Source organism: Luteibacter sp. (assembly GCF_035539195.1).
Taxonomy (GTDB): Bacteria; Pseudomonadota; Gammaproteobacteria; order Xanthomonadales; family Rhodanobacteraceae; genus Luteibacter.
In genome coordinates, this window is sequence record NZ_DATLIW010000038.1 from 1 (window position 1) to 115,343 (window position 115,343).

Annotated in this window: 84 protein-coding genes and 1 pseudogene (1 of these 85 running past the window's edge); 41 read left to right on the top strand and 44 right to left on the bottom strand. The window is 65.4% G+C overall.

Translation table 11 applies throughout. The features are described from left to right. The 3 genes from VM621_RS15565 to VM621_RS15575 form a co-directional block, all read right to left on the bottom strand. The coding region (locus VM621_RS15565; protein ID WP_325469880.1) for a YadA family autotransporter adhesin at positions 1–1,671 on the bottom strand (1,671 nt) is incomplete at its 3' end. Positions 1,672–1,893: 222 nt separating this feature from the next. Then, complete coding sequence (locus tag VM621_RS15570; RefSeq protein ID WP_325469881.1) at positions 1,894–3,873, bottom strand: PA domain-containing protein; 1,980 nt, start codon at positions 3,871–3,873, stop codon at positions 1,894–1,896. Beyond that, on the bottom strand, positions 3,870–4,325 hold the full coding sequence (locus tag VM621_RS15575; RefSeq protein WP_325469882.1) for a post-PEP-CTERM-1 domain-containing protein: 456 nt from the start codon (positions 4,323–4,325) through the stop codon (positions 3,870–3,872). Before VM621_RS15575 ends, VM621_RS15570 begins: the two co-directional genes overlap by 4 nt. Before the next feature lie 522 nt (positions 4,326–4,847). On the opposite strand from VM621_RS15575, the gene VM621_RS15580 reads away from it, so the two are divergent. Beyond that, complete coding sequence (locus VM621_RS15580) at positions 4,848–5,633, top strand: TatD family hydrolase (RefSeq protein ID WP_325469883.1); 786 nt, start codon at positions 4,848–4,850, stop codon at positions 5,631–5,633. Positions 5,634–5,787: 154 nt separating this feature from the next. Here VM621_RS15580 and VM621_RS15585 read toward each other — a convergent pair whose 3' ends face one another. After that, complete coding sequence (locus tag VM621_RS15585; protein WP_325469884.1) at positions 5,788–7,446, bottom strand: Na+/H+ antiporter; 1,659 nt, start codon at positions 7,444–7,446, stop codon at positions 5,788–5,790. A gap of 445 nt (positions 7,447–7,891) precedes the next feature. On the opposite strand from VM621_RS15585, the gene VM621_RS15590 reads away from it, so the two are divergent. Then, on the top strand, positions 7,892–10,951 hold the full coding sequence (locus VM621_RS15590) for a TonB-dependent receptor (protein WP_325469885.1): 3,060 nt from the start codon (positions 7,892–7,894) through the stop codon (positions 10,949–10,951). 170 nt (positions 10,952–11,121) lie between these two features. Here the strand turns inward: VM621_RS15590 and VM621_RS15595 are convergent, their stop codons facing one another. Together VM621_RS15595 and VM621_RS15600 are read right to left on the bottom strand one after the other, a co-directional pair. Further along, entirely contained in the window at positions 11,122–11,577 is a 456-nt protein-coding gene (locus tag VM621_RS15595; RefSeq protein WP_325469886.1) for a DMT family transporter, read from the bottom strand. A 40-nt stretch (positions 11,578–11,617) separates the two neighbouring features. Next, positions 11,618–12,406 carry an AMP nucleosidase gene (locus VM621_RS15600; RefSeq protein WP_325469887.1) on the bottom strand — a complete coding sequence of 263 codons (789 nt, stop codon included), beginning with the start codon at positions 12,404–12,406 and terminating at the stop codon, positions 11,618–11,620. Positions 12,407–12,607: 201 nt separating this feature from the next. On the opposite strand from VM621_RS15600, the gene VM621_RS15605 reads away from it, so the two are divergent. Continuing rightward, positions 12,608–13,552 carry a DegV family protein gene (locus VM621_RS15605; RefSeq protein ID WP_325469888.1) on the top strand — a complete coding sequence of 315 codons (945 nt, stop codon included), beginning with the start codon at positions 12,608–12,610 and terminating at the stop codon, positions 13,550–13,552. Between the two features lie 2 nt (positions 13,553–13,554). After that, on the top strand, positions 13,555–14,196 hold the full coding sequence (locus VM621_RS15610; RefSeq protein ID WP_325469889.1) for a DUF4124 domain-containing protein: 642 nt from the start codon (positions 13,555–13,557) through the stop codon (positions 14,194–14,196). 12 nt (positions 14,197–14,208) lie between these two features. On the opposite strand, the gene VM621_RS15615 is transcribed toward VM621_RS15610, so the two are convergent. Further along, on the bottom strand, positions 14,209–14,991 hold the full coding sequence (locus tag VM621_RS15615; protein ID WP_325469890.1) for an SDR family oxidoreductase: 783 nt from the start codon (positions 14,989–14,991) through the stop codon (positions 14,209–14,211). A 91-nt stretch (positions 14,992–15,082) separates the two neighbouring features. Between VM621_RS15615 and VM621_RS15620 the strand changes: the two genes are divergently transcribed. Beyond that, the gene (locus tag VM621_RS15620) at positions 15,083–15,883 is read left to right on the top strand and encodes an ABC transporter ATP-binding protein (protein WP_325469891.1); all 801 of its coding nucleotides are present in this window, start codon (positions 15,083–15,085) and stop codon (positions 15,881–15,883) included. 45 nt (positions 15,884–15,928) lie between these two features. Then, positions 15,929–16,147 carry a hypothetical protein gene (locus VM621_RS15625; protein WP_325469892.1) on the top strand — a complete coding sequence of 73 codons (219 nt, stop codon included), beginning with the start codon at positions 15,929–15,931 and terminating at the stop codon, positions 16,145–16,147. A 295-nt stretch (positions 16,148–16,442) separates the two neighbouring features. On the opposite strand, the gene sppA is transcribed toward VM621_RS15625, so the two are convergent. Together sppA and VM621_RS15635 are read right to left on the bottom strand one after the other, a co-directional pair. After that, a complete protein-coding gene (sppA, locus tag VM621_RS15630; RefSeq protein WP_325469893.1) occupies positions 16,443–18,362 on the bottom strand; it encodes a signal peptide peptidase SppA in 1,920 nt (639 codons plus the stop codon). Positions 18,363–18,415: 53 nt separating this feature from the next. After that, positions 18,416–19,846, bottom strand: coding sequence for an MATE family efflux transporter (locus VM621_RS15635; protein ID WP_414674552.1), 1,431 nt, complete (start codon positions 19,844–19,846; stop codon positions 18,416–18,418). A gap of 43 nt (positions 19,847–19,889) precedes the next feature. Between VM621_RS15635 and VM621_RS15640 the strand changes: the two genes are divergently transcribed. The 5 genes from VM621_RS15640 (at position 19,890) to VM621_RS15660 (ending at position 26,218) form a co-directional block, all read left to right on the top strand. Then, a complete protein-coding gene (locus VM621_RS15640) occupies positions 19,890–21,062 on the top strand; it encodes a DUF3667 domain-containing protein (protein WP_325469894.1) in 1,173 nt (390 codons plus the stop codon). 371 nt (positions 21,063–21,433) lie between these two features. Beyond that, positions 21,434–23,608, top strand: coding sequence for a primosomal protein N' (locus VM621_RS15645; protein ID WP_325469895.1), 2,175 nt, complete (start codon positions 21,434–21,436; stop codon positions 23,606–23,608). Positions 23,609–23,705: 97 nt separating this feature from the next. Then, positions 23,706–24,659, top strand: a complete 954-nt coding sequence (gene tal / locus VM621_RS15650) for a transaldolase (protein WP_325469896.1) — start codon at positions 23,706–23,708, stop codon at positions 24,657–24,659. A 102-nt stretch (positions 24,660–24,761) separates the two neighbouring features. Beyond that, the gene (locus VM621_RS15655; protein ID WP_325469897.1) at positions 24,762–25,466 is read left to right on the top strand and encodes a YafY family protein; all 705 of its coding nucleotides are present in this window, start codon (positions 24,762–24,764) and stop codon (positions 25,464–25,466) included. Between the two features lie 56 nt (positions 25,467–25,522). After that, the gene (locus VM621_RS15660) at positions 25,523–26,218 is read left to right on the top strand and encodes an alpha/beta fold hydrolase (RefSeq protein WP_325469898.1); all 696 of its coding nucleotides are present in this window, start codon (positions 25,523–25,525) and stop codon (positions 26,216–26,218) included. A gap of 118 nt (positions 26,219–26,336) precedes the next feature. Here the strand turns inward: VM621_RS15660 and VM621_RS15665 are convergent, their stop codons facing one another. The 12 genes from VM621_RS15665 to VM621_RS15720 form a co-directional block, all read right to left on the bottom strand. Beyond that, complete coding sequence (locus VM621_RS15665; protein WP_325469899.1) at positions 26,337–27,734, bottom strand: coniferyl aldehyde dehydrogenase; 1,398 nt, start codon at positions 27,732–27,734, stop codon at positions 26,337–26,339. Between the two features lie 172 nt (positions 27,735–27,906). Continuing rightward, positions 27,907–29,355 carry an efflux transporter outer membrane subunit gene (locus VM621_RS15670; protein ID WP_325469900.1) on the bottom strand — a complete coding sequence of 483 codons (1,449 nt, stop codon included), beginning with the start codon at positions 29,353–29,355 and terminating at the stop codon, positions 27,907–27,909. After that, positions 29,339–30,520 carry an efflux RND transporter periplasmic adaptor subunit gene (locus VM621_RS15675; protein WP_325469901.1) on the bottom strand — a complete coding sequence of 394 codons (1,182 nt, stop codon included), beginning with the start codon at positions 30,518–30,520 and terminating at the stop codon, positions 29,339–29,341. Before VM621_RS15675 ends, VM621_RS15670 begins: the two co-directional genes overlap by 17 nt. Continuing rightward, positions 30,510–33,710, bottom strand: a complete 3,201-nt coding sequence (locus tag VM621_RS15680) for an efflux RND transporter permease subunit (protein ID WP_325469902.1) — start codon at positions 33,708–33,710, stop codon at positions 30,510–30,512. Before VM621_RS15680 ends, VM621_RS15675 begins: the two co-directional genes overlap by 11 nt. A gap of 79 nt (positions 33,711–33,789) precedes the next feature. Further along, a complete protein-coding gene (locus VM621_RS15685) occupies positions 33,790–35,160 on the bottom strand; it encodes a HAMP domain-containing sensor histidine kinase (protein WP_325469903.1) in 1,371 nt (456 codons plus the stop codon). Further along, complete coding sequence (locus tag VM621_RS15690) at positions 35,138–35,818, bottom strand: response regulator transcription factor (RefSeq protein WP_325469904.1); 681 nt, start codon at positions 35,816–35,818, stop codon at positions 35,138–35,140. Before VM621_RS15690 ends, VM621_RS15685 begins: the two co-directional genes overlap by 23 nt. A gap of 78 nt (positions 35,819–35,896) precedes the next feature. After that, complete coding sequence (gene rpoH / locus VM621_RS15695; RefSeq protein WP_325469905.1) at positions 35,897–36,757, bottom strand: RNA polymerase sigma factor RpoH; 861 nt, start codon at positions 36,755–36,757, stop codon at positions 35,897–35,899. Positions 36,758–37,009: 252 nt separating this feature from the next. Continuing rightward, positions 37,010–37,693, bottom strand: a complete 684-nt coding sequence (ung, locus tag VM621_RS15700; RefSeq protein ID WP_414674553.1) for a uracil-DNA glycosylase — start codon at positions 37,691–37,693, stop codon at positions 37,010–37,012. A gap of 8 nt (positions 37,694–37,701) precedes the next feature. After that, a complete protein-coding gene (locus VM621_RS15705; RefSeq protein WP_325469907.1) occupies positions 37,702–38,541 on the bottom strand; it encodes a response regulator in 840 nt (279 codons plus the stop codon). Between the two features lie 13 nt (positions 38,542–38,554). Then, complete coding sequence (ftsX, locus tag VM621_RS15710; RefSeq protein WP_325469908.1) at positions 38,555–39,535, bottom strand: permease-like cell division protein FtsX; 981 nt, start codon at positions 39,533–39,535, stop codon at positions 38,555–38,557. Next, positions 39,532–40,209 (bottom strand): cell division ATP-binding protein FtsE, encoded by a 678-nt coding sequence (gene ftsE, locus VM621_RS15715; RefSeq protein WP_325469909.1) that lies wholly within the window; start codon positions 40,207–40,209, stop codon positions 39,532–39,534. Before ftsE ends, ftsX begins: the two co-directional genes overlap by 4 nt. Positions 40,210–40,510: 301 nt before the next feature. Continuing rightward, positions 40,511–42,322 carry a DEAD/DEAH box helicase gene (locus tag VM621_RS15720; RefSeq protein WP_325469910.1) on the bottom strand — a complete coding sequence of 604 codons (1,812 nt, stop codon included), beginning with the start codon at positions 42,320–42,322 and terminating at the stop codon, positions 40,511–40,513. A 379-nt stretch (positions 42,323–42,701) separates the two neighbouring features. Here VM621_RS15720 and trxA point away from each other — a divergent pair, with 379 nt between their 5' ends. Together trxA and rho are read left to right on the top strand one after the other, a co-directional pair. Next, positions 42,702–43,079, top strand: coding sequence for a thioredoxin TrxA (gene trxA, locus VM621_RS15725; protein ID WP_345786047.1), 378 nt, complete (start codon positions 42,702–42,704; stop codon positions 43,077–43,079). A 353-nt stretch (positions 43,080–43,432) separates the two neighbouring features. Continuing rightward, entirely contained in the window at positions 43,433–45,157 is a 1,725-nt protein-coding gene (rho, locus tag VM621_RS15730) for a transcription termination factor Rho (RefSeq protein ID WP_414674558.1), read from the top strand. A gap of 204 nt (positions 45,158–45,361) precedes the next feature. On the opposite strand, the gene VM621_RS15735 is transcribed toward rho, so the two are convergent. Beyond that, positions 45,362–46,258, bottom strand: a complete 897-nt coding sequence (locus VM621_RS15735; RefSeq protein WP_325469913.1) for a DUF3800 domain-containing protein — start codon at positions 46,256–46,258, stop codon at positions 45,362–45,364. 266 nt (positions 46,259–46,524) lie between these two features. On the opposite strand from VM621_RS15735, the gene VM621_RS15740 reads away from it, so the two are divergent. Then, positions 46,525–47,895, top strand: coding sequence for a glutamate--cysteine ligase (locus tag VM621_RS15740; protein ID WP_325469914.1), 1,371 nt, complete (start codon positions 46,525–46,527; stop codon positions 47,893–47,895). Between the two features lie 10 nt (positions 47,896–47,905). After that, positions 47,906–48,601: a UPF0149 family protein gene (locus tag VM621_RS15745; RefSeq protein ID WP_325469915.1), complete on the top strand. Its 696-nt coding sequence runs from the start codon at positions 47,906–47,908 to the stop codon at positions 48,599–48,601. A gap of 119 nt (positions 48,602–48,720) precedes the next feature. Here VM621_RS15745 and VM621_RS15750 read toward each other — a convergent pair whose 3' ends face one another. After that, positions 48,721–50,148, bottom strand: a complete 1,428-nt coding sequence (locus tag VM621_RS15750) for an OmpP1/FadL family transporter (protein WP_325469916.1) — start codon at positions 50,146–50,148, stop codon at positions 48,721–48,723. Between the two features lie 235 nt (positions 50,149–50,383). Here VM621_RS15750 and VM621_RS15755 point away from each other — a divergent pair, with 235 nt between their 5' ends. Then, on the top strand, positions 50,384–50,686 hold the full coding sequence (locus VM621_RS15755; protein WP_063573243.1) for a YcgL domain-containing protein: 303 nt from the start codon (positions 50,384–50,386) through the stop codon (positions 50,684–50,686). Positions 50,687–50,776: 90 nt separating this feature from the next. After that, a complete protein-coding gene (locus VM621_RS15760) occupies positions 50,777–54,202 on the top strand; it encodes an ankyrin repeat domain-containing protein (protein ID WP_325469917.1) in 3,426 nt (1,141 codons plus the stop codon). 34 nt (positions 54,203–54,236) lie between these two features. Here VM621_RS15760 and VM621_RS15765 read toward each other — a convergent pair whose 3' ends face one another. The 3 genes from VM621_RS15765 to VM621_RS15775 form a co-directional block, all read right to left on the bottom strand. Then, positions 54,237–56,045 carry a monovalent cation:proton antiporter-2 (CPA2) family protein gene (locus VM621_RS15765; RefSeq protein ID WP_325469918.1) on the bottom strand — a complete coding sequence of 603 codons (1,809 nt, stop codon included), beginning with the start codon at positions 56,043–56,045 and terminating at the stop codon, positions 54,237–54,239. Positions 56,046–56,183: 138 nt separating this feature from the next. Further along, the gene (gene hemB / locus VM621_RS15770; RefSeq protein ID WP_325469919.1) at positions 56,184–57,173 is read right to left on the bottom strand and encodes a porphobilinogen synthase; all 990 of its coding nucleotides are present in this window, start codon (positions 57,171–57,173) and stop codon (positions 56,184–56,186) included. Positions 57,174–57,285: 112 nt separating this feature from the next. Further along, on the bottom strand, positions 57,286–58,383 hold the full coding sequence (locus VM621_RS15775) for a sn-glycerol-3-phosphate ABC transporter ATP-binding protein UgpC (RefSeq protein WP_325469920.1): 1,098 nt from the start codon (positions 58,381–58,383) through the stop codon (positions 57,286–57,288). Positions 58,384–58,608: 225 nt separating this feature from the next. On the opposite strand from VM621_RS15775, the gene glk reads away from it, so the two are divergent. Then, positions 58,609–59,670 carry a glucokinase gene (glk, locus tag VM621_RS15780; RefSeq protein WP_325469921.1) on the top strand — a complete coding sequence of 354 codons (1,062 nt, stop codon included), beginning with the start codon at positions 58,609–58,611 and terminating at the stop codon, positions 59,668–59,670. 147 nt (positions 59,671–59,817) lie between these two features. Here glk and VM621_RS15785 read toward each other — a convergent pair whose 3' ends face one another. The 4 genes from VM621_RS15785 to secB all read right to left on the bottom strand — a co-directional run bounded on the left by VM621_RS15785 (position 59,818) and on the right by secB (position 66,286). After that, positions 59,818–60,951 (bottom strand): hypothetical protein, encoded by a 1,134-nt coding sequence (locus VM621_RS15785; RefSeq protein ID WP_325469922.1) that lies wholly within the window; start codon positions 60,949–60,951, stop codon positions 59,818–59,820. 672 nt (positions 60,952–61,623) lie between these two features. After that, a complete protein-coding gene (locus tag VM621_RS15790) occupies positions 61,624–64,632 on the bottom strand; it encodes a DEAD/DEAH box helicase (protein WP_325469923.1) in 3,009 nt (1,002 codons plus the stop codon). Positions 64,633–64,753: 121 nt separating this feature from the next. Further along, positions 64,754–65,791, bottom strand: coding sequence for an NAD(P)H-dependent glycerol-3-phosphate dehydrogenase (locus VM621_RS15795; RefSeq protein ID WP_325469924.1), 1,038 nt, complete (start codon positions 65,789–65,791; stop codon positions 64,754–64,756). 3 nt (positions 65,792–65,794) lie between these two features. Continuing rightward, positions 65,795–66,286 carry a protein-export chaperone SecB gene (gene secB / locus VM621_RS15800; RefSeq protein WP_046966536.1) on the bottom strand — a complete coding sequence of 164 codons (492 nt, stop codon included), beginning with the start codon at positions 66,284–66,286 and terminating at the stop codon, positions 65,795–65,797. Between the two features lie 304 nt (positions 66,287–66,590). Between secB and rpmB the strand changes: the two genes are divergently transcribed. Together rpmB and rpmG are read left to right on the top strand one after the other, a co-directional pair. Continuing rightward, positions 66,591–66,827 (top strand): 50S ribosomal protein L28, encoded by a 237-nt coding sequence (gene rpmB / locus VM621_RS15805; RefSeq protein ID WP_325469925.1) that lies wholly within the window; start codon positions 66,591–66,593, stop codon positions 66,825–66,827. Positions 66,828–66,838: 11 nt separating this feature from the next. Further along, entirely contained in the window at positions 66,839–67,003 is a 165-nt protein-coding gene (gene rpmG, locus VM621_RS15810; RefSeq protein ID WP_046966534.1) for a 50S ribosomal protein L33, read from the top strand. 260 nt (positions 67,004–67,263) lie between these two features. Here rpmG and VM621_RS15815 read toward each other — a convergent pair whose 3' ends face one another. Beyond that, on the bottom strand, positions 67,264–68,457 hold the full coding sequence (locus VM621_RS15815) for a DesA family fatty acid desaturase (protein WP_325469926.1): 1,194 nt from the start codon (positions 68,455–68,457) through the stop codon (positions 67,264–67,266). Positions 68,458–68,700: 243 nt separating this feature from the next. Here VM621_RS15815 and VM621_RS15820 point away from each other — a divergent pair, with 243 nt between their 5' ends. The 6 genes from VM621_RS15820 (at position 68,701) to VM621_RS15845 (ending at position 73,896) form a co-directional block, all read left to right on the top strand. Further along, complete coding sequence (locus tag VM621_RS15820) at positions 68,701–69,432, top strand: ABC transporter ATP-binding protein (RefSeq protein WP_325469927.1); 732 nt, start codon at positions 68,701–68,703, stop codon at positions 69,430–69,432. Further along, on the top strand, positions 69,429–70,184 hold the full coding sequence (locus tag VM621_RS15825; RefSeq protein ID WP_325469928.1) for an ABC transporter permease subunit: 756 nt from the start codon (positions 69,429–69,431) through the stop codon (positions 70,182–70,184). The genes VM621_RS15820 and VM621_RS15825 overlap by 4 nt, the downstream gene beginning before the upstream one ends. After that, positions 70,184–71,530 carry a GldG family protein gene (locus VM621_RS15830; protein WP_325469929.1) on the top strand — a complete coding sequence of 449 codons (1,347 nt, stop codon included), beginning with the start codon at positions 70,184–70,186 and terminating at the stop codon, positions 71,528–71,530. The genes VM621_RS15825 and VM621_RS15830 overlap by 1 nt, the downstream gene beginning before the upstream one ends. Position 71,531: 1 nt before the next feature. Next, the gene (locus VM621_RS15835; RefSeq protein WP_325469930.1) at positions 71,532–72,023 is read left to right on the top strand and encodes a hypothetical protein; all 492 of its coding nucleotides are present in this window, start codon (positions 71,532–71,534) and stop codon (positions 72,021–72,023) included. Between the two features lie 51 nt (positions 72,024–72,074). Continuing rightward, positions 72,075–72,887: a bifunctional DNA-formamidopyrimidine glycosylase/DNA-(apurinic or apyrimidinic site) lyase gene (gene mutM / locus VM621_RS15840; RefSeq protein ID WP_325469931.1), complete on the top strand. Its 813-nt coding sequence runs from the start codon at positions 72,075–72,077 to the stop codon at positions 72,885–72,887. Positions 72,888–72,981: 94 nt separating this feature from the next. Continuing rightward, the gene (locus VM621_RS15845) at positions 72,982–73,896 is read left to right on the top strand and encodes a hypothetical protein (protein ID WP_325469932.1); all 915 of its coding nucleotides are present in this window, start codon (positions 72,982–72,984) and stop codon (positions 73,894–73,896) included. 13 nt (positions 73,897–73,909) lie between these two features. Here the strand turns inward: VM621_RS15845 and VM621_RS15850 are convergent, their stop codons facing one another. Continuing rightward, the gene (locus VM621_RS15850) at positions 73,910–74,683 is read right to left on the bottom strand and encodes a hypothetical protein (RefSeq protein WP_325469933.1); all 774 of its coding nucleotides are present in this window, start codon (positions 74,681–74,683) and stop codon (positions 73,910–73,912) included. After that, positions 74,680–75,333, bottom strand: a complete 654-nt coding sequence (locus VM621_RS15855) for a thymidine kinase (protein ID WP_325469934.1) — start codon at positions 75,331–75,333, stop codon at positions 74,680–74,682. The genes VM621_RS15850 and VM621_RS15855 overlap by 4 nt, the downstream gene beginning before the upstream one ends. A gap of 165 nt (positions 75,334–75,498) precedes the next feature. Here VM621_RS15855 and VM621_RS15860 point away from each other — a divergent pair, with 165 nt between their 5' ends. Then, entirely contained in the window at positions 75,499–77,493 is a 1,995-nt protein-coding gene (locus VM621_RS15860; RefSeq protein WP_325469935.1) for a UvrD-helicase domain-containing protein, read from the top strand. Between the two features lie 77 nt (positions 77,494–77,570). Here VM621_RS15860 and VM621_RS15865 read toward each other — a convergent pair whose 3' ends face one another. After that, positions 77,571–78,590, bottom strand: a complete 1,020-nt coding sequence (locus VM621_RS15865) for a hypothetical protein (protein ID WP_325469936.1) — start codon at positions 78,588–78,590, stop codon at positions 77,571–77,573. 49 nt (positions 78,591–78,639) lie between these two features. Next, positions 78,640–79,659: an AI-2E family transporter gene (locus VM621_RS15870; RefSeq protein WP_325469937.1), complete on the bottom strand. Its 1,020-nt coding sequence runs from the start codon at positions 79,657–79,659 to the stop codon at positions 78,640–78,642. A 146-nt stretch (positions 79,660–79,805) separates the two neighbouring features. Here VM621_RS15870 and VM621_RS15875 point away from each other — a divergent pair, with 146 nt between their 5' ends. The 10 genes from VM621_RS15875 (at position 79,806) to VM621_RS15920 (ending at position 101,968) form a co-directional block, all read left to right on the top strand. Next, entirely contained in the window at positions 79,806–80,714 is a 909-nt protein-coding gene (locus VM621_RS15875; protein ID WP_325469938.1) for a 5'-nucleotidase, lipoprotein e(P4) family, read from the top strand. Between the two features lie 211 nt (positions 80,715–80,925). Further along, the gene (locus tag VM621_RS15880) at positions 80,926–81,915 is read left to right on the top strand and encodes a hypothetical protein (protein ID WP_325469939.1); all 990 of its coding nucleotides are present in this window, start codon (positions 80,926–80,928) and stop codon (positions 81,913–81,915) included. 32 nt (positions 81,916–81,947) lie between these two features. Then, positions 81,948–84,542 (top strand): glycerol-3-phosphate 1-O-acyltransferase PlsB, encoded by a 2,595-nt coding sequence (gene plsB / locus VM621_RS15885; protein ID WP_325469940.1) that lies wholly within the window; start codon positions 81,948–81,950, stop codon positions 84,540–84,542. Between the two features lie 111 nt (positions 84,543–84,653). Next, complete coding sequence (locus VM621_RS15890; protein WP_325469941.1) at positions 84,654–87,827, top strand: dermonecrotic toxin domain-containing protein; 3,174 nt, start codon at positions 84,654–84,656, stop codon at positions 87,825–87,827. Positions 87,828–87,999: 172 nt separating this feature from the next. Then, positions 88,000–91,287: a dermonecrotic toxin domain-containing protein gene (locus VM621_RS15895; protein WP_325469942.1), complete on the top strand. Its 3,288-nt coding sequence runs from the start codon at positions 88,000–88,002 to the stop codon at positions 91,285–91,287. Between the two features lie 42 nt (positions 91,288–91,329). After that, entirely contained in the window at positions 91,330–94,953 is a 3,624-nt protein-coding gene (locus VM621_RS15900; protein ID WP_325469943.1) for a dermonecrotic toxin domain-containing protein, read from the top strand. Between the two features lie 24 nt (positions 94,954–94,977). Continuing rightward, a complete protein-coding gene (locus VM621_RS15905) occupies positions 94,978–98,259 on the top strand; it encodes a dermonecrotic toxin domain-containing protein (RefSeq protein ID WP_325469944.1) in 3,282 nt (1,093 codons plus the stop codon). A gap of 51 nt (positions 98,260–98,310) precedes the next feature. Then, entirely contained in the window at positions 98,311–99,060 is a 750-nt protein-coding gene (gene ubiE / locus VM621_RS15910) for a bifunctional demethylmenaquinone methyltransferase/2-methoxy-6-polyprenyl-1,4-benzoquinol methylase UbiE (RefSeq protein WP_325469945.1), read from the top strand. 46 nt (positions 99,061–99,106) lie between these two features. Beyond that, positions 99,107–100,957, top strand: coding sequence for a M1 family metallopeptidase (locus VM621_RS15915; RefSeq protein WP_325469946.1), 1,851 nt, complete (start codon positions 99,107–99,109; stop codon positions 100,955–100,957). A gap of 12 nt (positions 100,958–100,969) precedes the next feature. Next, positions 100,970–101,968, top strand: coding sequence for an alpha/beta hydrolase (locus tag VM621_RS15920; protein WP_325469947.1), 999 nt, complete (start codon positions 100,970–100,972; stop codon positions 101,966–101,968). Between the two features lie 37 nt (positions 101,969–102,005). Here VM621_RS15920 and VM621_RS15925 read toward each other — a convergent pair whose 3' ends face one another. From VM621_RS15925 to ttcA, 4 genes are all read right to left on the bottom strand, one after another. Then, positions 102,006–102,773 carry a M48 family metallopeptidase gene (locus VM621_RS15925; RefSeq protein ID WP_325469948.1) on the bottom strand — a complete coding sequence of 256 codons (768 nt, stop codon included), beginning with the start codon at positions 102,771–102,773 and terminating at the stop codon, positions 102,006–102,008. A gap of 75 nt (positions 102,774–102,848) precedes the next feature. Then, on the bottom strand, positions 102,849–103,757 hold the full coding sequence (locus tag VM621_RS15930) for a recombination-associated protein RdgC (RefSeq protein ID WP_325469949.1): 909 nt from the start codon (positions 103,755–103,757) through the stop codon (positions 102,849–102,851). A gap of 75 nt (positions 103,758–103,832) precedes the next feature. Then, positions 103,833–105,020, bottom strand: coding sequence for an amino acid aminotransferase (locus VM621_RS15935; RefSeq protein WP_325469950.1), 1,188 nt, complete (start codon positions 105,018–105,020; stop codon positions 103,833–103,835). A 32-nt stretch (positions 105,021–105,052) separates the two neighbouring features. Then, entirely contained in the window at positions 105,053–105,925 is an 873-nt protein-coding gene (gene ttcA / locus VM621_RS15940; protein WP_325469951.1) for a tRNA 2-thiocytidine(32) synthetase TtcA, read from the bottom strand. Between the two features lie 101 nt (positions 105,926–106,026). Here ttcA and VM621_RS15945 point away from each other — a divergent pair, with 101 nt between their 5' ends. Then, positions 106,027–106,233, top strand: a complete 207-nt coding sequence (locus VM621_RS15945; RefSeq protein WP_107910616.1) for a YdcH family protein — start codon at positions 106,027–106,029, stop codon at positions 106,231–106,233. Positions 106,234–106,243: 10 nt separating this feature from the next. Next, on the top strand, positions 106,244–106,840 hold the full coding sequence (locus VM621_RS15950) for a GNAT family protein (RefSeq protein WP_325469952.1): 597 nt from the start codon (positions 106,244–106,246) through the stop codon (positions 106,838–106,840). Between the two features lie 253 nt (positions 106,841–107,093). Here VM621_RS15950 and VM621_RS15955 read toward each other — a convergent pair whose 3' ends face one another. From VM621_RS15955 to VM621_RS15975, 5 genes are all read right to left on the bottom strand, one after another. Beyond that, the gene (locus tag VM621_RS15955; RefSeq protein ID WP_325469953.1) at positions 107,094–107,588 is read right to left on the bottom strand and encodes a tlde1 domain-containing protein; all 495 of its coding nucleotides are present in this window, start codon (positions 107,586–107,588) and stop codon (positions 107,094–107,096) included. Positions 107,589–107,705: 117 nt separating this feature from the next. After that, the gene (locus tag VM621_RS15960) at positions 107,706–108,725 is read right to left on the bottom strand and encodes an HlyD family secretion protein (protein WP_325469954.1); all 1,020 of its coding nucleotides are present in this window, start codon (positions 108,723–108,725) and stop codon (positions 107,706–107,708) included. Positions 108,726–108,736: 11 nt separating this feature from the next. Beyond that, positions 108,737–108,934 carry a DUF1656 domain-containing protein gene (locus VM621_RS15965; protein ID WP_159894793.1) on the bottom strand — a complete coding sequence of 66 codons (198 nt, stop codon included), beginning with the start codon at positions 108,932–108,934 and terminating at the stop codon, positions 108,737–108,739. Beyond that, positions 108,924–111,050, bottom strand: a complete 2,127-nt coding sequence (locus VM621_RS15970; RefSeq protein WP_325469955.1) for an FUSC family protein — start codon at positions 111,048–111,050, stop codon at positions 108,924–108,926. Before VM621_RS15970 ends, VM621_RS15965 begins: the two co-directional genes overlap by 11 nt. A gap of 12 nt (positions 111,051–111,062) precedes the next feature. Beyond that, the gene (locus tag VM621_RS15975) at positions 111,063–111,554 is read right to left on the bottom strand and encodes a MarR family winged helix-turn-helix transcriptional regulator (protein ID WP_325469956.1); all 492 of its coding nucleotides are present in this window, start codon (positions 111,552–111,554) and stop codon (positions 111,063–111,065) included. A 476-nt stretch (positions 111,555–112,030) separates the two neighbouring features. On the opposite strand from VM621_RS15975, the pseudogene VM621_RS15980 reads away from it, so the two are divergent. Beyond that, a pseudogene (locus tag VM621_RS15980) lies at positions 112,031–113,469 on the top strand (M61 family metallopeptidase); the annotation flags it as partial. 312 nt (positions 113,470–113,781) lie between these two features. Beyond that, positions 113,782–115,343: the 5' portion of a hypothetical protein gene (locus VM621_RS15985; RefSeq protein WP_325469957.1), read on the top strand. 3,724 nt of this gene lie beyond the right edge of the window; only the first 1,562 of its 5,286 coding nucleotides appear in the window; its start codon is at positions 113,782–113,784; its stop codon lies beyond the right edge, outside the window.

Here is a 115,343-nt window from a genome sequence, read left to right on the forward strand (position 1 = left end):
GGAGGCCGTGGCGAACTGGCCGCTCGCTAGCGCATCGTCACTGCCGTCGTTGAGACCATTCGCCTTGAAGTAGCGGGTGGCGCCACCTACCGATGAGTCGAGCTGGCCCTTGTTGACCGCATCGGTCGCTTCCGTGCCGGCAGCCACGTTCGCGATCTGGCGTTCATGCCCGGCGGTACCGACTGACACCGTGTTGTCGCGATCGGCTTGCGAGTCGGCGCCCAGGGCCACGGCGTTTTCACCCAGCGCCCAGGCATTCGCACCGAGGGCGGTGGCGTTATTGCCCAAGGCCCAACTGTTCGTGCCGACCGCGACGGCATTCGCACTCTCCAGACCGAACAGGCCAAAGCCCGTTTCGGCGAAGTTGCCGATCGCCACGCTGCCTTCGCCCGATGCGCTGGCGCCGGCACCGACCGCCGTGGACCCCGCGCTGTAAGCTGTCGAGCCAAAGCCGCTGGCGACGGACTGATCGCCCGCCGCCGTGGCCTGCGAACCGCTGGCCGTGGCGTAATCGCCGAGCGCATTCGCCACCGCACCTACGGCGGTCGACTGCGCGCCGCTTGCGTACGCTCCGACACCTAACGACGACGAGGCAAAACCACTCGCCTGCGCGCTTGCACCGATCGCCGTGCCACCGACGCCCGCGCTGGTCGCGCCCGTATCGACCGGCACGCCGCCGTTGGTGATCAACGGATTGCCAGCGGCATCGACGGCCACACCACCGACGGCGACGGCACCCGGACCGTTCGCCTGCGCACCGGCGCCATACGCGGCGCTGTTCTGGCCCGTGGCCACACTGCCGTAACCGGTCGCCGTGGATTGCCGACCCGTCGCTACCGCGCCGCTGCCGGAAGCACTGGCGCCCTGAGCGCCTGCGAAAGCACCGGATCCGGATGCCGTGGCGCCGTCGCCGGTAGCCAGCGCATCGTCGCTGCCGTCACCGTTGCCGTTGGCCTTGAAGTAGTGCGCGGCGTCACGGGTGTCTTCGGCGAGCTGATCGACCCGTGTCGATACGCTACCGACCGAGGACGAGACCTTGTCCAGCTGCCGTTTGTTGACCGCATCGGTCGACTGCGTGCCATCGGCGACGTTGACCAACTGGCGCTCTTCGTTAACCTTGCCTACCGATACCGTGTTGGCGCGATTGGCGACCGATCCGTCGCCGAGGGCGACCGCGTTCTTCGCCGTGGCGCTCGCGTCCGTCCCGAATGCGGAACTGGCCGAGCCACTGGCGAACGACGATTCGCCGACGGCGACGCTGTTCGTGCCGGTCGCGCGGGCATTCTGGCCCAGCGCCGTCGACCAGGCGCCTGACGACTGGGCATTCTGTCCCAGTGCGACGCTGTAGTTGCCGCTGCTGTTCGCTGCCGTGCCGACGGCCGTGCTGTAGTCGCCGGCCGCCTTGCTCGAGGTGCCGCAGGCGAAGGCATCGTCGCCCCTGGCGACCGGTGCCTTGCCCTGGATGCCGAACAGATAGCCGCCGCACACGTTGCCTGCCTGCGCGGGCGTGCTTGCCAGCGCCAGCATCGCGCCGGCAGCCAGTGGCAGCGCCGCCATCGCGGCGCGCAGACGTCGGGAGGCACCGCCCTTGCCGTTGGCTCTCGCCAGCTCCGACGCGACGACCAGGATGCCGAGCGATGTGTTCCAGACCTTGCTGTAGATGGTATTCACGTGAACCTTCCTCCCAGATGCCCGCTTGTTAGCGATCAATGCGCGGGCGCGCGACGCGCGGCCCATCGCCAGTCCGTCGCGACCGCGGCGGACGAGGTGTCCCGAAGACCGGTGGCGCGAAGCCGCCCAGCCGTCCAGACGTCGTGTCTGTTCCCCTGCCCGCAAAGCGGGCCCCACGAAGGTCGAGGCCCCGGCGAACCGGGGCCTCTTTCGGGTCATGCGTCAGAGCGTGTATGCACCGAGCACACTCACGCCGGAGTACGCCTTCTCGCCCTTCACGGTCAGCGTCCACACGCCGGCCGCGGGCTTGGTGGCCGTAAACGGCTCACTGTTACCCGGACGATTCGGCTGTGCCTTCACCACGCCCTTGGGGTCGGCCACCGAGATCGACACGTCACCCGAGCCACCGTAGGTGCGCAGGGTGAGCGTCTTCGCGTTGGCCGGTACCGTGAGCTGGTACGCCGTGGTGGCACCGGCCGCACCCTTCTGGTTGTTCAGCGCGGTGTTGTTGGCCAGCACGATCGCCGGCGGAGCCGCCGGCGGACCGAAGGCGTCGTACTGCTTCTGCGTCTCCGCGTCGGACAGGCACGCGTTGAGGCTCGATGCCTGTCCGGCGGTGACCAGGCCATCGCTGGCGAGCTGCGTCGCATAGGCATGGATGCCACTGCGGTAGTCGCCCACGCTGGCTGCGGCGCCAGCGATGATCTTCACGTTGGCGAGCACGTTGGCACCGACGATCACGCCACCCGGGACGAGCGTCGGAATGCCGGTATCGCAGGTGAGCAGCTTCTGCGTGCTGCGGTTGAGGCCCCAGCCGATGTCCTGGAACAACGCGGGCGTGAGGTCGACGTCGATCTGGCCGACGAGATCCTGGCTGATCGCGTATTCCATGATCGCGTTCGGCGTCAGGCGGGTGTCGTAGTGCGAGAACGACGAGCCCTGGGCGAGCACGGTCGGCGCGTACAGCTGGACGTTGCCCTGCGCATCCGCGCCGGCAAGGCCGGTGCCCTGGCCCACGGCTCCGGTGAGGCCGGCGAGGTTGGCTTTGAGCTTGTTGCCATCCACCTGGCTGATCGCGATCACGGGAATCGTGACCGGGGAAGCAGGCGTGCCTCCCGGCGTGATGGCGCCGGCCTGGTTGTTGGCGATCAAGACCGCCTTCGCGCCCGCCGCCTGCGCATTGAGCGATTTGACGGTGAAGTCGCAGGTGCCGCGATCGATGATCGCGATCTTCCCGGCGAGGGCCGAGCCATTGGTGATCGCCGCGCAACCATCCGCCGGCGCCGCCTGTACGGCGCTGCCACTGAAATTGGCGGCGGTCGCGGCGGGACCGAAGGCTGCCTGCGAGTACGAGTAGTCACCGGCGGCAGCCGCCGGAGCAGTCACCCGGAACACGCTCGGCACGCCGAGCGCGAGCGGTGCTTCCGCCTTGACCGTCGCACCGGTGAAGACCAGCTTGCCGTCGTCCAGCGCGGCGGTGACACGCTGCGGAAGCGTCAGGTCGTACCACTTCTTCATCTGCGTATCGTTGAACACGAAGGTGGAGTAGATATCCGGACGCGCCACGCCGTCGTCACCGACATATCCCGAGCCGGTCGTCAGGTTGTTGAAACCCGAGAAGCCGAGGCCATGGGCCATTTCGTGCAACACGACATTGAGGAAGTTGATCGATCCGGCAGGCGTCTTGCCGTCGAGACCGAAGTACCACTTCGATCCTTCTAGGCATCCGGGCGTACCCAGCGCACCGTTGAACTGGCTCTGGATGTCGTCCTCGCCCGGCGCGCCGTCTTCGTGAGTCAGCGCATCGAACAGTGCGGAGTGATACCAGGTGTTACGCACGGCGCCGGGCGGCAACGTGCTGGTATCGTCGAAGTAGAAGATGAAGTTGGTGCCGGACGAGCCGAGTACACCGGAGGTGGCATCGCATTCGAGCGGTTCGAAGGTCGCGCCGTTGGAAATGGTCACGTCACTCTGGAGCACCGCGCCCCAGATGTCGGCGGCGAACAGGTAGACGTTGAGTGCCTGCTTGCCGTAAGTCGTGCCGGGATTGCCACCGACCGGTACCGCAGGCGTCGGATCGTCGAGACCCTTGCCGGTGCCGACATCCTGGTTGACGATCTTGATCTCGGCGGCGTTGACGCTGACGGTGCCGAACAGGCCGGCGGCGACAAGCGCGGTGAAGAGAAGGCCGCGGCGGATCATCGTGTCACCTCCGGTGCGATCGGTGCGGCCTGCACGCCGTGGTCGTCGTGATGCACGCTGATCGTGCCGTCCGGCGCACGTTCGGCGACGACGCTGCTCATGAGCTCCTGCGGTACACGTACGGCTTTGGCCCGTACGCCGTTGGCAAGGTTGACGGTGCGGAAGGTCGACCTCGCTTCGGTCGCCGTGCGCGGTTGCCCGCTAAGCAGGGACGCCTTCGTCGAGCGGATCTGGAAAGCCTTCGACAGGGCGGCGCGTTGCTCGGCGGTCGGCTCGCGCAAACGGCCCGTGGCGGGATCGATGGCGACCTGCACGCCCTGGACCATGACGGTCTGCGGCGCAGCCGCCGGCGCGTTGGTTTGCGGGGTTTCCGCGGCGTGAACCGCTCCCGCGACGGTGAAGACGCCCGTCAGCACGAGGCCGATGGCCTGTGCCAGTGTTCGTGAATTCATTACGCATACCTCCCTAGTGCGGCGCCGGGACCCCTCCCTGCACGCCAGCCGACGAAGGCCCCCTCGCCGGCTCAAACACCTAAAGGATTCGACGTTCCCCTCAACGCAAAATCCGAAGACGACTTATGGCGCGGTACAACCCGGATTCGGCGGGTCGACGAGCGTCCCGGCGGCGGTGCGGTTTACCATCTGCATGTCCCCTTGCCCGTGGTACTGCTGGTGGGCGACCGCTTGCCGGCCGCCGTCCTCGCGACGCCATCTGGGGCGTCCCCTGCTATCGGTTTCGAGATCCATCTGCGTGCTCCTCGGTGTCGTCTTCTTGACGTCCGTCTTTGGAACCTAACAGCAGGAAAATACGAACGTCAATATTTTGACGAGAACTTTCTTGAGGCCGGCACGACCTTCGCCGAAAACCCCGTCGACGTTCGTTTTGGCCAGCCTTACATGTTTCAATTCATAGTCTTGCGTGTCGATAACGCTTGACCATCACGTTCAAACCCTTGTCTGAAAGCGAAAGAAATCATGGACTTGATCGATATCGGAGCCAACCTTACCCACGAAACTTTTCGTCAAGATATTGACGACGTGCTGGCTCGCGCCACTGCGCACGGCGTGGGTCGGATGATCGTCACGGGGGCTTCGCGCGACGGAAGCGAGCACGCGTTCGCCCTCGCGCGGGCCAGTGGCGGTCGTCTCTTTTCCACCGCGGGCGTGCACCCTCACCACGCCGTGGACTACGACGATGCGACCGATGCCGTGCTCAGGCAGCTCGCCAGGGAACCGGAGGTGCGCGCGATCGGCGAAACCGGGCTCGACTACAACCGAAACTATTCACCGCGCGACGTGCAGCGCGCCGCCTTCGAACGGCAACTGGAGATGGCGGCCGAGGTGGGGAAACCGGTGTTCCTGCACCAGCGCGACGCGCACCACGATTTCCTGGCCATCCTCAAACGCTATCGCGACCGTGTACCCGCGGCCGTGGTGCATTGCTTCACGGATACCGAAGAGGCCTTGCGTGACTACCTCGACCTCGACTGTCACATCGGCATCACTGGCTGGATATGCGACGAGCGCCGCGGCGCCCACCTGCGCGAGATGGTGAAGATCATTCCCGCCGACCGGCTCATGCTCGAGACGGATGCGCCGTACCTGTTGCCGCGAACGATCCGGCCGATGCCCAAGGACCGTCGCAACGAGCCGATGTACCTTGCGCACATTCGTGACGAGGTCGCGCGCGATCGTGGCGAGACGAAGGACGCGCTGACGGCGTCCAGCGTGCGTACGACGGAGGCCTTCTTCGGTCTTTGAGGCGAGCACCCTTCGCCGCTGAAGCGGCTCCCACAGAGAGCATCGCCGACGAATCGGCCGCCACCGAGCGACGCACACATGACCCGTGTGGGAGCCGCCCCTGCGTTGTGGGAGCCGCGCCCGTGTTGTGGGAGCCGCTTCAGCGGCGATGCTCTCAGCCCGAATGCAGACCCGTCAGCGACGCCTCGGCCAGATCGATCTCGCGCAACAGCGTACGCAACGTATCGTCGTTGATGTCGTGACTTCGCCGAAGGTTGTACAGCTCCCTCCTTTCGGCACGTAGCGCGGCCAGACGCATGACGCGCTCCGTGCCCGCCTCGGCGCGCGCCTTCTCCGGAACATCGCCTTCGTCGCCTGCGGCTTCAAGACGTTGCTGGTAGTCGGCCATGACTCGCGACGCAACGCGCGACGCCAGGGCGATGGCGTTGACATCGCCACTCTCGTCCACACGCTGCTGTTCGTCGGCGATACCGCGCAATGCAGCCTCGGCGGAAAGCCCGCGAGCCTTGCGTTCCTCGCGTACGCGGGGATCCTCGCCAGGAATCTTCAGGCCCTTCACGGCAAGCGGCAAGCCGATCGCACCGATGACAAGGGTGCAGAGAATCACCCCGCTGGCGAGCAGGATCATCAGGTGGCGCACGGGAAACGGAACACCCTCGCTCTTCATCAGCGGTAGCGAAAGCACGCCAGCCATGGTGATGGCGCCACGCACACCGGCGAGCGCCGAGGTCCACACCATGCGCGTGCCCACCTTGGGCCGCTTCTCGCCGCGATGCAGGGCCCGCATCAGGACGAAGCGGAGCGACACCCATACCCAGATGAAGCGCAGGACCACCAGCACCACGGTAATCGCGAGGACATAGGCGACCAGGTACCAGAGTTCGCCACCGCCCGCCTGCGCGAGATCGCCTTTCGCGCCGTCGACGATGCCGGGAAGCTGAAGGCCGAGCAGGAGGAAGATCAGGCCGTTGAAGGTGAACTCCACCATCGACCAGACCGCACCGTTCTGCATACGGGTGGCCACGTAGCCGCCCTTGAGGACATCGGTGTAGTTCATGGTCATGCCCGCGGCCACGGCAGCCAGGATGCCCGAGACGCCGAAGTGCTCGGCAAGCAGGTAAGCCGCGAAGGGGAGCAGCAGGAGCAGTGCGACCTGGCTGGCCGGATCCACCTCGCCACTCCAACGCACCAGGCGTCGACGGAAGATGCCGAACGTATAGCTCACCAGTGCGCCTGCGAAGACGCCGCCGAGAGCCATCACCAGGAAGTCCATGGAAGCGTTGCCCAACGAGAACCTGCCGGTAATCTCGGCCGCCACGGCAAACTGCAGGGCGACCAGGCCTGATGCATCGTTGAACAATGCCTCGCCCGACAGTATGTGCATCAGCCGCGAGGGAATCGGCGTCTCCCCGGTGATCGACGTCACCGCGACGGCGTCGGTTGGCGAGAGCACGGCGGCCAGAGCGAACGCCACCGCCAGGGGCACCGTCGGAATCATCCAGTGGACGAAGTAGCCGACACCCAGGATCGTGAAGAAGACCAGCCCCACCGCCAGGGCGAGGATGGGACCGCGCAGGAGGAACAACTCGCGCTTGGGGATCCGCCAGCCGTCGGCGAAGAGCAGCGGAGGAATGAACAGCAGGAAGAAAAGTTCGTGGTCGAACTCCACATCCATCCCGAACGGGCGGGCCAGGAGCGCACCTAACCCAATCTGCAGAAGCGGCAGGGGAAGGCGAACGGGAAGGATACGAACGATGGCGCCGGACAGCGCAACGACGAGGAGGAGGACGAGGATCGTGATGACTAGAGCCATCTACCGACGTTAAACGGGGCACCCAAAGCAGGCAAGACGCCCGGCACTTGCACCGCACTAAATTGCGAATCGCCTCGGAATTACTTGCTTAGGACTTATTCCTATTGTTCGTTGGTGCACCAGTACTTTACGTTGTTTTCACGCGCCGTTTCGGCGCTGTCGTCAGCTCGCCTCAGGGGACATGATGAGCGGGTGCGACTTTCGCCATGGACGACGTCTTGCACGACTTTTTGGGGAGCAAAGACATGCACCACCACGCCATCGCGCGCACCCCTTTCGATTGACGACGTGACGCCGCCCGCCCGGTAAGAGGCGTTCGGCCGAGCGAAATTTTCCAGTTGGTTCTCCGCCCGCCGGCCTTTCCGGCGGAACGTCCGCGTGCCGCGCGGATGCGGATGGCCTCACCCCGTTTATTCGTCACGCGTTATTTCAGGAGGGACGTTCCATGCAGTACGCAATCCGTTCAGCCGCGCCGGCGCGCCGCAAGCTCGCGCTTGCCGTCGCCTTCGCCGTATCCATCGGTGGTGCCGGTTCGGCGCTGGCGCAGAGCAACGCCACGGGTGCCATTTTCGGCTCCGCCACGCCCGGTGACGTTGTCCATATCGAGAACACGGACAACGGTCTTCGCCGCGACATCACCGTCGACTCCGGCGGCCGTTACCGCGCCAACTCGCTGCCCATCGGCACCTACACCGTCACGCTGATGCACAACGGTACGGCCGTCGATTCGCACAAGGGCGTCCAGACCCAGATCAGCCAGGGTACCGACGTTTCCTTCGCCGCTGCCGCCGCCGGCGCCAGCGATGCGACCAACCTCGGCAGCGTCCAGGTCACCGCCAACACCCTGCCCAGCATCGACGTCAGCTCGGTCGACTCGCGCACGGTGCTGACCGCCGACCAACTGTCCAAGCTGCCCATCGCCCGCACCTCGATCAGCTCGATCGCCCTGCTCGCCCCGGGTACCACGCCGGCAGTGCGTGGCTACGGCAACGCGTTGTCCTTCGGTGGTTCCTCGGCGTCCGAGAACGCTTATTACATCAACGGCTTCCAGGCCACGAACCCGCTGACCGGCGTGAGCTCGCGCCAGCTGCCGTACGACGCGATCGACCAGGAGCAGGTGCTGATCGGTGGCTACGGCGCCGAGTACGGTCGTTCCACCGGCGGCGTGATCAACGTCGTTTCCAAGCGCGGCACCAACGAGTGGAAGGGCGATATCCAGGTGTTCTGGTCGCCGGACAGCCTGAACCAGCAGCCGCGCGACATCGATCTGCGCAACGGCACCAAGTTCCAGCACGGCAATCCTTACACCCTGCGCAACAACGAGAACCTGCAGTACTCCGGCTCCGTCGGCGGCGCACTGATCAAGGACAAGCTGTTCATCTTCGCCGCGGCGGACTGGATCAAGAACACCGGCGACTACACCGGCCCCAGCAGCGTGAGCGACAACGAACACGACGTCGACAAGACCAAGCGCTGGCTGACCAAGATCGACTGGAACATCACCGACAACAACATCCTCGAATTCACCGGCATCGGCGACACCGAGACGACCGACCAGTCCATCGGTGCGTACAACTACGTTACCGGTCCCGGTGCTTATCTGGGCCACGTCTATACGAAGAACTACAACGGCACACAGACCAACGCGACGCCGGGTGGCCAGACCTATATCGGCCATTACACGGGCTACATCACCGACGACCTGACGGTCAACGCGATGTACGGCCGTGCGCATTCCGACCACGCGCAGAACATCACGTCGGCGACCGGCCAGAGCTGCCCGTCCATCACCGATAGCCGCGTCGAGTTCGCTGCCAATCCGCAGACAGGTTGCACGGTGGGCGCGACGTCCTTCCTGCTGCCCGGGTCGAAGGACAGCAGCAAGGGTTGGAGCGCCAACATCGAATATCGCCTGGGTGACCATGACCTGCGCGCCGGTGTCGATAATTATGTCCTGCGCGCCACCTGGGGCTCACAGCCTGTCGGCGGTACCGGCTACATCTACAGTGACGTGGGCAACGGCAAGGCAATCACTGACCGCCTGAAGAACCTCGGCCTCGATCCGGCCCTTTACAACCCGGCTGACTTCCCGAACGGCTACTTCGTCGAATCCACCGCCCTGGGCACGGGCACGTCGGCCCGCACCAACCAGCGTTCGCAGTTCATCGAAGACAACTGGCAGATCACGGACCGCTGGCATGGTTACATCGGCCTGCGTAACGAACAGTTCACCAACTACAACGGTAGCGGCGAAGCCTATGCCAACGCCCGCCATCAGCTCGATCCGCGCCTGGGCGCATCGTGGGACGTCTATGGCGACAGCTCGCTGAAGATCTACGCCAACGCAGGTCGCTACCACCTCGGTCTCCCCACCTCGGTGGCCGTCCGTGGCGCCGGCCCGTCGACCTATCCGTCGCAGTACTTCGGCTTCACCGGCATCGACCCGGTCACGGGCGTGCCTACCGGCCTGGTGTCGGGTCCCGCCTCGGCAACCTTCTACAACAACGGCGCCAATGGCGTTCCGCCGGATGCGAAGACCGTTTCGGCCCAGGGCTTGCACTCCTACTATCAGGATGAGTACATCCTCGGCTTCGATAAGCAGCTCGACAACAACTGGGTCGTCGGTGCGAAGGCGATGTACCGTCGCTTGCGTAGCCTGATCGACGATACCTGCGACTCGGCACCGCTGCAAACCTGGGGCGACGAGCATGGCCTGAGCGACGAAGTGGCCGCAGGCATCGGCCGCAGCACCGGTTGCTGGCTGTACAACCCGGGTCGTGCCAACACGTTCACCGTGTCGCCGGCCGACGGCCAGTACATCAGCATTCCGCTCACCGCGAAAGACATAGGCGAGCCGAAGGCCAAACGCGCTTATTACATGCTCGACCTGTACGCCGAACACCAGTTCAGCGACAAGTGGTACGCGAAGATCGACTACACCTACTCGCGCAGCTACGGCAATTCCGAAGGCCAGCTCGACTCGAACATCGTGCAGGCTGACGTGTCGACCACCGAGAGCTGGGACTTCCCGGCCATCATGGACAACACCAACGGCAACCTGCCGAACGACCAGAAGCACCAGTTGCGCATCTACGGTACGTATGCGCCGTCGGACGAATGGGCGTTCTCGACGGTCACGCGCATTGCTTCGGGCTACCCCGTCAGCTGCCTGGGTGTCCGTCCGGATTCCTACGGTGGTGACCCGTACGGCTACAAGAACAACTATTTCTACTGCAACGGCCAACCCTCCCCGCGTGGTTCGCGTGGCCGCACACCGTGGACGTACAGTCTTGACCTCAGCGCCGCCTGGAAGCCGGCTTTCGCCGACCACAAGCTCACGCTGTCGGCCGACGTGTTCAATGCTTTGGGCAAGCAGCGCGTGACTCAGTACTACGAAACGGGTGAGACGGCGTCCGGCCTGCCCAATCCGCAGTATCTGCGCGCACGTTCGTTCCAGGATCCGCGCACCGTCCGCCTGGGAGCCCGCTACGACTTCACGCTGTAACGAAAGCGCTTAGCTCTGACGCATAACAACAACAGCAAGCATTTCCCCGGATATTGGCCGCTCCAGAAGGAGCGGCCTTTTTTTTGCTTTGATGTAGGAGCCGCTTCAGCGGCGATCCCGCGGCAGCGGGCAAGCTTGTCGCAAGAACCCATTCGGCGATGAATCGACTCCTACGGGATTGCGGTGCGCCGTTGTGTTCCGAGATAGGGGGCGCAGACAAAAATCGCCACGCCGGCGAGCATCACTGCCGCGCCGGTCCAGACACCGGTCGCGAAATGCTCGTCGAAAGCCAGATACGACGTCACGATGCCCGACACCGGCACGATCAGCGACAGCGGCGCGACGCTCGCTGCCGGGTACTTCTTCATCAGGTTGTTCCAGACCATGTAGCCGAACACGGTCGTGACGTATGCCTGGAACAGCACCGAGCCCGCCGCCGCCCAGGACACACCATGCGATAGCGCGATGAAGGGTGCCGCGCCTTCGTTCACGTACGTCAGCACAAACAGCACGGGCGCCGAGAAGACGCTCGACCACGCGACGAAGGCCATCATGTCCTGTGGTTTGTGCCGCTTCACGATCAGATTGCAAATGCTCCAGCTGATGGCTGCGAGCAACACCAGCACAACACCCAGCGCGGTCGATGTGCCCGTCCCACAGTACAGCCTACGATTCAGAGTCGTCTTCGAAGCGCAGGTGTTTCACGCTGCGCCCGTGACGACGGACCAGCTTCAACGCCTCGATGCCCACCTTGATATGGCGATCGACATAGTTCGCGGTCACGACGGCATCGCTGCTTTCGGTCTTCACGCCTTCGGGAATCATCGGCTGGTCGGAGACCAGCAACAGGGCACCGCAGGGGATGTGGTTGGCGAAGCCGGCGGCGAAGATCGTCGCGGTCTCCATGTCGATGGCCATGCTGCGCGTACGACGCAGGTAGTCCTTGAAGGCTTCGTCGTGCTCCCAGACCCGGCGGTTGGTCGTATAGACGGTACCCGTCCAATAGTCATGGCCGAGGTCGCGAATCATCGTCGACACCGCGCGCTGGAGCTGGAATGCCGGAAGGGCCGGCACCTCGGGAAGCAGGTAGTCGTTCGAGGTGCCCTCGCCACGGATCGCGGCGATCGGCAGGATCAGGTCGCCGATGGCGTTCTTCCGCTTCAGGCCACCGCACTTGCCGAGGAAAAGGACGGCCTCCGGCGCGATGACGCTGAGCAGATCCATGACGGTCGCGGCATTGGGGCTGCCCATGCCGAAGTTGATCAGGGTGATGCCATCGGCCGTGGCGTTGGGCATGGGCCGGTCGCGGCCACGCACCTCCACGCCATGGTCGAGCGCGAAGCGCTCGACGTAATGGCCGAAGTTGGTCAGCAGGATGTGCTGGCCGAAGGCCTCCAGGGGGGTGCCCGTGTAGCGGGGCAGCCAGTTGGAGACGATCTCGTTCTTGGTTTTCATGGGGAATCCGGTTGCGCAGGCACCGGCGGAGGCGGAAGCCTGCCTTCACGGACCGACGGCGCGGTTACCGGCGACGCCACGCCGGCGGAGTGCCAAATTCATTCGCGCAAGTGTAGCATCCGGCCCAAGCGGGGCGAGGCGGAACGCAGCGGGCGTTTCCTGTGCCGCTGGGCCTTGGGCCTTCGACGGGGGTAGTACCCGATGCGAATCGGTGTAGCGATCGATGCGGCCTGCGACGTGCCGCAGGATTTCCTGGAGCGCAACGGCATTGCCGTGATGCCGATCATCGTCAAGGTCGACGGACAGAAGTTCAAGGACGACCGTGACCCGGTCGAGATCCAGCGCTTCCGCGACCAGAAGCTCGGCAGCAAGAGCCACTCCGGCGAAACCGAGCCCAGTTCGGTCGAAGACGTGCAGAACCTGTTCCTCGACCGCCTGGTCAAGGACTACGACTGCATCGTCTGCCTGACCATCATGGCCACCCGAAGCCCGATCCACGACAACGTGATCAAGGCCAGCTTCGCCATCCTGAAGAACTACCGCCCCATCCGCGAAGCGGCCGGGATCACGGGCCCCTTCCTCATGCGGGTGGTCGACACGCGGAACATCTTCGCCGGTGCCGGCCCGGTGATCGCCGAAGCCGTGCGCATGATCCAGGCCGGCAAGTCGCCCGCCGAGGTGCGCGAACGCGTGGCGCATATCGCCGACTGCTCCTACGGCTACATGCTGCCGCGCGACCTCAACTACCTGCGCTCTCGCGCACGCAGCAAGGGCGACCGCAGCGTCAGTTTCATGAGTTCGATGCTGGGGACAGCGCTGGACATCAAGCCGATCCTGCGCGCCCACCGCGGCGAGACCGGCCCGGTCGGCAAGGTGCGCGGCTTCGACCATGGAGCCCAGGTATTGTTCGAGTATGCGGCCAAGCGCGTCCAGGCCGGGCTGCTCGTGCCGTCGCTCTCGCTCAGCTACGGCGGCGATCTCGAGGAAATGCGTGCGTTGACCGGTTATCACGCCCTCACCCGCGTCTGCGGCGATGCCGGCGTGGAGATCCTCGAAAGCCCGATGAGCATCACCGGCATGGTCAACGTCGGCGAGGGCGCGATGACTCTTGGTTTCGCGTCCGAAGATCACGTCGCGGACTTCTGAGGATGCGCCTCGCGGTGTTCGCACTCGCCGCCCTGTCCCTGGCGGTCACGGGAGGGGGCCGTGCGGAAACCGTCTACAAGTGCGTAACGGCCGGCCAGACGATCTACCAGCAGACGCCATGTCCGAGCGGCCAACGGCAGGAAACGCTGCGCCTCCAGGACTCGGCGCCGGCGAACGGCGAGGTCGCGCCGATGCCCCAGCCACCTCGGCGCGACGAGCCGGCGACGGACACGCCACCTTCCCTGTCCATGCCGCCACCGCCGCGCATGTTCGGCTGCATCCGTGCGACCGACGGCACGCCTTACACCAGTGCCGACGGCCATCCGCAGCCCTATCTCGCCCCGCTGGGCGTGCTCGGCGTGGCCAGTGGCTCGCTATCGGACACTTACGGCAACCCCAATTCCGCCGTCGCTTCGGCCCCCGAACTCAATCGAGGCAAGGGTAACCTCGGCGCGATCGCGACGAGAAACCTGGTCTGGGTGCAGGACCCGTGCCGCGAGCTGAGTGCGGCCGAGACGTGCCAGGCGCTGCGCAGCGAGGCGGACGCCACGCAACGACAAATCCGCCGTGCCTTCAAGAGCGATCGTGCGCCACTGGACGCCAAAGACGCGCAACTGCGCGACCAACTGCAATCCTGCCGTTGAAACGCCGACCGTTCAAAAGCCGTAACGGAGAAACCCGCCGTCCACGGCGACGATTTCACCGGTGACATAGCTCGAGGCCGGCAGGCACAGGAAGGCGACGGCTCCCGCCACTTCCTCGGGCTCGCCGATGCGTCCCATCGGTGTGCGGTCGAGCACTTCTTCCAGGTATTCCGCGTTGGCCAGCGCCGGCTCACTGCGTTGCGTGCGGATGTACCAGGGCGCGACGGCATTGACACGGATGCCGTCTTCCGCCCATTCCACGGCGAGATTGCGCGTGAGCTGGTGCAAGGCGGCCTTGGTCATGCCATACGGCGATCCGGTGCGCACGTGCGTGATACCGGACACCGAACCGATGTTCACGATCGCCGCGTTGGCGTGCTGGACAAGATGGGGATACGCGGAGCGACACATCTCATAAGCCGAGAAGACATTCAGCTCGAAGAGCTGTCGGTATTCATCCGGCTCGTAATCGAGCGTGGCACGCGGCGTGTTGCCACCGACGTTGTTCACCAGGATCGACAGATTCACCTCGAGGTCGGCGACCCAGTCGAACACGGCGAGGCGATCTTCCTCGTCGGCGAGGTCGGCGGCCATGGCCAGGATCTCGACATCCGGACATTCCTCGGCGAGCTCGTCGCGCACCTCCTCCAACTGGAGCTCATCCCTTGCGACGAGCAGGACATCCGCACCGAGGACGGCCAGCTCGCGGGCGCAGGCATAGCCGATGCCCTTGCTCGCCCCGGTAACGAGGGCGGTTCGCCCGTCGAGGCGCCAGCTGCTGAGTCGTGGATGCATGTGAGGTCTCCGTCGGTGACTGAAATGGTACAGCCTGCCCGCGCTCCCACGAAGGCTTGAGGCCGGCGCGCGCTTGGGACACGATGGCATGATGACCGACCACGACGCCCTGCTTTCGATCGACCGCGCGACCGTGCTGCGCGAGGGCCGCACCCTGCTCGACGCCTTGTCCCTGGCGATCGCCCCGGGCCAGCACACGGCCATCCTTGGCCCGAATGGTTCGGGAAAGTCCACCCTGGTCAAGCTGATCGAACGGCGGCTGTATCCCCTCGTCCATGCGGACGGCTCGCCCGTGGTGCGTATTTTCGGGCGCGATCGCTGGCCTGTCGCCGAGTTGCGCTCCCTGCTTGGCGTCGTCTCGTCCGATCTGCGCCGCGAGTTCGAAGGCAGCAACGAGCCCGCGATGAATGCGGTGCTTTCCGGGTTCTTCGCGTCGCTGACGCTCGGCCTCGACCACGTGGTCGATGAGGATAGGCGACGGCGCGCCATGGAGGCCCTGCAGCGTGTGGGCGCCGGGCACCTGGCAGGACGGGACGTCTCGACGTTGTCGACCGGCGAAGCGAGGCGAGTCCTGATTGCACGCGCGCTGGTGCATCGCCCCCGAGCGCTGCTACTCGACGAGCCCTGCGCGGGGCTCGATCCCGGTACACGCCGACGCTTCCTCGGCCTGCTCGGCGAACTGGCACGCGAAGGGACGACGCTGGTGCTGGTCACGCATCACGTCGAGGAAATCGTGCCGGAGATCGGCCATGTGGTGATGCTTCGCGATGGCCGTCTCTTCGACCATGGCCCGAAACAGCGATTACTCGCCGACGACCGTCTCTCCGAGCTGTTCGGCTGGCCCATGGAAGTGGAACGGGATAACGGTTTCTACGGCGCGCGATTGCGCTGACGTACGGCCCGCGCGAGACTCGGCACGACCCGCCGAGGAACCGTCATGATCCGCACCGCCCTGCCAGTCGCACTCGTCCTCGCCTGCGCCGCCTGCTCGAAGCCGGCAGCGCCCACGCCGCAGCAACCGCCGGCTCCACAGGCCAGGGTGTCGACGCCTTGGGATTCCATGGAGGCGCAGAAGAAAAAGGCCCAGGACGTGCAGAAGACCGTCGACGATCAGGCGAAGAGTCAGCGCGAGGCGGTGGATGCGCAGACGCAGTGAGTGGAGCGGGGGGCTTTAGCGAGCCCCATCGCCGCTGAAGCGGCTCCCACAGAACGGCAATAACCGTGTCTACAGAAGAACGACAGTAACAGCGGCTCCCACAGAGCGGTAATAACCGTGGCTACCGAAGAACGGCAATAACCGTGGTTATCGAAGAACGGCAGCAACAGTGGCTCCCGCAGAACGGCGGTAACCGTGGCTGGCACCGACAAGAACAACAGCGTTTCCCACTGAGAGCGATCGCCACACGAGGCCTGCGCAGGTCTCGTGTGGGAGCCGATTCATCGGCGATCGCTCAGCGCGGCGAGCAGAAGCAATAAGCGTAAACGTGCGGCTTGCCGGCTTCCGCGCTGCGGAACAGAGCGAACTCCGGTGCAAGACGCGGCAGTTCGGCGACCCAGCCCGGCAATCGCAAGCCCCATGACAGCGCCACATGCGTTTCGGTGCTGTCGCCGATATTGGTCAGGAAGCGCTCGAAGGCTCCCATCGGCTTCTCGGCGTAACGCACGTTGAAGTCCTTGCCGAGACCGGCCTGCTGCGCCGCGTCGTGAATGGCATCGTCGAGGCTGCCGATCCTGTCGACGAGACCGCGATCCAGGGCTTGCTGCCCGGTCCACACGCGGCCCTGCGCGATCGCGTCGATCGCCGCGAAGTCCTTGCCACGCGCCTTGGCGACATTGCCGACGAAATCGCGGTAGCCCTTGTCGATGATGCTCTGGATGAGGATACCTACCTTCGGGTCGAGCGGGCGCGTGATGTCGAACGCACCGGCAAGCGGGCTCGTGCCGACGCCGTCGCTCTTCACACCGATCTTCGCCAGGGTATCGGGCACGGTATAGAACATGCCGAAGATGCCGATCGAGCCGGTGATGGTGTTCGGCTCCGCGTAGATGCGATTGGCGTTCATCGATATCCAGTAGCCACCGCTCGCGGCGACATCGCCCATCGAGACGACGACCGGGATACCGGCCTCTCGCGTCAGCTCGACTTCACGGCGGATCTGTTCGGCCGCGTAGACCTCGCCGCCGGGCGAATTCACCCGCAGCACCAGCGCGCGGGTGCGCGGGTCGGTTCGCACGGTACGAATCAACGCCGCCGTGGTATCGCCACCGATGCTGCCCTGCGCCTGCTTGCCGCCAGTGATCTCACCCTCCGCCACGACGACGGCGACACCCTTGCCGGTCTGCAACATGTCGGTGGTGGCGAACCCGCGGTCGGCGAGGTAGCCATCCAATCCAATCTGGCGGAAGCCCTGTTCCTTCTTGCCCGCGGGCACGCCTCTCTCGCGCAGCATATGTACGAACTGCTGCTCGGTGGCGACGCCGTCGACGAGCTTCTCCTCGACGGCGAGGTCGGCGAGACTGCCTTTGGCGTCGCGTACGCGTTCGGCGAGGCCGTCCACGTCTGCGCGCAGCGTGGCCGGCGCAATGCCGCGCATCTTCGCCACTTCGTCGATCCAGGTCGTCCACAATCCGCCTAGCCAATAGGCGTCGGCTTCCTTCGACTCGGGCGAGGCGTGATCGAGAATGAACGGCTCGGCCGCGCTCTTGAACTGGCCGACGCGGAACAAATGCACTTCGACGCCGAGTTTGTCGAGGAGGTCCTTGTAGAACAGGCGGTAGTTGGCAAGGCCCGTCGCCATCACGCCGCCCTGCGGATCGACGTAGACCTTGTCGGCGTGGGCGGCGAGGTAGTACTGGCCCTGGTCCAGGCTCACGCCCCAGGCGAGTACCGGCTTGCCGGATGCGCGGAAGCGATCGAGCGCGGTGCCGACTTCGCGCAAGGCGGCAAAGCCTCCCGCCTGCAGCTTGTCGGTGCGCAGCACGATCTGGCTGATGCGGCTGTCTTTCGTGGCGGCGTCGATCGCACGCACAAGGTCACGCACCTGGACCTGCTTCACGCCGTCGCCGGACATTCGCGCGAGGGTACGCGAGAGCGCGTCGGCGCTGTACTGCTCGACCAGGGCGCCCTCGGGTGCCAGCACCAGCACCGTCTTGTCGTCGACAGCGTTGGCATGACCTCCGACGAGCAGCGCAATCAGGAAGATGCCGAGGATCCCGAAGAAGATCACGTTGATGATCACCAGCCGGGTGATGTTGATCCCCCTGCCCAGGCCCCGCAGGACGCGGCCGAAACCGCCTCCACGACGGGGTGGCGGAACAGGTAGTGGGCGGCGTGGCAGGGGCGGCGGCGTGACGTCGTGACGGTCCGGCATCTAAGCGGGTTCCTCGAAGGTTGTGTCGAGCGTAGCGCGTCGGCGCGGCGGCATCACGTGTGGATTGGCAGGGGCGCCGATCCGGTATCTTCCGGCCAGCGGCCGGTGGCGCTGCTGCGCCAGAAGCGCAGGAAAAGGAGGATCGCCGCCATGCTCAGGCCGGCGATCAGGCCCATCCACATGCCACGCGCGCCCATACCGCGGGGAAAGGCCAGCCACCAACCGACCGGCACGCCCACGCCCCAGTAGGCGAACATGGTGATGCCCATGGGCACCCGCGTGTCTTTCAGGCCGCGCAAGGCGCCGTTGGAGGCCACCTGGATGCCGTCGGAGAACTGGAAGAACCCGGCCAGGATCAGCAACTGCGAGGCCATCGCGATGACCGCGGGGTCGTTCGTATAGAGACTGGCGATGGGGCCAGACAGGAGCAGCATGGTCCCGGAGGAAACGAACTGGGTGACCAGGACCAGGGCGATACCCGACATGCCGGCGTAGCGCACGCCGGTGATGTCCCGACGACCCGCGGCGTTGCCGACCCGCACCGTGATCGCCATCGACAGACCCAGCGGAATCATGAAGGCCACGGAGGCGACGTTGAGCGCGACGTGATGGCTGGCGGTGACCGTCTCGCCGAGACGGCCGATCATCAGCGCCACGGCGACGAACATGCCCGCCTCCATGAGCAGGGTGACGGCCATCGGCAAGCCGATATTGAGCAGCTGACCGATTTTCCCGATATCCGGCTTCGCCATGCGCCGGCGCAGGTTGAGATCGCGATAGTTGCGATGGTTGAAGACGTAGATGGCGAATCCGATGGTCTCCAGCCACAGCACGATCGCCGTGGCGATGCCGCTGCCGCGCGCGCCCATCACCGGAAAGCCCAGCTTGCCGTACATCAGCACGTAGCCCAGCGGCGCCAGGATGAGCAGTCCGCCGAAGCTGAAGTACATCGACGGGCGCGGCATGGACAGGCCTTCGGAAAGCCCGCGCAAGGCGAAATAGGTGGTGAGCGCCGGCGCTGCGAAGCAGATCGCATGAAGGAAGGCCGTGACGTCCGCACGCATGGACTCGACCACGCCGAACAAGGCCATCAGCGGCGAGGCGTGCCAGACGGCGAAGGTCATGAAGGCACCGAGAACCCAGGCGATGTAGAGCGCCTGATGGAAGATCGCACCCACTTCGCCGCGCCGACCGGCGCCGTCGAGCTGCGCCACGGTCGGCGGCACGGACATCATCGTGCCGAGCCCGAAAACCAGCGCCAACACCCAGATGTTCACCCCGGTGACCACCGCGGCCTGCGTGTGCGCGCCCTGGTGCCCGGCGAGCACCGCGTCGACGACGTTGGGCGCCATGGCGGAAAGCTGCGCGAAGATCATCGGGAGGGCCAGCCGGACGGTGGCGCCGATCTCACGACGCGCGCGGGCACGGTCGAAGGACATGGGGAAAGCACGCAGGGATGGGCCGCCCATTGTAGCCATACCCATGCCATCATCCGAATTCGCAAGGGGAAAACACGGGGTTGTAAGGATGAACGAACTGAAGCCGTCGCCCGTTCTGCTGTGCGCGAACTGCACCGCGGAGCTCCAGGGCGCCTTCTGTCACGACTGCGGGCAGTCCGTGAAAAGCGTGATCCAGCCGATGTCGCACATGCTCGAGGACGCGGGAGATCTGTTCTTCCACCTCGACGAGCGCATCGTGCATACGCTGCCGCCGCTCTATACGAAGCCGGGTTTCCTCACCCTGGAATATTTCTCCGGGCGACGCGTGCGCTACATCGCGCCCTTCCGGTTGATGTTCGTGTTCTGCCTGCTCGCTTTCTTCTTCATGCACCTGGCCATCGGCGACGTGAAGTTCGGCGGGGCCGAGGGCACGGCACCCCGCGATTCGGTCGACGCCTTCGCCAGCGCGAAGACCGCCGACGAGGTGCATACGCTCTACGACGACCAGATTCGCGAGGTGCGGTCGGCGCGCGACGACCCGTCACTCCCGGGCGCGGCCAAGGCGGGCCTGGGCGCCGCCGCCGGCGTGATCCGCGAGGCCGCCAACGCCCGCCTGGTCCAGCTCCAGGCGCCGCCGATCCAGACCGAGGTGGGCGAAACCGCGCCGAAAGAGGCATTGAGCCGTGGCCAGGAGCACGTCGACCGCTGGTTCGGTGCCCATCCGAACATCGATATCGGCTGGCTACCCGGTGTGGTAAACCGCCGGCTCAACGTGGCTTTCGAGCATTTCCGCGCCCACCTCATCCCCGTTCTCAATGGCGGGCCCGGGAAGGCGGAGGCCATGCGCAGCATCCTCGACGGCTTCTTCTCCGTGCTGCCGCAGACCATGTTCTTCATGATCCCGGTGTTCGCCCTGGTGCTGAAGCTCTTTTATGTGTTTCGCCGGCGGCTGTACATGGAACACCTCATCGTCAGCCTGCACAGCCACGCGTTCATCTTCATCTCCTTGCTCGGCCTGATGCTCCTGAGCTTTGCCCGCGACGCTATTGCCCCTCATGTCCCCCTGGCGGGATCCGCCATCGGGCTCGTCCAGTTCGCCATGTGGGTCTGGCTGCCGGTCTACCTGCTGGTGATGCAGAAGCGCGTCTACCGTCAGGGATGGCCCATGACTATCCTGAAGTACTGGCTGATAGGCAGCGTCTATTTCTGGCTGCTTCTGTTCGCCATCGTGATCGCCTTCCTGATCGGCATGAGCCACTAAGATTTTTTCCTAGCCGACAAGCGGTTGTACACAGGCCGGAAGACCCCTTCGCTTTTGTCAAGGTTTTATAGACGCCAGATGAACGGAGCCAGCGTCGCATTTTTAAGTGATTGAAATCTTGAAATATTTCAGCTTGGTTAAAATCTACCCAAGCTAACCCCAAGGGCCCAACCATGCGCCTTGGATGCCCCCCATCCGGAGCTCATCCACAGACTTATCCACAGGTCTTGTGGATAACACGGAAACCCCCTTTGGGGCGGGCACTTACCTCGGATTCCTCTTTTGAGGGATCTCATATCAGTCCAAGCCTATGGTGCACTGGTCAATCATTGACCAGCGAAATCGGCATAGCCCGTTAAACTAGGGGTCGCATGACCGCCGTCTTCCGTGTCGCCTTACCGGTGCCCCTCCTGACCCTGTTCGATTACCTGCCTCCCGAGACAGGGATTGCGCAGGCAGGATCGCGCGTGCGCGTACCCTTCGGGCGTGGCGAGATGGTCGGCGTGGTGATCGATCCGGCCGCCGAGGCGGCGGTCGGGGTCAAGCGCCTGAAGCGGGTGAGCGAGGTCCTCGACGAATCCCCCCTGCTCGATGCGGAACTCATGGCCACCCTGGCCTGGGCGGCGGACTATTGGGCCGGAGCACCGGGCGAGGCGTTCGCCAACGCCCTGCCCCTGGCCCTGCGTGAGCCGAAGCCCCTGCCGGCGACGGGCCGCGAGGTGTGGGCGCTGACCCGGCAAGGACGCAGTGCCCGCGATGCCCGCAGCCGCAAGGGTGGCTCCGCCGCCTTGCTCGAAGCGCTCGTCGACGGCCCCCGCGCTGCCGACGACCTCGCGTTCGCCCTGCCCGAATGGCGGGCCGCCGCACGCCGTCTGGTCGAGGCGGGGCTGGTCGAGAAGATGGCGCTGGAAGAGACCTCGCTGCCCGCCAGCCCGGCGCCCGGCCCCGCCTTGAGCGAGGAACAGGCGGCGGCCGTCGCGGCGATGGGCGAAGGCTTCGGTCGTTTCCAGCCCTACGTGCTCGACGGCGTCACCGGCAGTGGCAAGACCGAGGTCTACCTGGCACTGATCGAACGCGCGCTGGCCGATGGCAAGCAGACCCTGCTCCTGGTGCCCGAGATCGGACTGGCGCCGCAGACGGTTCGCCGCCTGCGCGAGCGCCTGGGCGTAACGATCGAGGTGCTCCATTCCAACCTCGCCGAAGGCGACCGGGCGCGTGCGTGGCTGCGGGCGCGGAACGGCACCGCCAAGGTCGTTCTCGGCACGCGCTCGGCGGTGTTCACGCCGCTGCCGCACGCCGGGCTGATCATCGTCGACGAAGAGCACGACGCCTCGTACAAGCAGCAGGAAGGCTTCCGTTACCACGCGCGTGACCTGGCCCTCGTCCGCGCCCGCGCGCACGGCGTACCGGTGGTGCTTGGTTCGGCGACGCCATCGCTGGAGACCTTGGGCAACGTGGAGGCGGGACGCTACCAGCGGCTGGTGCTACGCGGTCGACCCGGCGCCACCCAATCCACCCGCGTGCAGATCGTCGACATGCGCGCCCAGCGCCTCGACCACGGTATGTCGCCCACGCTCATGAATGCCGTGGCGGCCTGCGTCGAACGCGGCGAACAGGCGCTGGTCTTTCGCAACCGTCGTGGCTATGCGCCGGTGCTGCTGTGCTACGACTGCGGCTGGCATGCCGATTGCCCCCGCTGCGACCGGCCGATGACCCTGCATGCCGGTCGCCGGCGACTCATCTGCCACCACTGCGACAACAGTATGGCGGTGCCCACCGCCTGCCCGTCCTGCGCGTCGGCCAACATCAGCCCGCAGGGCCAAGGGACCGAGCGTCTGGAGGAGGCGCTGACGGCACGCTTCCCCGACGTGCCCGTGGTACGCATCGATCGTGAAACCACCCGTCGCCGCGATGCCTTCGGCGAAATCCTCGATGGCCTGCGCGAGGACAAGCCGGCGATCCTGGTCGGCACGCAGATGCTCGCCAAGGGGCATGACCTGCCCAATCTCACGCTGGTGGCCATCGTCGGCGTGGACGAAGGTCTGCACAGCGTGGACTTCCGCGCCGGCGAGCGCCTTGCCCAACTCGTCGTCCAGGTGGCTGGCCGCGCGGGGCGCGCCAGCAAGCCCGGCAACGTCCTGCTGCAAACCCACCATCCCGACCACCCGATGCTGCATTCGCTACTGCGTGGCGGCTACGCTGCCGTGGCCACCGGGCTGCTCGAGGAACGCCGACTGCTGGAACTGCCGCCGTTCGCCCATCAGGTGCTGCTTCGTGCCGACGCGCTCGGCCGAGCCGAAGTGGATGCCTTCCTGGCCCAGGCCCACGTCGCCATCGGGCCACCGGGAGACCTGCGCATCGCCGGGCCCATGCCCGCGCCGATGCCCCTGCGCGCCGGTCGCCACCGAGGGCAGCTACTGGTGGAGGCCGGCTCGCGCGCCCGCCTCCACGCGTTCCTGCGGCCGTGGCAACACGCGCTCGTCGCCCTGCCCGAGGCGCGCAAGGTGCGTTGGTCGCTCGACGTCGACCCGATCGATCTTTACTGAGACGACGCGGGGTTGCTGAACCGAAACCTATGGATGCCTACACGCCGGGGGCAATCGGCGCGACAATAGGGGTCTCCCAGGTAACGGAAACCCCAACGTGACCACTCAGCTCGAACAACTGCGCAAGATCACCACCGTCGTAGCCGATACCGGCGACATCTCGGCCATCGCCAAGTACAAGCCGGAAGACGCGACCACCAATCCGTCGCTGCTGCTCAAGGCGGCCGGTATCCCGACCTACTCGGGCTATATCGACGAGGCCGTGCAGTGGGCCAAGGGTCAAAGCAACAGCCGCGAACAGCAGCTGGTCGACGCCAGCGACCGTCTCGCCGTGCTGGTCGGTCGCGAAATCCTCAAGATCGTCCCGGGCAAGGTCTCCACCGAAGTGGATGCGCGCCTGTCGTTCGACACGAACGCCTCGATCGACAAGGCCAAGCGCCTGATCGGCTTCTACGACGAACTGGGCATCAAGAAAGAGCGCATCCTGATCAAGCTCGCCTCCACGTGGGAAGGCATCCGCGCCGCGGAGAAGCTGCAAAAGGAAGGCATCAACTGCAACCTCACCCTGCTCTTCAGCTTCGAACAGGCCGTAGCCTGCGCCGAAGCCGGCGTGTTTCTCATCTCGCCGTTCGTCGGCCGCATCTTCGACTGGTATGTCGCCAACACCGACAAGAAGACCTACGCACCGGCTGAAGACCCGGGCGTGCAGTCTGTGCGTCGCATCTACGACTGGTACAAGTTGCACGGCTTCGAAACGGTCGTCATGGGCGCCAGCTTCCGCAACATCGGCCAGATCCAGGCCCTCGCCGGCTGCGACCGCCTGACGATCGCGCCGGAACTACTGAAGGAACTGGACGAGAACACCAGCGACCTGCCGGTCGCCCTGAAGGACACCGGGGCGAAGGAAGCCAAGCCGGCCAAGCTCGACGAAGCCAAGTTCCGCTGGGGCCACAACGAAAACGCGATGGCCACCGACAAGCTCGGCGAAGGTATCCGCAAGTTCGCGGTCGACCAGCGCAAGCTGGAAGAACTGCTCGGCGCGAAGCTGTAAGTTCCGCTACATGCCATGCAAAAAGGGGCCTCGCGGCCCCTTTTTTTGGTCTGCGCGGAGTGACCATGACGTAGCCCGCAACCACTTCACCCGTTGAATCAGATGTCGCGAACCAATCGCCTCTTCGATCTCATACAAAGCCTGCGTGCTCGGCGCAGGCCCGTGACCGCCGTCGAACTGGCCGAAGAACTCGGCGTTTCGAAAAGGACCGTGCATCGCGATCTCGATACACTGAGGACGCTGGGCGCACCCGTCGATGGTGCCGCCGGACTTGGCTACCTCTTACGACCTGGCTTCCTTCTGCCGCCATTGATGATGACGGAGGAGGAGCTCGACGCCTTGTCACTTGGGGCTCAATGGGTGCGTCAACGAGGCGACCCGGCCCTGGCGGCCGCCGCGACAAACGCGCTGACCAAGATCGAGGCGGTCTTGCCCGACGGCATGGCCGACGTCCTCGGACAGCCGGCACTCGTCACGGCGCGAGTTGACGTGACGCCTCCGGAGGTCGCCGACATCGCTGTCCTGCGCCGCGCTATCCGTGAGCGCCGCAAGCTCATCGTGAGCTATACGAGCATCGCGGGACACGCCAGTACACGCGTGATCTGGCCTATTTCCTTGGCCTACTTCGACACCACACGGCTGCTCGCAGCCTGGTGCGAGGAACGACAAGCTTTTCGTCACTTCCGAACGGACCGATTAGACGCCGTGACGACCAGTACTCAACGATACCCCGCACAACGCGTCCAACTTTTAAAGGCTTGGCGGGCCAGCGATCCCATGAGGGGGCTCACTGTTGACGGAAACTGACGCGCCGTGCGCGCAATCTGTCGCTCGACCCGTTGCCTGCAGGAGCCCGCGTGCCCATGACGCCCATTGTTCTTATCCCCGGTTTACTTTGTTCCGCCGAAGTCTTTGCGCCCCAGGTCACTGCCTTGTGGCCATATGGGCCGGTCACCATCGCGTCAACACTGAAAGGTGACACGATCGCCGCCATGGCACGCAACATCTTGGCCACGGCGCCGCCCCGCTTCGCTCTCTGCGGCATATCCATGGGTGGCTATATCGCGCTGGAGATCCTGCGGCAGGCACCGGAGCGCGTCGTCAAGCTGGCTTTGCTCGACACGTGCGCCGCGCCCGAAGCACCCGAAGCAACCCCACAGCGCCGGGCTCTGGTCGCACAAGCGCGTGCCGGTGATTTCGGCGCGCTGCTAAAGCAGGTGCTTCCCCCGATCCTGTTCCATCCCGACCATCAAGACGACGAAGCGCTGATGGAAATCCATGTCCGCATGGGCCTGATGGTCGGTGTCGAGGCCATGGCGAGGCAGCAGGAAGCCATTATCGCAAGGGCCGACAGCCGCCCCCATCTGCCTTCCATCGCTGTTCCGACCCTCGTTCTCGTAGGCGATCGAGATATTCTTACACCACCGGACCAGTCCGAAGAGTTGGCGGCCGCCATCCCGCACGCCAGGCTCGAGGTTGTGTCGATTTGCGGACATGCCTCGACACTGGAGCAACCCGAGGCCGTAAACCGCGCTCTTATCGATTGGATCGTAGGTTGATCCTACCGAATGCATACCCTACTGAATCGACCTATCGGGCCCAAAGTGGGTCCGACTGATTCGTGTCCGCAACGGGTGAAGATAGAGCCGCATCCGTTCGTCTGTGGTCACGTCGATCTCATCGGCGGATCTTGAAGCTCAACAAGCGATCTACCGTCCTGCCATACGGCGGTCGGAGCATCGCCGAGATGTCGAAGCGCGACTGCCGGTAGACCGAACGCGCATGGCTGAAGGTGCGAAAGCCATCGACCCCGTGATACGCGCCCATGCCCGATGGGCCGATACCGCCAAAGGGCAGGTCGTCCATAGTCAGGTGCAGGATCGTGTCGTTGATGGTCACCCCGCCGACCACCGTGCGTGCGAGCACGTGTTCCTGCTCCGCGCGGTCGTTGCCGAAGTAGTACAGACTGAGCGGTCGCGCGTGCGCATTGACATGAGCGATGGCGGCGTCGATGCCGTCGTAGGGAATCAGCGGAAGGATGGGCCCGAAGATCTCCTCGCGCATGACGTTCATCGTGTCGTCCGCACCCAGGACGACGGTCGGCGCGATACGCCTACCGTCCATCGGTTCACCGTCGGGGCCGAGCACCCGTAGCGTCGCCCCTTTCGTCTTGGCATCGTCGAGGTAACCGAGCAGGCGTTCGTGGTGGCGCGCGTTGACGATCGAGGTGAAGTCCGGATTGCCACGCAGGCTGGGAAACATTCCCGTCACCGCACGTCGCAGCGCCTCGACGAAGGCTTCCACCCGATCGGCCGGGATCAGTACGTAGTCGGGAGCGAGGCACACCTGGCCAGCATTGAGCGTCTTGCCGAACATCAATCGCTTCGCTGCGAGATCGAGATCGGCGTCGCGGCCGACGATGGCCGGCGACTTGCCACCGAGTTCCAACGTGAGGGGTACGAGGTTCTCGGCCGCCGCGCGCATGACATGACGTGCCACCGCCGTCGCGCCGGTGAAGATCAGGTGATCGAATGGGAGCGCGGAGAACTGTTCGCCGACATCGCTGCCGCCGGTGATCACCGCGATCTCGGTGTCGTCGAAGGCCTTGGCGATCATCCGCTGCATCAATGCCGACGAACGCGGCGTAAACTCCGACGGCTTGATCATCGCGCGGTTGCCGGCGGCGAGGATGCCGGCCAGCGGTGCGAAGGTGAGGTTGAACGGGAAGTTCCACGGCGAGATCAGGCCGACCACACCCTTCGGCTGGTAGTCGACCCAGGCGCGTGCACCGAGCAAGGCCAACGCAGCCGGCGAGACCTTGCGCGGGTCGCGGCGCATCCAGCGTCGCACATGCTTCTTGGCGTGCTTGAGTGGATCGATGGAAGCGGCGACGTCGGTGATCAGCGAGCCCTGGACGGAGCGATGACCGAAGTCGTCGCGCAGTGCGTCGGCAATGTCACCCGCATGATCGACCAGAAGGCCGATCGCCCGATCGAGGCGGTCGATCCGGACGGCGGCCGACGGCGAGCCATCGGTCAGCTGGGCGAGCTTCTGGCGTTCGAGGATGGCATGCATGGCGCCGAGTGTACGGCGGCTAAGGCTGCTCCGGGCGGCGGCCCCTCGTGTGGGAGCCACTTCCGCGGCGAAAAGTGAATGTGGGAGCCGCTTCAGCGGCGAAAAGCCAACGAAGCGGCGATGCAGCTACCCATCGCCGATGAAATCGGCTCCCACAACCGCCGACTGCCGGTCAGGTCGTCGCCGACCAGCCGCCGCCGAGGGCACGGATCAGCTGCACGCTGGCGCGTAGCTGGCGGGTTTCCAGATCGATCACGCTGCGACGGGCGTCGAGGGCGGTGGTTTGCGCCTGCACCACGTCGAGGTAGCCGACAGCGCCGTTGCGATAGCGGTCCAGGGAGAGGTCCACGGAACGCTGTGCGGCATCGGCGGCGGCGCGCTGGTCGGTGAGCGCCGTGCCGAGGTCGCGCAGCAGAACGAGGTTGTCTTCCACCTGGGCGAAGGCGTTGAGCACCACGTCACGGTACTTCGCACCTGCCTCGTCGGTGGCCGCCTTGGCGGCGTCGACCACGGCCTTGCGGCGACCGCCATCGAACACGCTCAGCAACAGGCTGGGACCGATCGACCAGAAGCGGTTCGGTGCCGTCGCGATACTTCCCCACGCACTGCTCTGCCAACCGCCCTGCGCATCCAGCGTGAGCTGCGGGAAGTACGCCGAGCGCGCCACGCCGACGCGAGCGTTCGCTTCGGCCGTGCGGCGTTCGGCGGCAGCCACGTCCGGACGGCGCTGGAGGATGCCGGAGGGAACGTCGAGCGGAATGGTCGGCACCTTCACCTGGGCGTCGTTGGTCGCGAGGTTGAAGCTGGATGCGGAGTCACCGACGAGCACGGCGATCGCATGCTGGATCAAGGCGCGCTGCGCCTGTGCCTGGGTCAGCTGGGAGCGCGCATCGGACAGCTGCGTCTGCGCGCGAGCCACATCGAGACCGGACGAGATACCGCCTTCGTGCCGCGACTGGGTCAGTTCGAGCGCACGACTGAACGCGACGATGCTCTCGTTGAGCAGCGTCACCTGGCGGTCGAGGCCGTTGAGCTGCAGGTAATTGTCGGCGAGCTGGGCCTGCAGGCTCAGGCGTACCGACGCCAGGTCACCCGCTGCCGCGGCTTGCTCGGCCGTACCGGCGGCGACGGTATCGCGCACGCGCCCCCACAGGTCGACTTCATAGTCCGCCTGCGCGCCGATGGTGTACGAGTTGTACAACGCAGGCGACGTCGCGCCGCGCAGCGGACGCGTATCCGATTCACGATCGCGCTGACCGTTGGCGTTCAGCCCGAGGGTCGGAAAGAGCGCGGAGCGCACCTGCCGGGTAAAGGCCGCGGACTGTTCATAATGCGCAAGCGCGGCGGCGAGGCTCGCATTGTTCGCGATCAGCTTGGTCTGCAGGTCGTCGAGGCGCGAGTCGCCGTAGACCTTCCACCAGGCATCGCGATCGATGTGATCCGCCGGCTTCGCCTCGACCCATGGCGAATTCGCATTTGCGTACTGGTCGGCCGTCGGAATCTCCGGCGCCTTGTACGTGGGTGCGAGCGAGCACGCGGAGACACCGAGCGATACCAGGGCGGCCAGCCCACCGGCGCGCCAGGAACGCAGGCGGCTAAAGGAATCAGGCCTTCGTAGCATGATCGCCTTCCGCCTTCTTCTTCGGTGCGTTGACGCGCACGACGTCGCCATCGGCCAGGCCATCGGGCGGGCTTTCGATCAGACGGTCGCCGGCGGCGATTCCCGAGCCCAACTGGATCGTCTTGCCCAGGTCGCGGGTGATCGTCACCTCCTTGAAGCTGACCTTGTTCTGCGCGTCGACCACGGCGACGCGGAGCCCTTTTTCGTCGTAGACCAGGGCGCTCGCCGGCACGCTGAACAACGTGGCATCGCCTGCCACGTCGAACTGGACGCTGGCATACGCGCCCGGCAGCAACTTCCCCGCCTGGTTGTCGACGGACACCTGGACCAGCGTGGTACCGGTCGCGGCATTGATCGATGCCGAGGAAGACTCCACGGTGCCCTCGAACGTCTGGCCCGGGTATTCGGGCACCGTGAGCTTCACCGTCGCACCCTGCTTGATCGACGGCGCGTAGTTCTGCGGCACGTTGACGTACATACGCAGCTTGCGCACGTCGGAAACCACGAACAGTTCCTGGCCGCCACCGCCGGCGTTGATCAACGCACCGACATCGGTCTCACGCGCGGTCACCGTGCCGTCGAACGGCGCGGTCAGCCTGGCGTAGCTCTTCAGCGCCTGGATGCGCTCCAGGTTGGCCGCCGCAGCGGCGGCCAAAGCATGCTTGGCGTCGTAGTCGCCGACCTTCTCGTCGACTTCCTGCTTCGACACCGAGTCGGCGTCGCGCATGGACTGCCAGCGCCTGGCGGTGGTTTGCGCCAGCGATTCGTTGGCTCGCGCGCTCGCCAGATCCGCTTTCGCCTGCAGCAGCTGCTGGTCGAGATCGGGGGTCTCGATTTCGGCAAGCACTTCGCCAGCCTTCACCTTCTGGCCGATGTCGGCCTTCCAGTACTTCAGGTAGCCGCTCGTGCGGGCGAAGATCGGCGCACGGGCGTAGGCCTCGAGTCGCCCGGGCAAGTTGAGATCGCCGCCGCCCTGGCCGCCCTGGGGCGTGACGACATTCACCGTGGGCTGCGACTGCTCGTCGGTCCATTCGCGCAGCTTGCGGGAATCGTTCGCTCGCGTGGCGACCCCGGCGACAACGATCGCAAGGACGACGATCGCGGCGATGATGCCGGCCAGGCGGAGCCGGCGCGGCGGCGGGGTGTGCAGGGTATCAGGCGACATGGATGGGCTCTCCGGAGTTCACCGGGGTGGATGACGGGTGACCACGGCGCGCGTGGATCATGCTGAAGACGACGGGGACGAAGAACAGCGTGGCGGTGGTGGCGAAGATCAGGCCACCGATGACGGCGCGACCGAGCGGCGCGTTCTGCTCGCCACCCTCGCCCATGCCGAGCGCCATCGGCGCCATGCCGATGATCATCGCCAGGGCGGTCATCAGCACGGGGCGGAAGCGGACGAAACCACCTTCGAGTGCCGCCGCATGCGCATCGCCAAGTTCGGCAAGACGCTCGCGACAGAAGCTGACGACCAGGATGGAGTTCGCCGTGGCGACGCCCATGCACATGATCGCGCCGGTGAGTGCGGGTACCGAAAGCGTCGTATGGGTGGCGAACAGCATCCAGATGATGCCGGCGATCGCCGCCGGCAGCGCGGTGACGATCACGAAGGGATCGCTCCACGACTGGAAGTTCACCACGATCAGCAGGTAGATAAGGACGATCGCACCGAGCAGACCGAAGATCAGGCCGGAGAAGGCATCGTTCATCGTCTGCACCTGGCCGAGCAGGGCGGTGCTGGTCGCCTTCGGCAGAAACGTCTTGTTCGCTTCGAGGATCTTCTGGATATCGCCGGCCACGGCACCGAGGTCGCGATCCTGCGTGGTCGCGTAGATCTCGACCATCGACTGGATGTTGTACTGGCTGACCACCGCATTCGTCGCCGCGCGTTGCACCGTGGCGAAGCCGCCGAGGATCTGCGAACCCGTGTTGCCGATGCTCGGGCTGATCGGCACGTTCTGCAGATCGGACAGCGAATCGATGCTGTACTGTGGCGTCTGCATCACGATCGGATACGAAATGCCATTCTTCGGGTTGAGCCAGAACGTCGGCGCGATCTGACTGGAACCGGCGAGATTCACACCGAGACTGTTGGTCACGTCGCGCTCGGTGATACCGACCTGCTGCGCCTGGCTGCGATCGACGTTGACATTGAGCGTCGGATTCGATTGCGACTGCTGGATACGCGCATCGGCGACGCCGGGTACACGGCGGATCTCCCGCAGCAGCCGATCGGCATAGGCGAAGTTCGCCGCCAGGTTCGGCCCCCGGACCTGCAGATCGATCGGCGCCGGCGCACCGAAGTTCAGGATCTGGCTGATGATATCGGCTGGAGGAAACGAGAACGTCGTACCCGGGAATGCACGGGGCAATTGCTCGCGCAGCTTGCGCACGTACTCTGCGGTGGGGGCATGCCCTTCGTTGAGCGAGATCTGAATATCGCCGTCCTGGCTGCCGATGGTTCCCGTGTTGTTGTAGGCGTTATTGATACCCGAGCTGGACAGACCGATGTTATCCACCACGGTACCCAGCTCTTCCTTCGGGATCACGTGACGCACGGCGTCCGTCACCTGGGCGAAGAGACGGGCACTTTCTTCCACACGCGTGCCGACCGGCGCGCGGACGTGCATGAGGATCTGACCGGAATCGACCGATGGGAAGAAGTTGCGGCCAAGCATCGGAACCAAGGCGAAGGTCAGGACCACGAAGGCCATGAAGCCGATGACGAAGATCCTGCCGTGCCCGAGCGCCACGGCGAGGAGCCCGTGATAGGTCTGGCGAAGCTGCTCGAAGCGTGCCTCGAAGCCGCGCTGGAAACGTACCAGCGGATTGCGCGACGGCTGCTTGCCTTCGCCATGCGGATCGTCGTGGGAATGCGGATGCAACAGATACTTCGCCATCGTCGGCACCAGGGTGCGCGAGAGGATGAACGAAGCGATCATCGCGAACATCACCGCCTCGGCCATCGGCACGAAGAGAAAACGTGCGACACCGTTGAGGAAGAACATCGGCACGAACACGATGCAGATACACAACAGCGAGACGAAGGCCGGGGTGACGATCTGCGCCGCGCCGTCGAGGATGGCCGTCTCGACGTCCTTGCCCTGCTCCAGGTGCCAGTTGATGTTCTCGATGGTGACCGTCGCGTCGTCGACCAGGATGCCCACCGCGAGCGCGAGACCGCCCAGCGTCATGATGTTGAGCGTTTCGCCGATCGCCGACAGCGCCGCGATGGAACCGAGGATCGCCAGCGGAATCGACGTGGCGATGATCACCGTGGAGCGCCAGCTGCCGAGAAAGAGCAGGATCATCAGGCTGGTGAGCGCCGCGGCGATGACGCCTTCGCGGGCCACGCCGGCGATGGCGCCACTGACGAACAACGACTGATCGCCGATCGGCTTGATCTGCAGCGAGTCCGGCACGGAACCCTTCAACAGACCGACACGGTCCTTGATGCCCTGGATGATCGCCAGCGTCGACGCAGAGCCGTTCTTGAGCACCGTCATGAGCACCGAGCGGTTACCGTCCACGTGCACGATATTGGTCTGCGGCGGCGAGCCGTCACGCACATGGGCGATGTCGCGGATGTATACGGTCGCGCCATTGACTGTCTTCACCGGCAGGTTGCCCAGTTCGTCGACGACGGAGGGAGCATTGTTGAGCTGCAGGGTGTATTCGAACTGGCCGATCTTCTGCGTACCCACCGGCGTGATCAGGTTCTGCGCTGCGAGTGCGTTGGCCACGTCCTGCGCGGACAGACCGCGCGCCTGCAGCGCTGGCGGATCGATGTCGATCTGTACCTGGCGGGTCTTGCCACCGAATGGGAAGGGAATCGCCGCGCCGGCTACCGATGTCAATTGCGGGCGGATGATGTTCAGGCCCAGATCGCCCAGGTTCTGCTCGGTAAGCCCTTCGCCGGACAGCGCCAACTGGATGATCGGCACCGTCGATGCGTTGTAGTTGAGGATCAGCGGCGGCGTGGTGCCCGCGGGCAACTGACGCAGCAAGGTTTGAGCGACCGCGGTCACCTGCGCGTTGGCCGTGCGGATATCCACGGTGGGCTGAAAGAAGATCTTGATGATGCCGAAGCCCTGGATCGAGTTCGCCTCGATGTGCTCGACGTCGTTCACGGTGGTAGTCAGCACGCGCTCGAAGGGCGAGGCGACACGGCCGGCCATCTGGTCGGGCGGCAGGCCCGTGTACTGCCACACGACCGCGATCACGGGGATCTTGATGTCGGGGAAGATGTCCGTCGGCGTGCGCATCGCGGACAGCGGCCCCACGATGAGGATCAGCAGGGCGAGAACGACGAAGGTATACGGTCGCGAAAGTGCGATCCGGACAATGCCAATCATGGGGGACGGATTCCGAGCGCGATGTTGCGTCGCGGCGAATTTTGCGCCCGTACCATCCTGCGGCGTAGTTAAATTTTATTTAGGTGGCCGGGCACACCACGGAGAAAACCGCGCCTCGCTCGGTACCGCCCACCGAGAGAGAGTAGCCGTGCAGGCGAACGATGGCACTGACGATGGCCAGGCCCAGGCCGCAACCTGGCTTGGTCCGCGTCTCGTCGCTGCGATAGAACCGGCGGAATACGGCCTCGCGTTCGTTCGGCGGAATGCCCGGGCCGGTGTCGGCGATGTCGACGCGCGCATCGCCGGTCGGGTCGGTGCTTGCGATCAGACGCACGGCGCCGCCGTCCGGCGTGAACTTGATCGCGTTGCCCACGAGATTGGCAAAGGCCTCGAACATCAACTGGGGATCGCCGCGCAGCGGCGGCAAACGGCCCACTTCCAGTTCGAAGACCTGGCTACGATCTTCGGCCAGCGGTGCGTAGAACTCATGCACGTTGCGGAGCACATCGCCCAGGTCGAGCGTTTCGAAGCAGGCGCTACGCTGGCGGTCTTCCAGTTCGGAAACCCGTAACAAGGCACGGAAACGCGACAGCACGGTGTCGATCTCGGCCACGCAGGCATCCAGCTGATCGCCCTCGGGCTTGCCGTCGAACTGCTGTTGCAGGCGATAGAGCCGCGTGCGCATCCGGGTCAGCGGGGTGCGGAGATCGTGGGCGATGTTGTCGGTGACGCCCTTCACTTCGCCGAGCAGGCGCTCGATCTCGCCCAGTGTCGTGTTCACGGTCGACGCGAGCAGGTCCACTTCATCGCCGCCGCGAGTCACGGGCAAGCGAACGCTGAGATCGCCCTCGCGAATCGGCTCCATGGCTCGCTGGATCGCACGAATGCGGCGCGCGGGGCCGCGCGCGATCAGGATGCCGCCAAGCACACCGGGAATGAGGGTCAACGAAAGCCCCCACAGCAGCCCGCGGCGAATGATCGCGCCGACGCCGTCGATCGTCGCGCTTTCCTTGGCGACGACCAGCCGGTTGCCGTCGGGGAGTACGCGCGTGATGCCGCGTGCCCGGGTCGGTGTGTTGCGGGCGGGATCGACAAGGCTCGCCCGTATCGTCTTGACCACACCGTCCTCGGCCAGGTCCTGGGGCACCGAATGGATGTTGCCGGCGATGCGCTTGCCCTGCGGATCGAACAGGCCGACCCACATGAACCCTTGGACGTCGATCTGGCTGGCGGCTTCCACGGTCGCCGGGAGGCGACGCGGATCGGTACCCTCCAGGTAATGGATGCGGGCCGCGAGCATGCCGTCGACGACATTGGAGAGATAGCGCGAGGATTCCCACTGGACCACGCCCAGCAGCACCACGCACCAGATGGCGAACAGCGCGCCGTAGATGAGGATCAGGCGCGATGTGGCGGAACGCCAGGCGTCAATCAGCGGGCGCAATGACATACCCCGAGCCACGCACCGTACGGATGAGCGGCACCTGGCCGGCCCCGTCGATCTTTCGACGGAGGCGACCGATATGGACGTCGATCACGTTGGTACCCGGATCGAAATGAAAACCCCACACATGCTCGAAGATCATCTGGCGCGTCACGACCTGGCCGGCGTTACGCATCAGGAACTCGAGCAGGCGGAATTCGGTAGGCAACAGGGTGAGCGGCTGTCCGTTGCGCAGGGCATTGTGGCGAACCAGGTCCAGCTCGAGATCGGAAACGCGTAAGCGGTTGGTGTTGGCGCTGGGTTGCCGCCGACGCAGGAGCACCTCGGCACGCGCGGACAGTTCGTCCGGCGAGAACGGCTTGGTCAGGTAGTCGTCGCCACCGGCGCGCAGGCCACGCACACGCTCGTCGACGTCGGACAGCGCGCTGATCATCAGCACAGGGGTGTCGATCGAGCGCTCGCGCAGGGCAAGCACCACGTCGATGCCGTCCATGCCAGGAAGCATGCGGTCCAGGGTGATGATGTCGAAGCCGTCTTCGAGCGCGCGGGTGAGACCGTCGCGCCCATTGGCTACCCACTCGGCCGTGAGGCCGTGTGCGCCCAGTTCCGCGACGATATCGCGGGCGGTGACTTCATCGTCTTCGATGACCAGTGCCCTGGGCATCCTCTGCACTCCGTAGGGGGACAACGGAAAACGGCCCCACCAAGGGGGCCGTTCCGGATCTTACGCCCAACGACGCACTCAGGCGGCGATGGCGACGCGCATCTTCTTCATGGCGTTCGCTTCGATCTGGCGGATGCGCTCGGCGGAAACACCGTATTCGTCGGCAAGATCCTGCAGCGTGGCCTTGTTGTCTTCGGCCAGCCAGCGACGCTGGATGATGTCGCGCGAGCGGGCATCCAGGTTGCCGAGCGCCGAGGACAGCGCGCCCATCTGGTTGTTGCTCGCGTCTTCCTCGGCGAGGTTGTCGTACGGATCCGCGCCTTCGTCGACGAGGAAGGCGGCCGGAGCCGGCTTGTCGTCGTCATCGGCGTCGGCAGGTGCCTCGAAGCCGACATCACGGCCGGACAGACGCGACTCCATTTCGCGAACCGTCGCCTCGGGGACGCCCAGATCCTGGGCAACCACGCGGACTTCCTCGGCATTCATCCAACCCAGGCGCTTCTTGCTCTTGCGCAGGTTGAAGAACAGCTTGCGCTGGGCCTTGGTGGTAGCGACCTTCACGATGCGCCAGTTGCGCAGGATGAACTCGTGCATTTCGGCACGGATCCAGTGCACCGCGAAGCTGACCAGGCGAACGCCCTGGTCCGGGTCGAAGCGCTTAACGGCCTTCATCAGGCCGATGTTGCCTTCCTGGATGAGGTCCGAAAGCTGCAGGCCGTAGCCGTTGTAGCCGCGGGCGACATGGACCACGAAACGCAGGTGGGACATAACGAGCTGCTTGGCGGCGTCGAGATCGGCGTCGTCACGGAAGCGGCGCGCCAGCGACTGCTCCTCGTCAAGGCTGAGCACCGGGATGCGATGGACCGCCGAGATGTAGGAATCCAGACTGCCAACGACGCTCGGGAGCCCGTAGTTACGGGTGGCGAGGACCTGAGACATGTGTGGAACCTCCTGAAAACTGATGTGCAGATTAGCAGTCCCGATGTGAGAGTGCTAAGTCGCGCCGAAGTTCATATCGGTTAACTGTACGCTATGGTACAGAAATACCCCCGGGATGTCCAGAGGGTATCCCAGACGGTTCAGGAGGCAGACGGCTGCCCGGCCGCGGAAGACGCGGCGACAAGGGCGGGCCAGGCTATGTGGCCGTCGCGCTTAGGATTGTTGGGGCTGGGAGCCTGGCTTTAAAGGGCGTCAGAGCCCGGAACGCGACGGCAACGACCAGTCGATCGGCGCCTCGCCTCGCGATTCCAGGTAGGCGTTGGCCTTGGCAAAGTGGCCGCAGCCGAGAAACCCCCGATGCGCCGACAGCGGCGACGGATGCACGCTGCGCAGAACGAGGTGGCGCTTGCCGTCGATCAGCTGCCCCTTCTTCTGGGCGTGGCTGCCCCACAGCAGGAAAACCAGGCCCTCGCGCTCACGATTCAGTGCGTCGATGGCGGCATCGGTAAAACCTTCCCAGCCTTTTCCCTGGTGCGACGCGGCCTGCCCCGCCTCGACCGTGAGCACGGCGTTGAGCAGGAGCACGCCACGATCCGCCCACGGGGTCAGGCAGCCATGGTCGGGGCGAGACAGGCCCAGGCTCGCCTCGATCTCCTTGAACATGTTCTGCAGCGATGGCGGAACACGCACGCCAGGACGCACCGAGAAGCTCAGGCCGTGTGCCTGGCCGGGTCCGTGATACGGGTCCTGGCCAAGGATGACCACGCGCACCTTGTCGAAGGGCGTGTGCTCGAAGGCATTGAAGATGTCGGGGCCTGGCGGATAGATGTCCTTGCCGGCAGCCTTCTGCTCGCGCAGGAAAGCCGACAGCGCGAGCATGTCCGGCCGATCGAGGTAGGCGCCGATCCGCTGCTTCCACGAGGCTTCGAGGCGCACGCGCTCGTTCAACCGGCCGCCCTCTCGCGCAGGTGGAGAGCGACGCGCAGCTGGAACAGCAACTTGGTGATGAGCAGCTTTTCCTCGACCGGTTTCTCGACGAGGTCGTTGGCACCGGCGCGCAGCAGCGCGGCCTGGTTCGCCGGATTCTCGTCGCCAGTCATGATGAGGGTCGGCAGCAGCCCCTTGCCGTAGCCGAATTCGTTACGTATGCACTCGACCAGATCGCCGCCGGTGAGCTCACCCTTGAGGCTTACGTCCGTCAGGACGATATCCGCGCCCACTTCGCCACGCGACTTCGCTTCACGCAGGTAATCGATCGCGTCTTCGGCGCTGATCACATGGCGCACGGTGAGCCCGTACTTTTCCATCATGCGTCGCGTCGCCAGGGCGACTACCCGGCTGTCTTCGACGTACAGCACCTCGCCTTCGGCGCCGCCTTCCGGCCGGACGTAGCCGCGAATGAACTCCGCCAGCGCGCCGAAGCCGAGCGATTTGTCGAAGTAATCGGTGACGAACTCGCCCAGCTCACGCCGGTGCAGGCGGGATTCGACGTCGCCGGAGACGACGACGATGGGCATGTAGATCTGCGGCGCGGACTCGCGAATGAAGCGGGCTACGTCGAGGCCGTCCATGTCGGGCAGACGAAGCGCCACGGTCACGAAGTCGAACACGCCGCGCTGCAGTTCGGACTGGGCCTCGGCGCCGGTGGACACGCCGACGATCTCCACGCCGGGCACCTCGGCCGTGACGACGCGCGAAATCAGCTGACGGACGACTTTCGAGCCGTCGACCAACAGGATTCGCGGCGTAGCGCCGGCGACACCCGAACCGATGTGAGATCCCACCCCCGTCTCCCCTTCAGGCCGCTGCGGCGCGGCGAATCTGCCGCGCGCTGACGAGCCGCGCACCCAGCCACCCGAGCAACGCCGACGCGAAGGGTACCGAAAGCAGCAGCCATGCGGGGAGCCCACCGAAACTGACGCTGCCGTCGTAGGCGGCGGCCAGGCGCCCCACCGGCCCGGCCATGGCCAGTTCGAGGATGGCGGCCAGGACCGCGGCGAGGATGCCGGCAAGCAGGCCGAGCCAGATCCCCGCATAGAGATAGGGACGGCGGACGAAGGGACGGCTGGCGCCAATCAGCAGCAGCACGCCGATCTCGGCGCTACGGCTCTGGATATCGACGCGAATGGTGTTGCCGACGACGAGCAGGGCGGCGACGCCGAGCAAGACGGCCAGCAGGGACACGGCACGACTGCCCACGCCGATGAGCGCGTCGAGGCGCTGACGCCAGGCGCCGGTGTCCTGGACCATGTCGACACCCGGCGTGGCCTTCATCGCCTCCACCAGGCGGTCGACCTGCTCGACGGGCAAGCCTGGCTTGGGCTGAACGGAAAGGACGTACGGCAAGGGATTCACATCCAGCGATTGCAACGACCCGGAAAAGCCCTGCACCTCGGCCAGTTCGTCGAGGCCATCCTTGGGCGTACGCACGACGACCCCGGCGACCTCGGGGCGATCGCGCAGCGCGGAGGCCGCGGTGTCCGCCATCGCGCCGTTCTGGCCTGGCTTCATGAAGGCGCTGATCGACTGGTTGCGACCCAACGCGTCGCCCATCCGCTCGACATTGCCCAGCAAGAGGTAGAAGGCCAGCGGCAGGGCCAGCGCCACGCCCATGACGGCGACGGTGAGCAAGGTGCCCAACGGTCGCGCACCCAGACGGCGCAGGCTGATCGACAGGCTCCAGAGGTGATGTTCGCGCCAGGCACTCACATGGCGAGGACCGCTACGCCGGGTCTTCTCCGGCTCGGGCTGGCGGCGCGGTTCGCGAACGGCGTTCATACCACCTCCGTGGCGGGGACATCGGCGACCAGCTTGCCGTGATCGAGGACCACGACGCGCTTCTTCATTCGCTTGATCAACATCAGGTCGTGGCTGGCAACGAGGACGGCGGTGCCGACCTGCTGGAATTCGGCGAACAGGCCCATGATCTCCATCGCGAGCTGCGGATCGAGGTTTCCGGTGGGCTCGTCGGCGATGAGCACCGCGGGCTTGGCGACGATGGCGCGGGCGATGCCGACGCGCTGTTGCTCGCCTGTGGAGAGGGCACCGGGCAACTGCTTCTCGTAGCTGAGCAGGCCGACTTTTTCCAGGGCGGCGCGGACGCGGCGGCCGCGATCGGCAGGCGCCACGCCGGCAATCACCAGTGGCAGTTCCACGTTGGAGAACACGCTGCGGTCCAACAGCAACCGGTGGTCCTGAAACACCATACCCAGCTTGCGGCGGATACGGGGGATGTCGGAAGGACGGACGGTGTTGAGCTTCTGGCCGTCGAGGGTGACCACGCCGTTGGTCGGGCGCTCGATCATGGCCAGCAGCTTAAGAAGGGTGCTCTTGCCGGCACCGGAGTGACCGGTGACGAAAGCCATCTCGCCGGCTTCGACGCTGAACGACACATCGGTAAGGGCCTGGTGATCGCCCTCGTACCGTTTACTCACCAGATCGAAACCGATCACCGCGTTACCCGTTGGCCCGTTGAGTCCCAGAGGATAAGGGAAGTGGTGCGGGTTTTGCGGCGGGTGGGTCTCGCTTCGCACCGATCGCCGATAAATCGGCTCCCACACAAGCAAAGCCCGGCCAGTGCCGGGCTCTGTCTTGAAGCAAAGCCCGGCTAGTGCCGGGTTCTGTCTTGAAGCAAAGCCCGGTCAGTGCCGGGCCCTGTCTTGAAGCAAAGGCCAGCTAGTGCCAGGCTCTGTCTTGAAGCAAAGGCCAGCTAGTGCCGGGCTCTGTGTGGGAGCCGATTCATCGGCGATGCTCTCAGCGACCGCCGAACAAACGACCGAGGCGGCGGAAGAAGCCCAACTTCTCCTGCCCGGCCGACGCCACCGGGGCCGGCGCATCGGCCGACGGCCGATTGGCCGCGACCTGCCGCGACGGGCGGCGGTTCGGGTTGCCCTGACCGTCTGCCTGGCGCGGCGCCGAAGACGACTGCCGCGTTCCGCCGTTCGCCGACGGGCTTTCGGCCTGCACCGCGGCACCGTTGCCATTCTCGACACCCTCGCGGGCGCCGCGACCGCGACCACCGCGACGGCGGCGACGCTTCTTCGGCCCGCCGTCGGCGGCCATGGCTTCGGCGGCGGCCGGCAGGTCGGCAACCGTTTCGGCGACGATCACGGTCTTCATCGGAACCTCGACCGGCGCCGCAACGCCGTCGGCGCCAGCGCCAGCGCCAGCGGCGGGGGTCTCGGGGCGCGGCGTGCGCGGGCGGCGCTCGGCGCTGCCCGAGCGCTCGCGGCTACCGGAACGCTCACCGGTACGGGGACCACCGCGGCCATCCCGGCTGCCACTGCGACCGCCCTTCTCCGGCGGCGCGCCGCGGGTCGGGATGTGTCCGTCGTTGTCGTTCGGGTCGTCGATCTCGTCCTGCACGCCGTCGGCGCGGGGGCGCGGCGCCGGCATCACCAGCATCCGTGCCTCGATCGAGGCGGTCGGGATCTTCTGGTTGATGTAGGTCTCGATGTCCGGCAGGCCCATCGCGTAAAGGTCGCAGGCGAAGCTGATGGCGTCGCCCTCGGCACCCAGCCGCGCGGTACGGCCGATGCGGTGGACATAGTCCTCGGCATCCTGCGGCAGGTCGTAGTTGAACACGTGGCTGACCGCCGGGATGTGCAGGCCGCGGGCGGCGACGTCGGTCGCGACCAGCAGGTCGATCTGACCGTCCTGGAAGCGCTGCAGCAGCTTCTGACGCTTCACCTGCGGCACGTCGCCGGAGATGGCGCCGACACGGAAGTTGTGGCGCTTGAGGCGATCCGTGATGCGCTCGGCGGCGGCCTTGGTGTTGACGAAGATGATGCTGCGCTCGGTCTTGCTCTCCTCGAGCAGGTTGAGCAGCAGCGGCATCTTCTCTTCCTTGGACGGGAAGTAGACCACCTGGCGCACGCGATCGGCGGTGACGTTCTCGGTCTCGACGACCAGCTTCTCGGCCTCGTGCATGTGCTCGTAGGCGAGTTCGAGAACGCGGTGGCTCAGGGTGGCCGAGAACAACAGCACCTGGCGCTTCTCGCGGGCAGGCAGGCGACGGAAGATGAAGCGCACGTCCTTGATGAAGCCGAGGTCGAACATGCGGTCGGCTTCGTCGATGACCATGACTTCGACGCTACCGAAGCCGAAGACGTCCTGCTTGTAGTAGTCGAGCAGGCGGCCCGGCGTGGCGATGATGATGTCGCAGCCGTCGCGCAGCTGCTGGCGCTGCTTGTCGTAGTCGACGCCGCCGTAGATCAGCGCGCTGCGCAGGCCGGTGGCCTTGCCGATGACCTGGAAGTCCTTCTCGATCTGGATCGCCAGCTCGCGCGTCGGTGCGATGATCAGGGCGCGCGGGTCGGCGTCCTTGCGGTCCGGCGCGGCCGGGTTGTTGAGCAGCCGGTTCATCAGCGCGACCAGGAAGGCGAAGGTCTTGCCCGTGCCCGTCTGCGCCTGTCCGGCCACGTCGCGGCCGAGCAGCGCGACCGGGAGGGTCAGCGCCTGGATCGGGGTGGTACGGGTGATGCCGGCGGCGGCAAGGCCCTGCTGGAGGAGCGGATGAAGATCGAGGTTTTCGTAGAAGACGTCGGTGAGAACGGTTTGGGACATGGTGGGTGGGTGACCTGGAGTCTCGCGCCGCAAATGCGCGGCAGCGGCCCGGCGGTAAAGGAAGATCCGCGGGACGGTGGGTGATCCGGCCGGCGTCACGGGAGAGTCGGGGGCGGCCGGTGCCATGCCGGCGGCCATACGACGCGCCCGGCGCACGATGGCCGGAGGCGGCGGCGCGCGACCCGACGACTCCCGCTGGCATAGGTGAAGGGGCTCTGCGCCGAGCCTGTTCACCTATGTCAACGGAAGCCATCCCGTCGGCGCCCTTGAATCGCTTGTATCGCGCCCCTAGTTGCGTTGGAATGAGGGCCACCGGCTGCAATGGCCAAGACCTTCGGTTCCGGTTGGACCCGCGACATGGGGCTCCTTAGTGTAGCCGATGCTGGCGTCACGGTCGTCAACCCCCTTTCACCCCCTTTTGGAGATCACGGTGAGCGACAAGATCACCCATACGAGCGACTCTGCCTTCCAGACAGAAGTTCTCGATTCCGACACCCCCGTCCTGCTCGACTTCTGGGCGGAATGGTGCGGCCCCTGCAAATCCATCGCCCCGGTGCTGGACGAACTGGCCGGCGAGTACGCAGGCAAGCTGAAGATCGTCAAGATCAACATCGACGAGAACCAGCAGACCCCGCGCCAGTACGGCGTTCGCGGCATCCCCACCCTCATGATCTTCAAGGATGGCAAGGTCGCCGGCACCCAGATCGGCGCCGTCGGCAAGGGCCAACTGGCCAAGTTCATCGAAACCTCGATCTGATCGTTCGCTGTACCGTTCCACCAAGCCGCCGCGTGAGGCGCTTTACGCCGCGCCTCACGCGATGCTAGGCTTCAGAGGTTCGCCGGGACATGCCTTGTCCCCATGCTGCGAACCCTCTCCCTTCTTTCTTCAACGGCGCCCCGTGAGGTTTGCCCGTGTCTGATATCGAAACCAAAAATCCCATCGACGCCAAGGGCGCCGGCGATCCGCCTGCGACCGAACCGCGTCCCCGCACACGCCGAAAGGCACCCGCCGCCGAAGCACCCGCGGTAGAGACGAGCGCGCCCGCCCCGGCTCCCGCACCCGCCGCGGCGCGTCCGCCGGCGGCTGTGCCGCCGCTGCCGCCCTTGCCGATGCCGACGCCGGCACCCAGCCCTTCGCCTGCACCGCAGGCCGAACTCCAGCTCAACAATCCGCCGCCATCCGGGCAGTCGCAGGGCAACCCGCAGCAGGGCAACCCGCAGCAGGGCAACGAGGCGCGTCCCGCGCCGACCGAAGCCCGCGACGGCAACGGCAATGCCGGCAATGGCCAGCCACAGGGCGGCCAGAACCAGCAGATGAGCCGGGTCGAAAACCCGAATCAGCCGCAAAACCGCCACAGCAATCCGAATAACCCGAACAACCCCAACAACGCCGAACGCGAAGGTCGCGGCCGGCGTCGTCGGAACGAACGCAACCAGCAGCGCCAGGGTGGCGGCGGCAACCCGGGGAACGGTGGCGGCAACGGCGGCGGTAACAACTACCAGAGCCAGCGCAACAACAACGGTTACCCGGTCGACGACGACGAGAACGCCGACGCCGGCAGCAACGATCGCCTGATCAACCTGACCGAACTCAAGCGCAAGAACGCCATCCAACTGCTCGAGTTCGCCGAATCGCTCGGCGTCCGCGAGGGCGTCGCCCGCCAGCGCAAGCAGGATGTCGTCTTCAACATCCTCAAGGCCCACGCCCGTTCGGGCGGTGGCATCTGGGCGGAAGGCGTGCTCGAGATCCTGCAGGACGGCTTCGGCTTCCTGCGCTCGGCCGACGAGTCCTACCTGGCCGGCCCGGACGATATCTACGTCTCGCCCAGCCAGATCCGCCGCTTCAACCTGCGCACCGGCGACTACATCACCGGTCGCGTCCGCCATCCGAAGGAAGGCGAGCGCTACTTCGCGATGCTCAAGGTCGACGACATCAACGGCGATCCGCCGGAGGCGTCGAAGAACAAGCTGCTGTTCGAGAACCTCACCCCGCTGTTCCCGCGCAAGTCGTTCAAGCTCGAGCGCGGCAACGGTTCGACCGAAGACATCACCGGGCGCATCCTCGACCTCGTGGCGCCGATCGGCCGCGGCCAGCGCGGCCTCATCGTGTCGCAGCCGAAGTCCGGTAAGACGATGATGCTGCAGAACATCGCGCAGGCGATCCAGTACAACCATCCGGACGTCCATCTGATCATGCTGTTGATCGATGAGCGCCCCGAGGAAGTCACGGAAATCGCCCGCACCGTTCGCGCCGAAGTCATCAGTTCCACCTTCGACGAGCCTGCCGTGCGCCACGTACAGGTCGCCGAAATGGTGATCGAGCGTGCCAAGCGCCTGGTCGAGCACAAGAAGGATGTCGTCATCCTGCTCGATTCGATCACTCGCCTTGCCCGTGCCTACAACACCGTGGTTCCGAGCTCCGGCAAGGTCCTCACCGGTGGTGTCGATGCCAATGCCCTGCAGCGCCCCAAGCGCTTCTTCGGCGCGGCGCGCAACGTCGAGGAAGGCGGCAGCCTGACGATCATCGCCACGGCGCTCACCGACACCGGCTCGAAGATGGACGAAGTGATCTACGAGGAGTTCAAGGGCACCGGCAACATGGAAGTGCACCTGTCCCGTCGTATCTCCGAGAAGCGCGTCTATCCGGCTATCGACATCAACCGTTCGGGCACCCGTCGCGAAGACCTGCTCATCGATCCGGACCTGCTCGCCAAGATCTGGATCCTGCGCAAGCTCCTCCACCCGATGGACGAACTGGCCGCGATGGAGTTCATGCTCGACAAGATGAAGAACACGAAGTCCAACGACGAGTTCTTCAATTCGATGAAGCGCTGACCGCGCCTCGTAGAATCCAGCGAAAGGCCGCCCCCTGGGCGGCCTTTTCGTTGCCGCCCTTCAGCAGAAATCCTTCCCAGGCGCGATGCTGACCGCTTACTAAAATTGCCGAAACATCACATCTTGTGTTGCGCAGCTCGCCGATCTAGACTCATCGCCTAAGTGGATTGGGGGTTCCCGGTCGGCGTTATAGCCTCGGTGGGTTCACCGGGGCTTTTCGCTTTCTGCGCCAGGGAAAATCTTCAGACCCCAGCCCTCGAAGTCCACGCCGAGCTTTTGCCTCCCCCCTTTGCAGAAGAACTTGCGCTTTAGGACCTCGAAGGCGCGATTCGGCTTGTCTGGCCGTAGCACTGAAAGTCCGATCGGCCGTGCTACAAGGTCTGCGAGCTGCAAACCAGACGAATTGGTTTTCTTGTCGGCGAACTTGATTGCGAACGGAAGCTGTCGATTCCAGCGGTTCGCGCCGTCACATATCCTCCTGAACTCGAGTTCGAGGTTGCGATCCTCCTTCTTCCCTCGGCACTCGACGACGATATGCGTTGGGTAGCCTTCCTGATGCTTCTCTTGAACGAACTCGAAGAGAGTCTCAAGGCAGAAGCCTAGAGCCAAATGGTAGGGGTTGCTCTCCAGCAGTGCGCGCTCCTTCAACTTCGCCTTATCGATGACGCAGCTGACCAGGATGAATTTGCTGCTCTCTATTATTCCGGTCAGTTCGTCGACGAAGCCCTCTTTTTCCAGCCGGTCGTTAAATCGAAAGCTTCCTTTCTCCTTGCGGATCTCCTGCTCGTGAAGTACGACGATGTCATGCCCGAAGTGCTTGAACTTGAACGATTCGATGGCAGGAACCACCTTCTGCGCGTAATGCCCTTTATGAAAGATGCAGAAGGCAAGCACGAAAACCGGATAATTGGGATCCACCGTCTCAAGCCCGTGATCCCCGCTCTCGTCAACGTAGACAACGTAGTTGCTGAATCGCTCTACCGGTGTCGATAGGACGGGGATGGGAGGCCCGTCGTCGCGTCGCTGCACCAGCGGCAGGGCAAATTGACCTGCTGGGGATTGCTCTTTTTCTTTCGCCCCGCCTGTCTTCCCCTTGCTCATCAATCGCCTCCGACCGTCCTGGTCGAGGCGCAACGCCTCGTGGAACGGCAGTATACGAAGCACTTGTCCCGATCGGTGCGACCACGGGAAGCTAAGTGCCCCCAAGAGTCGGACCGACCCCGGCGTCTGCTGCAGTATCTGCCCTTGCACAATGCAGCCGGGTCCTTTGCTACCCTGCGCCGCCGGGCACGACACCTTTTCCCGGCAGGCATACGCCCCCATGTGTGCCGGCAACCGGCCCCGCCGCATTCGTCCAAGGAAAGTCCGTGTCCATACCCAGCGCCGCCAAGAGCACGCCCATCGGCGACCGTAACGACCTGGTCGCCTACCTCGCCGCCGGCGAGAAGCCGCGTGAAGCCTGGCGCATCGGTACCGAGCACGAGAAGTTCGGTTTCTATACGGACGACCTCACCCCGCCGCCCTTCGATGGCGATCGCCCAGGCATTCGCCAGCTGCTCGAGACGCTGGCCACGCGCTTCGGCTGGGACGTCGCCCGTGAAGGCGACACGCCGGTCGCGCTGACCAAGGGCATGGCCAACATCACCCTGGAGCCCGCCGGCCAACTGGAGCTCTCCGGTGCGCCCCTGCACTCGATCCACGAGACATGCGACGAGGTCACGGAGCACCTGAAGGAAGTCCGCTCGGTGGCCGAGGAACTCGGCATCGGCTTCCTGGGCATGGGCTTCCAGCCGAAGTGGCGCCGGGACCAGATGCCATGGATGCCCAAGGGCCGCTACAAGATCATGCGCGAATACATGCCCAAGGTCGGCTCGCTCGGCCTGGACATGATGACGCGCACCTGTACCGTGCAGGTCAATCTCGATTTCGCCACCGAGGCGGACATGGTGAAGAAGTTCCGCGTCGGATTGGCACTCCAGCCGATCGCGACGGCGCTGTTCGCCAACTCGCCGTTCACCGAGGGCAAGCCGAACGGCTACAAGTCGTATCGCTCGCATGTGTGGACCGACACCGATGCGGACCGCACCGGCATGCTCGACTTCGTTTTCGAAGATGGCTTCGGTTACGAGCGCTATGTCGATTACATCCTCGATGTGCCGATGTATTTCAGCTACCGCGACGGCAAGTACGTCGACCTCGCCGGCCAGGACTTCAAGAAGTTCATGCGCGGCGACCTCGCGGCGCTGCCGGGCGTCCGGGCAAACATGAAGGACTGGGCCGATCACCTGACCACGGCCTTCCCGGAAGTGCGCCTCAAGCAATACCTGGAAATGCGCGGGGCCGATACCAGCACCTGGAACTCGCTGTGCGCCCTGCCCGCATTCTGGGTTGGCCTGCTCTACGACGACGTGGCACTCGACGCCGCATGGGACCTCGTGAAGGACTTCACCAAGGCCGAGCGCCACGCGCTGCGTGACGGCGTACCGAAGGATGCCCTCGCCCTGCGCTTCCGTCATCACAGCGTGCGCGAACTCGCGCTCGAAGCGGTGAAGATCGCCTCGCATGGGCTGAAGCGTCGCAACGTGCAGGGCCATCGCGGTACCGACGAATCGATCTATCTCGAGCCGCTGGAAGAGATCGCGCTCTCTGGCAAGACCCAGGCGGACACCAAACTGGAGCTGTTCCACGGACGCTGGAACGGTAGCGTGGATCCGGTTTTCACTGAATACGCATACTGAGCCCACCCGCATGCAGATGAGTGAAACGAAGCTCGGCCGTCTCGACGATCTGTTGACGTCGACCCATCGCTATTCGCTGGAGACGCTGGACGGCCTGTTCTCCGCCGCGCTGGTCGGGCCGGTCGACGTGGATGTCGAGGCCTGCATGGCCGTACTCGAACTCGGCGGCGCGACGCCATGGGCATCCGATGCGGAACGCGACGAGGCCGCCGGTCTGCTACGGCAGTTCTGGCAGGTCATCGCCGCTCGCGTGGCAGCCGACCCCGTGGTTCTGGGCGAAGACTCCCTGCCCTTCATCGATTCGCCGGAAGAATTCGACCACCTCGACGATGTCGGCACCTATACGGGCGACTTCCCGATCGCCAGCGACTGGGCCGTGGGCTTCCGCTTCGCACTCAACGAATGGGGTGAGGAATGGGCCGACTGGATGGATGAGAGCCTGTATCCGTTCATCGGCATGTTGATGACCCTCTCCGCCGATCAGACCGATCCGACGCCGGACATGCCCGCGTTGCCGCTGCCGTCGTTCGAAGAGCGGATGGGCCTGCTCAACGAAATTCCGTTTCAGCTGGCCAGGCTCTATCGTCGCCGCCATCCGGCGCACGGCAAGACCGTACGCAACGAAGGCGACAAGGTGGGTCGTAACGATCCCTGCCCGTGCGGTAGCGGCAAGAAGTTCAAGAAGTGCTGCGGAAGCCCTGGCTGAGAGCCCGCCGCTGAGGCCGCGCCCTCGCTCATCACGTCGTTACCGTGCGTTGCACGGCATAAAAAAACCTCCCCGTCGCCGGGGAGGTTTTTTGGTTTCACGCGCTGTCGATCAGGCGATCAGAAGGCGTACTTGGCCGACACGCTGAGCAGGTTGCCCTTGTCGTCGCTCTCGCCGGCAATACGATCCAGCGTGGCGCTTTCGCCGCCGGCGATGTGCGCCTTGTTGACGAAGATGTGCGCGAAGCCCGCATTGAGCTCGAGACGGTCGGTGGCCTTGTAGCCCAGACCGAATGCGAGCCACTTGCGGGTGGAGTCCGGCACGCGCACGTCGCGGGTCTGGTCTTCGGTCGGCGTGGTGTCGATGGCGACACCGCCGCGCAGCGTCAGCTTGTCGGAGAGGTAGTATTCGCCACCCACGGACACGAACCAGCTGTTATGCCAGCCGAAGTGCTCGGTCGACTGCGGCTGGTTCGGGTTCTCGAAGTTGACGGTCAGATCCTTGAAGGAATCCCACTTGGTCCACGACGCGTCGATACCCCAGCCGAACTTCGATGCCTGATGCCAGTAGCTGGCGGTGGCGACGGCAGGCGTGGTGAAGCCCGCCGAGCCATTGGTGTGGGTGAATGGCGGCTGGCCGCTACCGAGCAGCGCGCCGACGGCCGGGTTCGACAGCACGGCCGTCACGTTCGACGGCATCGTGAAGTTACCCGTGCCTTCCAGCGTGTGCTTGATCTTGCTGCGGTAGTTCAGGGCGAGACGATCGGCATCCGTCAGACGCCACAGACCACCCAGCTGCCAACCGTAACCCCAGTCGTCACCCTTGATGCGGGCGATACCGTCGCTGCCCGGCGGCACGACCGTGGCGTACTGCTGAGCAAGAGCGCGGGCGACGAGCGGCGAGATTTCGCCGGCAGCCGCGGCGCCCTGGATCAGGCCCAGGCCAACCGTGTTGTAGTTGATCGCGCTGGTCAGCTCGGCGCTGGTCTTCTGCGCGATGAAGCTGGCACCGATCGCGAACGTATCCGTGACGTCGAACGAGGCCGACAACGTGGCGTCGAACGACTTGAAGTCGGACTTGATGCCGTTGTAGCGGCCCTTCCAGTCGGAGTCGTAGTCGGTCTTGAAGCCGAACGGCGCGGTCAGACCAAGGCCGATATGCACGCGGTCGCTGACCTGCGTGGCGAAGTACAGCGCCGGAACCGGGATGGTCGTGCCGGCGTCACCGCCGTTGCCACCGGAGATCGGGCGGCCCTGCGCGTCGGTCGCGGTGCCGTGGAACTTGGTGCTGAAGTTGATGCCGGTGACGTCGGCCTGGACCACATTGCCCTTGAGCAGGGACATGGCGGCCGGGTTGTTCACGATCACCGAGGCGTCGTCACCTGCGGCGGCGGAGCCGGCGAAGGCGCGACCGAGCGCGGCGGCGCTGTTTTCCTTCAGCTGGAAGGCGCTGGCGTTAGCGGCCTGGGGAGCCACCAGCGCGCCGGCGATGGCCAGCGAAAGGGCGGCGATGGCCAGCGGGCGAGTAGGGAGGTTCAGCTTCGACATTCGGGGTGGCTCCTGCTTTTTGTTCTGCTCTGGGTCGACGTCACGTTCGCGGAAAAACGCAAAATTTATCCGTTTTCATACGCGCGTTTAACAATCTGGGGTGGAACTCTGGACGACTTGACGAGAAATTTGCAAGTGCTACTGCAACAAAGCCCTAACGGCGGGGGTTTACCGCCTGCAACCGTCCCCCGCTTTTGGTAGGGTGGTAAGCCGAATCGCAAGCGAGACTGCCGTCATGCACTGCTACGTCTACGCCAGCCTGCGCAAACCCGACACCTACGTCTGGATGACCCGCCGCGACGGTTTCGACATGCTTCCCGAGCCACTCGTCCTCCTGCTGGGCGAGCTGCGCTTCGTGCTCGAGGTGGAATTGACGCCGCAACGGAAGCTTCCGCATGACGACTCCGACCGCATCCTGACCAATCTGGGCGGATGTGGCTGGCACTTGCAGACGCCATCCAATGAAACCCTCACCGTGTGCAACCAGCCGAACTTCAATCGGCAGATCGACCCGGATCAGACGCTCGTCCGCGCCTGACCCGGCCGAATACGCGCACGGACAGGTCTTGCCACGCGGGTTAACGCCGCGTTACCGCGTGAGCGGTGTGGCCTCCGTATACTCCCGCGCATGGCCAATCCCAAACGTCGACGACCACCGCTGATCAAGGCACTGCCCTGGTTCCTCCCCGCCCTCGCCGCTGTCGCGTGCGCCGGGTTGACCGCTTCACCGCTCGCGCTGATACCGCTCCTGCTCGCCAACGCCCTGGCCATGGGCGCGGTGTGCCATGCGATAGGTTTCGATCCGGAGCAAAGCTACCTGCGTACGACGCTGCGCCGCGGTTCGGCGCACGTGGTCATGTTCACCGCTTACACGTTCGTCGTCTTCGTTCTGGTCGCATGGCCCCTGCTGAAGCTCACCCAGGCGCCCAGCCTCGGCGCAGCCCTGCTGCTGGCGGCGACCCTGGTGGTTGCGCTCGCCGCCCTATGGCGCGTCTGGCCGGCCTTCGGCCTGCTTTTTCTCTGGGACGACGCCTACCCGGAAGACAGCAACGCCGGCTCGTGGATTTTCACCGCCGTGGCACGTTCCATGTCGTTCGGCCGGCACCTGTCGGCCGAGGAGCGCTTCTTCTCGCACTTCGTGCCGGCCGCCCTCGGCCTGCTGGTACTCGCGTTCTGCGCCGTGGCGCTGTCCGGCCTGTACGGCGTTTTCCCGTCCGAAATGCGCATCGCCGCACTGGCGATCTACGGCGTCGTGCTTCTTCCGGTCTGCTGCATGGTGATCGCCAACCGAACCCTCCGCGCGCTGCTCTGCGATCGCCGCGGGCACATCCGTACGGCCCGCACCGAGCCGCGACGTGAGCCCGTCATCGCAGCCCCGGCCGCGCCCGCTCCCCTTCCCGTGCTCTCCACCGAAGAAAGCCAGCCGGGCGTACGTGAGCGCGCGTTGCTCGCTGCCGCCCGCGAGGGCGACATCGCTCGCGCCGTGGCGCTCGTGGAAGCCGGTGCCGACCCCAACACCGGCGCGGAACCGGGTGATCGGGACCAACGGCCCGTCCTTACCCTGGCCGCGCTATCGCCGGATATGCGCCTGCTTCGCGCGCTGATTGCCCGCGGCGCCCAGGTGAATCGCGCACAGAACGGCGTCACCGCCCTGCTCGCCGCCACGCGCGACAGTTGGCATGGCCGCCCGGAGGCCGTGCTGACCCTGCTGACCAATGGGGCCGATGCATCCTGCACCGACGCCGAAGGCAACACGCCGCTGCACGGCGCCGTCCTCGGCGCCGAGCCGACCGTCGCCGCCATGTTGCTCGATGCGGGCGCCGCGGTCGACGCGACGAACACCGCCGGCGATACCCCGCTCGCCATCGCCTGCCGCGCGGCCAATTGGGCACTCGCTCGGTTCCTGCTCGAGCATGGCGCGAAGCCGGCGCCCGTCGGTGGCGAACCCGCGCTCGTCGCCGCTGCCGGCATCGCGGACGACGACGCCGAGGGCGTGAAAGTGCTGCTGCGGCACAAAGGCCCGGTGAACGCGGCCAACGCGTCGGGGCGCACGGCGCTTATCGCCGCCGCTGCCGAAGGACACGAGCAGATCGCCCGTGCCCTGCTCCAGGCAAACGCCAATCCCAACCTGGCCGACCGTCACGGCACCACGGCACTCATGGAGGCCGCGCGTGCCGGCGCCCACGGCATCGTCCAGCTTCTCGCCGACGCCAATGCGGACGCGTCGCCGCGTGACGGTCACGGTCGTGACGCGCTCACGCTCGCCAGCCAGTCCCCGCGTGCACAGGCGGCCACGGTACGCGCGCTGCTCGCCCTCGGTGCGCAGCCGAAGGAACCCGGCGCGGACGGCCGGAGCGCGCTCGACCACGCCGCCGCCGCGGGCCGCTGGGACTTTGTCGCCCTGCTCGATCCGGAAACCCCGTTGCCGACCTCACTGAGCGAATCGGTCGTTCCCGAGGCGGGCGCCGACTCGCCCATGCATCTCTACGATGCGCTTCGCTTCGGTCACTGGGCCGTCGCGTCGACGTTCGCCGCCAAGGTACGCGAATGGCCGGCGGAAGAACTCGCCGCGCTGTATGTCGATCTCGCCGGTGCGGGTTTCGAGTCGGCCCGTGCCTGGCTGCTCGATCACGGTATGAGCGCGGAAACGCGCCTGGCCGCGCCTGCGGACGAACCGAACGCGCTCGGCCGTCGCCTCTTCGATGCGTTGCTGCCGCAGCTGCCACAGGCCGCCGATGCCCTCCTGCAACTGATGCGCGCCGGCGCCACACCTGCGGGTGCCGGCCTGCTCGGCCAGGCGATATGCCGGCTCGATGGCGCGGACGAACGCCTGACCCTGGCCATGCTCGAAGCGGGCGCCGATCCGTTCGGCGCGGATGGTCGCGATCGCACGCCGGTGCACATGGCCGCCGCCACCGGCCGCGTGGCCTTGCTCGGCGCACTGCTTGCCCGCGGCATGGACCCGAACGTACGCGACGCGGGCGGCCGTACGCCGTTGCATGCCGCGCTGGAACAGGGCGGCGAGAGCCTTCCCCTGGTGCGCCTGCTCGTCGCCAGTGGTGCCGACCCTGAAGCGGCCGACGTGAATGGCGAGACGCCCTACGGCCTGGGTATCGGACACGGCGACGTCGAGCGTTGGCTGAGCTGGGCGGCGTGGCCGTTGCCGCGCCGTGCGCTGCGCGCCGACGATCTGCCTGCCGCCGCGGCCGCCGGCGACACGCAAGCCGTAGATCGCCTGCTCGAACTGGGTTTTGCCGTGGACACGCGCGATGCACAAGGCGCCACGGCACTCCTGCGAGCGGCCGGCGCCGGCCAGCGCGATGTCGTCGAGCACCTGCTCGCGGCCGGCGCCGATCCGACCGTGGTCGCAACGTCGGGTATCACGCCACTCGCCGCCGCGGTGAACGCACGCCGCGAGGGCGTCGTCGAACTCCTGCTCGCGCGCGGCGTCGACGTCGACCAGCGCCTGCCTGGCGATGCCACCGCCCTGATGATCGCGGCGACCCTGGGCTACCCCGAAATCGCCGACATGTTGCTGAGCCACGGCGCCAACGCGAACGCCGAGGATGCGCACGGACATACCGCGCTGCATGCGGCGGCCCAGTACTGCTTCGGTGGCAACGACAGCCTTCGTGCCCGCCGTTTGCTCGACATCGTGATCGGCAAGGGCGCCGACGTGAACAAAGCCGACAAGGACGGCGCCACGCCGCTGCTGCTGCTGCTCGGTTCGCACATGCGTCCCGGCAGCACGGCCGATGCGACCCACCTCGGCGCCCTGGTTCCCGTGCTGCTCGACGCCGGCGCGAAGATCGAGCACGCCGATCACCGCGGCGTGAGCGCGCTCCATGCGAGTGCGATGCACGCCCTGCTTCCGCCGGCGCGCCTGCTCCTGCATCGCGGTGCGAATCGCAACGCCGCCGACGCCTTCGGGCGTACGGCCGGCGACGTCGCGCGTCATCTCGGCTTCGTCGATATCGCCCACGAGCTGGGCACGCGTGTCGGCGCGATTCCGAGCGTCCGCCAGACGCTGCGTCAGCCCGCCCAGCCGGACTGACGCAGCGGCCCTACAGCCTGCCCGCGGGGCAGGCTCAGTGGTCTTCCTCGCGCACGCGCTCCTCGACCGCATCGGCTTCGAACAACTGCTGGAGGTCGTGGAGCGCATCCTTCGTGCTCTGCACGAGCGCCGCGTCGTCGTCGTACACCAGATACTGGGCGCGCAGCACCTGGCTGTCGTGCTTGCGGAATCGGGCGATGCGCGCCTCGACCACCTCCGGCGGCATGTCGAGCGACTCCAGCACGTGGCGCGTCATCTCGAGGCTGGAGTAGAAGGTCTCGCGCACGGGATCGTCGACGCCAATATCCATCAGGCGGAACACGTGCTGGCGATTACGCGCCCGCGCGACGATTTTCAGGTGCGGGTACTGCCGGCGCACGAGGCGCGCCGTGCGAATGTTGGCCTCGGGATCGTCGGTCGCGATGACGAACACCTCGGCTTTGTCGGCCTGCGCCGCCCGGAGCATTTCCGGGCGACCCGGATCGCCGAAGAACAACGAGGTACCGCCGAATCGACGCGAGGTTTCGACCTGCTCCACCGAACTTTCCAGAGCGACGAACTGGATGCCCTGCGCGCGCAACACGCGAGCGACGATCTGACCCATGCGGCCAAAGCCGGCGATGATCACGCGCGGCGTATCGGCTTCGATCGTGTCGAAGGCACGGTCGGGCTTGCGCACGCGCTCGTGCACCAATCGCGATGCCGCCAGCACGAGCAGCGGCGTGAGCGCCATCGACAACGAGATGGCCATCACCATCAGGCCACGCTGGCTGTCGTCGATCAGACGGTTCTGCTGGGCGAGATTGAGGATGACGAAGGCGAATTCGCCGCCGCTGGCGAGCACGGCCGCAAGACGGACGGAGTCGGCCGAGGTGAGTCCGCCGACGAGTTTGCCCAGCGGCATGATCAGCACGGCCTTCACCGTCAACAACAGGGCGACCATGCCGAGCACCAGCAACGGCTGGGCCACCAACAGCGCAAGGTCGACCGACATGCCCACGCTGACGAAGAACAGGCCGAGCAGCAGGCCCTTGAACGGCTCGATGTTCGATTCCAGTTCGTGTCGGTATTCCGAGTCGGCCAGCAGCAGGCCGGCGAGGAAGGCGCCGAGCGTGGTCGAAATGCCGGCCAGCTCCATCAGCCAGGCCGTGCCCATCACCACGAGCAAGGCGGTCGCGGTGAAGACCTCGGTGCTCTTCGCGCGGGCCACGAAACGGAATACGTGACGCAGCAACAGGCGGCCGCCGACGATGACGGCGAAGATCGTGCCCACCACGCGGATCACGCTCATGATGTCGGGCGCGTGCGGATCCCGCGCCAGCGTGCCGCCCAGCAGGGGCACGGCGGCGATCAGGGGAATCGCGGCCAGATCCTGGAACAGGAGAATGGCAAAGGCCTGTCGACCGTAGACGGTGCCGGCTTCCTTGCGTTCGGCGAGGATCTGCAGGCCGAACGCGGTCGATGACAGGGCGAGACTGCCGCCGACGATCACGGCGGCCTTCCAGGTCAGGCCAAAGAGGAAATATCCCATGGCTCCCAGAGCGAGGCCGCAGGCGAGCACCTGCAGGCTGCCGCTGCCGAACACCGCGCGACGCATCACCCAGAGTCGTGAGGGCGACAGCTCCAGGCCGATGACGAAGAGCATGAGCACGACGCCGAAATCGGAGATCGTGGCGACACCGGCGGTATCGCTTACCAGGCCGAGGACCGAGGGACCGATGACCACGCCCGCCAGCAGGTAGCCGAGGACCGCGCCGAGACGGAACCGCTTCGTCAGCGGGACGGCAACCACCGTCGCCAGCAGGAAGACGACTGCCGTCTCGAGGAAATGATGTCCATCCATCCCGTGACTCCCGAAAGATCGTCTTCGATTATGTCACGGGCACGCCTGCGCGATTTGGACGAAACCCCCATCCCGAAGTAAGAAAATGTGAGAGCCGATTCATCGGCGAAAAGCCAACGAAACAACCAAGCCGCACCCTCACCCCCTCAACCACCGCGCCACATCAACCGCAAAGTACGTAAGAATCGCATCGGCGCCCGCTCGCTTCATCGCCAGCAGCGACTCCATCACCACGGCCTTCTCGTCGAGCCAGCCGTTCTGCGCGGCCGCCTTGATCATCGCGTACTCGCCGCTGACCTGATAGACGAAGGTCGGCGCGCCGAAGGTGTCCTTCACCCGGCGCACGATGTCGAGATAAGGCAGGCCCGGCTTGACCATGACGGCATCGGCACCTTCGGCCAGGTCGAGCTCCACCTCGCGGATGGCTTCGTCGCTGTTGCCGACGTCCATCTGGTAGGTGTGCTTGTTGCCCTTGCCGAGGTTCGCCGACGAACCCACCGCGTCGCGGAAGGGACCGTAGAAGCTCGAGGCGTACTTCGCCGAGTAGGCCAGGATGCGCGTATGGATGTAGCCGGCTTCCTCGAGCGCTTCGCGAATGGCACCGATACGGCCGTCCATCATGTCGGACGGCGCCACGAAGTCCATGCCTGCCTCCGCCTGGGCCAGCGACATCTTGATCAGGGCCTCGACGGTGGGCTCGTTCATTACGTAGCCGTCGTCGTCGATCAGGCCGTCCTGGCCGTGCGTGGTGTAGGGGTCGAGGGCGACGTCGCCGATCAGGCCAAGCTCGGGGAAGCGGCGCTTGAGCTCGCGCGTGGCACGCTGGAACAGCGCATCCGGGTTCCAGGCCTCGCGTGCGTCTTCGGTCTTTGCCGAGGCGTCGACGGACGGGAACAGGGCGAGCGCCGGGATACCCAGGGCGACACATTCGGCGCCGAGCTTCACCAGTTCGTCGATGGAAAGACGCTCCACGCCCGGCATCGAAGGAACGGCCTGGCGCACACCTTCGCCCTCGACGACGAAGGCGACCATGATCAGGTCGGATACGGTAAGCACGTTCTCGCGCATCAGGGCGCGGGAGAAGGCGTCGCGACGCATGCGGCGCATACGGACGGCGGGAAAGGTCATGGGACGGCTGCCTGCTCGGTGGCGATCCGCCCATTTTACTCCTCGCGGCACCTCTGTCGTGGCGCCAAACCGTCGCAGGCTCGTGGGCAGCCCGTCGACGGCGCGGAGGCCCTCAGACCGCGTCGATACGCGCCGTCGATTCCGGATCGAAGAAATGCAGCCGTTCCGCATGGAAGCCCAGGCCGATCTCGCTGCCCGGCTGCACCGTCGAATACGGCGGGACACGCGACACCAGCTCGTCGCCGGCATGACGCATATTGAGAAAGACCTCGTTGCCGACGGGTTCGACCACATCGACGTGCGCCGTGAAACGCTCCTCCACCCCGGCGTGGTCGGCCACGGTGAGCAGGTCTTCCGGACGAATGCCGACGACGAGCGGCTTGTCGACATACGCCGCGAGCGCCGCTGCGTCGGTGCCGAGCCGCACGCTGCCTTCCTTCATTTCCAGCCGCAGCCCGTCGGCGCGGCGCAAGGTGCCATGGAAGAGATTCATCGCGGGGCTGCCCAGGAACCCCGCCACGAACAGATTCGCCGGCTTGTTGTAGAGGTTCATCGGCGTGTCGAGTTGCTGGATCACGCCGCCGTTGAGCACCACGATGCGCTGACCCAGGGTCATCGCCTCGATCTGGTCGTGCGTGACGTACACCATGGTGGCGCCGAGCCGGCGATGAATGCGCGCGATTTCCACCCGGGTCGACAGGCGGAGCTTCGCGTCGAGGTTCGACAGGGGCTCGTCCAGCAGGAACACGGAAGGATCGCGCACCAGGGCACGGCCAAGGGCGACACGCTGCCGCTGGCCGCCCGACAGGGCGGCCGGCCTGTGCTCGAGGCGTTCGTCGAGGCCGAGCATCTCGGAGGCCGTCGCCACGCGGCGATCGATTTCGTCCTTCGACGCCCCGCGCAGCCGCAGGCCGAAGCCGAGGTTTTCACGCACCGTCATGTGCGGATACAGCGCATAGTTCTGGAAGACCATGGCGATGTCGCGATCCTTGGGCGCGACATCGTTGATGACACGGTCGCCGATCGTCATCGTCCCGCCCGAGATCGACTCCAGGCCGGCGATCATGCGCAGGAGCGTCGTCTTGCCGCAGCCGGACGGGCCGACCAGCACCAGGAGTTCGCCGTCGGCGATCTCGAAGCTCGCTTCCTTCAGTGCCACGTGGCCGTTCGGATAAACCTTGCGCACCTTGTCCAGGCGGACCGCTGCCATCACTCACTCTCCCGTTGGGTCCCGGTATGCCAGGCAAGTGCCTGCCATCGTCCCGGGCAATGCGGTATTCTGCCGACGTAATCGTTTACGTCAAAGTGTCGGGTAGCCTGTCACATCCTGGAAGGCCTGTGCGTGTCAACACCACGCAGAGCAAACCGTCACTAGACGCCAGCCCCCTCGCGAGGCACCCTTGCGAGCTTCCGTGACATGACAGGTTTCCCAAACATGGCCAACGTGAGCGCCAAGGCGCCTACCCTGCTCGCCGATCTCGGCGGCACCAATGTGCGCTTCGGCATTGCGCATCCGGATGAAGATCAACCGCTTATCCAGGAAAGCGTGCGCAAGTACCACGTCAAGGACTATGCCTCGCTGGGCGACGCCGCCAAGCAGTACTTCAAGGATGCCGGCCACCAGGCGCAGCGCGCGATCATCGCCGCCGCCGGCCGTATCGATAACGGTGAGACCGTCAAGGTCACCAACAATCCCTGGGCCATCTCGGCCAAGAGCCTCGCCAAGGAACTGGACCTCGAGTGGGTCCACCTGGTGAACGATTTCGCCGCCCAGTCCATGGCGGTGATGCTGATGACCGACGAGAAGACCGCTGACGGCCACCAGGACCTCGTCCCGGTAGGCAAGCTGGCCGTACCGAAGATCGGCGCCAAGGACGAACAGACTTTCGTCGTCGTCGGCCCGGGTACGGGCCTGGGCGTCGGCGGCCTGCTGATCCGCGGCGACAAGGTCAGCGTTCTGCAGACCGAAGGCGGTCACGCCGGCTTCGCCGCGCACAGCGCCGAAGACATCGAGATCCTCAAGGTGCTCAACCTGCGCTATGGCCGGGTCTCCAACGAGCGCCTGATCTGCGGCCAGGGCCTTGTGAATCTTTACGAAGCCATCTGCGAGATCTCCGGGCAGAAGCCCCAGGCAGGCATCACGCCGGAAGAAATCACCGCGCGCGCCAACGACACCGCCACGCCCGGCTCAGACAACGCCTGCCCGATGTGCGCCCGCGCCGTCGAGACGTTTGCCGGGATCTTCGGCAGCGTCGCGGGCGACCTCGTGCTCACGCTCGGCGCATGGGACGGCGTCTACCTCACCGGCGGCATGACCCCGATCCTCCTGCCGTGGATCCAGAAGGGCAAATTCCGCGAGCGCTTCGAAGCCAAGGGTCGCTTCCGCGACTCCATGGAACAGGTGCCCACCCAGGCGATCATGAACCCGGAGCCGGGCCTGATCGGCGGGGCCGCGCTGGCGATCGTGGAAGCCGGCGGTACGCCGCTTCGTCGTTGAGTCGAACCGTCATGAAGCGCGCAGTTGCAGACCTGCGCGCTTCATGACCGAGGACTATCGCCGCCTTTTAAACGTAGCCCGCACTCTGCGGGCACGTGCGACGTCCTCAGCGGCGGCGCGCGAGACTGCCTCTGCATAGGCATGGTGTCATTCCGACGGGTAGTCGTAATCATCCGAGGGCGCGTCTACCTCCCCAGGATGGAAAGACACGCCGGACAGGCACTTGGGATTGGCCATTGGGAAGGCGAACCAGAGTCCGCCCCAGTCGCCATAGGCCGTCCATGTAGCTTCTCCGTCTGGCACGCCTGGATGCGCCGTTCCTGTACCTACGATCCCCGGATAGTGTGCCCGCACCTCATTCAGACCGATGCAAACGCCGGAAATATCCAGACTGGCGAGGGCGACTTGTTCGTTATCCGTCGAGCGAAGCCGAATCTCCGATCGCTCAACGGTCACTCCTCCCGAGAACCATGCCTCATCGCCAAACAGCGAAGCGGTCGCGCCATCTTCTTCGAGACGGAATGGCGAGGAAGACATTGGCCAGATCTTCTCCAGCGCATCTACACCTTGGTTCGCGCGGCCCGCAAGGAGGGCGATCTTTGTCCAGAACGCGGAATCGCCCGAAGGCGGCACCAACGCGAGAGCGGCTTTACCGTAGTTCTGGGTCCACCAGTCGCCGTAATAGTCCAGATAGTTCTGGTGCGTCACGGAGTTGATGTTCTTCTCACAGAAAAAATAGCCAAGGGCCTCGAGGTCGATCGGGCGAGCTTCGGCCAACTCGTCATACTTCGCCTGCATTAGCGCAGGCTCCGCCGTTACGATGCCCATTTCGCTTCCGGTGCACATTTTCACCGCTTCTCGCAGGACGATGTTCTCGCTTAGAGCCGCACCTTCGTCCCGACAGCGGGTACGGACGTATGCGTCTCTGGATGAATAATCGACGCGTGCGGAGTATTTCGCGTGGCCCGTCTCGTGGGCGAACTGCGAGGCCATGTTTAGATCGGATGCCCCTCGGATAATGAATATCTGCCGCTTCTTACGGTCCGTGAAAGCAGCCGTGCCGTAGAAGAACTTCCAGTCGTTCTGCTTAAGATTCGCCACGCCACCCCGGTACCGCGTACTAGCGTAAACAACATCATCGACCCCAGCCCCGAGGGATGTTTCCACCCGTGGCGGCTGATGCGGCAGGTCGGCGGTGCAAAGCGATTGCGCGCGCAAGAGGGCGGGGCAGGCAAAAGTGGCCGCAAATAGTGGCACCCAACTGAAGATACTGTGTTTCATCGTTCATCGTTCTCCGCATCGATCATGTCGGCGGCAAGCGTTTGCGCACCGCGCCTACGTCGTACGGCGACCCAAGCCGCTGGTGCCGTCGACGGATCAAGGATTCCGGATGGCGTGCATCAGAACTTGAGAATTTGGACCAACGTTGAAGCATGCCTGGCGCGAGCGCGCGCAAACTCACATTCTTCGATATTGGTCCGAATTCTCAAGTCACGGGCGTTGCCGTCCGGAATCCTTGATCCGTCGAGTCTTCCTCGCCATTCCGTCTCGAAGAAGATGGCGCGACCGCTTCGCTGTTTGGCGATGAGGCATGGTTCTCGGGAGGAGTGACCATTGATCGGTCGGATATCCGGCTCAACTCATCCGACCCCAAGAAGGTTGTGCTCGCAACCATGGACCTTTCCGGCGTTTGCATAGGCTTCAATGAAGTGCGGGCGCACTATCCTGATGTCGTGGCAACGGATGCGTCGCACCCAGGCGTGTCGAATGAGTGGCGCAACGCTCACCGGACTTCGACAAGTGACAGTCATGATCGGTAAGTGTCGCCAGGGGCGGGGACCATGGCTTGTTCTCGCGTGAGGACGATCCGCATCCGCGGCGCCTCCTGAACAGAGAAGGCGATCTATGGGTACGGCCCGCCATCCCGACGGGCAGCCGTAGGTCACAAATGTCTTACACCGAAGGTGCGAGCAACGCGTCCAGATCGCTTTCGTCGAAGCTGAGTCGCTCGCGACTGCCGCCGCCTTCGAGCACGGCATCGGCGAGTTCGGCCTTGCGGGCCTTGAGCTCTTCGATACGTTCTTCGACGGTGCCAGCGGTAATCAGACGATAGACGAACACCGGTTTGTCCTGACCGATGCGATGCGCGCGGTCGCTGGCCTGCGCTTCGGCCGCCGGATTCCACCAGGGGTCGTAGTGAATGACCGTGTCCGCACTGGTCAGGTTGAGGCCGACGCCCCCTGCTTTGAGTGAGAGCAGGAACAGCGGCACCTCGCCATCCTGGAAACGCTGTACGGGCTCGGCGCGATCGCGCGTTTCGCCGGTGAGCGTGACATAGCTGAGACGGCGACGATCCAGCTCGACCGCAATGAGCTTGAGCATTTCGGTGAACTGACTGAACAACAGGACACGACGGCCTTCGGCAAGCAGCGCCGGCAGCATGTCCATCAGCAGTTCGAACTTCGCCGATTCACGCACGCCGCGCGCGGCTTCGAGCTTCACCAGTCGCGGATCGCAGCACACCTGGCGTAGCTTCAGCAGGGCGTCGAGCACGATGATGCCGCTGTGAGCGATGCCACGCTGAGCGATGACCTCACGCAATTCTTCGGCGAGCGACAGGCGCAGGCTTTCGTACAGATCGCGCTGCTTCGGTTCCATGACGACGCGACGGGTGATCTCCGTCTTCGCCGGCAGTTCGGAAGCGACCTGTGCCTTCGTGCGGCGCAGGATGAACGGCGCGATCCGCCGGTTGAGCCGCTCCTGGCATTCGACGTCCTGATGCTTCTCGATCGGGCCACGATAGTGCCGCCGGAACGCACCTTCGTCACCGAGCAATCCAGGCACCGCGAGGTCCACCTGCGACCAGAGTTCACCCAGATGGTTCTCAAGCGGTGTACCGGTGAGACACAGGCAACGTGGCACCTTCAGCGTCAGCAGGGCACGACGTGCCTGCGTACGAGGATTCTTAACCTGCTGCGCTTCGTCGAGGACGACGAGCGAGAACGGCTGTTTCTTCAACGTCTCGACGTCGCGCGGCAGCAAAGCGTACGTCGTCAGGATGACGTCGTACTCGCCCATGTGCGCGAAGGTTTCCGCGCGCTGCGGACCGTGCAGCGCAAGCAGGCGCAGGCTCGGCGCGAAACGCGCCACTTCGGACACCCAGTTGGGCACGAGGCTGGTCGGCACGACGATGAGCGCCGGCGCGAGCAGGGAGCCCGCCTCCTTCAGGGCCAGCAGATGCGTGATCAACTGCAGCGTCTTGCCCAGGCCCATGTCGTCGGCGAGCACGCCACCGGTGCCCGCTTCGGCAAGCGCATTCATCCAGCGAAGGCCGTCGCGCTGGTAGCCACGCAGTTCGGCATTGAGGCCCGCCGGCACGGCGTCGCTCGCGCGCTCGGCGGCTTCGCGCAGGCGCTTGGTAAACCCGCGCAGGCGCTCCGGTGCTTCGAACGAGCCCCCACTGGGCAGCGCTTGAACGAGTTCTTCGAGGCGGCCGGCCTGCACGCGCGGGAGATGCAACTGCTGTCGCGGCTTTTCGAGGTATTCGGCGAGCGGCGCAAGCAGCCCGCGCAATTCTTTCAGCCGCACCGGCACGCGACGGCGCTCGTCCACCGGCGCATACCAGACGGAGTCTTCCGCTTCGCCCGGCGCGGGGCTCAGGCTGAGCTGATGCTCGGCCAGCGCCTGGGCGACAGCGGGCAGCAGGTTGACCCGCTTGCCTTCGACGTCGATGCCGATTTCCAGATCGAAGGCACGATCGCCTTCGTCTTCGTTCGCCTTGCCGTACCAGCGCACCGGGCCTTCGAGGACTTCGAAGGGGAAGCTGGGCGCGTACTCGAGCAGGAAACCGTCGGCTTCGAGCTTGGGGCGCAGCGCCAGCCAGCGCGCCGGCGTGTTCACTTCGAGGGCGCCGGCGTAACCCTTGCCGGGGAACAGCCAGGCGTCGTCGGGCAAGGTGTCGGCCATGTCCCAGGGCAGGCCCTCGGTATCCACGGCGGGGTTCAGGCCGGCGGTTTCCAGCGTCTCCATGGTCGAGAGCTCTTCCGCACGGCGGCGGCAAATCTCCAGCAACACGCCGTTACGCACACGGCGCACGAGCGGCTCGCCACCGCGCCCCGGCAGCCGCTCGCCGGCGTAGTCGAAGGCCAGGCGACCGTAGGCCAGGGGAGGCGTGCCCGCGGCCAGCCGCGCATGACGCGTGAGCGCATGGAGGACCAGAACCGGACGCGGCGACACTTCGGCACGGCGCATCTCGCCAAACACCTGGGGGGCCGGCACGCGCGGACCCATGGGCGTCGAGGCCAGCTCGGCGCGGAATACCGCGGTGTTCTCGGGCGCCAGCGGCGGCAGGTCGAGCCACGCGCTCTCGGCGGGATCGGCTTCCAGCGGACCGACTTCCGCGTGCTCGGCGTCGAGAAACCAGAGCGACCCGATACGGAAAAGACGCTGACTTGGCGGTACCGCCGGCACCAGCTTCTGGCCGCCGTCCTTTTCCAGGTTCCAGCGCCACTTCAGCGGATGCGGTTTGCCTCGCGAGAGATGCAGGCCGGCCACGCCGCCGAAGAAGCACGGCGCGGCGTCGAGAATGTCGGCAAGCAGATGGTCGCCCAGCGAGCCGGCGAAACGGGCGTAACTGCGGCTCTTGCGCAAGGTCTGCGGCAAGCCGAGCAGAGTCGCCGCGAGACGTCGCTCGGTGTCGTTGAGCGGGGCATCGGGAAGATGGCGGCTGTCGAGCGGAATCGGCCGCGAATAACGGCCGTCGGCACCGAGCGTGAGCAGCACCGGAGCCACATCGAGACGGGCAGCGGGTTCGTGGTCGTCGTTGATGGCCTCGAGGAAGAAGCCGAGCACACTGCGCTCGCCGGCGACGGCCGGCTCGGCCTGACCCAGCACGCGGCGCCACGCCAGCGGCAGGGGCACGGCCACCTCATTTCGTTTGCGCTTGTCGTCCGGTTGATGCATCCGTATCGATCCCGCCCGCACGATCAAAACAGGAAGCTTAGCAAAGGCAGCGGAACGTGCCCGTAAGACTTTTTTCCTGGGGATCGGCCCGGTTCAGCGAAGCGGGAGAAGCGCCGCGGCCTCAGCCGCGGCGGTTGCCGAACAGGTCGACCGGATACTCGGGCTTCTGCTCGCGCCCCATGAGGGTCCGCAAGCCCTGGACGGGGGTGACCTCGCCATGCAACACGGAACGCACGGCCGCCGCGATGGGCAGGTCCAGGCCGTGGAACCCGGCCAGGCGGGCGACTTCGTCGGCCGTGACCACGCTTTCCACGACCTGGCCGATCTCCCGCACGGCATCGTCCAGCGAAATGCCGCGGCCCAGGGCGAGGCCCAGCCGGCGGTTACGCGAGAGATCGCCGGTGCAGGTGAGGACCAGGTCGCCCAGGCCCGCCAGGCCCATCAGCGTCTCGGCGCGGGCACCGAGGGCCACGCCAAGGCGGAGCATCTCGTTCATGCCGCGCGTGATCAGGCCCGCACGGGCGTTGAGACCGAGCTCCATGCCGTCGGCCACCCCGGTGGCCACGGCCAGCACGTTCTTCATCGCGCCGCCGAGTTCGGCCCCGAGGATGTCGTTACCCGTATAGGCGCGGAAATCCGGCGCGTGCAGGAGCACGGCCAGTTCCTTGCCGAAGGCGTCGTCGGTGGCGTGCACGGTGACGGCGCTCGGCAGCCCCGCAGCCACCTCCCTTGCGAAAGACGGACCGGTGATGACCGCCGCCGGTCGCCCAGGCAATTTTTCGTTGACCAGTTCATGCAGGAACCGACCGGTACCGGTCTCGAAGCCCTTGGTGGCCCAGGAGATCCTGGTGCCGGGGTCGAGCATGGGCACGATCTCGTCGAGCATCGACGCAAAGGCATGGCTCGGCACGACGATGAGGACGATGCCTGCGCCACGCAGGATGGTCGCGAGGTCGGCCTCGTAGCTGAGCTCGGTCGGAAGATCGAGATCCGGGAGGTAGCGCAGATTGCGACGCGATGCGGCCATGGCCGCGAGCGCGTCGGCATCGCGCCCCCACAACCTGGTGGGGACGTCGTTGCGCGCCAGCAGCGCGGCCAGCGCGGTGCCCCAGGAACCGGCGCCGAGGACGGCGACGGTGGGTCGGGAGACGGGAGTCATCGATCAGCTGTTGAGCGTATGGGCCCCGGCGCCCTCGACCTGCTGACGCTGCTGCTCGGCGTAGAGCGCGTCGAAATTGATCGGCTGGAGCAGGAACGGCGGGAAGCCACCTTCCTGGATCATGGCGGAGACCATCTGGCGGGCATACGGGAACAGCAGGTTCGGGCAGTACGATCCCAGGATGCCGTCACGGTCTTCGCTGGTGAAGCCACCGATGCCGAAGATGCCGGCCTGGTGCACTTCGGCGAGGTACGCGGTGCGCTCGCCCAGGTTGCAGGTGAGGGTGAGGCTGAGGACCACTTCGAACTGCTCGTTGCCGAGGTCGACGGCCTTGTGGCCAAGGTTGAGCTGGACCTGCGGCTGGGCCTCGGTCTCGCCCATTTCCTGGAAGACCTGGGGCGCGTTCGGGGCTTCGAAGGAAGCGTCCTTGACGTAGATCTTCTGCAGGACGAGCTGCGGCTGGCCGGCCTGGCCGTTGGGGGTGATGTCTGCCATTGCGTGTTCCTCGGAAAGGCGTCTTGAAGGCGGCTTCGTGCGCAGGCACGAAAGCGGGGATTGTTTCACACAACCCCGGCCGGCGCACAGTCCGGCTTGCGCGCAGACGTGGGATTCTGAGAGAATACCCGGCTTCCCTATGTCGACCCGATTCGTCGGGCAGGTCCGTCACGCGATGCGGGCCTTACGCGACGGGAATGCTCCACCCCCTCCAGCCATCGCGTGGCGCCCCCTTTCCATGGGTCGCGGCTGGGCCGATGCCGTCCTGGCCAAAGGGCGGTCAAATAATCTAAAGGAGGTCGCCATGGCCCGTAGATGCCAAGTCACCAACAAGGGTGTGCAGACCGGTAACAACGTCTCGCACGCAAACAACAAGACCCGTCGCCGCTGGCTGCCGAACCTGCACGAGCGTCGTTTCTGGGTCGCCAGCGAGAACCGCTGGATCAAGCTGCGCATCTCGAACCACGCGCTGCGCACGATCGACAAGAACGGCATCGACGCCGTGCTCGCCGACCTCCGTTCCCGTGGCGAAAAGATCTAAGGAGATCGAACATGGCTGGTAAGCGTGATAAGCATCGCCTGATTTCCACCGCGGGAACCGGGCACTTCTACACCACGGACAAGAACAAGAAGAACACGCCGGAAAAGATGGTGTTCATGAAATACGACCCCGTCATCCGGAAGCACGTGGAATACAAGGAAGGCAAGATCAAGTAAGAGCGCCTCGCGCTTTTCACGATCTTTCGAGAAGCCCGCCGCAAGGCGGGTTTTTTGTTGCCTGCGACCAAGCACAATGCGGGAACCGCTTCAGCGCCGATGAGCCAACGAAGCAGGGACGACGTGGCGGCGCAGAGCCAGCCACGGGCTCGGTGCGAACGAATGCCCGGCATGCCGAGCGCCCGCCCGGTAATTCACGGTGCCCCAAAAAAAAACCCGCCTGGTTCGGCGGGTTTCTTCGTTCCTACGGGCCGAGTGCTTTAAGCACCCACGGCCGAATACCCCTTCAGACGCTCGGCGAACTGCTGCAGCGAGCGAATGCCGCTTTGCTCCGCCTCGACAATCCACTGCTGGAGGGACTTCAGGGCCTTATCGGCACCGCGCTCCTCCATCAGGGCCACCAATCGGGCGCGGAACTCACAGACCGTGGTCAGCGTCGGGCGATTGGCCAGGGCGGCATGCATGCGCTCACGGGCATCGTTGTCGAGCCAGCGACCGCCATCGGCGAGGGCACGACGAACGCGACGCGGCACGGCCTTCACGCTATCGCCAGCCTGGCTGACTTCTTCGCGCATGGTCGGCAGGATGACGTTGCGGTAGTAATCGGTCGTCGCCTGGAAGCGCAGCGCCAGCACACCCTTGAGCGTCTCGGCGTCCGGCAGGTGAACGTTGGGACGGATGTTCAGGGTCGGCGCGACGCGCAGCACCTTCGCAAGACCGACGGCGCGCAGGGTGCAGATGGCGGCCCAGCCGATATCGAATTCCCACTTGCGCAGGGCGAACTTGGCCGAGCTCGGGAAGGCGTGATGGTTGTTGTGCAGTTCTTCGCCGCCGATCCAGAAGCCCCACGGCGAGATGTTGGTCGCGGTGTCCGAACTTTCGAAGTTGCGGTAACCCCACCAGTGGCCAATGCCGTTGACGAAGCCGGCAGCCCAGAACGGGATCCAGATCATCTGGATGGCCCAGATGGCCAGACCGACCACACCGAACAGCGCGACATTGATGATCGCCATCAGGGTCGGACCCCAGTACGGGTGCTTGCCGAATAGCTTGCGCTCGAACCAGTCGTCCGGCGTGCCGCGGCCGTACTTCTCCATGTCGGCCTTGTTGTAGCTGGCCTCACGGTAGAGGGCGACACCGTCGAAGAAGACTTTCTTGATACCGAACACCTGCGGGCTGTGCGGATCTTCCTCGGTCTCGACCTTGGCGTGGTGCTTGCGGTGGATGGCCACCCATTCGCGCACGACCATGCCCGTGGTCAGCCAGCCCCAGAAACGGAAGAAACCGTTGAGGGTCCAGTGGAAGTCCACGCCGCGGTGGGTCGCGCTCCGGTGGTAATACAGGGTCACCGTGAAAATGGTGAGCTGCGTCAGCACGAGCAGATAGACCACCATTTCGCCCCAGCTTGCGCGGGAGAGACCGTTGGCCAGGAAATCGAGCAGGGTGTCGAACATTCAGTCGGTACCGCGCGAGGAGTGAAGGGAAAGTACAAGTGTATAGCAGCAGTCTAACCACCCGATTCCATACCCACCAGCACGGTTTGCGGCAAAATGTGAAGCCGGCGGTTGTGGGATAGGGAGCCCATTGCGCACAATCGCCCCCATGAGCTTCCCCAACGCCGTTCAGACACGCCTGTCCCACCCGGCACGTTGGCCCCACGTTCCCGCGAATAGCCGGACGTTCGGCGACGTAGTCGCATGACCGACCTTCCGCTCCTGAACGTCTCCGGGCTTTCCCGACGCCGGGCCGGTCGCGCGGCTGTCACCGACGTCTCTTTTTCCCTGAACCGCGGTGAAGTCCTCGGGCTGCTCGGCGTCAATGGCGCCGGAAAGTCGACCACCTTGTCCATGCTCGCCGGCGCGCTTCGCCCGGAAACCGGTGCGATCACGCTCGACGGCGAGGATTTCGTCGCCCGTCCCGCTATCGCCCGCTCCCTGGTGGGTTGGCTACCCGAAGCGGCCCCGCTCTGGCCGGAGCTGTCGGTCGACGAACACCTTCTCGCCTTTTCCCGCCTCCGGGGCTCGTCGCGGACGACGGCACGAAAGGCCGCCGACGCGATCGTCGCCCGCCTCCAGCTCGGCGACCTGCGCCGCCGACTCGCCGGCGTGCTGTCGCAGGGGCAGCGCCAACGCCTGGGCCTGGCCTGCGCGCTCGTCCACGACCCGGCCCTTATCATTCTCGACGAACCGGCCAACGCACTGGATCCGGTCCAGATCGGCGAGTTGCGCAAGCTGATTCGTGAGCGGGCGGCGGCGGGCGCGGCCGTCATCCTTTCAACCCACGTACTAGGCGAAGTCGTCGCCGTGTGCGACCGCGTGGCGATCCTCCACGAAGGCCGCCTGCGTCACGACGCCCCGCTCCACGACGACACGGGCGGCAAGACGCTGGAGACGACGTTCTTCGGTATCGCCACGGGAGCAGGCGCATGAGCCTGGGCGCGGTGACCCGCCTCGAGTTGCGTCGGCTCGCCGTGCGCCCGCTGGCCTGGGCGATCGCCGCCCTGACCATCGCCTGGCTCGCCTGGACTTTCGTTCTCGGGCTCGGCCAGTTCCTCGGCGCGCAGGTGAAGCTGGCCGGCATGGCGGACGCCCCGGGATTCACCGATCTCGTCGCCATCCCCCTGCTGGCCGAACTGGCCAAGCTGGCCTTTCTCGTCGTTCCACTGATGACGATGTCCCTGCTCGCCGGCGAGCGCCGGACGGGCACGCTGGCCCTGCTCGCCTCGACCGGCCTGGCGCCCTGGCGGATCGTCGTCGGCAAGTACCTCGCCGTGCTTCTCTGGCTGGGTCTCTGGCTGCTGGCGACCCTGGCGATGCCCCTGGTCGTCGGCGCCGAATCCACCGCCGACTGGGGCAAGCTGGCCGCCGCCACGCTTGGCACCGCGTTGCTTCTGGCGACGCTCGCCGCGATCGGCGTGGCCTGCTCGGCGGCGACCTCGTTCCCGGCCATTTCGGCGGCCATGGCGCTCATCGTGACGCTCGTCCTGTGGACGATAGACCGCGGTGCGCAAGCGGCAGGCGTGACCGGTGGCTTCCTCGAATGGCTGACCATGGCGACGCATCTGCAAAACCTGCTGCGCGGCCTTGTCGTCTCCAGCGACCTGGTCTGGTTTGCGCTCGCCATCGCGCTGTCCCTGATCCTCGCCACGCGCCGACTCGGTAGCGACAGGGAGCGCCAGTAATGCGCCGTTTCGATCGCTGGCTCGTCCTGCTGGCCCTGGTCGTCGCGACCGGCTGCATCGGCTTCCTCAGTTCGCGTCACGTATGGACATCCGACTGGACGCGAGGCGCGCGTGCGAGCCTCGCACCGGAAAGCGTTGCCGTGCTGCATACGTTGAAGGGCCCGGTCGAGGTCGTGGGTTACCTCTCGCCGACCGGCCCCTTGCGTGAACAGGTCGCCGCCGTGGTGGAGCGCTACACGCGCGAGAAGAAGGACCTGACGCTGTCCTTCGTCGACCCGGACCTCGATCCTGCCGCGTCGCGCCAGCTCGGTATCGCCGGCGATGGCGCCTTGCTCGTTCGCTACGCCGGCCGCGAGCAGCGCGTCGAAAGTCCGATCAACGAACGCAACGTGTCCAACGCCCTCGAGCGACTGGCACGCGGCGGCGAGCGCGTGGTCGCCTTCGTCACCGGCGACGGCGAGCGCCAGGCCGACGGCCACGCCAACGCCGATCTCGGTACCTTCATGGGCCAGGTGGAACGCCGCGGCATCCGTGCCGTGCCACTGAATTTCAGCCAGACCCAGGGCGTACCCGAACACACTGACCTCGTCGTGCTGGCCAGTCCGACGGCATCCTTGCCGGCAGGCAGCGTCGCTGCGCTGGTCGACTACGTGCGTGCCGGCGGCAACCTGCTATGGCTGACCGAACCGGGCAACCTGGACCTCGGTACCGGTGCGCTCGCCGACGTGCTCGGCGTACGCGTCCTGCCCGGCGTGCTCGTCGACGGCCAGGGCAGCACACTGAACGTGAAGGATCCTCGCATCGTCGTCGTCGGCGATTACCCGTTCCATGCCATCACCCGCGGCTTCCGCGACACCAGCCTGTTCCCGCAGACGGCGGCGCTGGCCCAGGTATCCGACCACGATTGGGCAGTCGTCCCCTTCCTGCGCTCGGGCGAGCGCAGCTGGACGGCCTTCGAGGGCATCGATAACGACAAGCCGTCGACGATCGCCTTCCATCCGGAGACCGGCGAGCTCAAGGGACCGCTGGATTTCGGGTTCGCGCTGAACCGCCTGTCACCCAGCCCGGCGAAGAGCGAGCAGCGCGCGGTCGTCATCGGCGACGGCGATTTCATCGCCAATACGTATGTCGGTAATGGTGGCAACCGTGCGCTCGGCGAACGCATCGTGGACTGGTTGCTCGGCGACGACGTGCTGGTGGACCTGCCGACGCGCGGTGCACCGGACCGGGTGATTTCCCTCTCGCAAGACGGCCTCAACGCGCTCACGTTCGGGTTCCTGATCGCCCTGCCCGCGCTGTTGCTCGGCCTCGGCGCCGGCATCGCGTGGCGCCGGCGGAGGCGCTGAGGTGAGGCTACGCCTGTTCGTCGCCGCAGCGGTGGCGCTGTTGCTCGCCGCCGTCGGCTGGCAATGGCATGCGGACGATGCCGACGCGCGCGAACACACGCTCACCTCGCTCGATCCCGATACCGCCACACAGATGACGCTGGCGCTGAAGGGCCTGCCGGACCAGCGCTTCGAACGCCGGAACGGTCGCTGGGTGAGCCTCGATACCGCCACGACCGACGAGGGCCGCGCCGAGGAACTGGCTTCGCTGGCGACGACGCCGGTTGCCGACTGGAAGCCCGCGGGCGATTTCGACCCGGCCAAGGTCGGCCTCTCGCCGCCCATCGCCGTCCTCACGATCGACGGTAATCGCATCGAGTTCGGCGAAATGACCGCGCTGGGCAAGCAGCGCTATGCCCGTGTGGGGCAGCGGATCGCGTTCGTTCCCGCGCAGGCGCTCCCCCGCGCGCCCCGGACCGCGTCCCTGCCGACCGCGATGAAGCCGGTCGAATGAGCGACCCCGCCGGCGCTTGCCCGGCGCCCTGAAACACCCCATCTTGCGGGCATGCCCGAGCTTCCCGAAGTCGAAACCACCCGCCGCGGTATCGCTCCTCACCTTGAGGGTCACCGTGTCACCGGCGTCGTGCTGCGTCGGCCCGACCTGCGCTGGCCCATCCCGCCGGAGATCTCCACCCTGCTCCCCGGACAGGTGATCGACGAGGTCGATCGCCGCGCGAAGTACCTGCTGCTGCGCACGCAGGCAGGCACGGCCCTGCTCCACCTGGGCATGTCGGGCATGCTGCGCGTGCTGCCGGCGGAGACGCCGCTCGGCAAACACGATCACGTCGACATCGCCATGGACACCGGCCGCGTCCTGCGCTTCACAGATCCGCGCCGCTTTGGCGCGCTGCTCTGGCAGATGCCGGGGGAAACGCACGAACTGCTCGAAGGCATCGGGCCGGAGCCACTCACCGACGATTTCGACGGCGACCTGTTGTGGAACCTGTCGCGCCGGCGCAGCGCCTCGGTGAAAACCTTTCTGATGGATAACGCGGTGGTCGTCGGCGTGGGCAATATCTACGCGAGCGAAGCGCTGTTCGCCGCGGGTATCGATCCCCGGCGTGCCGCAGGCAAGGTGTCGAGGGCGCGCTACGCGACACTCGCCGGCGAAGTGAAGCGCATTCTTGCCTATGCGATCACTCGCGGCGGCACCACGCTGCGCGACTTCCTCGCACCGGACGGCGCGCCGGGTTATTTCTTCCAGGAACTGTTCGCCTACGGCCGCGCGGGCGAGCCGTGCAAGGTATGTGGCACGCCGATCAAGGTGGTCACGCTCGGCCAGCGTGCATCGTTCTACTGCCCTTCTTGCCAGCGCTGACCCGGCCTACGTTTACCCAAGGCATGCGCCGACAGTAGATCCACGTCGCGGCCCGCTACCGTCGGTGCTCTCCACTGCACGCACCGGATGCCGCATGACGACCTCCCGACACGCCGCGCTTTGCTTCCTCCTCGCCATCGCGATGCCCACACAGGCACGAACACCCGACGACATGGAGCGGCCGTTCGACCACTACAGCTGGGTCACGGCGCACAATGCATTCACCAGCAACGGGCTCGTCCCCAACCAGACCCAGACGATCGAAACCCAGCTCGCCGAAGGCGTCCGTGGCCTGATGCTGGACCTGCATTATTCGCAGGGTCGTGTGCGGCTTTGCCACAGAATCTGCAACAGTGAAGGATCGGTCGCCTTCGCCGACCTGCTCAACGATACGATCCTGCCCTTTCTGGACTCGGCGCCGGATGCGATCGTCAGCCTCCATCTCGAGGACGAAACGACATCCGCGCAGTTGGCCCTGGAACTCGAAAAGGCACCAGGACTGAGCGGCAGGACGTTCGATCCGCAACAATGGAGCACGCCTGCATGGCCGACCTACCGGCAGCTACGCGACAGCGGGCAGCGACTGCTTATCTTCAGCCTCAACGAGGGCAATACCGGTGACTTCCCGACCGGCGGCGGTGTCGCGCACATCCTGCCGAGCATCGTGTACACCGTCGAAAACTACTGGAGCCTCGGCACGACCTTCCTTCAACACGACTACACGTGCCGGAGCCGATGGGCCGAACAATCGCATTGGCTGGGGCAACGCGCCATCGACGGCAAGCCGGGTTGGCGCCCGCTGTTCACGATGAATCAGTTCCACGGCGTGGCGTTTCGCCCGCACGCCATCATCGACAACAGCTTCGAAAACCTGTCGAGCCGTTACATGCACGACTGCCGCCCGATAGCGCGACGCAAGCCCAACTTCGTCGCCGTCGACTTCCACGACGTCGGCGACACCGCCAAGTTCGCCGAATGGCTTACCTTGAGTGCCCCCGACGAGCTCTGATCCGGCCGGCTCGTCAGTCGGGCCAGCGCATCGCGGCATGCGAGTTGTTGAACATCGGGTCGTTCTCGTCGCCGGACAGTTCGACGGTCAGGCCACCCGACACGCCATCCACGTCGATCGTCTGTTCCGACGCGAAGTGCGCGCCAAGCGCGCCGAGGTCCACGAAGCGCTCGGCAAGCGCGCCGGCGCGATCGATGTCGCGATCCGGCACGTTGGTCAGGCTGATATCGGGACGGCCGAACTTGCGCATGCCCCGCGTGCGGATCCACGACCGGCCCTTGGTCTCTTCCGGGCTGCACAGGATCAACACGTGGTGACGCGTCGGTGCGCCGCCCTGGACGAGATAGTGATCGCGCCAGCCCTGGGCGTCGAACAGGGAGAGTATCTGCGGGTCGACCACCGCTTTGCCGCCGATGTCCGTGAGCGCGGCGACGACGCCCAGCGTGTCGCGCAGGTAGACAAGGTTGTCGCGATCCGGGAACCGGCCGCGTATCGCAATCACGTGGGGCGCGGCCTTGGCTGCCGCGAACGCCTCGGGACTGTCTTCCTTCAGCAGCTCACCGAGCGCCCCGGAGAGCGGGTAACCTTCCCAACGAGCGAGCACGGCATTCTGGAAGCGCTGCAGCTCCACGCCCTCGGGCAGGCCCGGGCTGCCGTAGCGTGCGGCAGGAATGACGAGGTCTTCGGGAAAAGCGCCGAACACGAAGAAAAGCAGCACGGCTTCCTCGTCGTTGGGCTGCCAGTGCGGACGCGGCCATGCGGCGGCGGTGTTCGTCGTCTCGGTCACGTGTTCTTTCCTTGGTCGGGTTCGCTTTCGCCAAGCGGCAGCACGGATTGCTGCAGCTCGATACGGCCGTCGCCGCCGGTGATGCTCTTGAACTCGGCGCGGCTCACCGAGACATAGCGGTCGTTGCCGCCGATCTCAACCTGCGGGCCCTGGGTGACCGCCCGGCCATGTTCGTCCACCCGCACCACCATGGTCGCCTTCTTGCCGGAGTGGCAGATGGTCTTGATCTCGTCCAGGTTGTCCGCCCAGGCCAGGAGGTACTTGCTGCCTTCGAAGAGTTCGCCACGAAAGTCCGTGCGCAGGCCATAGGCCAGGACCGGGATTCCCAGCTTGTCGACCACGTCGGAGAGCTGCCACACCTGGGCCTTGCTGAGGAACTGCGCCTCGTCTACCAGCACGCAGTGCAGCGGGCCGCGGCTGGCGATGTCCCGCTCGGCGATCGCCAGCAGGTTCTCGTCGCCGGCGAAGCGCATGGCTCGCGCCTGCAGCCCGATGCGCGAGGCGACGATACCTTCGCCATAGCGGTTGTCCAGGGCCGGCGTGAGGATCAGCGTGCGCATGCCGCGCTCGTGGTAGTTGTGCGCGCTCTGCAGCAGCGTGGTGGTCTTTCCGGCGTTCATCGCCGAGTAGTAGAAGTAGAGCTTGGCCATGCGGTCGTTCCGGTGCGTGACCGCCTATGTTACCGCCAAGCCCGCGGCCGCTGGGGCCGAGGCGTCCGTCTCGCCGCCCATGAGTCTGTCTGCCGGCCCTGCCGGAAGGGTCACCACCTGCTACCATCCGTGACCTCGTCCGCTGCCCTGTCCGGCCGATCCCACATGCTCAATCCGCAACAACACGCGGCCGTCGAATACTGCGACGGCCCCCTCCTCGTGCTGGCCGGCGCCGGCTCCGGCAAGACCCGTGTCATCACGGAAAAGATCTCGCACCTGATCTCGCGCCGGCACCTGGCCGCCGAGAAGATCGCCGCGATCACCTTCACCAACAAGGCGGCGAAGGAGATGCGCGAGCGCGTGGGCAAGCTGATCTCCGAAGAGTCGGCAAAAGCGCTGACGGTCTGTACCTTCCACGCGCTTGGCTTGAAGTTCCTGCAGATCGAGCACGAGCGCGCACAGCTGCGGCGCGGCTTCTCCGTGCTCGACGCCGACGACAGCGCCAACATGATCAAGGAACTTTCGCCCAAGGGCGTGAAGCCGGAAGTCATCCAGGGCATCCGCAACCTGGTCGGCAAGGCCAAGAACGGCGGCCTCACTCCCGAGGAAGCCATGGCCGCCGCGCGCAGTCCGCGCGAGATCGAAGCCGCCACGATCTACGACCTTTACCAGCAGCGGCTTGCCGCGTTCAACGCAGTGGACTTCGACGATCTCATCCGCCTGCCCTTGCGCATCCTGGAAACGGACGACGACGCGCGCGCGATCTGGCAAGAGCGCCTGCGCTACCTGTTGGTCGACGAATACCAGGACACCAACGACGCCCAGTACCGCCTGCTCAAGGCGATCGCCGGACCGAAGGCGCGCTTCACCTGCGTGGGCGACGACGACCAGAGCATCTATGCGTGGCGAGGCGCCAACCCGGAGAACATCGACCAGCTGGGACGCGACTTCACCAACCTGCGCGTGATCAAGCTGGAGCAGAACTACCGTTGTGCCAAGCGCATCCTTCGTGCTGCCAACCAGCTGATCGCGAACAACCCCCATGTCCACGACAAGAAGCTGTGGAGCGATCACGTCGAAGGTCCACCGATCCGCGTGCTCGAGTGCAAGGACAACGACCACGAGGCCGAGCGCATCGCGGCGATCGCCTCCAGCCTGCACGAGAAATACAAGGAAAAGGGCGCGCGCTGGGACGACTTCTGCATCCTGTATCGCGGCAACTTCCAGGCCCGCGTGCTGGAGAAGGCCTTGCGCCTGGCCAAGGTGCCCTACCACCTCAGCGGCGCGCTCTCCTTCCTCGACCGCGCGGAAGTGAAGGACATCCTCTGCTACCTGCGCCTGCTCACCAACCCTACCGACGATGCCGCCTTCCTGCGCGTGGTGAACGTACCCAAGCGCGAGATCGGATCGACCTCGCTGGAAAAGCTCGGCCAGATGGCGCAGACACGCAATGCCTCGCTGCTCGAGGCCACGCGTAGCGATGCGGTGCTGAAAACGATCTCGTCGCGCCCGGCGTCCGCGCTGGCGAATTTCTCGCGGTTGATGGATGAGTTGCGCAGCGACGCCAACCACCTGAGCGCCGCCGACCTGGTCCAGACGATCATCGAGAAAACCGGCTACGGCGCGCAGATCGCCGCCTCGACGCCCGACGAAGTGCTACGCGAGCGTCGCCTGGGCAACCTGCGCGAACTCGCCGACTGGTTCCGCGCCATGAGCAAGGACGGCGGCCGCACCGGCGACATCGCCGCCCAGCTCGCCCTGCTCAGCCATGCCGATCGCGACGACCCCGGCAACGCGCTGCGCATGATGACCCTGCATTCGGCGAAGGGGCTCGAGTTCCGCTTCGTCTTCATCGTCGGCTGCGAGGACGGCACGCTGCCGCACGAAGGCGCGATCGACGAAGGCCGTCTCGATGAAGAGCGCCGGCTGATGTACGTCGGCATCACGCGCGCCAAGGAAATGCTGACCTTGTCGTTCTCCGCCAGGTCGCGCAAGTACGGCGAAGTCTTGTCGAACGATCCCAGCCGTTTCCTCGAGGAGCTACCGCAGGACGATCTGCACTGGGACGGCAAGGATCCCGAGGCGGATGCGGAAGTGAAGATGGAAACCGCGGCGACGCACATGGCGCGCATCCGCGCGATGCTTGCCGGCGGCGCCTGATGTCCGTCGACGCCACCTGATATCGCCGGCGTCGCTCGGCAGGAGCCGATTCATCGGCGATGGCTACGCCTCGGTCCTCAGATGAGCTCCTCCGCCTCGAGCTCACTCTTCAGGTACGCATAGTAGATCGGCGCCGCGACCAGGCCACCCAGGCCGAACGCCGCCTCGAAGACCAGCATCGCGATGAGCAGCTCCCAGGTTCGCGCGCGAATCTGTCCACCGACGATCTTCGCGTTGAGGAAGTACTCCAGCTTGTGCACGACGATCAGGAAGCCCAGCGCCGCTACGCCGACCCACAGCGATACCGACAGGCCGGCGATGGTGATCAGCACATTCGAGACCAGGTTGCCGACCACGGGGAGCAGACCGACGACGAAGGTGAGGATCACCAGTGTCTTGGCCAGCGGGATGTGGATGCCGAAGATCGGCAGGGCAACCAGCAGGAACAACGCCGCGAGCGTGGTGTTGATCGCCGAGATCTTCAGCTGCGCGAAAATGATGTTGTGAAAGGCCTCGGCCAGGCGCATGGCCCGGGTCGACAGCTCGAACGACAAGGGGAGCGCCGGGCGTCCCCCCGACCCGTGCGAGATGGCGACGATAGCGCCCAGTACCAGGCCGATCAGGATGTGGGCGAAGACACGCGCAGCCGTGGTCCCCATGAGTTTGAGGTCGCCGGCATGCTCGTGGGCCCAACCCATTCCTCGTTCACGGAAGTCGCCGAGGCTGTCCGGCAGGCGAGAGGTGAGCCACGCGGGCAACTGCTCGTGGGCCTTGTCGAACAGGGGTAGCAGCTTGCTATCCCACAGCTGCTGGGGATCGCCGATATCCCGGCGGTAGAAGCCGAGCGCGGCGACCACGATCAGGATGAGGGCCCCGACGACGACGACCGCCACGAAGCCGACCGCGATCGGCCGCGCGCGCTCGCCGGGGACCACACGGCGAATGAGCGGGGTGAGCGCCTCGACCACCTCGTACACCAACAGCCCGGCCAGCAGGGCCGAGATCAGGTGAAGCATGAGGACACCCCACAGCGCCAGCGCCGCCAGGACATAGGTGGCGATGCGGATGAGGCGCGAATCGCCTGGCGTGCTGACCATGCTGACACTCCTTGAAGTTGGCGGGATTCCAGCAGGGCGGCGATGAACGCTAGATCAAGCGCCCCGCTTCCAGTTCAGCCTTGAGGTAGGCGTAGAAGATCGGCGCGGCGATCACACCGGGCAGGCCGAAGGCCGCTTCGCACAGCAGCATGGCGACCAGCAGCTCCCAGGCGCGGGCCCGGATCTGGCTGCCGACGATACGGGCATTGAGGAAATACTCGAACTTGTGGATGACCACCAGGAAGACCAGCGCGCCGATGCCGACGTACAACGACACCGAAAGGCCAACGATGGTGATCGCCGTATTGGACAGCAGGTTGCCGATGACGGGCAGCAGGCCGACCAGGAAAGTGATGACGATCAGCGTCTTCGTCAGCGGCAGGTGCACGCCGAACAAGGGCAGGATGCAAAGCAGGTAGATCGCGGTGAGCAGGGTGTTGACCAGGGATATCTTGATCTGGGCGAAGACGATGTTGTGAAACGCATCGGCCAGACGCGCGCTACGCAGGCTCAGTTCCGCGGCGAACGGGCCCACCTGGTGCGAGGGACGGGTGCGGCTCAGCGCCACGATGGCACCGAGCACCAGGCCGATGAGGATATGCACGAGGACGCGGGCGGCCTCCTTGCCGGCCAGTTGCAGCGTCACCGCGTTGGAGCGCGCCCAGTCGAGTGCGGTGATGCGAAGCGCGTCCACGCTTTCCGGCAGGCGGGCGACCACGGCCTGGGGCATCTGCTCCCGAGCGCGCTCGACCAGTGGCATCAGCTTGTTCTGCCAGAGGTCCTCGGGATTGCCGATCTCGTTGCGGAAGAAGCTGATGCCACCAAGGATGAGCAGGGTCAGCAGGCCAACGACCACCACGGCGACCAGGGCCACGGCGAGTACGCGCGCACGGTCGCCCGACAGACGGCGCCCCATCAGTGGCGCCACCGAGACCACCACCTCGTAGACCAGCAGACCGGCAAGCAGGGCTGGCAACAGGCGGAGGTACAGCACGAGGAAGAGGCCGGCCCCCATCGCGATGTAGCTGGCCGTGCGGATGATATGAGTACGCGTGGTGGCGACGTCCATGAAAGACCTCGTCGTGAATGAGGCCGCAGTCTGTCAGGACGCAGGGGCGATGCGCCAGAGGCGTGCGTCCCGTCGTCACGCTGTCGTAAACTCTGCGGACAATCGCCGGCCCACGGGCGATGTCGCCTGTTCGACGAGGGGTTTCCATGATGAAGTTCGTTCCGGCCGCGCTCGCCGCGGCTCTGGTGCTCGCCGGTTGTGCCGCCACGCCCCACGCGCCGACCGCGACGGCGCCGGCCGCACCGGTGACTGTCGCCGCTCCCGCCGCTGCCGGCCCCGCTGCCGACGACAATCTCAACGCGGTGGCCTGGTCGCAGAATGCCAGCGAGCACGACTTCATCTACCTGCAGACCTTCCGCGATGCACAAGAGAAACTTCTCAAAGCAAAGCAGGATCCCCGCTGGGACGCACTGCCCAAGGACGACCGCGCCGCGCATGACTCGCTGAAGGGTCTGAAGCCGGCCGTGGTGCTCGACATCGACGAAACGGTGCTCGACAACTCCCCTTACCAGGCGCGCCTGATCCGCGCCGGTGGCGAGTTCAACGAGGCCGACTGGGCGGCGTGGTGCAAGGAGGCCATCGCACGCCCGATGCCCGGTGCGCTCGCCTTCACGAAGTTCGCCGCCGACCACGGCATTGCCGTGATCTACATCTCCAATCGTGCCAAGGACCTGGACGAAGCCACGCTGGCCAACCTGCGCTCGGCCGGCTTTCCCGTCGCGAGCAAGGAATCCTTCCTTGGCCTGGGCACCTTCGTCGAGGGTTGCGAGCAGGTGGGTAGCGAAAAGGGTTGCCGTCGCCAGCTCGTCGCGAAGAACTATCGCGTGCTGATGCAATTCGGCGACCAGATCGGCGACTTCGCCAACATCCTGGGCAACAACGCCGAGGGCCGGGCCAGGGCCATGGCGCCCTACACGGACTGGATCGGCGAGCGCTGGTTCGTCCTGCCGAACCCGACCTACGGTAGCTGGGAGCCGGCCCTGTTCGACAACGACTTCGGCCTGCCCCGTGGCGAGCGTCGTGCGAAGAAGATCGAATCGCTTCGCACCAAGTAAAATCAACCACTTGCAAGTGGTAAGTTAAGGCATTGCTTTAGCAATGTTATTTAACTATTATGGCCGCGCCGAAACCCGTGGCGCCAAAAGCAATGCGGGCAAGGCCATTTCCCTTACCGGCCTCGGGCTGGATAACCCCGTGAGGCGATGAGCCTCCGGGGTTTTTTCTTGTACGCTCCCCCTCCCCGCTCCCCGAAAACGCCGAAGCCCCATGCGCCGCCTATCGCACCTGGCCTGGATTCTCCTGCTGGCAGTCGCCCTGCTTTCCGCCTGCAACCACAAGCCGAAGGACGCCCCCGGTACGCCCGGCGGCGGCTCGCCCGAGGACGCGATGCGGGATTCGCTGGACCTCGTCCGTGACGGCAAGTTCGACATGTTCTGGAGGCACGCGCTACCGCCGGCGGACTTCGCTGCCTTGCGCGCCGACTGGGTGAAGCGAAACGCCCCCACGGAGCCGCTCGATGCCGACGACCGCGCCAAGTTCGAGGCCGGCGTCAAGCGCCTGACCGCGCCCGACGCGGAGAAGAAACTGTTCGCCGACCTGCGCCCGACGCTGGTCCGCTTCGATCGCGACTACAAGGACCAGATGCCTTTGCTGTCCGGCGTCGGCCAGTCCATGGCGCTCACCGCGATCGACCAGGCAAAGGATCTGACCGCCTCGCAGAAGCGGCAGCTCCGCGAGGCCGTGAACGTGGTCGCGCCATGGACGCAGACCGTGGCCTGGGGCGACCAGGCCAAGGCGAAGGAAGCCATCGGCATCCTCGTCGACACCGCACGCAAGGCCGGCCTGTCCACGCCCGACGCGCTGCACGCGATGACGTTCGAGCAGTCCATGGCGACCTGGTCCACCGCCTGGCTGGGCTTCAAGAAACTCCTGGCCGTGTACGGCCTGTCCGTCGACAAGAGCTTCGAGTCGATCAGCATCGACACCCTCGAAAACAGCGGCGGCTCGGCGCACGTGAAGATCACCTACCTGCTGCTGGACAAGCCGATCCAGGCCGATGCCACCCTGGTGCTGCTCGACGGCCGCTGGTACGACAGCGACTTGTTGCAGAGCGTCCGCGCCCAGCACCTGCAACTCAATCCGCCCGCACAGCCCGCACCGGCGGGTAGCGCGCCAGCCGTGCCGGCCCCGCCGGGCACCGTCGCACCGCCGCTCCGCCATGACGGCGCGCCGGTCGCGGCCGCCCGGCCCCGCTGAAGCCGTACAATCCCACGATGCCCGAAATTCCGATGAGTGCGGATCCGCACGTCCATGTTCCCCGTTCACCCTGGTGGTTCAAGCTGCTGGGGCGGCTTCTCGAGCCCTGGGTGCGCATCAAGCGCGAACCCGCCGAGCCCGCCGCCCTGCTCAAGAGCGACGCCGCGGTCTGCTATGCCATCGAGCGCAATGGCACCTCGGACGCCTTGATCCTCGAGCGTGCATGCCGCGAAGGCGGATTACCCAGCCCTATGCAGTTGCTCGAACTGCCCGGTCGCCGTCGCCGCTCGGTGTTCTCGCTGAGCCGCCGTCACGGCTGGCTGTTCGGACGTACCGACGCGCGTGGGCCCAAGGAGCCTATCGGTCAGCTCATTCGTGCGCTCGAGGACGACCCGCAGCGCGATATCCAGGTAGTACCCGTGTCGATCTACGTCGGCCGCGCACCCAATCGCGAAAGCGGCTGGTTCAGCGTGCTCTTCGCGGAGAACTGGCTGGTGGTGGGTCGTTTCCGCCGCATGCTCGCCTTGCTGCTCAACGGTCGCGACACCGTGGTGCACTTCTCCGCGCCGGTGTCGCTGCGCAGCGTGCTGGGCGATTCGCACGGGCTCTCGCCCGAGCGCCTCACGCGCAAGATCGCCCGTGTGTTGCGTACGCATTTCCGCCGCATCCGCGCGGCCGTGATCGGCCCCGATCTGTCGCACCGGCGTACGGTGGTCGACGCCGTGCTCAACACCGAGCCCGTGCGGGACGCCATCGCCGCGACCGCCAGCAAGGAGAACATCACGCTGGCCAAAGCCCAGCGGCGTGCACGCGATTTCGCGCTGGAGATCGCCGCGGACTATTCGCACCCGGTCGTCCGCTCGACCTCGTTCCTGCTGTCCAATTTCTGGAACAAGCTTTACGACGGCATCGCCATGCATCACTTCGACAAGGCCCGCGCCGCGGCCCCGGGTCACGAAGTGGTCTACGTACCGTGCCATCGCAGCCATACCGATTACCTGCTGCTTTCCTACCAGCTGCATCACTCGGGCGTGGTGCCGCCGCATATCGCGGCAGGCGTCAACCTCAACCTGCCTGTCGTCGGCCCTGTGCTCCGTCGTGGCGGCGCGTTCTTCCTGCGCCGCAGTTTCAAGGGCAACGCGATGTATTCGGTGGTGTTCAACGAATACCTCGCCCAACTGGTCGACCGTGGCGTGCCGCTGGAGTACTTCATCGAAGGCGGCCGCTCACGAACGGGACGCCTGCTCGCCCCCCGCGCCGGCATGCTGGCCATGACGCTGCGCGCCTTCCTGCGCGCACCACGCCGCCCGGTGCTGTTCCAGCCCGTGTACATCGGCTACGAGAAGCTGATGGAAGGCAAGTCGTACGCCGGCGAGCTTTCCGGCAAACCCAAGGAAAAGGAATCGCTGCTCGGCCTGATTCGTGGCCTGAAGGTGCTGCGCCAGCGTTACGGGCATGTCACGCTGAACTTCGGCGAGCCTATCCTGCTCACGCCGATGCTCGACGAGGTCGCGCCGGACTGGCGCATCACCACGGCCGAACACGACGCCAAGCCCGAATGGATGAGCCGTCTGGTCGACGACCTCGCCGAACGCATCCAGGTCAACATCAACCGCGCCGCCGACGTCAATCCGATCAACCTGATCGCGCTCGCCCTGCTGGCCACGCCCAAGCATGCGATGGCCGAGAACGATCTGCTGGCCCAGCTCGAGCTGACCAAGTCGCTGTTCCAGGAGCTGCCGTATTCGGATCGCGTGACGATCACGCCGATGAATCCGCAGGGCATCGTCGCCTATGGCGAGCAGATGGGCTGGATCCGCCGCGTACGCCATCCCCTCGGCGACGTGCTCGTGACCGAAGGCGAACAGGCCGTGCTGCTGTCGTACTTCCGCAACAACGTATTGCACCTCAACGCGGCGGCCGCGTGGGTGGCCGCGTGCTTCCTCAACAACCGACGCATGTCGCGTTCGTCCGTGATGCGCCTGGGCAAGCTGATCTATCCGTTCATCCAGGGCGAGCTCTTCCTGCCTTGGGACCAGGAAGGATTTGCCCAACAGGTGCAGGAGACGATCGAGTTCTTCGTCCGCCGTGGCATCCTCGAGGCGAGCAGCGAAGGTCGCGTCCTCGAGCGCGGCCCGGGGCAGGACGATGGCGCATACCAGCTGCGCGTGATCGCGCGCAGCATGCTCCAGGCCTTCGAGCGCTATTACATCGCCATCGCCGCCCTGGTGAAGAACGGCCCGCACACGATGAGTTCGGGCGAACTCGAAACCGCCTGCACGCTCACTGCGCAGCGTTTGGGCCTGCTGAACGAGCTGTCGGCACCGGAATTCTTCGACAAGGCACTGTTCCGCGGCTTCATCCAGAAGCTGCGCGAAGTGAAGGTGGTCTGGACCGACGATGCCGGCAAACTCGACTTCAGCGACGCACTGGAAGACATGGTGCGCGATGCACGGGTGATCCTCGCGCGCGAAGTGCGCCATTCGATCCTCAAGATCACGCCTGGCGGCGAGAACGACCGGGACCTCGATGCCCGGCCACCGGACGATCCGGGCGAAACCTCCGCCGAGTCGCTGCACGACCGTCATGTCGCCAACGAAGAGACACGGCACAAGCATCATCCCTGAGCCGACACCCTTGCTCCTGTCCCGCTGACGTCACGTCGTCGCCGGCGGGGACAGATGCCTCGCCAACGATTGCCTACCCTTTGCGCTGGATACCCACGCAAAGGGCACGGCATGGAAACGACACCACCGCAGGCACCGCCTGCCATCGTAAGCAGTACGCAACAGGAGACGGTCGACGCCCTCGGTCGGCTCGTCGCGGTGCAGGCATGGTTGCGCGCGCAGCATCGGGACATGCCAGCGCTACCTGCTCGCCCCACCGTCGAAGGGCGCGAGGCGTGGCTGGCCTCCCTGGACGCGTTCTGGCAGCAGTCGGTGCAGGATGAACCGGGAACGGGACCGATACCGCGCACGGATGCGCTGGCGACCCGATTGGCGTCCGCCATGCGTGACGATGCCATCGTCCGGCGCCTCGACGGCACGCTCGATCCCGCGGCGGCAAACCTGGCGGAACGCTTCGCACGGTCGTTGGGTGGCGACCTTCCCCCTGGTATGGAAGCCCGCACACTGCGTATCGGCCGCGTCGACTACGCGGGTGCGGTGATCCTGCTCGACCGAAACGATCCCGCGCTCGCCGTTCTTTTCATGCCCGACCGTGGCTGGGATGCGTTCGAAGGCATCGAGCGACTACATGCGCAGACGGAGGCACGGCTGCGCGAGCTTCTCGCACGCCGGCGGGAACTTCCGGGCATCCGCGCCGACGACACCGAGCGGGTGGTTGCCAACGATCGCTTCGTCGATTCGTCACCGCTGCAAGCCAATGTCTTTCACGTCATGGCCCAGCGCATGACGGCGCTACAGAGGGAGAAGGTCGAGGACGCCTGGCTGTCGCCGGACGAGACGACGGACACTACCGAGCGCCTCGCCGATGACACCATGTGGGCGCTCGACCTGCACGACAAGCTCGACATTTCGTCCATGCTTGTCGAGCGCGAAGGACGGCTGGCCGTCAATCTCAGTGAGCAACGTCTCGCCCGCGTTCCCGCACACGTGGCGCAGGACTGGCGCAAGGCCATGGAGGGTTACCGACTGGCGCGGCTCATGGCCTCGGCGTGGACTCGACATCACGTCGACGAAGCCCCGCTCACCCTTGCCGCATGGAGTCGGCAGGAACTCGGCACCGCACTGTCCCGCCGGCGGATCGAGGTGGATCCCGACGATATCCAGATCGAAGCCAGCGGCAACGAAGGCATCACGGTGCCGACCGGCGGCGCGACGCCGGCGACACCCCCGGTACGCATGAGCCTGGCCGAGTTCGCCTTGCGCAACACCGGCTATTACGACGAGCGCCGCCTTCGCGTCGTCACCGCCGGGTCACGCACAGGTCCGAGTGTTCATGCCGTACGCGAGATAACTCGCGAACTCGATCTCGCCCGCCGCTTCGCGAGCTATCTGCGCGATCGGGTGAGCGACCCGCAAGGCCGCAGGTTCCGCAACATGGTCATGCGCGTGCAGCACGCGCGTATGCGCCTTGAAGCCACCGCCGCGCGCATGGCGGCTTACCTTCCCGAGGAAACCGCCGCCTTCGCCGACGACCGCGAGGAACGCGGATATCGCATGGTCGAGGCCGTGCTGGACAGTCCGGCGGCGTCGAGCCGGGGCACCGTCGGCAATCACAGGATCGGCGTGCGTCAACTCACATACCGTGGCGCAGCGGTCAGCGACGTGCTGGTGATCGGCGTAAGGGATGCGCGCAGCTCGCCGCGCGTGGTTCTGTACACCCCAGGGGCGCCCGACGGCCGCCCCTTCCGCGAGTTCAGCGACCGGGCGACCGCGGCGCGGGAATTCCTGTATGCGCCAGCGTTCCAGGAATACCTCTTGAGGCGGTTGCCCGCCGAATACGGGGAGCCACTTCCCAACGGTGGCGGTCGGCGCTTCCGGGTCGCCGACGCCACGCGACGCGCGCACTGGGTACTGGGAGCATCCGGCGACGGCCGCGGCACGATCACCGAGGAACCTTTCGCGGAGATCCTCGTCGATGGCGATGTCCGTACGGCACTGTTCGACGCGGAGATCGTGCGGCAGGCGCGCGACGTCGCCTGGCTCGGACGCAGTACGGCGCAGGCCGACACCGAGATAACCGTCGGCATCATTCATGGCGCGTTGCACGGTCTTGGTGGCCCCGCCGGCGTGGTCGAGGACACGCTGGGCGCGGTCGGTCAAGCGCTCCGCGCGACCTGGCGCTTCTACGACAGCGTAAAGGCAGGGGACAACGGCCAGGCTTTCGTCGATTTCACCGAGGCCTACACCGCCTCGCTCGCCCTCGCAGGCTGGGGCACCGGAGCGTCGAGGGCAACCAGGACACGCCTGTCGCTGCGTCCTGCCGGCAACGCGACTCGCCCCGTGAGTGCCGGCAGCTTCCTGCCTGACGCCCGACGTTGGCTCGATCCCCGATACGCCGTGCGCGACATCGATCTTGGCGCTACCCGTCCGGATGCCCTCGGTATCCACCGACTCAACGGACGGCGCTACATCCGCCAACAGGAACTCGTCTTCGAACTACGCTACGACCCCTCCTTCGATACCTGGCGACTCGTACGCCCCGACGCCATGGATGCCACGTTCGCCGCAGCCGCCGTCGAACCTGCACGCTACGGCGGCTGGCGCTTGCGAACCGACGTAGGGCTGCGGGGCGGCTGGGTAGACGATGCCGCGTTTCCGCAGCACCGCTCGCGTAGCATCACGGGAGCAGGGCTCGAGGCTCTCTCCGTCTTCCAGAGCTGGACCTTCCAGCAGTCCCTGGCTGCGCGTCTGCGCAATGGCCGCGAAGCCGTCCGGCTGTATTGGGAAGTCACGTCTCAACCCTATCCACGCTTCGTGACACTGCGTCAGCACACGGCGTGGAACGATGCGTTGCGTACCGCACGCAGCACGCCGCGCGAACCGCTATCGATAGGCTCCCAGCCCGGACCAGGAGCCTCCTGGCGCGTCCTGCCCGTGGACGAGTGGCCGGCCCAGCTCTGGCATTACCCGCAAGGTCGCGGGCTCGCTGTCGGCGGCGGTAGCGAGCTGGTACTACCTCTCCAGGCGCTACCGGGATCGGGCCTGACCGGACTGCCGGTGTCTACCCAGGCACCGGTCGGCGTGGAAGGTCCCAGGTGGATTCGACTGAACACCGATCGCTTCCGCAACCGGCGCGGTACGCCGGAGTCGCCCGGTCTGAGGATCATCGAGGATCGACGGAGCGGAGAGCCCAGCTACGTGGTCCAGCCCGCGGTAGGTTTTCCGATCAGCTTCCTGGGTCTCGAAGCAGGGGACTTCGCCGCTGGCGGCCGGGCGTCGCCTTAAGCGGCACATCTTGCTCACCGCTACATTGTTGTAGGTCGAGGGTTGGTGCGATGTCGGCGCAACGGGGGCCGACATCGCGGTAACGACCCGCGCCCGCACACGATCACACCGACATCGGTGCGACGAGGGCGCTGCCTACACTGCGCATTCCCACTCACCGACGATTTGCCAAATGGATATGGCGCCCCCGGCCACGCCGCCGGCGATGACACGCACGACCGACGAAGAACCCGCCACGCTCGTCCCGCGCATGGTCGAATCCCAGCGCTGGCTGATCGATCAACAGGCGTTCCTGCCGACGGTTACCGTCCGCGAGGCGCCGTCAGCACGTATGAACTTCATGGAGGATCTCGCCGCCGCCTGGCAGGCGCCGGTCCCGCCCTACCCCGCTCACCTGCCCATCCCTCGCCTGCAGGCGTTCGCCCTGCGTTGGTCGGCCGTCATGGCGGATGCGGCCAGGCTCGCGGTCGCCGACGGCGAGCTGCTGGCTCGGGAAAAGGACGCCATCCTCGCCGTCACCGCCGCGCAGGGACACATCCTGCCACCCCATGTCCGGCTACGCGAGCTCATGGTGACAACGCTACCCTACGCAGGCGCCGTCATCGTGGCCGATGACCGCGATGGCGCCGGCACGCTGCTCTTCACGCCCGACCGTGGATGGGAACGCTTCGATGACCTGGACGCGCTCCACGCCGAGGTCGAGGAACGTCTGCGCGAGACCCTTGCCGCCACGGCTCATCTTCCCGGTCTTGCGGACGACGATCCTGCCGTCATGACCGGCGAGCTATTCGTCACCTCCCGCGACATCGTCGGGAATGCGTTCGACGTGCTCACGAACAACGTCGTGCAGGTGCAGCGCCGCAAGGTGGTCGATGCATGGACACGGCACGACGATCGCGAAGGCAACCTGCAACGGCTTGCCGATCGCCTCAACGACGCGCTCGCTCCCGAAGACTATCTCGATGTCTCAGTCATGCTCCATCGTCGGCAGGGCCGTCTGCTTGCCGCCGTGCATGAGCGGCGTCTTGCACAACTGCCCACAAGCGTGCGGCAAGCGTGGGAGCAGGCACTCGCCGACTATCGCGAGGAACGGGTAGGTGCCGGCCGCGCGCTGGCGGGCACCGGCTTCGATCGGGTCGCTTCCATCGATCAGTTCGCACGCGACGAACTGACCCTCCTCCTGCAGCGCCGCGGCATCGCCGATGACCCGGCCGACATCACGATCGAGTTGTTCGCGACTACGGCTAACGCTTCATACGGCTATCTCGGGACCGATGTCGAGCGGCGATCCCTGGTCCAGCTGGCCCATGAGAACTTTGGCTTTCTCGAAATGCGAGGCATGCAGGCGAGGACAGCGAGCGGCGGTTTTCTCCTGACGCTCGGACGCGACGACATCGTCGACATGGTTCGGGCCCTCGATCTGAGGAACCGCTATCAGGACTACCTGGTGCGTGAACTGAAGACATCCGCGCATGGACAACGCCTGCGGGCCGCATCGGCTCGCCTGCAGGAGGCGAGGATGCGTTTCGAACTGATGGACGCGCGTTCCACGGCCTACGTCGAGGGAGAGACCAACGATTTCATCGACGACCATGCCGAACGAGGCTATCGCTGGGTCGAGGCCATTCTGGACGCACCCGAGGCGGCGCGGCGGCGACGCGTCGAAGATCACGACATCGTCGTAAGCCACGTCGTCTACGAAGGGGCGCGGCTGAAAGACATCCTGGCGATCGGCGTGCGGGCGCAGGAAAGCGTCTACCGCACCGTCTTCTACACGCCCGACGCGCCCGACGGACGCAGCTTTCGCGAGTTTTCCGACCGCCGGTCCGCCGCCGCCGCGTTCTTCAACGATCCCGCGTTCGAGTCGTACCTTCTCGAACGACTGCCGGCCGCCTGGTCGTCGGTCGATCGCGATGGCGTCACCCGCCGCTTCCGCGTTTCGACGGGTACGAGGCGCGCCGTATGGGCCCTTTCCAGCCAAAGCGGCGAGCGGCCCTTCACGCTCACCGAAGGCCGGTTCGTGGAAGAGGCCATCGCCGGCAACCTCTTCGATGCATCGTACGACGTGGCGCTGGCTCAGCTCGGTCGCGACGCGGCGGAACGGGCCCGCTCGACCGGCGAAGCGGATTTCGATCACGCGAAGTCTGTCGGTATGTTGTCGGTCGCGGTCGCGGAGGGCTTCGTGCCCGTTCGCCTGGGCGTGGCGGTGGCAAGTCTCCGCGCGATGCAGGCGATCTGGCAGGGAATCGAGCACGTCGGGCGCGAAGGACGCGTACAGGCCTTCGAGCATTTCGTCGGTGCCTTTTCATCGGTAAGCGACCTGATCGGAGCCGATGTGCCCAAGCGTGCCTTCCGCAGGACGCTGCTGTCCCGGCTGCGCAACCATCCGCGTCGGCTTACCGCGACCCATGTCGCGATGCCGGATCTCGAAGCGACGTTCGACGCGCGCTACGTCGCGCGCGACGTAAGACTTGCAGACGCACGCGCATTCGGCAACGGCATCTACGAGGTCGATGGAAAACAGTACATCGAGCACGGTGGGCGGGCCTATGGCGTGCACTTCGATCGCGACAACGACACCTGGCGCCTCCGTAGGCCCGGACATACGTCGGCGGATTACGCACCGCCGGTGACGCGCGACGGTACCGGACAATGGCGACACAACAAGCGCGTGGGCCTGCGCGGTGGGACACCTGACCGGCCCGACCTCTACGACCGTGAGCCCGCGGACCTGCTCATGGAATATCGCGGACTGCGTACCGAGACCACCGGCCTGAGCAACGGCGATATCCAGGTGCTGGTCCAGGCACTGTCACGTCAGGGGCTCCGCTCCGGCGTCGCGAAGCGGCTGATCTACGATCGCACGCACGGCCGGCCGACGAGTGCCGCCCTGATACGCCACTGGGATGCCGCTCTGGCGCAGACACGCCGTCCGCCGCCGAGCCTGCGCGTTCCGTCGCCCCCGGCGACGTCGGGCTTCGAACTGGCGAAGCTCGAGCGCAGCCAATGGCCCACCACGGTGTGGCACTACACCACCCCTCACCGACACGCGATGTTCACCGGAACGACGCTCACGCTCAACCAGTCGCTCCCCGCGCCGACAGGACCCTCGGGGTTGCACGTGATGACACTCGATCCGGGCCGCCCTTCACGGCAGATCGTCGAAGTCATGCGCGGAACGACGCGCACGGCCTCGTTCACCGACAAGCAGGTGCAGAACATCGCCGGTGCCTATGTCGAGATCGACCTTGGCAAGTTGCGCGACCGGCAACGAACCGACGGCACGTACGAATTCAACCTCTACACGGTCACCCATCGCTCCGGCCTGGAGTTCGTCATCAAACCGACGTTGCCTGCGCCGCAGCGAGACATCGCTCCGCTTTCTCCTACCCGACAGCGGGACCTTCCCGGTATTCCGCTCAGGGCAGGCGAATTTCGCACCGGGCTGCGCTTTCCGTAGCGCCAGCCGTTCCTTCCAGCGCCACCACCCAAGGAGAACGACATGGATGTCCAACCAGCCACGTCACACGAGATCGTGCAAGCCGAGAACCAGAGCGCGATCGATGCGCTGCGCCAGCTGATCGCAACACGCGATGCCTTCGTGCGCATGTGCGATGCGCGCCCCTCGCTCACCGAACCGAACGCCCCGGCTGCCCGACAACTCCTGGATGCGCTTGCCGCCTTCTGGGCGTCATCCGAAACGACCGGGGGCGACACGCGCGTCACCATGCTGGGTCGTCACCTGGCCAGCGTGATGAAAGAGGAAGCCACGCTGCGCGGCCTCGACGGAACGCTCGGCACCGACGCGGCGTCGCTCGCTGCGCGCGCTGCCGCTTTGAAGGGCGGCTCCATGGCGCCTGGCCTTCATCCACGCGAGCTCATGCTGGGCGATGTTCCGCACGCGGGATCGCTGATCGTGGTCGACGATGCCAAACCCGCTCTCGCGCTCCTGTTCACCGTTCACGGCGGATGGGAGGCCTTCGATTCCCTGGAGCGCCTCCTGCAGTCGACGCGCCGGCGAATGCTGGAATCGGTGGATGCGACCGATGGCAGCGGGCTGGAGGACGACGCGTTCGCCGAGGCGAAGACACAGGGCACCGTGGGCTCCCGGGAGATCTCCGGCGACGTCTTCGCCACACTGGCAAGCCGCATGGTCGACGTGCAGGCGAGCCGAATCGCGCACGCCGTAGACGACTATGCTCTCGACATCGCCGAACCGGATGCAGCCATCCGCCTCGGCGACCGCATCGGCTACGAACTGTCATCTACATCGATGCTGGACATCGACGCCATCGAGCACCTGCGCGAGGCCTATTTGCTTGAGGCTTCCGTCGCCGAACGCCTGAGAGACGTCCCGGCGAGCGCTCGCGACGCGTGGTATGACGCGCGCGACACCTATAACGACACGCTGACGACGGCGGCGATGCTGCGCGCAGCGTTCGGCGTGCAACCGGCCTTGACCTTGCACGCATTCGCCTCGCGCGAACTCGCAGCGAAGCTGGCGACGCTGGGCGTTGACACCTCGCCCGAGGCAATCACCGTCGAGATAGGCCGGATCAAGGTTCTTCCGGAGCCCCTCGACCTGCTCGACCCCCTGCCGGGATCGACGGCGGTGCGACGCGTCTCGCTGATCGATCTGGCAGCCCAGAACACCGGCCGCTTTTCCCTCGAAACGCTGCACGCCGTGGATGCCGAGGGCGCGTCGCTTCGCGACCGCCTGAGCCAGGGGGCGATCCGCGACATGGTTCGCGATCTCGATCTTGCGCGTCGCTACCAGAACCACCTCGATGAGCGCCTTCGGCAAGGCCCCGTCGGGGCCCTCGCCCGAAAGCTCGCCATGGCCGTACACGCGGCGCAGATGCGCCTGGAGGCGGCCGAAGCAAGGCTGTCGTATCACCTGCCCGGCGACCCACGTTCGTTCATCGACGATCGGGACGAGCGAGGGTTCCGGTGGGTCGACGCCGCGCTCGATGCCCCGGCAGGCACGCGCCACGTGGATAAGCACGAGGTGGTCGTCTCGCAAGTCACGTACCAGCAGGCCCCCCTGGAAGGGGTTCTCATCTTCGCGTCGCGTACCGCGGGCAGCGCGCCTCGCGTGGTCGTGTACACACCCGGCGCACCGGACGGTCGCCCCTTCCGGGAGTTCGAGAGCCGACAGCAGGCCGCAAAGGAGTTCTTCTACCATCCGGCCTTTCGCGAGTACCTGCTCGATCGCCTTCCCGCCGAATTCGCCACCGTGTCTCCCAACGGGGCGACACGGCAGTTCGCCGGCGATCGGCTTGCCCATTGGGTGCTTGGTTCACGGGGCGATGCCGCATACACACTGACCGCCGAACCCTTCGGCGAACGGGAAGTACGAGGCGACTTCCTGGCGACCTCCTACGACACGATGGTCGAAAAATATCGACGCGACGCACGTCTCCTCACGCGTTCCACGGCCGACGCCGATAAGGATGCGTGGTTGAGCTACCTGCAAGGTCGCTTCAATGCCGCCCCGGCGACCGTGGTAGCGACGATGCTCGCCGAGGTACCGGCCAGCCTAGGACGCATGGTGCAAGCTTCCTGGCGCTTCTACGACCACGTGAAGGCCGGCGACACCGGGGAGGCTTTCATCGCCTTCACCGAAGGCTACGTGAATGCCCTCAATCTCGCGGTGCCACCCTTTGTCGGTGGACGCCACATCGCGGGGGCACTGGTGCGTTCCCGCTCCGCGACGCGCGGCGTGGCCAGCACGAATATACGGCGGTCGCCGCCACGAGCCCGCTTCGACGACCGCTACGCGGTGCGTACTCTACGCAAGGCGGGCAAACCCGATGACGAGGGCATTTTTCGGGTTCGGGGCCAGTCGTACATCGATCACGAGGGAACGTTTTTTCTCGTGCGCCGCGATAACGACTACGGGTTGTGGCGTCTCTCCCCACCCCAGGGCGCCATGGATGCTCGCTTCACCGGTCCGTTGCTCGAACGTATCGACGGCCGATGGGTGTACGCACACGACGTCGGCCTGCGCGGCGGGATGCGCCGGATACGCGAGCGGTTGGGTCGTCTCGTCGTTCGGGACGAGCCTGAACTGCTGGCGGTTGCCGCCGTCGAGGATGCGGCGCCGGTTGCCCAGGCTGCGCCCCCAGCGCCTCCACCCCTTGTGCTACCCCACGTCATGGAACCCTTCCGCCCCGAGATTACGGCTGCGCTGACGGACAATCCGAGCGCGCTCGCACGCATCAGGGACGACGGAACGCACCTGCAGATCGTCGTCCGGCCACGAAGCGCCCTTCTTGTCGACCCGAATCTCCATGCCGATATCGGGGCCCTCAGCGCGCACCAGCGACGCGTATTCCTGCACGAACTGGACGCGCGGTTCCCGCTCCACGCGGAACGCGCCGAGGTGCTGGGTATCCGTGGATGGGCGCAAGCGGACGGACGGCGCGTCCCCTCTCGCCCGCCCTCACCCGGCTCGACGACCGTCGCCGATCTCCAGTCCCCATCCATTTCCTCGTCCACCGGCGATCCGACACCTCCGCGGCCCACGCTCACGCCCGGCCAGCAGGGACGTTGGGACGAAGCGCTCACCCTAGCCAGGAATGCGCCGCGCTCGTCGAGGCGGCCGTCGATCGATTCGGCCAGCGACGTGGCGGAGACGCTGCCTCTCGGCGAGCTCGTGCCTCACGACGAATGGCCGCGACAGGTCTGGTATTTCAGCAAGCACCGTTTCCACACCGAGTTCGTACCCGGGCTGCACCGCGAAGTCGTCACGCTCGGCGGCGATACGGCATTGATGGACGCAACCAGCGGTCTACGCACGTATCCGGTCTCGGTTCTTCCCCCGGAAACGCCGTTGAACCGCCTGGCCGAGGCGCTCGGCACCTCGCCGATCCAACAGGCCGGACGACGCGATCCACTCGGCTACGCGATGCTGATCGACATGGCACGCCTGCGCGATGCGACGACCGCCGGACAGGCGGTCATGGGAGGGCCGGGATTCGAGCTGCGCCGGCGCATCCTTCCCAACGGCGAGTACCAGTACACATTGCAGAGCAGCCGGCGTGTTCGCATCGCTACGTCCTACATCATCAGTGTCAGCCGCCGCGGCGGACAGCCGACGCCGCTTCCCGGTATCCGCTTCTAATCCCCTCACGATAAGGAAATCGCCATGGACATGGCCCCCCCGCAGGCACCGCCTGCGCAGATTCAGAGCAGCTTGCAGGAAGCCACCGACGCCTTCGATCGTATCGTCGGCCTGCAGGCCTGGCTGGCTACGGAACAAGCCAGTATCCCCGCACTTCCCGAGACCATCGACCCTGGCAGCCTTGTGCCATATCTCCGCGCCGTCGATGCCTACTGGAGCGCACCGCCAGCTGACAGCGCCGAGGGTCCCACGCGACGCGCGGCGGTCAAAACCCGCATCCTCGCCGCCGCACGCGGCCTGGCCGTTCTCGCCCGGCAAGACGGTCAGTTCGACGACGCCACGCTGGCGATCGCTCGTTCGCTCACGTCGGCCGCAGGCGCCACGCCAGCCCCACACATCAAGGCCCGCGAACTGATGTTCGGCCAGGTGCCCTACGCCGGCGTTCTCCTTTTCCTGGATGATCGCCTCCCAAACCGGGTCCTGGTCTTTTCGACCGTGCGCGGTTGGGAATCCTTCGCGAACCTGGTCGATGCGCATGCCGAGATGGAGCGACGCATGCGCGCTGCCCTGATCGTGTCACCCGACCTTCATGGTGTTTCGCGTCAGCACGTTGCGACCATCGGCCCCGACGCGTTCGTCGATTCCCGCGAAATCCCCAGCGATCCCTTCGGCACCCTGGTCGACCGGTCGATCGACGTGCAGTACGACAAACTTCGCCAGGCCTGGTTCGAGTTCTCGCTGGCCGATGAGGGTGAGAAGAGCAAACAAACCCTCGTGGATGCACGATTCGATATCTTGCGACTGGACCGCTTGTTCGACACGGAGAACGTGCTGGCCACACGCCACGCCGCCCTCATGGAGGCCTTCAATGCGCAACGACTCGGACGCGTCCCGGCCAACGTTGCCGCCGACTGGCGCGATGCCGAGACCGACTACGCTTCGGCGCAACGGTCGGTGACGTCCGTCGAAAGCCAGGCCGGCCTGCCCACGCCCCTCGATCTGCCAGCGTATGCGGCCGCCGCCATCGGGGAGCGTCTGCGGGCACTCGGGGTCTCCAACGACCCAACGGATATCCAGATTCGCGTCGATCGGAGCAGGGACCTCGCCGCTCGTCTGGAGTCGCTGCAGGCACTGTTCGAAGGACCGGCACCGTCATACATCAAGCTGGTCGACCTCGCCTACCAGAACATCGCCGCCTTCGATCCCGCGCGCCTGAGTGCCAGCACGAGCGACGGCATGCCGATTGCTGCATTGGACGACGCCACCCTCCGCAGCCTGGTTCGGGAACTCGACCTTTCATCGCGTTATCAGGGCTACGTGGACTCGACATTCCGCTCCGGCGACGAAGCCCCCATGCGTCGCGCACACGCCACCAGCCTGCAGCTCTCGCACATGCGCTTCCTGGCGGCCGAGGCGAGGCTGTCGTATTACCTTGACGAAGTACCCCGGTCGTTTCGCTTCGATCGTTCCGAACGCGGCTACCGCTGGGTGAAGGTCGTGCTCGACGCCCCAAACGCTGCGGACCGGACACGCGTCGAAGGACACGAGATCGTCGCGCGCCAGATCACCTATCGTGGGACGCCCTTGCGCGACATCCTCGCCATCGGCGTGCGCCAACCCGGCAGCGTGCCCAACGTCATTCTGTATACACCGGACGCACCGGATGGCATCACGTTCCGCGAGTTCGACGACAGGGCCGATGCCGGACGACGGTTCTTCTATCACCCTGGCTTCCGCGAGTACCTTCTCGACAGGCTGCCGGCCGAGTACGCGCGCGCGTTGCCCAACGGCAGCGGGCGCGAGTTCGTCGGTGAGCACCTCGCCAACTGGGTACTGGGATCCGGTTCCACGTCGGCCTATACGCGAACGGATGCTCCCTTCGAGGAGCGCGAGGTGAACGGCGACTTCCTTGCATCGGCTTACGAGGTGGATGTGCAACTGGGCTTGCGCAATGTGCAGGCCTTCACCCGAAGCGCGGAGCAAGCCCACTGGAGCTGGCTGGTGGAGACCCTGGGCAATGCGTCGACGCAGCAGGTAGTGACGAATGCGATAACGGGCGTCGTTACCGCGCCAGGTCGCGCCGCGCAGGCGGCGTGGCGCCTTTACGACAACATCAAGGCCGGGGACGGTTCCCAGGCATTCGTCGATTTCGCGGATTTCTACAACGTCTCGCTGTCCGTAGCGCTTCCCGCCTATGCATTGGGCTCGGCGTCCGTGGCGCGCGGCCTGGTTGGCGCACGCTTCCGGGCCGGGCCCCGACTGGTCGAAGCCAGGCCAGCCGTGCAACCGGCGGTGGTCTTCGAACCGCGCTTTGCAGCAACGAATGTTCGCAAGGCCGGCCAGGCCAATCGCGACGGCATCCTTACCATCGAGGGCAAGACCTACATCGAACATCGCGGGCAACTGTACCGGGTGCTCCACGACAGCGACTACGGTAGCTGGCGTCTCGCCCGTCCCGACGCGGGCAGTGCGTTTCGCGGCCCCGCCATAGAGCGAACCGCGTGGGGAAGCTGGACCTATCGTCGGGTCGGTCTGCGGGGCGGTAGCGGTCGGGGGCAAGCGGGGGGCCCGGACCGGCTGCCCGACCTCTACGATGAGTTTCAGGCCGAGATCGAACGCGCTTTCCCGGACCCCCTGGAGCGGGATCTCGTCGCTGCGCGAATGCGAATGGAGAGGACGGCGCCCGCATCGACGTCGATCGCACCGATCTCCGTCGGACAGCGCACTCGCTGGAATGAAGCGTTGGCTGCGGCGCGCTGGGCCCACTTCATGAGGACTACGGCACCATTGCTCCGCGCACCCGCCGCGCCCGTCGACCTGACTAGTCGATTCGGTAGCATGCGCGAGGTGCCGAGGGCCCAGGCGCCGGACGATCTCTGGTACTACGGAAGGGTGCCGTTCAAGGACAGCGACCTGATACGTCATCGCGGGAACCCGGGCTACAGCAAGGACTTGGCGGAGATCACACCGCGCTTCATCGACCATGGGGTCCACGGCGTCCGCGTGACCACCGTTCCACCCACGGCATCGATCGAGCGGATCCGGGAGGCGATGGGCGCGCCGGATCTCAACCGCACGACGACGTTTTCGGTGCGCATCGATCCCGGCAGCCTGTACGAGCCGCCGGCCGCCATCTGTCGACAGCGGTTCATGTGCCTGGGCAATGGCGCCAACGCCGAGTTGCTCGCCCCGACCAGAGGGCCGGCGGAGATGTTCGTCGTCCGCTCCAATAGCTGGGGGACGCTGAAGCTCGGCGCCGGTCAGTTCCATGTCGAATCGACACTGCCGCCGCCGACATCTCCCTGAGCCCGGAGCGGGCAGCTGCCTGAGCGGATGAACCGGAGTACCATGCGTGGCATGGATTCCCAGAAAACCACTCATTTCGGCTTCCGCGACGTCCCCCTGGCCGACAAGCAAAAGCTTGTCGGCCAGGTGTTCACTTCCGTGGCGCGCAACTACGACCTGATGAACGACCTCATGTCGTTCGGAATTCACCGCTTGTGGAAGCGCCATTTCGTCGCCGTGAGCGGTGTGCGTCGGGGTGATCGCGTCCTCGACCTCGCTGGCGGCACGGGCGATATCGCCGCGCTGCTCAAGCCGGTGGTGGGTGAGGAAGGCGAAGTCGTGGTGGGCGACATCAATGCCGCCATGCTCGGCGTCGGTCGCGACCGCCTCACCGATCGCGGCCTCGTCTCCGGCCTGCGCTGGGCGCAGATGAACGCCGAGATGCTGCCGTTCCCGGACAACAGTTTCGACGCCGTCACTATCGCCTTCGGCCTGCGCAATGTCACCGACAAGGACAAGGCCCTGGCGGACATGCACCGTATTCTCAAGCCCGGCGGCCGCGCCCTCGTGCTGGAGTTCTCGAAGGTGCAGAGCCCGGTGCTCTCGAAGCTCTACGACGTGCACTCGTTCAAGATCCTGCCGCGCCTGGGCAAGCTTTTCGCCGGCGATGCCGACAGCTATCAGTACCTGGCCGAATCGATCCGCAAGCATCCGGACCAGGAAACACTGAAGGGCATGATGCTGAAAGCCGGCTTCGGCCATGTCGAAGTCCGCAACCTGACCAGTGGCATCGTCGCGATCCATCGCGCCTACAAGCTCTGACAGGGGTGGCATACTGGGGATCTCCTTCCACCGGATGATCCCCGCGATGCGTCTGCTTCCCCTCCTTGCCCTCACCATGGCGTTCCCCGTCGTGGCTTTCGCCGCCGACCCGCATTCCTATGCCCAGCCCGACGCGGTCAAGGTCACCCACCTCGACCTCGACCTGAAGCTGGACTTCGGTCAGCGCGAACTGGCCGGCAAGGCCACGCTGAAGCTCGACTGGAAGGACGCCAAAGCCAGGGATCTGGTGCTCGATACGCGCGACCTGAAGATCGCCAGCGTCGACGCCGTGGATGCCTCGGGCAAGACCTCGCCGCTCACGTTCGCGCTCGCCCCCCGCGACAAGGAACTCGGCTCGAAGCTGACCATCGAGGCACCGGCTCATCCTGCCAGCGTGCGCATCGCCTATACCACGGTGCCGGAGGCCTCGGGCCTGCAGTGGCTCACGCCGGACCAGACGGCCGACAAGAAGCAGCCCTTCATGTTCTCGCAGTCCGAATCGATCCACGCGCGTTCGTGGGTGCCGCTGCAGGATTCGCCAGCCATCCGCTTCACCTACGACGCGCACGTCAGCGCGCCCAAGGACGTACGCGTGGTGATGAGCGCGATCAATGACGCAAAGCACCCACTCGACGGCGATTTCAGCTTCGACCAGCCGCATCCGATCCCGTCGTACCTGCTTGCGATCGCCGCCGGCGATATCGCGGTGAAGGAGACCGGCCCACGCAGCGCCGTCTATGCGGAGCCCAGCGTCGTCGGCAAGGCCGCGCACGAGTTCGAAGACACCGAGAAGCTGATCGCCACCACCGAGCAGCTCTACGGGCCGTATGCCTGGGGCCGCTACGACATCCTCGTGCTGCCGCCGTCGTTTCCGTTCGGTGGCATGGAAAACCCGAACATGACCTTCGCGACACCGACCGTACTGGTCGGTGACAAGAGCCTGGTCTCGCTGGTGTCGCACGAACTCGCGCACTCGTGGTCGGGCAACCTGGTGACCAGCGCCGCCTGGCGCGATATCTGGTTGAACGAGGGCTTCACCACCTACGTACAGGGCCGCATCACCGAGGCCGTTTACGGCAAGACGCTCGCCGACGAAGAGGCACTGCTTTCGGCACGCGAACTGCAGAAGACGATCGGCGACATGCCGGCCAATACGCAGAAGCTCACCCCGGATCCGCGTGGCGTTGGCGCCGACGATGCCTTGTCCTCGGTCGCCTATGACAAAGGCTCCTGGTTCCTGCGTACGCTGGAGCAGCGTTTCGGCCGCGAGACCTTCGATGCTTACCTGAAGGGCTATTTCGCCCACTTCGCCTTCCAGAGCATCGATACGGACACGATGTTCGCCTACCTCAAGGCCAATCTGCTCGATAAGTATCCGGGCAAGATGAGCGACGCCGAGGCACGTGCCTGGATCTGGCAGCCGGGCATTCCGAAGGACGCTCCGCTGCCGACCTCGGCACGCTTCGACGGCATCGACAAGCAGCGCACCGACTTCCTCGCCGGCAAGCTCGCCGCCGACAAGCTAGACGCAAAGACCTGGAACACCCAGGAATGGATGTACTTCCTCGATCGCCTGCCGGACGTGACGCCGCTGCCGAAGATCAGGCAGATCGACGCCGCCTGGCATCTCACCGGCACGCCCAACGCCGAGATCGGCATGCGCTGGTATGCGCACGCCATCGCCGCCGGCGACAAAACCGTATGGACCGCGGCCGCCGAGCACATGACCCGAATCGGCCGCCTGTACCTGACCACCCCGGTCTACCGCGCCTTCGCCCGCACACCGGAAGGCCTGGCGTTCGCCAAGCAGACCTATGCCAAGGCGAAGACCGGCTATCACCCGATGACCCAGCAGGCCGTCGAAGCCATTCTCGCTGGCAAGTCGAAGAAGAAGTAAGGCGCCCGACCCATGGCCAAGATTCCCACGATCGCTTCCGCCGACAGCCGCCCGCTCTGGCAGCGGCTGTTACTCCGCCGCCTCAAGTTCCTCGTGGTGGTCGCCCTGGTGCTCGGCATCGGTGCCGGCGGCGTTTACCTGTTCGCGCCGTCGCTGCTGCTGAAGGCGGATGCGGCCCGCCTGGCCATGTCGGCGCACATGGAGAAGAAGACCGTGGTCGCGGGGGACACGACCTGGTCGTATTACGAAGGCGGCGAAGGCCCGACCATCGTGCTCTTGCATGGTTTCGCCGCCAACAAGGAAACCTGGCTGCAGATGGCCAAGGGACTGACCGACCACTTCCACGTGGTCGCCCCCGACCTTCCGGGCTGGGGCGAGTCCTCGCGCAACGAAGGCGGCGACTACGGCATCCCGGCCCAGGCGGCGCGCCTGGAGGCGTTCGCCGCTGCCATCGGCACCCAACGCTTCCTGCTCGTCGGCCATTCGATGGGCGGCGCCATTGCCGGGGTCTACGCCGACCAGCATCCGGAGCGCGTCGCGAGCCTGGTGCTATCGAGTTCGCTCGGCCTGACCTTCAAGGAAAACGACTTCGTGCGTGAGGTGAAGGCCGGCAAGGATCCGTTCCTCTTCAAGGATCGGGCCGATCTCGAAGCCCTGCTCAGCCGCATCTTCCTGGTCAAGCCGACGATTCCCGGCCGGCTCGAAGACGCGTTGCTCGCGCGTAACGAACAGGACCACGACTTTATCGCGCACACCTTCGAGCAGTTGAAGCAGCCCGCCGAGGCCCACGCGCTGGATCCCGTGATCGGCAAGCTGCAGATGCCCGTGCTCGGCATCTGGTGCCGCGAAGACAAGATCATCGACGTCTCCGCGCTCGACACCTTGCGCAACGGCCTGAAAAGCTCACCGTCGATCGGCGCCACCATCATGAATGGCTGCGGCCACATGCCGATGCTCGAGAAGCCGGAAGAAACGGCGAAGATCATCACCGGATTCGCGCTCGCGCATTGATCCCGCCAGGGCAGACTAGGCGGCCGGCCTGGCCGCCTCAGTCGGCGACGTCGGCCACGAGGCGGTCCAGTTGCATCTTCAGCCCACTGCCATGCGTGCGTAGCCACGCGCGCTGTTCCTTGTAGCCAGGGAACACGGTCTCGACCCAATGCCAGAAGCGCGGCGAATGGTTGCGCACCTTCAGATGGCATAGCTCGTGGACGAGCACGTAGCGCAACGCGGCTGGCGGCGCCAGGGCGAGTGCGAGATCGAGGTTGATCCTGTCGCGTGTATCGAGGCTACCCCAGAGGCTCTTCAGCGGGCGTACCTTCAGTGCCGTCGGCGCGGCATTGATCACCGGGATATAGGCAGGCAGCCAGCGCGACACATCGCGACGAATCTGCGCCTCGAAGTACGAAGCCAACAGGCCACGCGCCACCAGCAATGCCCGCGTGTGAGGCTTCGGGATCACCAGCGTGAGACCGCCGGCATGCTGGTCGACACGCGGGTAGGCACCTTCGGCCCAGTCCAGCGCGACGTCTTCCCCACGAAAAGGAAAGGTGGTCGGAACGCCGACCTTGAGCGCGGGCAGCGGCGGCGCGTCCATGTGGAATTCGCCCAGCTTCTGCTCCAGCCAATCGGCATGGTGGCGGAGAAAGGCAGCCATCTGCGCCGTATGGGTGCCGTTGGGATAGGTCAGGCGGGCGCCCTTCGGGGTCACCGTGAGGCGCAGGCGACGCGCGCGCGGATGCGCCGATTTGAGCACACGAATGGTCCCCCCGGTCGGGGTGGACAATTCCAGCCAGTCGCCTTCTTCAGATGCCATGTCGCGAGTCTCTGGTCGATCCCGACGAACTTGCCACCAAGCCATATCGAATCCTGCGACGCGGCCGCCTCCGGGTTATTCCGGACGCGGCAGCTTGAACCACTCTTCCAGCTTGCCCAGCAGGCGCTCGTACTCCAGCGCCATGAGGGCGAAGTTCGCGTCCATCTCCGCGGCGGCCGACTCGGGGCTGTCGGCCTGCTCGTCGAGGACCACGTCGGTGAACTTGATCTTACGCAGGATCAGATCTTCCCCGAGCACGAACGAGATGCGGTCGTCGAAGACCAAACCCAACTGGAACACCTGCTTTCCGGTGCGCAGATGCTCGCGAATCTCATCGGTGTCGAGATCCTGGCGACGGCAGCGCGCGATCGCGCCCGAGGCCGTGGCCGGGTCGCGCAGTTCGCACTCGTCGCCCAGCGTGAGGCCGCCCGGCAGTTCGCCCGTCGCCACCCAGTGGGTCATGAGGATGCGCGGCGATTCCTCCGGCGCAAGTGGGACCGCCGGGAAGCTGCCCAGCGCTTCGCGCACCTGGCTCAAGGTGTTCTCAGCGGACTTGCGACTGGACGTATCGAGCACCAGCCAGCCATTTTTCTTGTCCACGTAGCCGGACATGCGCGAGGTGCGCACGAAGGCGCGCGGCAGCAGTTCGTTCATGACGTCGTCTTTCATGCGCTTGCGCTCGCGACCGCTGACCTTGCGGCCCTCTTCGTCCACGATTTTCTGCACGCGATTGGCGATCTCGTCGTTCACGACGGCGGCCGGCAGGATCTTATCCTCGCTGCCCACGGTGACCATGGTGTTGCGGCCGACGTTGTGGACCAGCGCTTCCTCGTTGCGGCCGAGCGGCGAGATGAAGCCGCGCGTCGACAGTTCCATCGGGCCGACCGGGCGCAGCCGATGCTCGGGCAGCGCCTCTTCGAGGCGGTCGAGATCGGTGGCGACGGGGGCGGAGAAGCGGAATAGCGTCAGGTTTCTGAAGAACATGTATCGGGATATCTCTTGCGAATGGAGGGCCGTGGCGAACGCAAGGCGTTCGCCGGCGAGGATGGCATGGGACGGCTAGATGACCCTGGCGATCGCCTCGGCGACGCGGTCGAGGTTGCCGTCGTTGAGCGCGGCCACGCAGATGCGACCCGTGCTCACGGCGTAGATACCGAACTCGTTGCGCAGGCGATCGACCTGCTCCGCGGACAGCCCGGAGTAGGAAAACATGCCGCGCTGCGCTTCGATGAACGCGAAGTCGCCGTGCGCGGCGAGCCGCTGGGTGAGTCCACGGCGCATCGTGCGGATGCGCTCGCGCATTTCACCGAGTTCGGTTTCCCAGGTGGCGCGCAGATCGTCGTGATTGAGCACCGCGGCGACCACGGCCGCGCCATGGGTCGGCGGATTGGAATAGTTGGTGCGGATGACCCGCTTCAGCTGTGACTGCACGCGGTGCGCTTCGTCGTGCGAATCGGTGACGATCGAGAGCGCGCCCACGCGTTCCCCGTACAGCGAGAACGACTTCGAGAACGAGCTGGCGACGAAGAACGGCACGCGCGCCTCGGCGAACAGGCGCACGGCGATGGCGTCGGCTTCGATGCCGTCGCCGAAGCCCTGGTAGGCGATATCGAGGAAGGGCACGAGCCCGTGCTCGCGCACGCTCTCGATGACCCGCTTCCAGTCGTCGGTGCCCAGGTCGACACCCGTCGGGTTGTGGCAGCACGCGTGCAGGACGACGATCGCCCCCTTGGGCAGCGTTGCCAGGCCACCGAGCATGGCGTCGACATCCACGCCATGCGTGGCGGCGTCGTAGTAGGGATATTCCACGACCTGGAAACCGGCACCTTCGAACAGCGCGCGATGGTTTTCCCAGCTCGGGTTGCTGATGGCCACCGGCACCGACGGATTCAGGCGATGGAGGAAATCGGCGCCGATCTTCAGCGCGCCGGTACCGCCCAGTGCCTGCGCGGTAACGACACGGCGCTCGGCAAGCAGCGGCGAGCCGGCGCCGAAGAGCAGCTTCTGCACGGCGGCGTCGTAGAGAGCGATGCCGTCGATGGGCAGGTAACCGCGCGGCAACTGCGCCTCCAGGCGCGCCTTCTCGGCTTCACGTACGGCGCGCAGCAAGGGCACGTGGCCGTTGGCGTCGTAATACACACCCACGCCGAGATTGACTTTGTCCGGACGCGTATCGGCGCCGAAGGCTTCGTTGAGGCCAAGGATCGGATCGCGCGGAGCGAGTTCGACAGCGGAGAAAAGAGTCATGGTCGGCAGGCCTTGAAGCGGGTTCTGGATGATCAGTCGTTGTCGTCGCCGGCGTCGCCACCGGCGAGCCAGGCATGTGTGTCGGCGCGCGCCGCGCCTTCGCGTGCGCCAAGCGCGGCGAAGTCGAACAGCTTGCGGTCGGTCAGTTGGGAGGGAGCGATGTTGCCCATCGCGCGGAAGATGGTTTCGCTGCGACCCGGGTTGGCCTTCTCCCAATCCTCGAGCATGCGCTTGACCACCTTGCGCTGCATGTTTTCCTGCGAACCGCACAGGTTGCAGGGGATGATCGGGAACGCGCGCGCGTCCGCATAGGCAGCGATGTCGTCTTCGCGGCAGTAGGCCAGCGGGCGGATGACCACATGGCTGCCGTCGTCCGAGAGCAGCTTGGGCGGCATCGCCTTCAGGCTGCCCTGGTAGAACATGTTCAGGAAGAACGTGCCGAGGATATCGTCACGATGATGGCCGAGCGCGATCTTGGTGATGCCGTTGGCCGACGCCCACTGGTACAGGGCGCCACGGCGCATGCGCGAGCACAGGCTGCACATCGTCTTGCCCTGCGGAATGACGCGCGTGACGACGCTATAGGTGTCCTGCTCGATGATATGAAACGGGATGTTTCGCCCGGTCAGGTATTCCGGCAGCACATGCGCGGGGAAATCGGGCTGCTTCTGGTCGAGGTTCACCGCGATCAACTCGAAGCGGACCGGCGCCTTCGCCTGCAGCGAAAGCAGCATGTCCAACATCGTGTAGGAGTCCTTGCCTCCGGAAAGGCAGACCATGATCCGGTCGCCGTCCTCGATCATGCCGTAGTCGGCGATCGCCTGGCCGACCTGGCGGCGCAGGCGCTTGGCCAACTTGCCGGCTTCGTAGGTCTGCTTGCGGGTGGCGTCGGGGATGGCGGACATGTCTCGGCGGTGTTCGGGAGGGACGGCCCCCTATTGTAGCCGCTGCGGGGGACCCCGCCGGGAGTTACACTGGGCCCTTCTCCTCCCGCCCGGCCAATGCCATGCAGGTCCAGGATCCCGCCGAACTGAACAAGCGCCTGTCCGAGCTCAAGGTCGAGCACCGCGACCTCGACACCGCCATCGACCATCTGGCCGCTTCCATCACCCGGGACGAGCTCCAGCTCACCCGCCTGAAGAAGCGCAAATTACTGCTGAAGGACGCCATTTCCCGGATCGAAAGCCGCCTGATCCCCGACCTCGACGCCTGAGACCCGCTCCATGACGCCTGTCCGCCTCGAAAACGCCTATGTCACCCTCGAACCGATGACCCTGGCGCACATCCCCGCGCTGGAGCAGGCCGCGGCCGACGGCAACCTGTGGGACCTCTGGTTCACCTCGGTGCCCGGTCCCGGGCGCATGACCGACTACGTGGAATCCGCCCTGCGCGGCCAGGAAGAAGGCCGCATGTCGCCTTGGGCGATCCGCGAGAACGAAACCGGCCAGGTCGTCGGCTCCACGCGGTATTACGAGATCGAGGACGACCCTTCGCGCGTATCCATCGGTTACACCTGGTATGCGCGCCGGTGGCAGCGCAGCCATGTCAATACGGCCTGCAAGCACCTGCTGCTCGACAACGCCTTCCAGAATGTCGGCGTGGTGGCCGTGGCGTTCCATACGGACGCCTACAACCAGGATTCCCAGCGCGCCATCGAGAAACTCGGGGCCAAGCGCGAAGGCGTCCTCCGCGCCAACAAGCGCCGCCCCGACGGCTCGCTCCGCGACACCGTCTGCTACAGCATCCTCGCCACCGAGTGGCCCGACGTGGACAAGTGGCTGCAGCTGCGGCTTCGGCGACTCGCTCCGCCGCACGCCTAGTCCGACTCTCTTCAGGGTCGTGGCGCGAACGTTCCTGGGGCTGCCTTCCAGGCTCGCGCCAGGAGCAATAGAAAAAGAAGGACGCCCGCATCTGCGGCGCCAAGCATGGGTCGTGGATCGCTCCACTTGTCCATGTTTTCCCGGCGCCCGAAGTACGGTGGACCGTCGCTGAAGTATTCCAGATACACCGCAATGTTCAGGTAGGCACCCAGGCATAGGACGGCCAGAATAAGTGCGGCAAGAACCATGCGTGTCATTTTCTATGGTCCAGGAAGTACGAGACGGTCAGGATGCAATAAATGTTTGAAGCTCCGTCGACGGCCTGCTTCAGACCGTCGACGAACGAATCCATGTGAGCCCACAGGTCGATGCAACCAGCGCTTCCCGGAGCAGTTCCTCCATGAATGAAGAACCCGCCGCGGCCATGGGTTTCCGTCTCCGGAAACGGATGAATCGCTAGTCGATACTTACCCCACGAGGCGCTTGCGGCAGGCCTGTACCAATCGTTGCTCCACAGTTCTCCGGGCGCTACCCAATACACCCCCTCTGGAATCGGCCCTTCGTTGCGAAGCTTCTGACGTTCCTTGGCATAGTCGAAGCCACCGGATCGATGCCTTCCCGACACTGCCGGATAGGACAGGCCGTGCCCGGGCATTTTCAATGACCCGCCATTAAACGTCAGGCGAAGGTGACTGCGAATAGCTCCGATGTGTTGAGGCCAGTGTCGTTCGTCTTCGTACGATCCCATTTCGGTTCCGCTCGATCAGTCAGAAGCAGTTGACTCTCACAGGGGCTACGAATTATGTAATGAGAATCCTGACCAGTTTCGCGATCTTCAGCAGGCGGGAATCGATTGCCTCGTAGATCACCGAGCGGCGATAGCCTCCGGATGCGACGGATGCACGATCAGCGTCGCGGTCATACCCGCTGAAAGAACGGTTCCCGCAGGCAGGTGATCCGCATCGATCTTCACGCGCACCGGCACGCGCTGCGCCAGCCGCACCCAGTTGAAGGTCGGATTCACGTCGGCAAGCAGATCACTACCGGTCGGGTTGTCCGCGTCGGTGATACCGCGCGCGATGCTTTCCACCGCGCCCTGGAACTGCACACCGCCGCTCATCAGGCGAATATCCACGGGATCGCCGATACGGAGTCCCGGCAGTTTCGTTTCTTCGAAATACCCGTAAATCCAGTAGGAATGACTGTCGATCAGCGCGAGGCGCGGCGTGCCGGCGTTGGCGTAGTCACCCACGCGCACGTCGAGATTGGTGACGAAGCCATCGACAGGCGCAAGGACCTGCGTGCGATCTAGGTTGAGCTGCGCGGAAGCCAGTTCGACTTGTGCCTGGGCCACAGCCGCGAGGGATTGCTGCTGGGCGGCGCTGGCCTGCTTCGTACTCGCCAGCGTCTGCTGCCATCCGGCCTTCGCGGCGTTCGCGGCGGCAACGGCGTTGGCCTTGTCCTCGGCCGAGATGACGTTGTTGATCAGCTTCTGTCGGCGCTCCGACTGCGCTTCGTACATCTCGTAGTTCGCCCGGCTCTGCTCGGCGCCTGCGGAGGCCGCATTGATGCTGGCGCCAGCGGCACGAGCGGCGGCTTCCGCGGCGTTGAGGTTAGCCTTGGCCTGGGCCACGGCGTTTTCGTAGCGCGCGCGATCGACGACGAAGAGAACGTCGCCCTTCTTCACCGTCTGGTTGTCGATCACCTTCACATCGGTGACCAGGCCCGCCACGTCCGGCGCGATGCGCACGATCTCCGCGCGCACGCGGCCGTCGCGCGTCCACGGCGAGTACATGTAGTGCTTCCACATGGCATGGCCGACGAAGGCGGCGACAAGCACGACGATCGCAGTGACGGCAAAACGGATGAGGGTCGCGAGTTTCATGACGGGATCACTCAGAGCAGGAAGAGCGCGCAAGCGCCGAAGACACAGACGAACACGGCCAGGCGAAACAACGGCGGGTGCCAGACCAGGCGATAGAGGCCGAATCGGCCTGCGACCCAGTCGAGTGCCCAGAGCAGCACCAGGGCCAGGACGAAGAGGACGAGCAGCCCCGGAACGAGGGCGTCGCCGAGTGCGATCTCACGAGGCATGGACGATCTCCTTGGCAAGCGGGGCGTTCGGCATGTACGCGGCTAGGACGGATTCCCCGTCGAGCAGCGCCATGCGGACGAGATGGAGGTGTTCGAGCAGATGGCGGACGCCATCGTGTTCGCCGACGCTGGCGATCGCCGTGGCCACGGCGTCGCGGGCCAGGAGATAGCCCGCGGCATCCGGCTTCTCGTAGAAGCGCGCCAGCGTGCGTAACGCTTCGGCGAGATACGGACGCAAGGCGAGTGGCAGGTCGGCGCGCGCCATGTCGTGACGCAGTTCGATCAGGGCGCGCCCCGTTTCATGCACGGCCAGCGCCCAGGCGATCAGCGCGCGCGAATCGGCACTGTCCGGCTCGGTCTGCGCGACCACCTGGCTCACGAGGTCGTGATTCACGCTCTCGAAGCGATGACGCAGCCCCGGTAATGGTGCTTCCGCGGCCAGCGCCACCTGTCCGCGCAACTGGGCTAGCTGGCGCCGACGCAGCCACGCGCTGCCGATCGCCGGCGGGACGACGACGAAGGACACCGCCGCCGCCCCCAGACCGACGACCTGGGCGATGGCGTCGTTGATGAAGTGCGCGGGGTCGTACACCTGCGTGTTCTTCAACGCGAGGATATACGCCAGTCCCATCGCCCAGCCCAGGCCGTACGAGGCGAGGCGCTGGCTCATCATCATCACCAGTCCCAGGGTGAGGAAGGGCGCGATAGCGATCACCAGCAACGGATAGCCATCGACCTGGGTCAGGACGAAGAATTCGCAGACAAAGCCGGCCGCCATGCCCGAGAGGTAGCCGAGCATCACCATCCAGGTGACTCGGGTCGGATTGGGAATGGTCGCGAACAAGCCGGCGAACACGGTGGCGAGCAGCATCGCACTGGAGCCGAGCGGCCAGGCGCTGGCGATCCAGAAAGCGCCGAGCGCGAGCATCGTCAGCGTCGCGCGCACGGTGGCGAGCCCGGCGCCGAGAAAATCGTTGCCGCGATCGAAACGCACCCGCTCACCCGATGCTGCAATGACGCGCGGCGCCTGCAGCGACGCCGCGGCGTCGACATACGCATGCAACTCGTCGACGAATCGCGCCAGCAGCGAGGCGCCGGTGTCGAAGTCGCGAATGTCCTGGGTATCGGTCAGAGGCTCGCGCAACGACGCCCGCTGCGTGCGCATGGTCTCGCGTGCCGCGGCCAGGCGCGGCAGCAGCTCGCGGGCCACGACGCCGGCCTCGATCGGCGCATCGAGCGCCGTGCCGATGGGCGCGTACAGTCGAATCAGCGTGTTCGCCGCGAGATCGCGGTGCGCACGCTTGAGACGATTGATGAGGTGGTGCAGCGACTGGAAGCTGGTCGAGGCGGCCATGAAGCGCTGGTTGAACAAGCGCAGGTGGCCGCTACGCGCGCGCGCCTCGGCATCTTCGAAGATGACCGAGCTTCGCAGGTCCTCGAATGTCACCGCTGCACGGACAAAGCGCAGGTGTGCGCCTTCCATGGTCTCGCGTGTCATGACGCCGCGCGTCGCGTCGCGGACGAAACCGACGAAATGCGAGAACTGCTCGCGGGCGGCACGACGCAGCACGTCGCGCATGCGGCTCGGGAAGACAACGTCGTTGACGACGCCACTGACCGCGAGGCCCAGCAACACTTCACTGATGCGCGCCCACGAGGAGTCGAAGACGCCGGGCGGATTGTCGATCACGGGAATCGCGACGATGGCGGCGGTGTAGCCGCCAAGAACGAAGGCGTACGACTTGAAGTTGCGATAGAGCGTGGCGCCGCCGGCGCAGACGCCGATCCACAAGGCAAGCGCGAGCAGGAAGAGGTCACGCTGCTGGGGAAACGAGGCCACGATGGCAATCGCCACCGTCGCGCCGGCAAGCGTACCGATGGCGCGGTAGAAGCTCTTCGCCAGCACCATGCCCGACTGGCGGTTGGCAACGATGATCGTGGTCAGCATCGCGGTGGAAGGGGCAGGCAGGGCGAGCCGCATCGCGATCCAGCCGGTGAGGAAGAACGCGATCAGCGTCTTCATGACGAACAGCCACACGGAGGCTTCCTCGCGCAGGGTCTCGGCGACGACCTGGCGGGTGAGGGGCGGCGTGATGGCGAGATCGGACACGGACATGACGGCTGCGACCTATTCGCCGTACCCGGCGAGCATCTTCTTCAGCAGGACTTCGAGCTGCGCCTGCTCCGTGGCATCGAGCTTGCGCGTCTGGCGAAAAAGCAGCGTGACGATGTCCGGGAGGAAGCTTTCGATCAGCGCGATGCCTTCGGGCGTCAGCGTCAGCGTGACCTTGCGACGATCGTCTTCGCTGGAAGCGCGCGCGATATAGCCCTTCTCGCACAGTTGCGTGGTCAGGCGGGTCACGTTGGCCGACTTCTCGCCGGCCGCATCGGCCAGCTGCGAGGGATTGAGCGAGTTGTCCGGCGAGCCGTACATCATCATGAGGATGTTGTATTCGGGATGATTGAGCCCGTAAGGCTTCATCACCGCGTTGGCCTCGTCGTGGATCTCCTTGTAGAGATGCTTGATCAGCCGGACGAGCGCGGCGGGGTCGCGCGGGAAGCCGGGATACTTCGCGCGCGTGACCTGGAGCCGGGCTTCGGTGGGGGCGAAATCGCTCATGAGGGCCGTCCTGTGGAGGGTTACCTCATAAGTATATAGTTCATTTCTGTATAATCAATACCTGATGTATATAGATGAGTCGGAACCACATGTCGCCAGTCCTTAAGCCCAGCACTTGACCCTTAAAGGCGCGAACTACCCTTAAGAGGCGCAGTGAACACCTTTTTGGGGCTTTAAACGGGGCATTTCGCGGGCAGCCAGGTGCGCCTAGCCCATTACCGCTCACCCAACCCCGCCCGCAGTGACCGTTCCCACGCACCACCTTTTCAGGCACGAATCGTGATTGAACCTAAGGGGGGCATGGTTGAGGTGGTCGCGAAGCTGATGAGAGCTAGGCAACTGGACGGATTCCATAGTTACGACAACTGCTCAAACTTTGGGAACTGCCGTTCGGCCGACCAACTTCACAACTCCCGCCATACCGAGTCATCACCTTCTGCTGCTGCCCGCACCATGACCACCGGTGCGACACGCCGAGGATGGCGCTGCATCCGGCGGCCTATTACACGCACGGCATCACCTTTGCGCCCAGCCTGACGCTGCCGCATGGCTGGCAGCTCGGCACCGCCCTGGAAACGGCTTCGCAGTCCGGTGACACCACGACGTTCAAGCCGGTCTCGTTCGAGAACCTGGTCGATTCGCCGGTCTACGCGGGTAAGTACTTCAAGCGCGTCGCGCTCAACCCGGGCGACAAGGCGCCGGTGTTCATGGACATCGTCGCCGACGAGGCGAAGGACCTGGAGATGACGCCCGAGCAGGAGAAGGTGCATCGCAACCTGGTGACGCAGGCGACGAAGCTGTTCGGCTCGCACCATTACGACCATTACGACTTCCTGTTCTCGCTGTCGGATCAGCTCGCTGGTAACGGCACCGAGCACCACCAGTCCAGCGAAGACGGACTGGGTGCCGACTACTTCACCGGCTGGAAGGATGCCGCCTCCGAGCGCGACCTGTTGGCCCATGAGTACACGCATTCGTGGAACGGCAAGTTCCGTCGTCCGGCCGACCTGTGGACGCCGAACTTCAACGTACCGATGGGCGATTCGCTCCTGTGGCTGTACGAAGGCCAGACGCAGTACTGGGGCTTCGTACTGACTGCGCGCGCCGGCATGTGGTCACCGCAGGAGTTCCGCGATGGTCTGGCCATGGTCGCGGCCAACTACGAGCGTAACCGCCAGGGTTTCCAGTGGCGTACCCTCGAAGACACCACCAACGATCCGACCATCGCGCAGCGCCAGCCGCTGCCATACCGCAGCTGGCAGATGAGCGAGGACTACTACAGCGGCGGTCAGATGATGTGGCTCGCCGTGGATGCCAAGCTGCGCAACCTGACGCATGACAAGTCGTCGCTCGACGATTTCGCGCGCACGTTCTTCGGTGTCGAGAACGGTAGCTACGTGCCGAAGACTTATACATTCGACGACGTGGTGGCAGCGCTGAACGGCGTGGCCAAGTACGACTGGGCGAGCTTCCTGAAAGCAAATCTCGACGCGACCACTCCGCCGCTGCAGGACGGCCTTGCGGCGACGATAAGGAAAGCGATTACGAGAAGGCGTATGACGCCCGGCCGGAAGCGCTCCGCCACCTGGTGAACTTCACATGGTCGATCGGCCTGACGATGACCGACAGCGGCAAGGTGAGCGACGTGCGCTGGGATGGCCCTGCATTCAAGGCAGGCGTGAGCACGGGCGTCACGGTGGTTGCGGTGAATGGCACCGCTTACTCGAAGGACGCCCTGATCAGCGCGATCACGGCAGCCAAGGGCAGTACGACGCCGATCGAGCTGACGCTGAAGTACCAGGGGCAGTTCCGTACGATTCCCGTGGACTACCACGGTGGTCTGCAGTATCCGCATCTGGTGCGGGTGGATGGGACGCCGGATTACTTGAGCGATATTATTGCTGCGAAGAAGTAGGCTTTCCTCGGTATCGGCTTCCATGGCTCGACAAGGCCGCCCGGCGAACGCCGGGCGGCCTGTATCTCCCCGGACTCGGGTCGAGATGACGACGTGCACCGGTCACGTTGACAACCATAAACGCAACATCTAAATTCGTGCGACCCTCGGTCCTACACCGAGGTCAAGGGGAAATGGAATGCTCTGCAGCTTTGCCCAGCGATGGACCTCGGCCGCGCCATGCTGCGCGTCGCCACCGCCGCGCCCATAAGTTTCCCTACGCCCCCACGCATCCCGCCGGTCTGACACCGGCACATCGCTATGGATTTTTCGATGTCGCAGACGAAGTTTCGTCGGCACGCGCTCGTGCGCCTGCTGCTTGCCACCCTGGCTGTACCGCTTGCATGGGTCGTGCATGCACAGACGACCAATCCCGAGCAGGAATACAAGAAGCTGATCAAGGTCGATCAGGAAATTGCGCCGCTGGGCGAAAATCCCTTCGGTGAATCGGTCAACGTATTCGACGGAACGCTGTCGTTCAATGTCACCGACATCAGCATTCCCGGTACCGGTCCGACCATCCAGATCAGCCGCACGTTCAAGGCCGACGGTGATGCCGACATTCGCATGGACAATGCGACGCTTGGTGACTGGGACCTTGATCTGCCTCGCCTTTCCACGCTTACGTCCAATGTGGGCACGGGTTTGGGTGGTCCTCCGAGCTACGGCTGGGTGGTCGCCACCACGACGCGTACGGATCGTTGCGCCAACTTCCGGTCTCCGCCGGATATCCAGATCGGCAAGGCCGGTCCGGACAACGATCCCGTCAAGCCGACGGCCTGGTGGAACGAGGGGTATACGCTTCGGATACCTGGCGTTGCGGATCAGGACATCCTGAGTAACGCCGAGAACCTGGCGCCCGCGCTGACCATGCCCGGTGTCACGGTCAAGGGCGTGTCGAAGGGTAACTGGCGGCTGGCCTGTCTTCCGAATACGTCGAATGGACAGCCCGGCGATGCGTTCCTGGCCATCGGTCCGGACGGCACCAAGTATTCGCTCGACCTGCTGGCCTACCGCGCTGCGCGCGGCTACAAGATCCTTCGTCAGTACGGCTACATGTTCGCGACCCATGTCGAGGACCGCTTCGGCAACTACGTGAACTACGCGTATGACGCGACGGGCCACATCCAGAGCATCAATGCGAGTGACGGCCGACGCGTTACGTTCGCACCTACCGCAGACGGCAAGCAAATCGCATCGATCACGGTCGTTGCCGGCGGCGCGACGCGCACCTGGTCTTACGGCTACTCGCCGACACCGTCAGGTCAGACTCTGACATCAATTCAGCTGCCCGATGGCAGCCGCTGGACATACGATCTGTTCCAGCTCACGTTCAATGTGCTGAGCACGCCGAAGCCAGGCCAATGCCTGGACGTTGTTCTGCCGGACAACCCATCGCTCAAGACGGGCGTTATCACCTCACCGTCGGGCCTGACGGGAACCTTCGAGGCGTTTCCCACGCAACACGCCCGCTCAGGCGTGTATTCGGCATGTGAAACAGCACCTGCCGGCCAGCCGCGCTACTGGGGGCGCCCTCGTTATTCGAATAACCTCGCCCTGCAACGGAAGCTCATCACGGGCGCCGGCCTGACCGCCCAGCAGTGGACGTATTCCTATCCGTTGGCCACGGCGAGCTGGACATCGGAATGCAATGCCGCGCCCTGCAACTACACGTCCTACTCTGATGTCATCGATCCTTCGGGCAACGCCACGCGTTACTGGTTCAGCAACCGTGCCGATGTAAGTGAGGGCAAGCCGCTTCGTACCGAGTACTACGCCGGTGCCGTTTCAGCTTCACCGGTTCGCATTGAAACCTACGAATACGCAAGCATGTC

Coding starts and splice junctions, on each gene's coding strand:
- VM621_RS15570 (WP_325469881.1), bottom strand. CDS start 3,873: ATGATCCGCCGCGGCCTTCTCTTCACCGCGCTTGTCGCCGCCGGCCTG.
- VM621_RS15575 (WP_325469882.1), bottom strand. CDS start 4,325: ATGAATTCACGAACACTGGCACAGGCCATCGGCCTCGTGCTGACGGGC.
- VM621_RS15580 (WP_325469883.1), top strand. CDS start 4,848: ATGGACTTGATCGATATCGGAGCCAACCTTACCCACGAAACTTTTCGT.
- VM621_RS15585 (WP_325469884.1), bottom strand. CDS start 7,446: ATGGCTCTAGTCATCACGATCCTCGTCCTCCTCCTCGTCGTTGCGCTG.
- VM621_RS15590 (WP_325469885.1), top strand. CDS start 7,892: ATGCAGTACGCAATCCGTTCAGCCGCGCCGGCGCGCCGCAAGCTCGCG.
- VM621_RS15600 (WP_325469887.1), bottom strand. CDS start 12,406: ATGAAAACCAAGAACGAGATCGTCTCCAACTGGCTGCCCCGCTACACG.
- VM621_RS15605 (WP_325469888.1), top strand. CDS start 12,608: ATGCGAATCGGTGTAGCGATCGATGCGGCCTGCGACGTGCCGCAGGAT.
- VM621_RS15610 (WP_325469889.1), top strand. CDS start 13,555: ATGCGCCTCGCGGTGTTCGCACTCGCCGCCCTGTCCCTGGCGGTCACG.
- VM621_RS15615 (WP_325469890.1), bottom strand. CDS start 14,991: ATGCATCCACGACTCAGCAGCTGGCGCCTCGACGGGCGAACCGCCCTC.
- VM621_RS15620 (WP_325469891.1), top strand. CDS start 15,083: ATGACCGACCACGACGCCCTGCTTTCGATCGACCGCGCGACCGTGCTG.
- VM621_RS15625 (WP_325469892.1), top strand. CDS start 15,929: ATGATCCGCACCGCCCTGCCAGTCGCACTCGTCCTCGCCTGCGCCGCC.
- sppA (WP_325469893.1), bottom strand. CDS start 18,362: ATGCCGGACCGTCACGACGTCACGCCGCCGCCCCTGCCACGCCGCCCA.
- VM621_RS15635 (WP_414674552.1), bottom strand. CDS start 19,846: ATGGGTATGGCTACAATGGGCGGCCCATCCCTGCGTGCTTTCCCCATG.
- VM621_RS15640 (WP_325469894.1), top strand. CDS start 19,890: ATGAACGAACTGAAGCCGTCGCCCGTTCTGCTGTGCGCGAACTGCACC.
- VM621_RS15645 (WP_325469895.1), top strand. CDS start 21,434: ATGACCGCCGTCTTCCGTGTCGCCTTACCGGTGCCCCTCCTGACCCTG.
- VM621_RS15655 (WP_325469897.1), top strand. CDS start 24,762: ATGTCGCGAACCAATCGCCTCTTCGATCTCATACAAAGCCTGCGTGCT.
- VM621_RS15660 (WP_325469898.1), top strand. CDS start 25,523: ATGACGCCCATTGTTCTTATCCCCGGTTTACTTTGTTCCGCCGAAGTC.
- VM621_RS15665 (WP_325469899.1), bottom strand. CDS start 27,734: ATGCATGCCATCCTCGAACGCCAGAAGCTCGCCCAGCTGACCGATGGC.
- VM621_RS15670 (WP_325469900.1), bottom strand. CDS start 29,355: ATGCTACGAAGGCCTGATTCCTTTAGCCGCCTGCGTTCCTGGCGCGCC.
- VM621_RS15675 (WP_325469901.1), bottom strand. CDS start 30,520: ATGTCGCCTGATACCCTGCACACCCCGCCGCCGCGCCGGCTCCGCCTG.
- VM621_RS15680 (WP_325469902.1), bottom strand. CDS start 33,710: ATGATTGGCATTGTCCGGATCGCACTTTCGCGACCGTATACCTTCGTC.
- VM621_RS15685 (WP_325469903.1), bottom strand. CDS start 35,160: ATGTCATTGCGCCCGCTGATTGACGCCTGGCGTTCCGCCACATCGCGC.
- VM621_RS15690 (WP_325469904.1), bottom strand. CDS start 35,818: ATGCCCAGGGCACTGGTCATCGAAGACGATGAAGTCACCGCCCGCGAT.
- rpoH (WP_325469905.1), bottom strand. CDS start 36,757: ATGTCTCAGGTCCTCGCCACCCGTAACTACGGGCTCCCGAGCGTCGTT.
- ftsX (WP_325469908.1), bottom strand. CDS start 39,535: ATGAACGCCGTTCGCGAACCGCGCCGCCAGCCCGAGCCGGAGAAGACC.
- VM621_RS15720 (WP_325469910.1), bottom strand. CDS start 42,322: ATGTCCCAAACCGTTCTCACCGACGTCTTCTACGAAAACCTCGATCTT.
- trxA (WP_345786047.1), top strand. CDS start 42,702: ATGCTGGCGTCACGGTCGTCAACCCCCTTTCACCCCCTTTTGGAGATC.
- rho (WP_414674558.1), top strand. CDS start 43,433: ATGCCGACGCCGGCACCCAGCCCTTCGCCTGCACCGCAGGCCGAACTC.
- VM621_RS15735 (WP_325469913.1), bottom strand. CDS start 46,258: ATGAGCAAGGGGAAGACAGGCGGGGCGAAAGAAAAAGAGCAATCCCCA.
- VM621_RS15745 (WP_325469915.1), top strand. CDS start 47,906: ATGCAGATGAGTGAAACGAAGCTCGGCCGTCTCGACGATCTGTTGACG.
- VM621_RS15750 (WP_325469916.1), bottom strand. CDS start 50,148: ATGTCGAAGCTGAACCTCCCTACTCGCCCGCTGGCCATCGCCGCCCTT.
- VM621_RS15755 (WP_063573243.1), top strand. CDS start 50,384: ATGCACTGCTACGTCTACGCCAGCCTGCGCAAACCCGACACCTACGTC.
- VM621_RS15760 (WP_325469917.1), top strand. CDS start 50,777: ATGGCCAATCCCAAACGTCGACGACCACCGCTGATCAAGGCACTGCCC.
- VM621_RS15765 (WP_325469918.1), bottom strand. CDS start 56,045: ATGGATGGACATCATTTCCTCGAGACGGCAGTCGTCTTCCTGCTGGCG.
- hemB (WP_325469919.1), bottom strand. CDS start 57,173: ATGACCTTTCCCGCCGTCCGTATGCGCCGCATGCGTCGCGACGCCTTC.
- VM621_RS15775 (WP_325469920.1), bottom strand. CDS start 58,383: ATGGCAGCGGTCCGCCTGGACAAGGTGCGCAAGGTTTATCCGAACGGC.
- glk (WP_325469921.1), top strand. CDS start 58,609: ATGGCCAACGTGAGCGCCAAGGCGCCTACCCTGCTCGCCGATCTCGGC.
- VM621_RS15785 (WP_325469922.1), bottom strand. CDS start 60,951: ATGAAACACAGTATCTTCAGTTGGGTGCCACTATTTGCGGCCACTTTT.
- VM621_RS15790 (WP_325469923.1), bottom strand. CDS start 64,632: ATGCATCAACCGGACGACAAGCGCAAACGAAATGAGGTGGCCGTGCCC.
- VM621_RS15795 (WP_325469924.1), bottom strand. CDS start 65,791: ATGACTCCCGTCTCCCGACCCACCGTCGCCGTCCTCGGCGCCGGTTCC.
- secB (WP_046966536.1), bottom strand. CDS start 66,286: ATGGCAGACATCACCCCCAACGGCCAGGCCGGCCAGCCGCAGCTCGTC.
- rpmB (WP_325469925.1), top strand. CDS start 66,591: ATGGCCCGTAGATGCCAAGTCACCAACAAGGGTGTGCAGACCGGTAAC.
- rpmG (WP_046966534.1), top strand. CDS start 66,839: ATGGCTGGTAAGCGTGATAAGCATCGCCTGATTTCCACCGCGGGAACC.
- VM621_RS15815 (WP_325469926.1), bottom strand. CDS start 68,457: ATGTTCGACACCCTGCTCGATTTCCTGGCCAACGGTCTCTCCCGCGCA.
- VM621_RS15820 (WP_325469927.1), top strand. CDS start 68,701: ATGACCGACCTTCCGCTCCTGAACGTCTCCGGGCTTTCCCGACGCCGG.
- VM621_RS15825 (WP_325469928.1), top strand. CDS start 69,429: ATGAGCCTGGGCGCGGTGACCCGCCTCGAGTTGCGTCGGCTCGCCGTG.
- VM621_RS15830 (WP_325469929.1), top strand. CDS start 70,184: ATGCGCCGTTTCGATCGCTGGCTCGTCCTGCTGGCCCTGGTCGTCGCG.
- mutM (WP_325469931.1), top strand. CDS start 72,075: ATGCCCGAGCTTCCCGAAGTCGAAACCACCCGCCGCGGTATCGCTCCT.
- VM621_RS15845 (WP_325469932.1), top strand. CDS start 72,982: ATGACGACCTCCCGACACGCCGCGCTTTGCTTCCTCCTCGCCATCGCG.
- VM621_RS15855 (WP_325469934.1), bottom strand. CDS start 75,333: ATGGCCAAGCTCTACTTCTACTACTCGGCGATGAACGCCGGAAAGACC.
- VM621_RS15860 (WP_325469935.1), top strand. CDS start 75,499: ATGCTCAATCCGCAACAACACGCGGCCGTCGAATACTGCGACGGCCCC.
- VM621_RS15865 (WP_325469936.1), bottom strand. CDS start 78,590: ATGGTCAGCACGCCAGGCGATTCGCGCCTCATCCGCATCGCCACCTAT.
- VM621_RS15870 (WP_325469937.1), bottom strand. CDS start 79,659: ATGGACGTCGCCACCACGCGTACTCATATCATCCGCACGGCCAGCTAC.
- VM621_RS15875 (WP_325469938.1), top strand. CDS start 79,806: ATGATGAAGTTCGTTCCGGCCGCGCTCGCCGCGGCTCTGGTGCTCGCC.
- VM621_RS15880 (WP_325469939.1), top strand. CDS start 80,926: ATGCGCCGCCTATCGCACCTGGCCTGGATTCTCCTGCTGGCAGTCGCC.
- plsB (WP_325469940.1), top strand. CDS start 81,948: ATGAGTGCGGATCCGCACGTCCATGTTCCCCGTTCACCCTGGTGGTTC.
- VM621_RS15890 (WP_325469941.1), top strand. CDS start 84,654: ATGGAAACGACACCACCGCAGGCACCGCCTGCCATCGTAAGCAGTACG.
- VM621_RS15895 (WP_325469942.1), top strand. CDS start 88,000: ATGGATATGGCGCCCCCGGCCACGCCGCCGGCGATGACACGCACGACC.
- VM621_RS15900 (WP_325469943.1), top strand. CDS start 91,330: ATGGATGTCCAACCAGCCACGTCACACGAGATCGTGCAAGCCGAGAAC.
- VM621_RS15905 (WP_325469944.1), top strand. CDS start 94,978: ATGGACATGGCCCCCCCGCAGGCACCGCCTGCGCAGATTCAGAGCAGC.
- ubiE (WP_325469945.1), top strand. CDS start 98,311: ATGGATTCCCAGAAAACCACTCATTTCGGCTTCCGCGACGTCCCCCTG.
- VM621_RS15915 (WP_325469946.1), top strand. CDS start 99,107: ATGCGTCTGCTTCCCCTCCTTGCCCTCACCATGGCGTTCCCCGTCGTG.
- VM621_RS15920 (WP_325469947.1), top strand. CDS start 100,970: ATGGCCAAGATTCCCACGATCGCTTCCGCCGACAGCCGCCCGCTCTGG.
- VM621_RS15925 (WP_325469948.1), bottom strand. CDS start 102,773: ATGGCATCTGAAGAAGGCGACTGGCTGGAATTGTCCACCCCGACCGGG.
- VM621_RS15930 (WP_325469949.1), bottom strand. CDS start 103,757: ATGTTCTTCAGAAACCTGACGCTATTCCGCTTCTCCGCCCCCGTCGCC.
- VM621_RS15935 (WP_325469950.1), bottom strand. CDS start 105,020: ATGACTCTTTTCTCCGCTGTCGAACTCGCTCCGCGCGATCCGATCCTT.
- ttcA (WP_325469951.1), bottom strand. CDS start 105,925: ATGTCCGCCATCCCCGACGCCACCCGCAAGCAGACCTACGAAGCCGGC.
- VM621_RS15945 (WP_107910616.1), top strand. CDS start 106,027: ATGCAGGTCCAGGATCCCGCCGAACTGAACAAGCGCCTGTCCGAGCTC.
- VM621_RS15950 (WP_325469952.1), top strand. CDS start 106,244: ATGACGCCTGTCCGCCTCGAAAACGCCTATGTCACCCTCGAACCGATG.
- VM621_RS15955 (WP_325469953.1), bottom strand. CDS start 107,588: ATGGGATCGTACGAAGACGAACGACACTGGCCTCAACACATCGGAGCT.
- VM621_RS15960 (WP_325469954.1), bottom strand. CDS start 108,725: ATGAAACTCGCGACCCTCATCCGTTTTGCCGTCACTGCGATCGTCGTG.
- VM621_RS15965 (WP_159894793.1), bottom strand. CDS start 108,934: ATGCCTCGTGAGATCGCACTCGGCGACGCCCTCGTTCCGGGGCTGCTC.
- VM621_RS15970 (WP_325469955.1), bottom strand. CDS start 111,050: ATGTCCGTGTCCGATCTCGCCATCACGCCGCCCCTCACCCGCCAGGTC.
- VM621_RS15975 (WP_325469956.1), bottom strand. CDS start 111,554: ATGAGCGATTTCGCCCCCACCGAAGCCCGGCTCCAGGTCACGCGCGCG.